Source organism: Streptomyces sp. NPDC031497 (genome assembly GCF_055580905.1).
Genome location: NZ_JBVIKO010000002.1, coordinates 1 through 115,343 on the forward strand (window position 1 = coordinate 1; position 115,343 = coordinate 115,343).

Annotated in this window: 97 protein-coding genes and 2 tRNA genes (1 of these 99 running past the window's edge); 39 read left to right on the forward strand and 60 right to left on the reverse strand. The window is 70.6% G+C overall.

Annotated elements, in window-relative coordinates:
- Positions 1–148: 148 nt before the first annotated feature.
- The 5 genes from ACZ5K7_RS03310 to ACZ5K7_RS03330 form a co-directional block, all read right to left on the reverse strand.
- Entirely contained in the window at positions 149–2,236 is a 2,088-nt protein-coding gene (locus tag ACZ5K7_RS03310; protein WP_468910878.1) for a hypothetical protein, read from the reverse strand.
- Positions 2,237–2,419: 183 nt separating this feature from the next.
- Positions 2,420–3,919 (reverse strand): D-ribitol-5-phosphate cytidylyltransferase, encoded by a 1,500-nt coding sequence (locus ACZ5K7_RS03315; RefSeq protein ID WP_468909887.1) that lies wholly within the window; start codon positions 3,917–3,919, stop codon positions 2,420–2,422.
- 291 nt (positions 3,920–4,210) lie between these two features.
- Positions 4,211–5,425 (reverse strand): hypothetical protein, encoded by a 1,215-nt coding sequence (locus ACZ5K7_RS03320; RefSeq protein WP_468909890.1) that lies wholly within the window; start codon positions 5,423–5,425, stop codon positions 4,211–4,213.
- A 156-nt stretch (positions 5,426–5,581) separates the two neighbouring features.
- Entirely contained in the window at positions 5,582–7,132 is a 1,551-nt protein-coding gene (locus ACZ5K7_RS03325; protein WP_468909892.1) for an alkaline phosphatase D family protein, read from the reverse strand.
- Between the two features lie 182 nt (positions 7,133–7,314).
- Positions 7,315–7,785, reverse strand: a complete 471-nt coding sequence (locus tag ACZ5K7_RS03330; RefSeq protein ID WP_468910880.1) for a LysR substrate-binding domain-containing protein — start codon at positions 7,783–7,785, stop codon at positions 7,315–7,317.
- On the opposite strand from ACZ5K7_RS03330, the gene ACZ5K7_RS03335 reads away from it, so the two are divergent.
- Entirely contained in the window at positions 7,699–8,418 is a 720-nt protein-coding gene (locus tag ACZ5K7_RS03335; RefSeq protein WP_468909895.1) for an NmrA family NAD(P)-binding protein, read from the forward strand. The two genes, ACZ5K7_RS03330 and ACZ5K7_RS03335, sit on opposite strands and share 87 nt — an antisense overlap.
- A 34-nt stretch (positions 8,419–8,452) precedes the next feature.
- Here ACZ5K7_RS03335 and obgE read toward each other — a convergent pair whose 3' ends face one another.
- From obgE to ACZ5K7_RS03365, 6 genes are all read right to left on the reverse strand, one after another.
- A complete protein-coding gene (gene obgE / locus ACZ5K7_RS03340) occupies positions 8,453–9,895 on the reverse strand; it encodes a GTPase ObgE (RefSeq protein WP_351691171.1) in 1,443 nt (480 codons plus the stop codon).
- A gap of 158 nt (positions 9,896–10,053) precedes the next feature.
- On the reverse strand, positions 10,054–10,308 hold the full coding sequence (gene rpmA / locus ACZ5K7_RS03345) for a 50S ribosomal protein L27 (protein ID WP_030779398.1): 255 nt from the start codon (positions 10,306–10,308) through the stop codon (positions 10,054–10,056).
- Between the two features lie 14 nt (positions 10,309–10,322).
- The gene (gene rplU / locus ACZ5K7_RS03350) at positions 10,323–10,643 is read right to left on the reverse strand and encodes a 50S ribosomal protein L21 (RefSeq protein ID WP_030217740.1); all 321 of its coding nucleotides are present in this window, start codon (positions 10,641–10,643) and stop codon (positions 10,323–10,325) included.
- A 338-nt stretch (positions 10,644–10,981) separates the two neighbouring features.
- Entirely contained in the window at positions 10,982–15,160 is a 4,179-nt protein-coding gene (locus ACZ5K7_RS03355) for an Rne/Rng family ribonuclease (protein ID WP_468909899.1), read from the reverse strand.
- A 278-nt stretch (positions 15,161–15,438) separates the two neighbouring features.
- Positions 15,439–16,203, reverse strand: a complete 765-nt coding sequence (locus ACZ5K7_RS03360; RefSeq protein ID WP_351691165.1) for a TIGR03936 family radical SAM-associated protein — start codon at positions 16,201–16,203, stop codon at positions 15,439–15,441.
- A gap of 108 nt (positions 16,204–16,311) precedes the next feature.
- Positions 16,312–17,163: a hypothetical protein gene (locus ACZ5K7_RS03365; RefSeq protein WP_468909911.1), complete on the reverse strand. Its 852-nt coding sequence runs from the start codon at positions 17,161–17,163 to the stop codon at positions 16,312–16,314.
- A gap of 181 nt (positions 17,164–17,344) precedes the next feature.
- Between ACZ5K7_RS03365 and ACZ5K7_RS03370 the strand changes: the two genes are divergently transcribed.
- On the forward strand, positions 17,345–17,698 hold the full coding sequence (locus tag ACZ5K7_RS03370) for a DUF805 domain-containing protein (RefSeq protein WP_351691159.1): 354 nt from the start codon (positions 17,345–17,347) through the stop codon (positions 17,696–17,698).
- A 52-nt stretch (positions 17,699–17,750) separates the two neighbouring features.
- Here ACZ5K7_RS03370 and ACZ5K7_RS03375 read toward each other — a convergent pair whose 3' ends face one another.
- Both ACZ5K7_RS03375 and ACZ5K7_RS03380 read right to left on the reverse strand, forming a co-directional pair.
- Positions 17,751–18,215, reverse strand: coding sequence for a hypothetical protein (locus ACZ5K7_RS03375; protein WP_450971604.1), 465 nt, complete (start codon positions 18,213–18,215; stop codon positions 17,751–17,753).
- An 83-nt stretch (positions 18,216–18,298) separates the two neighbouring features.
- Positions 18,299–18,931, reverse strand: a complete 633-nt coding sequence (locus ACZ5K7_RS03380) for a TetR/AcrR family transcriptional regulator (RefSeq protein ID WP_468909915.1) — start codon at positions 18,929–18,931, stop codon at positions 18,299–18,301.
- A gap of 99 nt (positions 18,932–19,030) precedes the next feature.
- On the opposite strand from ACZ5K7_RS03380, the gene ACZ5K7_RS03385 reads away from it, so the two are divergent.
- Positions 19,031–19,993 (forward strand): zinc-binding dehydrogenase, encoded by a 963-nt coding sequence (locus ACZ5K7_RS03385; protein ID WP_468909918.1) that lies wholly within the window; start codon positions 19,031–19,033, stop codon positions 19,991–19,993.
- A gap of 39 nt (positions 19,994–20,032) precedes the next feature.
- Here ACZ5K7_RS03385 and ACZ5K7_RS03390 read toward each other — a convergent pair whose 3' ends face one another.
- Positions 20,033–20,269 (reverse strand): DUF6400 family protein, encoded by a 237-nt coding sequence (locus tag ACZ5K7_RS03390; protein ID WP_468909921.1) that lies wholly within the window; start codon positions 20,267–20,269, stop codon positions 20,033–20,035.
- 184 nt (positions 20,270–20,453) lie between these two features.
- Between ACZ5K7_RS03390 and ACZ5K7_RS03395 the strand changes: the two genes are divergently transcribed.
- Complete coding sequence (locus ACZ5K7_RS03395) at positions 20,454–21,068, forward strand: DJ-1/PfpI family protein (protein ID WP_468909924.1); 615 nt, start codon at positions 20,454–20,456, stop codon at positions 21,066–21,068.
- A 34-nt stretch (positions 21,069–21,102) separates the two neighbouring features.
- On the opposite strand, the gene ACZ5K7_RS03400 is transcribed toward ACZ5K7_RS03395, so the two are convergent.
- From ACZ5K7_RS03400 to ACZ5K7_RS03415, 4 genes are all read right to left on the reverse strand, one after another.
- Entirely contained in the window at positions 21,103–21,720 is a 618-nt protein-coding gene (locus ACZ5K7_RS03400; RefSeq protein ID WP_468909931.1) for a VOC family protein, read from the reverse strand.
- Positions 21,721–21,788: 68 nt separating this feature from the next.
- Positions 21,789–22,553, reverse strand: a complete 765-nt coding sequence (locus ACZ5K7_RS03405) for an SDR family oxidoreductase (protein ID WP_468909935.1) — start codon at positions 22,551–22,553, stop codon at positions 21,789–21,791.
- A complete protein-coding gene (locus ACZ5K7_RS03410; protein WP_468909938.1) occupies positions 22,543–23,244 on the reverse strand; it encodes a cysteine hydrolase family protein in 702 nt (233 codons plus the stop codon). The genes ACZ5K7_RS03405 and ACZ5K7_RS03410 overlap by 11 nt, the downstream gene beginning before the upstream one ends.
- A gap of 260 nt (positions 23,245–23,504) precedes the next feature.
- Positions 23,505–24,041 carry a winged helix-turn-helix transcriptional regulator gene (locus ACZ5K7_RS03415; RefSeq protein ID WP_351691132.1) on the reverse strand — a complete coding sequence of 179 codons (537 nt, stop codon included), beginning with the start codon at positions 24,039–24,041 and terminating at the stop codon, positions 23,505–23,507.
- 108 nt (positions 24,042–24,149) lie between these two features.
- Between ACZ5K7_RS03415 and ACZ5K7_RS03420 the strand changes: the two genes are divergently transcribed.
- Entirely contained in the window at positions 24,150–24,476 is a 327-nt protein-coding gene (locus tag ACZ5K7_RS03420; protein ID WP_468909941.1) for a putative quinol monooxygenase, read from the forward strand.
- Positions 24,477–24,672: 196 nt separating this feature from the next.
- Here the strand turns inward: ACZ5K7_RS03420 and ACZ5K7_RS03425 are convergent, their stop codons facing one another.
- Positions 24,673–25,371, reverse strand: a complete 699-nt coding sequence (locus ACZ5K7_RS03425) for an HAD family hydrolase (RefSeq protein ID WP_468909944.1) — start codon at positions 25,369–25,371, stop codon at positions 24,673–24,675.
- The gene (gene ribB, locus ACZ5K7_RS03430) at positions 25,368–26,153 is read right to left on the reverse strand and encodes a 3,4-dihydroxy-2-butanone-4-phosphate synthase (RefSeq protein ID WP_351691123.1); all 786 of its coding nucleotides are present in this window, start codon (positions 26,151–26,153) and stop codon (positions 25,368–25,370) included. Before ribB ends, ACZ5K7_RS03425 begins: the two co-directional genes overlap by 4 nt.
- 481 nt (positions 26,154–26,634) lie before the next feature.
- Between ribB and ACZ5K7_RS03435 the strand changes: the two genes are divergently transcribed.
- Together ACZ5K7_RS03435 and ACZ5K7_RS03440 are read left to right on the forward strand one after the other, a co-directional pair.
- Positions 26,635–27,843 carry a cytochrome P450 gene (locus ACZ5K7_RS03435; protein ID WP_468909947.1) on the forward strand — a complete coding sequence of 403 codons (1,209 nt, stop codon included), beginning with the start codon at positions 26,635–26,637 and terminating at the stop codon, positions 27,841–27,843.
- A gap of 104 nt (positions 27,844–27,947) precedes the next feature.
- On the forward strand, positions 27,948–28,637 hold the full coding sequence (locus tag ACZ5K7_RS03440) for a DUF899 domain-containing protein (RefSeq protein ID WP_468909951.1): 690 nt from the start codon (positions 27,948–27,950) through the stop codon (positions 28,635–28,637).
- A 125-nt stretch (positions 28,638–28,762) separates the two neighbouring features.
- On the opposite strand, the gene ACZ5K7_RS03445 is transcribed toward ACZ5K7_RS03440, so the two are convergent.
- The 12 genes from ACZ5K7_RS03445 to ACZ5K7_RS03500 all read right to left on the reverse strand — a co-directional run bounded on the left by ACZ5K7_RS03445 (position 28,763) and on the right by ACZ5K7_RS03500 (position 47,079).
- Positions 28,763–30,739: a TIGR03960 family B12-binding radical SAM protein gene (locus tag ACZ5K7_RS03445; protein ID WP_351691114.1), complete on the reverse strand. Its 1,977-nt coding sequence runs from the start codon at positions 30,737–30,739 to the stop codon at positions 28,763–28,765.
- Between the two features lie 128 nt (positions 30,740–30,867).
- Positions 30,868–32,382: a CYTH and CHAD domain-containing protein gene (locus ACZ5K7_RS03450; RefSeq protein ID WP_468909954.1), complete on the reverse strand. Its 1,515-nt coding sequence runs from the start codon at positions 32,380–32,382 to the stop codon at positions 30,868–30,870.
- Positions 32,383–32,529: 147 nt separating this feature from the next.
- Positions 32,530–33,729, reverse strand: a complete 1,200-nt coding sequence (gene rodA, locus ACZ5K7_RS03455) for a rod shape-determining protein RodA (RefSeq protein WP_351691108.1) — start codon at positions 33,727–33,729, stop codon at positions 32,530–32,532.
- A gap of 28 nt (positions 33,730–33,757) precedes the next feature.
- Positions 33,758–36,007 carry a penicillin-binding protein 2 gene (gene mrdA, locus ACZ5K7_RS03460; RefSeq protein ID WP_468909957.1) on the reverse strand — a complete coding sequence of 750 codons (2,250 nt, stop codon included), beginning with the start codon at positions 36,005–36,007 and terminating at the stop codon, positions 33,758–33,760.
- Between the two features lie 94 nt (positions 36,008–36,101).
- Entirely contained in the window at positions 36,102–36,779 is a 678-nt protein-coding gene (gene mreD, locus ACZ5K7_RS03465) for a rod shape-determining protein MreD (RefSeq protein ID WP_351691102.1), read from the reverse strand.
- A gap of 15 nt (positions 36,780–36,794) precedes the next feature.
- On the reverse strand, positions 36,795–37,829 hold the full coding sequence (gene mreC, locus ACZ5K7_RS03470) for a rod shape-determining protein MreC (protein ID WP_468909959.1): 1,035 nt from the start codon (positions 37,827–37,829) through the stop codon (positions 36,795–36,797).
- A 165-nt stretch (positions 37,830–37,994) separates the two neighbouring features.
- Positions 37,995–39,014 (reverse strand): rod shape-determining protein, encoded by a 1,020-nt coding sequence (locus ACZ5K7_RS03475; protein ID WP_004931372.1) that lies wholly within the window; start codon positions 39,012–39,014, stop codon positions 37,995–37,997.
- Between the two features lie 319 nt (positions 39,015–39,333).
- Positions 39,334–39,747, reverse strand: a complete 414-nt coding sequence (gene ndk / locus ACZ5K7_RS03480) for a nucleoside-diphosphate kinase (protein ID WP_351691096.1) — start codon at positions 39,745–39,747, stop codon at positions 39,334–39,336.
- A 148-nt stretch (positions 39,748–39,895) separates the two neighbouring features.
- The gene (locus ACZ5K7_RS03485) at positions 39,896–40,270 is read right to left on the reverse strand and encodes a DUF4233 domain-containing protein (RefSeq protein ID WP_351691093.1); all 375 of its coding nucleotides are present in this window, start codon (positions 40,268–40,270) and stop codon (positions 39,896–39,898) included.
- Between the two features lie 2 nt (positions 40,271–40,272).
- Positions 40,273–41,799 (reverse strand): bifunctional tetrahydrofolate synthase/dihydrofolate synthase, encoded by a 1,527-nt coding sequence (gene folC / locus ACZ5K7_RS03490; RefSeq protein ID WP_468909964.1) that lies wholly within the window; start codon positions 41,797–41,799, stop codon positions 40,273–40,275.
- Between the two features lie 46 nt (positions 41,800–41,845).
- On the reverse strand, positions 41,846–44,287 hold the full coding sequence (locus tag ACZ5K7_RS03495; protein WP_468909966.1) for a SpoIIE family protein phosphatase: 2,442 nt from the start codon (positions 44,285–44,287) through the stop codon (positions 41,846–41,848).
- Between the two features lie 167 nt (positions 44,288–44,454).
- A complete protein-coding gene (locus ACZ5K7_RS03500) occupies positions 44,455–47,079 on the reverse strand; it encodes a valine--tRNA ligase (RefSeq protein WP_468909969.1) in 2,625 nt (874 codons plus the stop codon).
- A 137-nt stretch (positions 47,080–47,216) separates the two neighbouring features.
- Between ACZ5K7_RS03500 and ACZ5K7_RS03505 the strand changes: the two genes are divergently transcribed.
- On the forward strand, positions 47,217–48,194 hold the full coding sequence (locus ACZ5K7_RS03505; protein ID WP_468909972.1) for a hypothetical protein: 978 nt from the start codon (positions 47,217–47,219) through the stop codon (positions 48,192–48,194).
- A gap of 70 nt (positions 48,195–48,264) precedes the next feature.
- Here ACZ5K7_RS03505 and clpX read toward each other — a convergent pair whose 3' ends face one another.
- The 5 genes from clpX to ACZ5K7_RS03530 form a co-directional block, all read right to left on the reverse strand.
- The gene (clpX, locus tag ACZ5K7_RS03510; RefSeq protein WP_351691081.1) at positions 48,265–49,551 is read right to left on the reverse strand and encodes an ATP-dependent Clp protease ATP-binding subunit ClpX; all 1,287 of its coding nucleotides are present in this window, start codon (positions 49,549–49,551) and stop codon (positions 48,265–48,267) included.
- 189 nt (positions 49,552–49,740) lie between these two features.
- Entirely contained in the window at positions 49,741–50,406 is a 666-nt protein-coding gene (locus ACZ5K7_RS03515; RefSeq protein WP_351691078.1) for an ATP-dependent Clp protease proteolytic subunit, read from the reverse strand.
- Between the two features lie 70 nt (positions 50,407–50,476).
- Positions 50,477–51,082 carry an ATP-dependent Clp protease proteolytic subunit gene (locus tag ACZ5K7_RS03520; RefSeq protein ID WP_351692809.1) on the reverse strand — a complete coding sequence of 202 codons (606 nt, stop codon included), beginning with the start codon at positions 51,080–51,082 and terminating at the stop codon, positions 50,477–50,479.
- Between the two features lie 344 nt (positions 51,083–51,426).
- On the reverse strand, positions 51,427–52,815 hold the full coding sequence (tig, locus tag ACZ5K7_RS03525) for a trigger factor (protein ID WP_351691075.1): 1,389 nt from the start codon (positions 52,813–52,815) through the stop codon (positions 51,427–51,429).
- Between the two features lie 186 nt (positions 52,816–53,001).
- Positions 53,002–53,078 (reverse strand) — tRNA-Pro (locus tag ACZ5K7_RS03530).
- A gap of 163 nt (positions 53,079–53,241) precedes the next feature.
- Between ACZ5K7_RS03530 and ACZ5K7_RS03535 the strand changes: the two genes are divergently transcribed.
- Positions 53,242–53,312, forward strand: a tRNA-Gly gene (locus tag ACZ5K7_RS03535).
- A 223-nt stretch (positions 53,313–53,535) separates the two neighbouring features.
- Here the strand turns inward: ACZ5K7_RS03535 and ACZ5K7_RS03540 are convergent.
- Positions 53,536–53,730, reverse strand: coding sequence for a hypothetical protein (locus ACZ5K7_RS03540; RefSeq protein WP_123976981.1), 195 nt, complete (start codon positions 53,728–53,730; stop codon positions 53,536–53,538).
- A 462-nt stretch (positions 53,731–54,192) separates the two neighbouring features.
- On the opposite strand from ACZ5K7_RS03540, the gene ACZ5K7_RS03545 reads away from it, so the two are divergent.
- Positions 54,193–55,323 (forward strand): acyltransferase family protein, encoded by a 1,131-nt coding sequence (locus ACZ5K7_RS03545; RefSeq protein ID WP_351691071.1) that lies wholly within the window; start codon positions 54,193–54,195, stop codon positions 55,321–55,323.
- Between the two features lie 20 nt (positions 55,324–55,343).
- Here the strand turns inward: ACZ5K7_RS03545 and ACZ5K7_RS03550 are convergent, their stop codons facing one another.
- On the reverse strand, positions 55,344–55,796 hold the full coding sequence (locus tag ACZ5K7_RS03550) for an HD domain-containing protein (RefSeq protein WP_351691068.1): 453 nt from the start codon (positions 55,794–55,796) through the stop codon (positions 55,344–55,346).
- 255 nt (positions 55,797–56,051) lie between these two features.
- Entirely contained in the window at positions 56,052–57,215 is a 1,164-nt protein-coding gene (locus ACZ5K7_RS03555) for a PP2C family protein-serine/threonine phosphatase (RefSeq protein ID WP_351691065.1), read from the reverse strand.
- 175 nt (positions 57,216–57,390) lie between these two features.
- Here ACZ5K7_RS03555 and ACZ5K7_RS03560 point away from each other — a divergent pair, with 175 nt between their 5' ends.
- Positions 57,391–58,632 carry a GNAT family N-acetyltransferase gene (locus ACZ5K7_RS03560; protein ID WP_468909980.1) on the forward strand — a complete coding sequence of 414 codons (1,242 nt, stop codon included), beginning with the start codon at positions 57,391–57,393 and terminating at the stop codon, positions 58,630–58,632.
- 53 nt (positions 58,633–58,685) lie between these two features.
- Here ACZ5K7_RS03560 and ACZ5K7_RS03565 read toward each other — a convergent pair whose 3' ends face one another.
- On the reverse strand, positions 58,686–59,489 hold the full coding sequence (locus ACZ5K7_RS03565; RefSeq protein WP_351691059.1) for an Fpg/Nei family DNA glycosylase: 804 nt from the start codon (positions 59,487–59,489) through the stop codon (positions 58,686–58,688).
- Between the two features lie 381 nt (positions 59,490–59,870).
- Positions 59,871–60,356: a ribose-5-phosphate isomerase gene (locus ACZ5K7_RS03570; protein ID WP_351691056.1), complete on the reverse strand. Its 486-nt coding sequence runs from the start codon at positions 60,354–60,356 to the stop codon at positions 59,871–59,873.
- 214 nt (positions 60,357–60,570) lie between these two features.
- On the opposite strand from ACZ5K7_RS03570, the gene ACZ5K7_RS03575 reads away from it, so the two are divergent.
- Positions 60,571–62,049, forward strand: coding sequence for an amino acid permease (locus ACZ5K7_RS03575; RefSeq protein ID WP_468909983.1), 1,479 nt, complete (start codon positions 60,571–60,573; stop codon positions 62,047–62,049).
- Between the two features lie 12 nt (positions 62,050–62,061).
- Here ACZ5K7_RS03575 and ACZ5K7_RS03580 read toward each other — a convergent pair whose 3' ends face one another.
- The gene (locus ACZ5K7_RS03580) at positions 62,062–63,858 is read right to left on the reverse strand and encodes a protein kinase domain-containing protein (RefSeq protein ID WP_468910883.1); all 1,797 of its coding nucleotides are present in this window, start codon (positions 63,856–63,858) and stop codon (positions 62,062–62,064) included.
- A 306-nt stretch (positions 63,859–64,164) separates the two neighbouring features.
- On the opposite strand from ACZ5K7_RS03580, the gene ACZ5K7_RS03585 reads away from it, so the two are divergent.
- Positions 64,165–64,875: an LPXTG cell wall anchor domain-containing protein gene (locus ACZ5K7_RS03585; RefSeq protein WP_468909986.1), complete on the forward strand. Its 711-nt coding sequence runs from the start codon at positions 64,165–64,167 to the stop codon at positions 64,873–64,875.
- A 67-nt stretch (positions 64,876–64,942) separates the two neighbouring features.
- Here the strand turns inward: ACZ5K7_RS03585 and ACZ5K7_RS03590 are convergent, their stop codons facing one another.
- The gene (locus ACZ5K7_RS03590) at positions 64,943–65,527 is read right to left on the reverse strand and encodes a biotin transporter BioY (RefSeq protein WP_468909989.1); all 585 of its coding nucleotides are present in this window, start codon (positions 65,525–65,527) and stop codon (positions 64,943–64,945) included.
- A 443-nt stretch (positions 65,528–65,970) separates the two neighbouring features.
- Between ACZ5K7_RS03590 and ACZ5K7_RS03595 the strand changes: the two genes are divergently transcribed.
- The 7 genes from ACZ5K7_RS03595 (at position 65,971) to ACZ5K7_RS03625 (ending at position 72,998) form a co-directional block, all read left to right on the forward strand.
- Positions 65,971–67,155: an ROK family protein gene (locus tag ACZ5K7_RS03595; RefSeq protein WP_351691041.1), complete on the forward strand. Its 1,185-nt coding sequence runs from the start codon at positions 65,971–65,973 to the stop codon at positions 67,153–67,155.
- A 206-nt stretch (positions 67,156–67,361) separates the two neighbouring features.
- A complete protein-coding gene (locus ACZ5K7_RS03600; RefSeq protein ID WP_468909993.1) occupies positions 67,362–68,429 on the forward strand; it encodes an ABC transporter substrate-binding protein in 1,068 nt (355 codons plus the stop codon).
- Positions 68,426–69,268, forward strand: a complete 843-nt coding sequence (locus tag ACZ5K7_RS03605) for an ABC transporter permease (protein ID WP_351691035.1) — start codon at positions 68,426–68,428, stop codon at positions 69,266–69,268. The genes ACZ5K7_RS03600 and ACZ5K7_RS03605 overlap by 4 nt, the downstream gene beginning before the upstream one ends.
- Positions 69,244–69,957: an ABC transporter ATP-binding protein gene (locus ACZ5K7_RS03610; RefSeq protein WP_468909997.1), complete on the forward strand. Its 714-nt coding sequence runs from the start codon at positions 69,244–69,246 to the stop codon at positions 69,955–69,957. Before ACZ5K7_RS03605 ends, ACZ5K7_RS03610 begins: the two co-directional genes overlap by 25 nt.
- Positions 69,954–71,294, forward strand: coding sequence for an LLM class flavin-dependent oxidoreductase (locus ACZ5K7_RS03615; protein ID WP_468910000.1), 1,341 nt, complete (start codon positions 69,954–69,956; stop codon positions 71,292–71,294). Before ACZ5K7_RS03610 ends, ACZ5K7_RS03615 begins: the two co-directional genes overlap by 4 nt.
- 13 nt (positions 71,295–71,307) lie before the next feature.
- Positions 71,308–72,198, forward strand: coding sequence for a TauD/TfdA dioxygenase family protein (locus ACZ5K7_RS03620; RefSeq protein WP_351691025.1), 891 nt, complete (start codon positions 71,308–71,310; stop codon positions 72,196–72,198).
- A 152-nt stretch (positions 72,199–72,350) separates the two neighbouring features.
- On the forward strand, positions 72,351–72,998 hold the full coding sequence (locus tag ACZ5K7_RS03625; protein WP_468910003.1) for a superoxide dismutase: 648 nt from the start codon (positions 72,351–72,353) through the stop codon (positions 72,996–72,998).
- Positions 72,999–73,153: 155 nt separating this feature from the next.
- Here ACZ5K7_RS03625 and ACZ5K7_RS03630 read toward each other — a convergent pair whose 3' ends face one another.
- The gene (locus tag ACZ5K7_RS03630) at positions 73,154–73,816 is read right to left on the reverse strand and encodes a mycothiol-dependent nitroreductase Rv2466c family protein (protein WP_351691021.1); all 663 of its coding nucleotides are present in this window, start codon (positions 73,814–73,816) and stop codon (positions 73,154–73,156) included.
- A 136-nt stretch (positions 73,817–73,952) separates the two neighbouring features.
- Between ACZ5K7_RS03630 and pepN (ACZ5K7_RS03635) the strand changes: the two genes are divergently transcribed.
- On the forward strand, positions 73,953–76,532 hold the full coding sequence (pepN, locus tag ACZ5K7_RS03635; RefSeq protein WP_468910007.1) for an aminopeptidase N: 2,580 nt from the start codon (positions 73,953–73,955) through the stop codon (positions 76,530–76,532).
- 207 nt (positions 76,533–76,739) lie between these two features.
- Positions 76,740–77,789 (forward strand): hypothetical protein, encoded by a 1,050-nt coding sequence (locus ACZ5K7_RS03640; protein WP_468910010.1) that lies wholly within the window; start codon positions 76,740–76,742, stop codon positions 77,787–77,789.
- Between the two features lie 174 nt (positions 77,790–77,963).
- Here ACZ5K7_RS03640 and ACZ5K7_RS03645 read toward each other — a convergent pair whose 3' ends face one another.
- From ACZ5K7_RS03645 to ACZ5K7_RS03670, 6 genes are all read right to left on the reverse strand, one after another.
- Positions 77,964–79,121: a glycosyltransferase gene (locus ACZ5K7_RS03645; protein WP_351691015.1), complete on the reverse strand. Its 1,158-nt coding sequence runs from the start codon at positions 79,119–79,121 to the stop codon at positions 77,964–77,966.
- Between the two features lie 356 nt (positions 79,122–79,477).
- Positions 79,478–80,626, reverse strand: a complete 1,149-nt coding sequence (locus tag ACZ5K7_RS03650; RefSeq protein WP_351692806.1) for an RNA polymerase sigma factor — start codon at positions 80,624–80,626, stop codon at positions 79,478–79,480.
- A gap of 8 nt (positions 80,627–80,634) precedes the next feature.
- On the reverse strand, positions 80,635–81,042 hold the full coding sequence (locus ACZ5K7_RS03655) for a YciI family protein (protein WP_351691014.1): 408 nt from the start codon (positions 81,040–81,042) through the stop codon (positions 80,635–80,637).
- A 118-nt stretch (positions 81,043–81,160) separates the two neighbouring features.
- Positions 81,161–82,291 carry a serine hydrolase domain-containing protein gene (locus tag ACZ5K7_RS03660; protein WP_351691013.1) on the reverse strand — a complete coding sequence of 377 codons (1,131 nt, stop codon included), beginning with the start codon at positions 82,289–82,291 and terminating at the stop codon, positions 81,161–81,163.
- 99 nt (positions 82,292–82,390) lie between these two features.
- Positions 82,391–84,169, reverse strand: a complete 1,779-nt coding sequence (locus ACZ5K7_RS03665) for a TIGR03767 family metallophosphoesterase (RefSeq protein ID WP_468910014.1) — start codon at positions 84,167–84,169, stop codon at positions 82,391–82,393.
- A 335-nt stretch (positions 84,170–84,504) separates the two neighbouring features.
- Positions 84,505–84,969: an NUDIX hydrolase gene (locus tag ACZ5K7_RS03670; protein WP_468910017.1), complete on the reverse strand. Its 465-nt coding sequence runs from the start codon at positions 84,967–84,969 to the stop codon at positions 84,505–84,507.
- 211 nt (positions 84,970–85,180) lie between these two features.
- Here ACZ5K7_RS03670 and ACZ5K7_RS03675 point away from each other — a divergent pair, with 211 nt between their 5' ends.
- Positions 85,181–88,483: a S8 family serine peptidase gene (locus ACZ5K7_RS03675; RefSeq protein WP_468910020.1), complete on the forward strand. Its 3,303-nt coding sequence runs from the start codon at positions 85,181–85,183 to the stop codon at positions 88,481–88,483.
- 85 nt (positions 88,484–88,568) lie between these two features.
- On the opposite strand, the gene ACZ5K7_RS03680 is transcribed toward ACZ5K7_RS03675, so the two are convergent.
- A complete protein-coding gene (locus tag ACZ5K7_RS03680; RefSeq protein ID WP_468910022.1) occupies positions 88,569–89,348 on the reverse strand; it encodes a hypothetical protein in 780 nt (259 codons plus the stop codon).
- 1 nt (position 89,349) lies between these two features.
- A complete protein-coding gene (locus ACZ5K7_RS03685) occupies positions 89,350–89,877 on the reverse strand; it encodes an RNA polymerase sigma factor (protein WP_351691008.1) in 528 nt (175 codons plus the stop codon).
- A 298-nt stretch (positions 89,878–90,175) separates the two neighbouring features.
- On the opposite strand from ACZ5K7_RS03685, the gene ACZ5K7_RS03690 reads away from it, so the two are divergent.
- From ACZ5K7_RS03690 to pepN (ACZ5K7_RS03700), 3 genes are all read left to right on the forward strand, one after another.
- Complete coding sequence (locus tag ACZ5K7_RS03690; protein WP_351691007.1) at positions 90,176–91,195, forward strand: aspartate-semialdehyde dehydrogenase; 1,020 nt, start codon at positions 90,176–90,178, stop codon at positions 91,193–91,195.
- A gap of 21 nt (positions 91,196–91,216) precedes the next feature.
- Positions 91,217–91,384, forward strand: a complete 168-nt coding sequence (locus ACZ5K7_RS03695; protein WP_468910027.1) for an SDR family oxidoreductase — start codon at positions 91,217–91,219, stop codon at positions 91,382–91,384.
- 99 nt (positions 91,385–91,483) lie between these two features.
- On the forward strand, positions 91,484–94,057 hold the full coding sequence (gene pepN / locus ACZ5K7_RS03700) for an aminopeptidase N (protein WP_468910030.1): 2,574 nt from the start codon (positions 91,484–91,486) through the stop codon (positions 94,055–94,057).
- 52 nt (positions 94,058–94,109) lie between these two features.
- Here the strand turns inward: pepN (ACZ5K7_RS03700) and ACZ5K7_RS03705 are convergent, their stop codons facing one another.
- Entirely contained in the window at positions 94,110–95,372 is a 1,263-nt protein-coding gene (locus ACZ5K7_RS03705; RefSeq protein WP_468910032.1) for a M14 family zinc carboxypeptidase, read from the reverse strand.
- A gap of 339 nt (positions 95,373–95,711) precedes the next feature.
- On the opposite strand from ACZ5K7_RS03705, the gene ACZ5K7_RS03710 reads away from it, so the two are divergent.
- Positions 95,712–96,164 carry a DUF5707 domain-containing protein gene (locus ACZ5K7_RS03710; protein ID WP_468910035.1) on the forward strand — a complete coding sequence of 151 codons (453 nt, stop codon included), beginning with the start codon at positions 95,712–95,714 and terminating at the stop codon, positions 96,162–96,164.
- Positions 96,165–96,190: 26 nt separating this feature from the next.
- Here the strand turns inward: ACZ5K7_RS03710 and ACZ5K7_RS03715 are convergent, their stop codons facing one another.
- On the reverse strand, positions 96,191–97,633 hold the full coding sequence (locus ACZ5K7_RS03715; RefSeq protein WP_468910038.1) for an FAD-dependent monooxygenase: 1,443 nt from the start codon (positions 97,631–97,633) through the stop codon (positions 96,191–96,193).
- A 171-nt stretch (positions 97,634–97,804) separates the two neighbouring features.
- On the opposite strand from ACZ5K7_RS03715, the gene ACZ5K7_RS03720 reads away from it, so the two are divergent.
- On the forward strand, positions 97,805–98,404 hold the full coding sequence (locus tag ACZ5K7_RS03720; protein WP_468910040.1) for a TetR/AcrR family transcriptional regulator: 600 nt from the start codon (positions 97,805–97,807) through the stop codon (positions 98,402–98,404).
- Positions 98,405–98,493: 89 nt separating this feature from the next.
- On the opposite strand, the gene ACZ5K7_RS03725 is transcribed toward ACZ5K7_RS03720, so the two are convergent.
- The gene (locus tag ACZ5K7_RS03725; RefSeq protein ID WP_351690994.1) at positions 98,494–98,760 is read right to left on the reverse strand and encodes a hypothetical protein; all 267 of its coding nucleotides are present in this window, start codon (positions 98,758–98,760) and stop codon (positions 98,494–98,496) included.
- A 553-nt stretch (positions 98,761–99,313) separates the two neighbouring features.
- A complete protein-coding gene (locus ACZ5K7_RS03730; protein WP_468910042.1) occupies positions 99,314–100,516 on the reverse strand; it encodes a hypothetical protein in 1,203 nt (400 codons plus the stop codon).
- A gap of 586 nt (positions 100,517–101,102) precedes the next feature.
- On the opposite strand from ACZ5K7_RS03730, the gene ACZ5K7_RS03735 reads away from it, so the two are divergent.
- Positions 101,103–101,573: a GNAT family N-acetyltransferase gene (locus ACZ5K7_RS03735; RefSeq protein ID WP_468910045.1), complete on the forward strand. Its 471-nt coding sequence runs from the start codon at positions 101,103–101,105 to the stop codon at positions 101,571–101,573.
- Positions 101,574–101,796: 223 nt separating this feature from the next.
- On the opposite strand, the gene malQ is transcribed toward ACZ5K7_RS03735, so the two are convergent.
- Together malQ and ACZ5K7_RS03745 are read right to left on the reverse strand one after the other, a co-directional pair.
- Entirely contained in the window at positions 101,797–103,881 is a 2,085-nt protein-coding gene (malQ, locus tag ACZ5K7_RS03740; protein ID WP_468910048.1) for a 4-alpha-glucanotransferase, read from the reverse strand.
- Positions 103,882–104,091 carry a hypothetical protein gene (locus tag ACZ5K7_RS03745; RefSeq protein ID WP_450971620.1) on the reverse strand — a complete coding sequence of 70 codons (210 nt, stop codon included), beginning with the start codon at positions 104,089–104,091 and terminating at the stop codon, positions 103,882–103,884.
- Positions 104,092–104,311: 220 nt separating this feature from the next.
- Here ACZ5K7_RS03745 and ACZ5K7_RS03750 point away from each other — a divergent pair, with 220 nt between their 5' ends.
- Genes ACZ5K7_RS03750 through ACZ5K7_RS03760 form a run of 3 tightly spaced genes read left to right on the forward strand, consistent with a single transcriptional unit; the run spans position 104,312 to position 106,910 of the window.
- Positions 104,312–104,845, forward strand: a complete 534-nt coding sequence (locus ACZ5K7_RS03750) for a PadR family transcriptional regulator (protein ID WP_351690986.1) — start codon at positions 104,312–104,314, stop codon at positions 104,843–104,845.
- Positions 104,842–105,540, forward strand: a complete 699-nt coding sequence (locus ACZ5K7_RS03755) for an ABC transporter ATP-binding protein (protein WP_351690984.1) — start codon at positions 104,842–104,844, stop codon at positions 105,538–105,540. The genes ACZ5K7_RS03750 and ACZ5K7_RS03755 overlap by 4 nt, the downstream gene beginning before the upstream one ends.
- Entirely contained in the window at positions 105,537–106,910 is a 1,374-nt protein-coding gene (locus ACZ5K7_RS03760; protein WP_468910052.1) for an ABC transporter permease, read from the forward strand. The genes ACZ5K7_RS03755 and ACZ5K7_RS03760 overlap by 4 nt, the downstream gene beginning before the upstream one ends.
- An 87-nt stretch (positions 106,911–106,997) precedes the next feature.
- Here the strand turns inward: ACZ5K7_RS03760 and ACZ5K7_RS03765 are convergent, their stop codons facing one another.
- Positions 106,998–107,534: an HNH endonuclease gene (locus ACZ5K7_RS03765; protein ID WP_351690980.1), complete on the reverse strand. Its 537-nt coding sequence runs from the start codon at positions 107,532–107,534 to the stop codon at positions 106,998–107,000.
- Between the two features lie 349 nt (positions 107,535–107,883).
- Between ACZ5K7_RS03765 and ACZ5K7_RS03770 the strand changes: the two genes are divergently transcribed.
- The 7 genes from ACZ5K7_RS03770 to ACZ5K7_RS03800 all read left to right on the forward strand — a co-directional run.
- Positions 107,884–108,987, forward strand: coding sequence for a mechanosensitive ion channel family protein (locus ACZ5K7_RS03770; protein ID WP_351690979.1), 1,104 nt, complete (start codon positions 107,884–107,886; stop codon positions 108,985–108,987).
- 133 nt (positions 108,988–109,120) lie between these two features.
- Positions 109,121–109,741, forward strand: a complete 621-nt coding sequence (locus ACZ5K7_RS03775; RefSeq protein WP_351690977.1) for a Uma2 family endonuclease — start codon at positions 109,121–109,123, stop codon at positions 109,739–109,741.
- 276 nt (positions 109,742–110,017) lie between these two features.
- On the forward strand, positions 110,018–110,854 hold the full coding sequence (locus ACZ5K7_RS03780) for a hypothetical protein (RefSeq protein ID WP_468910058.1): 837 nt from the start codon (positions 110,018–110,020) through the stop codon (positions 110,852–110,854).
- A 318-nt stretch (positions 110,855–111,172) separates the two neighbouring features.
- Positions 111,173–112,384 (forward strand): ROK family transcriptional regulator, encoded by a 1,212-nt coding sequence (locus ACZ5K7_RS03785; protein WP_468910061.1) that lies wholly within the window; start codon positions 111,173–111,175, stop codon positions 112,382–112,384.
- A gap of 107 nt (positions 112,385–112,491) precedes the next feature.
- A complete protein-coding gene (locus tag ACZ5K7_RS03790; RefSeq protein WP_468910887.1) occupies positions 112,492–113,829 on the forward strand; it encodes an ABC transporter substrate-binding protein in 1,338 nt (445 codons plus the stop codon).
- A gap of 2 nt (positions 113,830–113,831) precedes the next feature.
- Positions 113,832–114,773 carry a carbohydrate ABC transporter permease gene (locus tag ACZ5K7_RS03795; RefSeq protein WP_468910064.1) on the forward strand — a complete coding sequence of 314 codons (942 nt, stop codon included), beginning with the start codon at positions 113,832–113,834 and terminating at the stop codon, positions 114,771–114,773.
- A gap of 2 nt (positions 114,774–114,775) precedes the next feature.
- Positions 114,776–115,343, forward strand: partial view of a carbohydrate ABC transporter permease gene (locus ACZ5K7_RS03800; RefSeq protein ID WP_468910066.1) — the 5' portion only. 329 nt of this gene lie beyond the right edge of the window; the window shows 568 of its 897 coding nt (coding positions 1–568); the start codon lies at positions 114,776–114,778; its stop codon lies off the right edge, out of view.

Genomic DNA, 115,343 nt, shown 5'->3' on the forward strand with positions numbered 1-115,343 from the left:
CCAGTGGAAACTCGGGAGTTACGAGAAGAGGGAAGGAAGGGAGGGCAGAGCTGGGGGGAAGAAACCGAGGCGCATGGAAAAGAAGAGGGGGCTCGGTCCCGGGAGAACTTCCCGGGACCGAGCCCCCTCGGCGTCGTGATGCGAGCGGTCAGCCGGCGATGGTGCCCTCGGCCTCGCCGGCGGCCTTCAGCGGGTCTCCGGGCAGCAACTCGGCGAGTTCTGCCGCCTCGGGGTCACCGGCCGCGATCCGGGCCTCCTGGCCCAGGTTGCGGACCTCGGCCTTGCGGGCGAGCGCGGCGACCGCGGCGTTGAACTGCTCGCTGGAGGTCGGCTCGTCCGGTCCCAGCAGATACCGCTTGAGCTCGTCCCGGTCCACGGCCAGCGGATCGGCCGACGGATCGCGTACTGCGTCCAGCAGGGTGTCCAGTTCCTTGGCGCTGTTGGAGAGGATCACGGCGGCGCGTACGGCGGTGTTCGCCCGCTTGAACTCCTCCACGCCGACTTCGGCGGAGTCGGTGACGGCGTACGGCTTGCCGCTCGCGATGAAGTCGGAGACGACGCTGGAGATGTCGGAGACCATCGCGTCGGAGACGTTGAAGCAGTCGTACAGGCGTGGTTCGGCCCCGGTGACGACCCGGTGCTCGTGGTCGGGGAAGGAACGCCAGTGGGCGTCGTTCCACTCGGCGCGCAGCCGGGCGATCTCCTCGTGCTTCTTCACGTCGACGACGTCGTCCCGGCTGGCTTCGGCCTCGTCGCGCTTCTCGCCGCCGGTGCCGGTCAGCTCGGCCAGGCGGGTCTCGATACGGGTCAGCTCGGCCCGCGCCGCTGTCTGGGCGGCCGTCTCGCCCGCGAAACGGGGGTCGGCGGCCCGCTGGGCGGCGGCCTTCTCGACGAGGGCGATGACGCGCCGGTGGGCGGCGCCGGCCTCGGCGCTGACGGTGCCGGTGAAGGGGTGCGGCTTGTAGAGGACGCGGACCGGCGGGTCGGCCTTGACCAGCTTCTTCACGATGTTCTCGCCGGCGAGCACGAGGGAGGTGTTGCCGGGGTTGCCGTCCCAGCCCTCCCAGGTGGGCGCGTAGAGGACGGTGGGGCAGCGTCCCTCGGCGGCGGGGGCGCCCGGCGCGCTCTGGATGGGGGCCAGCTGCGGGCGGCCGACCTCGACGATGTCGTCGTCGCGGACACCGACGTCGGCGATGGCGTAGCGGTCGCGGCCCGCGCGGCCGGCGGTCCACACCTCGTCGTAGACCTTGCTGAACGGGTTGACGCTGGCCAGCTTGTCGCTGTCGCCGTGGCCGATGAAGACGTGCTTCATGGTGGGAACGCGCAGCAGGTGGATGTTCTTGCCGACGTTGGCCGCGTAGAGGGCGACACGGACCGTGGAGAGGTCCAGGTTCATCAGGTGCACACCGCCGGGCACACAGATGACGGGGGCGGTGGTCGGGGCCAGGTTCTGCAGGATGACCCGCTCGCGCAGCAGGACCAGCGGGCGGGAGTCCAGCTGTTCCATGGTCTCCAGCCACATGTTGACCTGGTAGGCGGAGTCCTTGGAGCCGGAGAAGTACAGCACGGTCTCGGGCTTGTAGCGGCCCAGCCAGTCGTCGACGGCGGCCAGCACGGTGTCCGCGTTCGGCGGGGTCTTGCGGCCGCGTACGTACGGCATCAGCACCAGTACGTACCCGCAGCCGAGGGCGAGGGTGATTCCGATGCCGACGAAGCCGGCGACGGCGTTGTCCGTCATCGCCGAGACCAGCAGGCCCACGACGGCCACGAGGTCGAGGTGGAGCATCTTCTCGGCGGAGCGGTCGAGCAGGCCGCGCGGCGGGGCGTCCGGGATGCGGATGCGTGACTTCAGGTCGACGTTGCGGGTGGCGACCGGCATCCTGCGGCGGTTGCGGATCAGGGTGACCAGTGCGCCGTGCGGGGCCTGCAGGCCGTAGAAGGCGATGAAGCAGGCGATCGCGCCGTAGAAGATCAGGTCGTTCGACAGGGCCATCCGGGCCAGCAGCAGGATCAGCAGCAGCTGCCGGATCAGGAAGCGGATCGACAGCCCGGCCCGGACCTTGCTCAGGCGGTTGATGAGGTAACTGCCCTTGCGGTGCAGGTAGTGGTCCGCCAGGTACGTGACGGCGGCCGCGGCCGCGAAGGCGTAAACGCTCGGGACGAGCGCGGCGATCATGAGGACGGGGAAGCCCAGCATCATGAGTGCCGCCGCGGCCAGCTCGGCCGCGCTGCCCACCCGGGCGACGCGAATAGCGGTGGATATCACGGAGAACCTTTTGCTGACAAAAAGGCCGGAATTTGACCTTGCGGACGATCTGGGAGGTTGTCGATCGGGGATTTTTACGGTTCAGGCCCCTGTGATTGCTCCGCGAACGCGCAGCCACAGAGGCCTGAATTACAGATGACTAATGAAGGTCGATTATGCCACGTCGGCCTGTCGGTCCAGGACACTGGCCAGCGCCTGCTCGAAGCCGGTGGCGAGGCCCGCGGCGGCCGTCGGGTCCTGCTGGCGGACGTCGATGACATGGCCGGTGAGTTCGGACAGCAGCACGTCGAGGGAGGTGCGGGCGACGGCCTCGGAGGAGAGCAGCGAGCCCGTCGGCTCCTGGCCGAACGCCTTGGTGCGCATCGGGGTGGCGGTGCGCTCGGGGTTGACGCAGTTGACGCGGATGGCGTCGCCGGCCCACTCGTCGGACAGGGCCTGGGTGAGGTTCACCATGGCGGCCTTGGTCGAGGAGTAGAGGCTGTATTCGGCGCGGCCGCGGGTGTAGCTGCTGGAGGTGTAGAGCAGGAGCTGGCCGTTGGTCTCGGCGAGGTACTTGTAGCTGGAGCGGGCGATCTGCACCGGGGCCAGGTAGTTGACCTTCAGCGCCTCCTCGATGGTGGCGTTGTCGGTTTCGGCGAGCTTGCCGATGCGCAGCACGCCGGCCGTGTTGACGACGTAGTCGATCCGGCCGGTCTCGGCGTACGCCTTGGAGAGCGCGTCGTCGACCTCCTCCGGGTTCTCCACGTGGGTGCCGGTGGTGGAGCGGCCCAGCGCGTAGACGTTCGCGCCGTAGGACTCGGCGAGTTCGGCGATGTCCTTGCCGATGCCGTAGGAACCGCCGAAGATCACCGCGGTCTTGCCGGTGAGCAGTTCGCGGTAGGCGTCCTCGTCCTTCTGCTCGGGCGCGGCCGTGGAGCCGAGCTGGAAGAGCTTGTCGGCGATGAAGACGTCGACGGGCTGGGTGACCTTCATGTTGTACTCGTCGCCTGCGACCACGTGGATCGGGACGTCCGGCAGGTACTTGAGGACGACGGAGCAGTCGTCGGTGGCCTGGAAGTTGGGGTCGCCGTCGGCGACCTCGTAGGCCCGCTTGATCGTGGACAGCTTGAAGGCCTGCGGGGTCTGGCCGCGGCGCAGCCGGGAGCGGTCCGGGATCTCGGTGATGAACTCGCCGTCCTCGCCGTGCGTCCGCGTGACGATGATGGTGTCGGCGGACGGGATGGCGACGTCGACGGCCTGGTAGCGCTCCAGGGCGGTCACGCAGTCGTCGATGACGCGCCGCGACAGCAGGGGGCGTACGGCGTCGTGGAAGAGGACGTTGAGGTCCTCGCCCTCGGCCAGGCCCTCGCCGAGCGCCTCGATGGCACGCTCGGTGGTCTCGTTCCGCGTACTGCCACCCTCGATGATCTTCTTGACCTTCGTGAACCCGGCCTTGGCGACGATCTTCTCGACGTCCGCCACATAGCCCGGCGCCATCAGCACGATGATGTCGTCGATCGAGTCGGCCTTCTCGAAGGTGGTCAGGGTGTGCTCGATGACTGCCTTGCCGGCGATCTTCAGCAACTGCTTGGGGATCGACAGACCCACCCGCTGGCCGGTGCCACCGGCCAGGATGACTGCGGTGGTTCGGGGCTTGGCTATGTGCTGGGACACAGGTGACCTACCTTGGGGCATCAGGGAACTTGGAAATGGTCCCACTTCCGGTAACCGCAGTGCAAGGTGAGTGCCGCCCGCTGCATATGTGCCCGCAACCTTTCATTCACCTTGCATCGCTGGTGATGGGCGGCGCCCGTCGGATGCCCAAGGAAGTTCCGTGAATTTGCTGTGAGTAACTACACAGGACATTCCGATTGCTGTGCGTGACCACCTGGCACGTCTCAGCAGTACTAAGCCATGCCGCACGGACGGCTTAGCACAGCTAAGCCGTCCACGCGCAGGACCAGCTCAGCGCCGTCGCAGCCTCTTCAGGCATCGGTGCCCCAGTACCCGTACGAGTTCCTTCGACGACGTCTGGTGCACTGTGCGGGCCTTCGCCTCGGCGGTGTGACGTACCGGTGCCGCGGCCGCCGCGGCGAGGGCGCCGTAGAGGGCCTGGGCGGCGACCTCCGGTGCGATGCGGGCCTCGGCGGCGGCCGGGCCGGCGGCCGGTTCGCGCTGCTCGGGGATGGCGGAGAGCAGGGAGGCGTCGCCGATGACGCGGACGCCCATGGCGCCGATGCGTTCCACCATCTCGGCGCCGATGTGACCGGCGGCCTCGACGGCCCAGTCGGGGGTGGAGATCTTCACGTCCTCGGCGGTGGGGCTGCACGTGTTCTTCATATGCATGACGGCGCCGTTGCGGACGAGCTTGGAATAGAGCTCGTCGGGCAGTCCATTGCCGCGGAATTCCACGTTGAGCTTTCGCAGCATTTCGGTCTCGGCGAGGGTGAGGGAGCGGTTCGCCGCGTCCGGGACGGGCCGCAGGAGGTTTTCGGGCAGTCCGAGCAGCGCTTCGAAGGTGCGCAGCAGGCTGTCGCGGTCCCGGTCATCGGCCACGACGACGGTGATCCGGTCGGCGCCGACCGCGCGGATCCAGCGTTCGACGAGCCGGTCGTGCCGGTGCCGGCGCCAGAAGCTGGGGTTGGGCTTCTCGTAGGGGGCCTTGCGCAGCATGTGGTCCAGCCACTCCTCGTACCCCATGCGCAGCCCGTTCTGCACGTACTGCTGCCACTGCGAGGGCATGATCCGGGCGATCGGGCGCAGGGTGACGAGGACGTGGACGCGGTCGCCGCCGAGCTGCTCGACGATGCGGGCGACGGTTTCGTCGTCGGGGGCGTCGGCGAAGAACTCGCTGCTGATCACCGAGGTCCGGGATCCGGTGGCCTCGACCTGCTTGAGCAGCCGTGTCCAGTGCTTCTCGGTGGGCACGGTGTCGCCCATCATCGCGGGCCGGGCGCAGGCGGCGAGGGCGGCTTCCATGGGATGCCGGCTGGTCGCCGGGAACTCCACGCCGTGCTCGGGCAGCTTGTCCTTCGCGGCGAAGAGGGCGCCCTGGATGGCCGTGGTGCCGGTTTTGTGCGGGCCGATGTGCAGCAGGCGGGTGCCGGCGGGCAGGGCGGCAAGGGGACCGGTGGGGGCGTCGTCCACCGGGGCTTCGCTTCTCGTACAGTCCGTCTCCATGGTTAAGGGAAGGTAAGACGTTTACCTTAGGTTCACCTGAGAGAGGCCTGGGACACAGATGAGTCCCAGGCTCCCGTCACACAGACTTCACCGCCTGCGCGCCCGGTCCACGCGCCACGCGCCACTCATCGCTCATCGCTCGTCGCTCGTCGCTCGTCACACGACCTGTACGCCGGGTTCGTCCGCCTCGACGCGCAGGGCCGCGAAGGTGCTCGCGGTGGCCTGCGGTTTGACGACGGTGTCGACGATCCGTACGCGCGCGTCAATGCCGTCGCGGCGGATGTCGAAGAGGTGGTAGCCGCGGTGGGCGTCGATGACCTTCCAGTGCGGGTTGTCGGGCTTCAGCGGGTCGAACTGGGCGTGGAAGGCGGCCTGGTCCTGGTCGCCGTTGCTGGAGATGGAGGTGCCGACGAACTCGGCGCCGACCACGTCCGACGACGGGTCGGCGAAGTCCTGCTTCAGGTCGCTGATCATCGTGAGATGCCGGTCGCCGCTGAGCACGACGGGGTTGCGGATCGAGGCGAACTCGTCCAGCAGGGCGTTGCGCTCGACCTGGTAGCCGTCCCAGGCGTCGTAGTACCAGAGTTTTCCGTCGCCGGGCAGGATGTCGGTCTCGGCCATCATGATCTGCGAGGCGATCAGGTTCCAGCGGGCCGGTGAGCGGCGCAGGCCGTCGAGGAGCCACCCCTTCTGCTCGGCGCCGAGCATGGTGAGGGAGGGGTCCTCGGCGGCCGCCTGGCTGGTGACCTGGTCGCTGCGGAACTGCCGGGTGTCGAGGACGTTGAGCCGCGCGAGGCGGCCGAACTCCAGGCGGCGGTGCATCTGGATGTGCGGTCCGTCCGGGATCGCGGTGGCCCGGACGGGCATGTGCTCGTAGTAGGCCTGGAAGGCGGCGGTCAGCCGGGCGACGAACGCGTCGTGGGACTGCTTGTCGGGGTCCTGCGGGACCTGGCCGGCCCAGTCGTTGTCGACCTCGTGGTCGTCGAAGGTGACCACCCAGGGCGCGTTCGCGTGCATCGCGGCGAGGTCGGGGTCGCTGCGGTACTGGGCGTAGCGGTTGCGGTACTGCGCCAGGGTGTACGGCTCTCCGGTGCCCTCGTGGCGGCGGGGGCCGGCCGAGGACGGCGTGGACTCGTAGATGTAGTCGCCGACGAAGAGGACGACGTCGGGGTCCTGGGCGAGCATGTCGGCGTACGGGGTGAAGTAGCCGTGCTGCCAGTTCTGGCAGGAGGCCAGGGCCACGCGCAGGGAGCCGCCCCTGGCGTGCGGGTGGGGGGCGGTGCGGGTGCGGCCCGTCGGGGAGATCCGGCCGCCGGCGCGGAAGCGGTACCAGTAGGAGCGGTCGGGGTGCAGTCCTCGTACATCCACGTGAACGCTGTGCCCGTACTCGGGCCGGGCGTGGGCGGTGCCCCGGCGGACGGTCTTGCGGAAGCGTTCGTCCTCGGCGATCTCCCAGGCGACGGGGACGACGGCGTCGGGCATGCCGCCGCCGTGGAGGGGATCCGGGGCGAGTCGGGTCCAGAGCACGATGCCGTCGGGGAGCGGGTCGCCGGAGGCGACACCGAGGCTGAACACACCGTCGGGCAGCGGGGTTTCGGCCGCCTGTGCGGAGGCGGGCAGCCAGAGCTGGGCGGATGCGGCGGCTGTGAGGGCGGCGGCACCGGCGGTCAGAAAGCGGCGTCGGTCGGGCGATGGTGCTCCGGTCATGCGCGGACTCCCTTGCCACAGTGGCCTCTTGGACGGTCTGACCTTCGGAAGCTCCCACGGTCGGACGGTCCGTGCGCTGAACGAGAGCATTCGTGCGCATGACAACTAGGCAGACAACGGGCAACCCCGGCGTCAAAGGAACAGACCACTGACGCACCGCACTTGACGCTGCCTCAGCCGCATCAGCCGTGGGGCGGAGCGGCCTCCGTGCGAGCGACCTCCGTGCGAGCGACCTCCGTGCGAGCGACCTCCGTGCGAGCGGCCTCCATGGCGGCGGCCTCCGTGGAAGCGGTGACCGTGGGAGTCGTGACCGCCGCCAGCCGGTCGCGGAACCAGCGGTGGCCCGGGTCGGCCGAGTTGCGCGGGTGCCAGGCCATGCCGAAGTCGAGAGGGGCGAGGTCGAGCGGGATCGGGAAGGTGCGCAGGCCCAGCGCCTCGATGGTGTCGTCGAGCCAGTCGGCGACGGTGAGTGCGACGAGGTCGGTGGTGCGGGCGAGCAGCATCGCGCTGGTGTGGCTGGGGACGACGACGGCGATTCGGCGCTGGAGGCCGAGTCCGTCGAGGCCGTGGTCGACCGGGCCTGCGCGGACGCCGAGGCCGTCTTCTGGCTGGCGCCGGACGACGGGGACGCGCCGAGCACCGACGCCGCCTATGTCGACTTCACGCGTCCCGCGGCGCGGGCGTTCGCCCGGCACGGCGTCCGGCGGGTCGTCGCCGTCACGGCGCTGGGCCGTGGCACGCGGCTCGCGGAGCACGCCGGCGTGGTGACCTCGTCCCGGGCGATGTGCGACCTGATCGCCGCGTCCGGCGTGAACTTCCGGGCGGTGGCCTGCCCGTCGTTCATGCACAACCTGCTCAACCACGTCCGGTCGATCAGGGAACAGGGCGTGTTCGCCATGATGGCCGACCCGGATCTGAAGGCTCCGGCCGTGGCCGCCCGGGACATCGCCGCGACCGCCGTACGACTGCTGCTCGACGGCACCTGGACGAGGTCCGGCGAGGTCGCCTGCCTCGGTCCCGAGGATCTGTCGCCGAACGACATGGCCCGGATCGTCTCCGAGGTGCTCGGCACCGAGGTCGGCTACCGGCAGGTCACCGGCGCGGCGTTCAAGGAGCGCATGACCGGCTTCGGGATGAGCGAGGGGATGGCGCAGGGGCTGGTCGACATGTTCGAGGCGAAGAACAGGGGCCTGGACAACGCCGAGCCACGCACCGCCGGGTCGACGACGCCGACGACGTTCCGGCAGTGGTGCGAGGAGGTGCTCAAGCCGGCCGTGACGGGCTGAGCACCCCCCACGGCCGCCCGGGCCCCCGCTCCGGTCACTCCTTGAACGGGTCGAAGTCGCCGTACTCGCGCAGCGACTCGTCGCGCTCCGCCTCGCGGTCGCGGCGGCGCTGTACGGCGGGGCGCTGTTCCTCGAAGCGGTGGTCCTCGCCGCGGCGGCCGAGCATCTCGGCGCCGGACATCATGGTCGGCTCCCAGTCGAAGACGACGGCGTTGTCCTCGGGGCCGATGGCGACGCCGTCGCCGCTGCGGGCGCCCGCCTTCATCAGTTCCTGCTCCACACCGAGGCGGTTGAGGCGGTCGGCGAGGTAGCCGACGGCCTCGTCGTTGTTGAAGTCGGTCTGCCGGACCCAGCGTTCGGGCTTCTCGCCGCGCACCCGGAAGAGGCCGTCCTCCTCCTGGGTGACGGTGAAGCCGGCGTCGTCCACGGCCTTGGGCCGGATGACGATCCGGGTCGCCTCCTCCTTGGGCTTGGCGGCGCGGGACTGGGCGACCAGCTCGCCGAGCGCGAACGACAGCTCGCGCAGGCCGAGGTGGGCGACCGCCGACACCTCGAAGACGCGGTAGCCGCGGGCCTCCAGGTCGGGGCGGACCAGTTCGGCGAGGTCCTTGCCGTCGGGGATGTCGGTCTTGTTGAGGACGACGATCCGGGGCCGGTTGCCGAGGCCGCCGTACTGCCTGAGCTCCTCCTCGATGATGTCGAGGTCGGAGACGGGGTCGCGGTCGGACTCCAGGGTGGCGGTGTCCAGGACGTGGACGAGGACGCTGCACCGCTCGACGTGGCGCAGGAACTCCAGGCCGAGGCCCTTGCCCTGGCTGGCGCCGGGGATGAGTCCGGGGACGTCGGCGATGGTGTAGACGGTCGAACCGGCCGTCACCACGCCGAGGTTGGGGACCAGGGTGGTGAACGGGTAGTCGGCGATCTTCGGCTTGGCGGCCGACAGCACCGAGATCAGCGAGGACTTGCCGGCGCTGGGGTAGCCGACCAGGGCCACGTCGGCGACGGTCTTCAGCTCCAGGACGATGTCCCCGAGGTCGCCGGGCTCGCCGAGCAGGGCGAAGCCGGGGGCCTTGCGGCGGGCGCTGGCCAGGGCCGCGTTGCCGAGGCCGCCGCGGCCGCCCTGGGCGGCGATGTAGGAGGTGCCGTGGCCGACGAGGTCGGCGAGGACGTTGCCCGCCCCGTCCAGCACCACGGTGCCGTCGGGCACCGGCAGGACGAGATCCTGGCCGTCCTTGCCGGCCCGGTTGCCGCCCTCGCCGGGCTTGCCGTTGGTGGCCTTGCGGTGCGGGGAGTGGTGGTAGTCGAGGAGGGTCGTCACGGACTGGTCGACAGTCAGGATGATGTCGCCGCCACGGCCGCCGTTGCCGCCGTCGGGGCCGCCGAGCGGCTTGAACTTCTCCCGGTGTACGGAGGCACAGCCGTGGCCTCCGTTACCCGCGGCGACGTGCAGCTCGACGCGGTCCACGAAGGTGGTCATGGTGGGGTGCCTCCAGTTACTTACGGGGTGATACCTATGTCAACACGCGAAAGGCGGACCCGCCTTCCCGATCGGGAAGTGAGGTCCGCCTCGCGATACGTTCGGTCTGAGCCGTCCAGTCGGAAGGACTCGGAGCCGTCAGGTCAGAAGACCAGGGCTCAGGCGACCGGAACGATGTTCACGACCTTGCGGCCACGGTGGGTACCGAACTCCACCGCACCCGGCAGCAGCGCGAACAGCGTGTCGTCGCCGCCGCGGCCGACGCCGGCACCGGGGTGGAAGTGGGTGCCGCGCTGGCGGACCAGGATCTCGCCCGCGTTGACGACCTGACCGCCGAAGCGCTTCACGCCGAGGCGCTGAGCGTTGGAGTCACGACCGTTACGGGTGGACGATGCGCCCTTCTTGTGTGCCATCTCTCCTCAGTCCCTTACTTCGCAGCCGCGGGGATCTCAGTGACCTTGATCGCCGTGTACTGCTGGCGGTGGCCCTGGCGACGGCGGTAACCGGTCTTGTTCTTGTAGCGCAGAATGTCGATCTTCTGGCCCTTGTGGTGGTCCACGACCTCGGCCTGGACCTTGATGCCGGCCAGCACCCACGGGTCGCTGGTCACGGCCTCGCCGTCGACAACGAGCAGGGTCGAGAGCTCGACCGTGTCGCCAACCTTGGCAGTGGAAATCTTGTCAACCTCAACGATGTCGCCGACAGCAACCTTGTGCTGGCGACCACCGCTGCGCACGATGGCGTACACGCGGATCTCACTCTCTCGCTCGGAACCGGCACCCCCGCAGTCCAGCCGTCCGGCACGCGGGCGGCCTCTCCAGAACACCGTGTGCTCCGGAGGAAGAGGTTTACGGGGATGTGGCACGTCCTCATATTCATGGACACGCCGACGGTCAAGGTTACGGGGCGGTGGCCGAGGGGGTCAAACCAGGCCCCGGGGGTGTGGGACCGGTCACTCGGAACGGACCCCACGGAGTGCGGGACCGGCCACCCCGAACAGGCCCCACGAACTCCGGGACCGACCACCCGGAGCAGGCCCCACGCGCTGCGGGACCGGCCCACCCGGGCCGGTCCCGCAGTCGGGTGTCAGCCCTCGTCGGAGGCGGTGGTGACCGTGGTGGTCTTCTTCGCCGTCGACTTGGCGGCGGCCGTCTTGGCGGTCTTGGCCGCCTTCTTGGCCGTCGTCTTCTTCGCCGCCGTCTTCTTGGCCGCGGTCTTCTTCGCGGCCGTCTTCTTCGCGGCGGTCTTCTTGGCAGCCGTCTTACGGGCCGTCTTCTTGGCCGGAGCGGCCTCCTCGACGCCCTCCTCGGCGGTCTCGTCCGCGACCGGCGCCCCGGCGGCGGAAGCCTCCGGCTGCTCGGCGGTCTCCGTCGACGGTACGACCACGACGGCCGCCTCCTCCGACGCGGTCGGCGCGGTGGCCTTGCGCACCGCGCGGCGGCGCGGACGGGCCGGGGCGGCGCTCTCGGCGGGCGCGGCCGCCTCGGGCTCGGCCGCCGGTTCCACCACCGGCTCCGCCACCGGTTCCGGCACCGCTTCGGCCGCCGGGGCGGTCTCGGCGACGACGGTCACCGCGGCCGTCTCGGACCCTGCCGGGGAACCGGCGGGCGCCGACACCTTCCGGGTGGCCCGGCGACGGGTACGGCCCTTGGACACGGCCTCCTCGGCGGCCGGGGCCTCGGGGGCCTGGACTACCGGGTCCTCCACGGCGACCGGCTCGGCGTGCGCCTCGGCGGCCGGCTCCGGCAGCACCTCACGCTCGGTCTCCGCGGCGGCCGGTGCGGTCCGGTCGGCCGGCGTCTCGGCCTCCGCGCCCCGGTTGCGGCCCGCGCGCTCCCTGGGCGCACCGGCCGGAGCCGAGGCCCGGCGGCTCGCCCGGCGGCGGCCACGGCCGCGGCCGGCCGCGGCCTCCGCCTCGGCGACGCTGCTGTACAGCTCCTCGTCCGCCGCGAAGTCGGGGGCGGGCAGCGCGACGGGCACGGCGGCCTCGGCCGCGACCTCCGCCGCCGTCTCGACCGCGTGGACGGCCTCGGCGTGCTCGACGGCCCCGTCGGCCACGGCCTCGTGCGTCTCGTGCACGTCGAGGTCGTGGTCGTGGTCGTGCCCGTCGCCGCCGCGTCCGCGCTTCTTGCGCTTGCCGCCGCCACCGCCGCCGGAGCTGGGCTGCTCCATGTGGACGATGACACCGCGGCCGTTGCAGTGCACGCAGGTCTCGGAGAAGGACTCCAGCAGGCCCTGTCCGACCCGCTTGCGGGTCATCTGGACGAGCCCCAGCGAGGTCACCTCGGCCACCTGGTGCTTCGTACGGTCCCGCCCGAGGCATTCGAGCAGGCGGCGCAGCACCAGGTCCCGGTTGGACTCCAGGACCATGTCGATGAAGTCGATGACGATGATGCCGCCGAGGTCGCGCAGCCGCAGCTGGCGGACGATCTCCTCGGCCGCCTCCAGGTTGTTCCTGGTGACCGTCTCCTCCAGGTTGCCGCCCTGGCCGGTGAACTTGCCGGTGTTGACGTCGATGACGACCATCGCCTCGGTCCGGTCGATCACCAGCGAACCGCCGCTGGGCAGCCAGACCTTGCGGTCCAGGGCCTTGGCGAGCTGCTCGTCGATCCGGTAGGTGGCGAAGACGTCGACCTCGGAGGTCCACTTCGACAGCCGGCCCGCGAGGTCGGGGGCGACGTGCGAGACGTAGCCGTGGACGGTCTCCCAGGCCTCGTCACCGCTGACGACGACCTTGGAGAAGTCCTCGTTGAAGATGTCGCGGACGACCCGGACGGTCATGTCCGGCTCGCCGTACAGCAGCGTCGGCGCGTTCGAGCTGCCGCCGTTCTTCGACTTCTTCTGGATCTCCTCCCACTGCGACTGGAGGCGTTCGACGTCGCGGCGCAGCTCGTCCTCGCTCGCGCCCTCGGCGGCGGTGCGCACGATGACGCCCGCGTCCTCGGGGACGATCTTCTTGAGGATGGTCTTCAGCCGGGCCCGCTCGGTGTCGGGCAGCTTGCGGCTGATGCCGGTCATGGAGCCCTCGGGGACGTACACGAGGTAGCGGCCCGGGAGGGAGACCTGGCTGGTGAGACGGGCGCCCTTGTGGCCGATCGGGTCCTTCGTCACCTGGACGAGCACGGACTGGCCGGACTTGAGGGCGGCCTCGATACGGCGCGGCCCGTTGGCCATGCCGAGTGCCTCGAAGTTGACCTCGCCGGCGTACAGGACGGCGTTGCGGCCCTTGCCGATGTCGATGAAGGCGGCCTCCATCGAGGGCAGCACGTTCTGGACCTTGCCCAGGTAGACGTTGCCGACGTACGAGGTGGCCTGCTCCTTGTTGACGTAGTGCTCGACGAGCACGCCGTCCTCCAGGACGCCGATCTGGGTGCGGTCGCCGTACTGGCGTACCACCATCACGCGCTCGACGGCCTCGCGGCGGGCGAGGAACTCGGCCTCGGTGATGATCGGGACGCGGCGGCGGCCCTGCTCGCGGCCTTCGCGGCGGCGCTGCTTCTTGGCCTCCAGACGGGTCGAGCCCTTGATGGACTGCACCTCGTCGGACGGCTCGGACGGCTTGCGGGGCTCGCGGACCTTGACGACCGTGCGCTCCGGGTCGCCGTCGCCGGGCTCGGCGTCGGTGGAGCTGTCCCCGGCGCGCCGCCTGCGGCGACGGCGGCGACGGCTGCTGGAGGAGGAGCCGCCGGCCTCGTCGTGGGCCTCCTCGTCGTCCTCTTCCTCCTGCTCGGCGGTGTCCTCGGCGTCCTGCTCGGCCTGCTCCGCGGCCACCTCGTCGCCGTCGGCGTCACCGTCGCCGGCGTCACCACGGCGGCGACGACGGCCACCGCGGCGGCGACGGCGGCGGGAACCGGCCTCCTCGGCCTCGTCCTCGCCGTCGGCGGCGTCCTCGGCGGTCTCCTCCGGCTCCTCGGTCTCGTCCTCGGCGGCGGGTCGGGCGACCGGGGTCTCCTCGGCGGCACCCCGGCGCCGGCGCCGGCGGCGCGAACCGGTTTCGGCCTGCTCGACCGGCTCGGCCTGCTCGGCCGACTCCGGCTCCGGCTGGTAGGGGGCGAGGTCCTCGGGCTCCTCCGCGCCGGCGGCCTCGGCGGCCGCTGCGGCGGCGGCCCGCTCCGGGGTCTGGAACCTCGGCTCGGTGAACACCGGCGCCTGGAACACGGCGACGGCGGGCCGGGAGGGACGGCGCTGCGACTCGTCCTCGGCGGGCGTGGCCCCGGCGGCGGGCTCGGAGAACCCGATGGCTGCCTGCCGTACGACACGGCGCCGGCGCCGCGGGGACTCGGTCTCCGGCTCCTGGACGGCGGGGGCCTCGGTGGTGGAGGTGACGGCCGGGGCCTCGACGGCCTGCGGCTGAGCCGCGGCGGGGGCCTCGGGGGCGGCCTCGGGAGCGCCGGCGGGCGCGGCGACCCGGCGGGTGGCACGGCGCCGGGCACGCGGCGCGGGCGCAGTGGGCTCCGCCTCGGGGGCGGGGGTGCCCCCGTGGGTCTCGCCGGTCTCGGCGGCGGGCGCGGGCTCGTCGACGGCCTCGGCGGTGTCCGCGTCGGCGGCCGTGGGTGCGGTTTCCGCGGCGGTCTCGGCCGTCACCGGGGCACCGGTGGGCGCGGACGCCCGGCGGGTCGCCCGGCGGCGGGTACGTGGAGCGGGCACGGTCTCCTCGGCGGCCTCGGCCTCGGCAGCCGGAGCGGCCTCGGTGGCCTCGACGGGCTCGGTGGCCTCAGGGGTCTCGGAAACCGCGGAAGCCTTGACAGCCGCCTCCTGCTCGGCCGCCTCGGTGGGCGCGGAGACGCGACGCGTGGCACGCCGGCGCGTCCGGCGCGGCGCGGCCTCCTCGTCGCTCGGTACGGCGGTGTCGACGGCCTCGGCCACGGGCGTGGCCTCGGCGGGCTCGCCGGCGGTCGCGGGAAGCACGGTCTCGGCCGTCTCGACGGCCTCGGTTCCCGTCGGGGAACCGGCGGGTGCCGACGCCCGGCGGGTCGCCCGGCGGCGGGTACGCGCGGCGGGCACGGCCTCCTCGGTGACCGCGGCGGCCTCGGCCGCCCCGGACGCCTCAAGGGTGTCTGTCGTCTCCTCGTCGGCCTCTGCGGGCTCGGAGGGGAACGACTCCGCGGCCGGTATGGCCGGCGTGGTGATCTCGGCCTCGCCTGCCGCGGTCGCGGCAGGCGGTCCCGCGGGGCGGGACGCGGCACGGCGACGCCTGCGCGGCGGCAGGGTGTCGCTCGGGGTGTTCGGTTCGGAGCCCTCGATGGGCTCGGTCGGTTCGAGCATGCGGGCGGTTCTCCCGTCAGGCTCCCGGGCGCCGCGCCTGGTCCGGCGTCGTTCGCTTTCGAGCGACCGCCGGTGACGTCCGCGGCTCGCGCGATGCGCGGTGCCGCCGTGTGGGGCGCGGGCGCCGCACAGGAGCTCTCTGTGTCCTGTCTCGCCGGTTCCGTACGCCTTGTCGCGGACGGCCTGGCGAAAGTCTTCTGGTCGGTGCGCCGCCCGACCCAGGTGGCTCCCGAGTACAAGGGCTGCGCGTACGACGTCCGTCCTTCGCGGGACCTTCCCTACGCCGGCGCTGTCGCGGCGGCAGCGGGTTCGGCCTTCGAGAGGGCCTCCACTGCCTCGCGGTCGGGCGCGAGCGGGTCGGTCACCGTGCCGGTCTCTTCATCGAGCAGCCCCTGCGCCAGCCTGGTCACCGCTGCGGGGACCGGCGGCGCCAGGTCGGCCACGGCGCGGAGACCGGACAGGACGTCGTCGGGTCGTACGGCAGGCGTCACGTGCCGAACAACCAGCCGCAGTATCGCACAGGGCTGGTCGTCCGGCCTATCAGCCGTTTCATTGTGCGTTTCCAGTTGTACGACCGCGGGGCGGGCGTCGAAGGTCCGTACGCCGTTCTTGGTGGTGCGCTGGACCTCGACGGCGTCGGCCGCGTTGAACGCGGCGACGGCCTGTGCGGCCTGTTCCGGGTCCTGGCCGGCCAGCCGCAGCTCCCACACGGAGGCGGTGAGCCGGTCGGCCAGTCCGGACGTGCGGGCCTCGACCGCGTCGACGATGTCGAGCCCGGTGGGCAGGGACTCGTCGAGGAGGACACGCAGTCGCTCCGGGTCGCGGACCGCGGTGAGCGCGATCTCCAGGTACTCGGCCTCGCTGCCGGTGCCGGTGGGTGCGGCATTGGCGTACGACACCTTCGGGTGCGGTGTGAACCCCGCCGAGTAGGCCATCGGCACCTCGGCGCGGCGCAGCGCACGCTCGAAGGCGCGCTGGAAGTCACGGTGGCTGGTGAACCGGAGGCGGCCGCGCTTGGTGTAGCGCAGTCGGATGCGCTGCACCGCCGGTGCGGGCGGCGGGCCTTCGGGCTGTCGCTTGCCCAGTGTCGTCAGTCCTTCGTGATTCTGGTGAGAGCAGCCGTGCCGCGGGGGCCGTGCTGCCGGTTCCTGCTATCCATCAAGAGTACGTGTGTCGCGGCCCGCAGGTTCCCGACGGTCCACGGCCGGCGGCCGGGCGGACTCGCCGAACAGGGCGCGCCGCAGGTCGGCGCGGGCCTGCCGGACGGCCCGTCCGACGGCCCGTGCGACCTGGGCGGCGGGGCGCAGGACGAGGTCGCGTACGACGTGTCCGACCGGGGTGAGGACGGTCCGGTAGAGCCAGCGCGCCGGCTCCAGGAAGATCCACCGGAAGAGGGTCCCGAGAATCCGTCCGACGGCTCGTGCGACGTGTCCGGCGGCCCGCCAGGCGTGTCCGAGGGCCTCCCAGATCTCCCTGAGGACGATGCCGAGGACATGGCCGACGGGGGTGAGGATCCAGCGCCACAGGGCGACGGCGGGCAGCACGAGGAGCACGCGCGCGATCCAGTACAGGGCGGTGGCGAGCTGCCCGAACACCCAGGCGACGGCTCGGGCGACGGGCGTGAGGAGCCAGAGCACCGCGTGGCCGATCGGGGTGAGCACGCGCGCGTAGAGCCATACGAGGGCGTGGCCGAGGGGGGTGAGCAGGTAGCGGTACAGCCAGCCCAGCGGGACGACGACGAGCACGTGCAGGAGCCAGGCGACGGCGTGGCCGGCGGGGGCGAGGACGTACCGCCAGAGGAATCGCGCGACGGGGACGACGAGGTACCGCCACAGGAACCGTGCGACGGCGGCGAAGGCGTCCCAGAGCAGCCGTATCGGCAGCACCACCAGGAACACGAAGATGCGGACGGGGATCCTGATCGCGACGACGAGACATCCCTCGGGGTGCTGCGTCTGCGAATGCGTCTGCGGTTGCCGCTGCGGCTGTCTCTGCATGTCCATGGCCACAGAGACGCTATCGCGTGCCGCGCGGATGCGATCGGCCAGCCTTGATCACCGATCGGCGGCGACACGGTAACGGTTGTCCCGCACACGCCAATCTGGATGGATCCGGCCACGACGGCTTGATTTGCTGGGCGCCAGCCAAATCTTGAACCTTTCTTGGGTCCTTGGGGGACGAACAATGAACTGGTACGTGGACGTACTGAAGAAGTACGCGGTGTTCAGCGGCCGTGCGCGCCGGCAGGAATACTGGATGTTCTTCCTGTTCAACCTGATCATCAGCATCGTGCTGGCGGTCATCGGGCGAGTCATCGGCTTCGCCGCCCTGGGCGCGATCTACAGCCTGGCGGTCCTCCTGCCCGGCCTGGGCGTCGCGGTCCGCCGGCTGCACGACACCGGCCGTTCGGGCTGGGCGATCCTGGTCAGCATCATCCCGCTGGTCGGCTGGATCATCGTGCTGGTCTGGCTCGCCTCCGAGGGCAAGCCGGAGCAGAACCAGTACGGCGACAACCCGAAGCACGCGCCCGCCGTCTGACCTGTCATCACCTCGAAGGCCCGCCGGATCCGTCCGGCGGGCCTTCGCCCGTCTAAGAGGCCGCGGACGAACTCTTGTTGCGTTCGGCCTGCAGGTGCAGGACCAGGAAGAGGACCCGGAGGAGGTCGTCGGGGAGGGCGCCCAGGTCCTTGGGCAGGGTGATGCGGCGGGGGCGGGTGCCCAGGGCGTCGTACGACAGGGCGAGCGGGCCGATCGTCCTCGCCCGGCCGCCGAACCTGGGGTGTTCCACGGGGTACGGCCCGATGCGGCGCGGGATCCCGGACCAGGCGGCGCAGTCGACGTCCCAGGTCCCGAACGTCCTCGGGACGCTGCCGAGGCGGCCGTACCCGATCTCGATGTCGCCGATCCACCGCAGCCGGCTGCCGAGCATGTCGTACTCCAGCGGATGCGGTCCGAGCGCGTGGGGCCTGCCGCCCCACCGGCCGTAGGTGAGCGGGACGTCCCCGATGGTGCGGAGTCTGCTGCCCAGCAGGTCGTAGCCCAGTTCCAGTTCCATGCCCGCCAACTCCCCCGTGTCTCAGCGGTCTTCGCTCTCCCCGATTGTGCGGCCGGTCCGGTGTGCCTTCCATGGCGGTCGTGTCACGGTTTCGTCGCCGGCTGTGCGGGCGTGGCGGCCGGCGGGTCCTGGAAGGCCTGGATCACCAGCGTGGCGAAGCGCCGGGAGGCCGCGACCCGGCCGGCCGGCGACGCGGTGCGGATGCCCCGCTGGGCCATGAGCATGAGGACCAGGTCGTCCAGGACGAAGTCGGGGCGCAGCCGGCCGGTGCCCTTGGCGCGGTCGGCCAGCCGCGCGACCGACCTCAGGGTGGCCGCGCGGTCCGCGGCGAAGTCCATCGCGTCGGGGAAGGCCGACCTGAAGGCCTCGGTGAAACCGCGGTCGTGCGCGTGCAGTTCGCAGACCTTCTCGATCACGAGCCGGAAGCCGTGCCACGGGTCCGGATCGGCGAGCCCCTCGTCGACGATGGCGTGACAGGCCCGCGCCTGGTCCCGGAAGACCTCGGTGACCAGGGTCTGCTTGGTCGGGAACCGGCGGTACAGGGTGGCGGGGCCGACCCCGGCGCGCCGGGCGATCGTGCGCATCGGCACGTTCAGCCCCTCGGTGGCGAAGAGCGCGCGGGCCGCGTCGAGCACGCGTGCGCGGTTGTCCCGGGCGTCGGAGCGCAGTGGGTCCCGGGCGTCGGAACGCGGTGAGTGAGACAAACGGTCGGTCACCGCTCTCACATTAGCCAGGCCGGGGCAGGGCGCCCCTTAGCGTCCGTGAGCAGCGGACACCTCCAGGGTCCCGCTCGATCCCGTACGCAGGAGGCCCATGTGAAAGCAGTGACGATCCGGAGGTTCGGCGGCCCCGAGGGTCTGGCGGTCGTCGATCTCCCGGCGCCGGTTCCCGCCGGCGGGCAGGTGGTGATCGACACCGAGGCGATCGGGGTCGGCGGCGCCGACACCCTGATCCGCAGCGGTGCGCTCGCGGGCTACGGCTTCCGGGAGGGTCATGTTCCCGGCAGCGAGGTGGCGGGAACGGTGAGCGCCGTCGGCGAGGGCGTCGACACGGCGTGGCTCGGCCGGCGGGTCTGGGCGTTCACGGGCACCGGCGGCGGCTATGTGGAACAGGCGGTCGCCCCGGTCGAGGAGGTCCTCGCCCTCCCCGCGGACCTGTCCGCCGCCGACGCGGTGACCCTCGGGAGTTCCGGAGTGGTGGCCCACTTCGCGCTCGGCCATGCCCGTTTCCGGCCCGGCGAGTCGGTGCTGGTGCGGGGCGGGGCCGGGAGCATCGGGATCGCGGCGGTCCAGCTCGCGGCCCGGGGCGGTGCCGCGGCGGTCGCGGTGACGACGTCGTCGGCCGATCGCGGCGAACGGCTGCGCGGGCTCGGCGCGACCCATGTGCTGGACCGCTCGGGAGAGGGCGGCGGGGACTCACCGGCCGGCTATGACGTGATCATCGACATCGTGGCCGGTGCGGACCTGCCGTCGTTCTTCGGCAGGCTCGCTCCGAACGGCCGTCTGGTGGCCGTCGGCATGGTCGCCGGACCGCCGCCGGCCGACTTCGGCATGAGCATGGTCGCGGCGTTCCGCAGGTCCCTGTCGTTCGCGACCTTCAGCGCCGACACCGTGCCCGCGGCCGACCGGCGCACGGTCAGGACCGGACAGTTCGCCGCCGCGGGCCGCGGGGAGCTGGAGACGGTGGTGCACGAGTCGCTGCCGTTGGCCGAGGCCGTACTGGCGCACCGGAAGATGGCCGCCGGGGAGGTGTTCGGCCGGATCGTGCTGACGCCGTAGCGGCGCCGCGTCCCGGGGGCAGGTCCCGGGGGGCGGGAATCAGCGCCGGGGCAGCACCCCGGCCGCGACGAGCGAGTCGTACAGCCGCTGCTGTTCCTCGTCGAGCCCGGAGTACAGCATGGCGTACGCCTCCTCCTCGCCCCGTGCCGTCTCGACGGGGTCCCAGGCGTCGCCGAGCGCCTCCATGACGTGGGCGCGCCGGGTCATCTCGTGCCCGGTGAGATCGACGGCGAAGCCGACCGGTTCGGCGGGAAGGGAGGCATCAGAACTGGACATATGACCGAATTTAGGCAGGCGAGCCGGTCCGCGACAAGAGCCCGTGGGACACATCACAGCAGGTCATCGACGCCGCGGGACTCGGTAGGGTGACCACGAACGGCCACTGGCCGCGGATTGGCCCGCGACCCGGTCCCGGCCTCCTGAGAAAATCGCACCCCCCGCTTTGCTCCGAGGAGACGCCATGCAGGTAGCCGTGCTCACCTTCGACGGATTCAACGAACTCGACAGCTTCATCGCCGCCGCGCTGATCAACCGGTGCCGGAAGGACGGCCTGGAGGCCTTCATCACGACACCGACGCCGGTGGTCACGTCGATGAACGGCGTCGAGGTGACCGGGCAGCGGCCGATGGAGTTCGTGACCGACGCCGATGTGGTCCTGGTCGGCAGCGGGGTGAAGGCACGGGAGGTGGTCGCCGACGACGGGCTGATCTCCCGGCTGCGGCTCGACCCTTCCCGGCAGCTGGTCGGCGCGCAGTGCTCCGGCGCGCTGGTCCTCGCCCGGCTCGGGCTGCTGGACTCCATGCCCGTCTCCACGGACCGCAAGACCCGGCCCTTCGTCGAGGCGGCCGGGGTCACCGTCCTGGACACGCCGTTCCACGCGGAGGGGAACATCGCCACGGCCGGTGGCTGCCTGGCCTCGCAGTACCTCGCCACGTGGGTGATCACCCGGACCCTCGGCGAGGACGCGGCACGCGGGGTCCTCGACTACGTGGCCCCGGTCGGCGAGAACCAGGAAACCGTCGACCGCGCCCTGCGCGCCGTCCGCACGGCCACGGCCGTGACCGCACTGCGCTGACGGGAGGGGGCCGCGCCGGACGGCTCGTCCCCGGTCACGCGGGTGGTTGTGTGCCGGCCTGCTCGCTCACCATGTACCGCGCGTACCAGTCCGGCCAGTCGGGGTCCTCCGCGCCGGTGCGCGTCTCGTGCTCGCCGTGTGCGGCCGCGGCCCGCCGCAGGGCGCCCGCCAGGTCATCGGCCGAGGCGAACGAGGTGGCCGCGGGATCCAGCCGTCCCGGGAGCCGCTCGGTGACCTCCTGGAGGAGCCAGCCGTTGCCGTCCGGGTCGCTGAACGACAGGAAGGAACCGTAGCTGCCGTGCCGCGGTTCGGGACCGGGCACCCGGGCGTCGCCGTCGGCGTGGTGGAAGACACCGCCGGCGTCGTGGAACACCTCGCTGGGGTGGGCGCCGTGCCGCGCCAGCTCGTCGTGGGCGGTGTCGATGTCGTCGACGACCAGGTGCAGCCCCCGGGCCGAGCCGGGCGTCTGCTCGGTGACCGACGCGCCGAAGATGACCGACGCCGGGGAACCCGGCGGGGTCATCTGCACCACCCGGAACTCCCCGTCGGTGGCCACGTCCGCGTCGAGCCGCCAGCCCAGCGCCGTATAGAAGTCCTTGGCCCGGTCCACGTCGGCCACCGGCACCACGACGACCTCCAGTTTCATGTCCATGGCTTGCACTTCCCGTCTCGGAGGGAACACCGGCGACGGCCCGACCCACGACCGGGCCGGGCAGGGACTCAGTGCGCGAGGAGCTGCTGGCCGCCGTCGATGTCGTAGGTGGCGCCGGTGAGGGCGCCGTTGACCATGAGGTGCACCGCGAGGGCGGCGACGTCGGCCGGACCGACCACCCGCCCGATGGGCAGCGCCTTCCGCAACGCCTCGCGCCGCGCCTCGAGTTGGTCGCCCAGCAGGGAGGCCGACAGCGGTGTGTCCACGAACCCGGCCGCGATGAGGTTGACTCTCACCGGCGCGACCTCCAGCGCCAGGTTGGCGACCAGCGCCGGCAGCGCCGCGGTGAGGGCGCCCGTCACCGCCATCCCGGGCGCGGGCCGCCGGCCGCCGGTGCCGCCGATGAACAGCAGCGTCCCGCCGGCCCTGACCTTCCCCCGGCTCGCCCGCGCCACCGCCAGCACCATCGCGAGACGCCCGCCGAAGTCCCGTCCTGCGTCGGTCAGGTCGAGGTCGTCGAGCGGCGTGTACGACGGGCTGCCCGCCGTGACCAGCACATGGTCGACCCGCCCGGACAGCTCCCCGAGGAAGCGCTCCATCCGTTCGGTGTCCAAGGCGTCGAACACGGCCGTGCTCAGCGGGCGCAGTTCGTCCGCGGCCCGCTGAAGGCGCTCCGCGTTGCGCGCCACGAGCACCAGCTCGCCGCCGGCCCCCCGCACCTGCCGGGCGGTCTCCAGACCGATGCCCGCGCTGCCACCCACCACCACAACCGTCTGACCGGCCAGTTCGCCGCGCGTACCGCTCCGCTCGGCACCGTCACCGTCACCGCTCACGACCGCCGCCTCCGCTCTCCGGGGAGCCCGCACCGGCCTCGCCGTCCACCTTTCCGACGAACTCCTCGGTGGTGAGGACCGCGTGGGCGTACAGCGGCGCGTTGAGGTCGAAGGTCGCGGTCATCTCCTCCCAGCTGAAGGAGGCGATGGCATCGCGGACGAGGGTCACGTGGTACCCGAGCTCCTGGCCGTAGCGCGCGGTGGTGTCCACACAGGTGTTGGCCCGCAGGCCGATCAGCACGATCCTCCGGATGTGGTGCTGCTTCAGCAGGAAGTCCAGGTCGGTGTTGGCGAACCCGCTGGACGCCCAGTGCTGCCGTACGACGATCTCGTCCTCGCGCGGCCGGAAGTCGGGGTGCCACTCGGCTCCCCAGCTGCCCTCGGCGAAGGTCTGCTGGGCGACGACGCGCCGCTGGGTCGGGGACAGGTGGTCCCAGGTGACGTAGTCGCTCGGGGCCGTGCGGTGGTGGGGCACGACGAAGACGCGAAAGCCCTGGGCGCGGGCGGTGGCGAGCACGGTCCTCATGTGGTCGAGCAGGCCCACGCCCTCCGCCACCTCCTTCGCCCGGGGCCACAACTTGCCGCCCTCGGAGAGGAAGTCGTTGTAGGGGTCGACGATCAGCAGAGCGGTCTCGTCCGAAGGGTAGGGGGAGTCCGGGGAGTTCCGCGCTTCGGAGGTCTCAGCAGTCATGGACGGTTCCCAACTGGTCAGCGACAGATCGCTCGCTGCCGGGACACGGCTCGGGAGCGCTGCCCGGGACACGCCACCGGAGACGACAGCCGACGGCCGCCGCCCCCTGGCCCGCCGCACCCCAGGCCTTCCGTAACGCTCCGTCACAGGCGGCCCGCCGACTCAGAAATCCCAGTCTGTCACTCCCCCGGCCGTACGGCATCCGGGCCGCACGTCCGGGCCATCGCCCCGGCCGGCCCCCGGGAACGCGTCCTGTCCGGTCAGCCCGGCGAGGACGACGGCGTGATCGGTTCCAGGAGCCGCCGCGGCCTGTTGATCGCCTCGGACACGGGATCGCCGCCGGAGTCCGCCGGCTCGAATCCGGGCCCGGGTTCGAGCACGGTCTCCGGGACCGGAACGACCGCACCGCACTCCTCGCACCGCCCCTCGCCGTCGATCGGCCCGCCGTCCCGCTCGTGCCGGAAGGCGCGCCTCACCCCCGACGGGGAGTAGAAGGCGTCTCCCCAGTTCATCAGGGCACGTACGACGGGCCACAGCTCGACGCCCTTGGCGGTCAGCCGGTACTCGACCGCGCCGCGTGCCTCGTCGTCCCGGGTGAGCACGCCCTCCCGGACGAGGGACTTCAGCCGGTCGGTCAGCACCGCGCGCGGGATCTTGAGCTGGGCGGCGAAGTCCCCGAACCGGCGCACCCCGAAGAACGCGTCGCGGACGATCAGGAGCGTCCACCGTTCCCCCACGACTTCCAGGGTGCGCACCAGCGAGCAGTTGCGGTCCGCGTAGGTGCTGGGGAGTGTCATGCGCCCAGCCTACCTCCTCCAGTTCACTCACTGAACTGACCTGTGCTACGGTCCCACCAGGAGCAGTTCAGTGACTGAACCGCTCCGATCGAGTCGAGGAGACCGACCATGTACCAGTTCCTTGTGTCCTTCACCGTCCAGCCGGAACACCGCGACGACTTCGTCCGGGCGGCCGGGAAGACCGCCCGTGACTCCCTGGCGAACGAACCCGGATCCCACCGGTTCGAGGTCATCGCGGACGACCAGAACGCGGACGTCTTCTACCTGAACGAGGTCTACGCGGACGTGGACGCGTTCGAGGCCCATGCCGGCGGCCCCTATTTCGCCGCGTTCTTCGCCGAGGCGAGTGCCTACGCCGAAGGCCCGACATGGCTGATGAGGGGAAACGTCATCGACGACCGGCACCCGGCACCGAACGCCCCCTCCCTCCACTGAAAGCCGAGGCCACCACCAGCGAGTCACCCTGCGGCGCTCCCGGCCGGCGTCCGTGACGACAACCTGGATCTCGTCGCCGACCTGAACCCACCGACACCCGAACCACCCGGCGCTTCCCCCATACCGCTCGGACTCTCCCGCTCCGATCCGGTTGTGCCTGAGCATGTCCGGCCCCGAGCAGGTGCGGACCGGCACCTCACGGACCGCCTCCGTGGACCGGGTGCCGGGGTGCGAGCAGCCGCCTCAGCAGAGGGACGGCGCTGGTCGCACTGCCCGCCTGCGCCGCGGACAGGTCGCTGACGTCGACCGGCAGGGGCATGCCGCCACGGGGGACGGCGAGAACGGTCATGCCCGCGGCCGCCGCCGAGCGGATGCCGTTCGGGGAATCCTCGACAGCGACACACTGGAACGGCGGGATGCCGACGGCGGACGCCGCCCGCAGATAAGGATCCGGCGCGGGCTTGACCCGCACCACGTCCTCTCCGCACACGACAGCGCTCAACTCCGGGTACAGGCGCAGCCCCTTGAGGACCGCCAGCACGAACCGGCGAGGACTGGCGGTCGCCACACCGACGGGCCCGTGCCGTCCCGCTTCGACAACCAGCTCCACCGCTCCCGGCAGTGCCCGCACGCGTCCCTCGGCGCACGCGTCGACCATCGCGGCGGTGCAGGTCTCCACCACCTCCGCGCTGCTCACCGCACCCTCGCACAGCCCCGCGACATACGATGCCCAGCCGCCGTTGCCGTGCAGTGCGGCGTCGTCCTCGGCCCGCCACCGGTGCCCGTGACGGGCGGTGAAGGCGGCGCACACCCCGGACCACGCCGCACCGCTGTCGATCAATGTGTCGTCCAGGTCGAAGATCGTCGCCCGCCGTACCGGTGTCACGCGTGTCACGCGGGCGTCGCATCCGGGCGCAGCGGCAGCGCCCGCGACAGCTGCTCGATCGACAGCAGGGTCAGCCCATGTTCACCGGCGAACGCCCGCAGCCGATCGGACCGGGCCACGGACCCGTCGTCCTCGCAGATCTCACTGATCACGGCGACCGGGAGCAGTCCCGCAAGGCGCATGAGGTCGACACTCGCCTCCGTGTGCCCTCGCCGCTCCCCGATCCCTCCGGCACGGGCACGCAGGGGAAACACATGCCCGGGACGGATCAGTCTGTCGGGACGGCAGCCGGGTTCGGCCAGCGTCCGGACGGTCAACGCCCGGTCTGCGGCCGAGATCCCGGAGCCGGCACCGACCGCGTCCACGGAGACGGTGTACGCGGTGGCCTCCACACCGGAGGCAGCCGGAACCATCAGCGGCAGGTCCAGCCGGTCGGCGACCTCGGATGCCATGGGCACGCAGATCAGACCACTGGTCCAGCGCACGAAAAATCCCAGAGCCTCGGCCGTCGCGAACTGAGCCGCCATGACGAGATCGCCCTCGTTCTCACGGTCCGCGTCGTCCACCACGATCACGGGCCGGCCGGCCCGTACATCCTCAAGGGCGACGGCCACCGTGCTGAAGTCCGCATCCGGACGCGGCACCGAAACTGACGTCACAGGAACCAGCCCTTCCCGAGTCTTCGTCCTGCCAAGTCCATCGGTGACCGGACGAACGAACTTGAGGGATCCCGCAGCGGCGCGCGCATCACTCCAGCCCTGCGCAATCACGTCCGTCAGCGCCCAGCGCACCCCCCGCGGACACCGACGAGCCCACTTCCGAACCTTCGGTCCTGGTGCCGTCCTGGTGTCGGTCGAGAGATGCTTCGAAAGCCGCCGCCTCCGGTTTGCGAGCCCCTCCGAGGGGGTCGATCCTGAAGGGACGATGCCGTCCGATCGTGTGGCCGAGCGCATGGACCGCGAAGCCGACGGCCACTGTGACCTGCGAAGAGCGTGTTCCGAGGAGCGTGTTCCAGGGATTTTCCGAGGAACATGTTCCGAAGAGCGTGTTCCAGAGAGCGGCGACCAGCCGTACGGACCCTGCGACCGGCCTCCGCTGTCCCGGCGGCGGCATCAGGTCGGTGGGTGTTCCCTCGCCGGGCGACCAGCAGGCCGTCGCCCAGGGGACGCTCGACGAAGAGCGGTTCGTCGCCGTGTACGGGTACCGCGGCCGTTCGTTGCGGCGCATACCTGACCGCCGGCCCTGCACCGCTCGGAGCCCTCAGGAGTCACCATGACATCCGGCACCATCGTCGCGCAGATCACCGACTACGCCCATCGGGCCGATCCGTACCCGCTCTACGCGGAACTGCGCGAGACACCGGTCAGGCGGGAGGACGACGGCTCCTACCTCGTCAGCACCTACCACGAGGTGCGGAGCCTGGCCAACGACCCGCGGCTGAGCAACGACACGAGCAACCGTCCGGCCGGCTACCCCCGCACCGGGCAACCGGCGGCGGAGAGCGGTCTGCCGCCCAGTTTCATCTTCACCGACCCGCCCCTCCACGACCGGCTGCGCAGCACCATCAACCGGCCGTTCGGCCCCCCGCACAGCCCCGGATTCCTCGACAGCCTGCGCGGAGACCTGGACGACGTCGTCAGGGAGCTGCTCGACGCCTTCGAAGGCAAGGACGAGGTCGACATCGTCGAGGCCTTCTCCTACCCCCTTCCCGTCACCGCCATCTGCAAGGTCCTCGGCGTGCCGCGCGAGGACGAACCGCGTTTCCACGTCTGGGCCGATGCCCTGGCGTCGTCGCTCGACCCCCGGTCCGGCGACGACGACGGCCAGGAGAAGGCACAGCGGGCGCGCCAGGACATCGGCGCCTACCTGGCCGAACTGATCGAGACGAAACGCCGCCATCCCGGCCCCGGGATACTCAGCGCGCTCGCCCCCGACATGACACCGGCGGACCTGGAAGCCACCGCCGTGCTGCTCCTGGTCGCCGGCCACGAGACCACCGTCAACGCCATCAGCAACACGACCCTCACCCTGTTGCGCCGCCCCGGCCTCCTCGAACGGTTCCAGAAGGACCCGAACCTGGCCGCCCCGCTCATCGAGGAAGTGCTCCGCTACGAACCTCCTGTCCAGTTCGTGCCGTGGACCACCGCCCTGGCCGACATCGACGTCGCCGGCACCACGATCCCCAAGGGCTCGCCGGTCTGGCTCATGCTGGCCGCGGCCAACCGCGACCCCCGGCGCTTCGAGAATCCCGACCGGTTCGATCCCGACCGCAAGGACAACGAGCACCTCGGGTTCTACACCGGCATCCACTACTGCTTCGGCGCCCCCCTCGCCCGCATGGAACTCCATGCGGCACTGCCCGAACTGTTCCGCCGGGTCCGGTTCTCGCGGCTCCTGGAGGACCCGCCCCCGTACCGCGCCAACGCGGTGCTGCGCGGCCCGCGCCATCTTCCCGTGGCGATCGAGGGCATCACCCCCTGAGCGGTAACGTCCGTCGCGTTCGCGGCCCGGCCGATGAGTTCCCGGGCTCTGTGCAGTCTGCCTCCACACAGGCCAAAGCCGCACACGAGATCCGTGAGGACGCCATGACCGACCACGCGCTACCACCCGTCGTCGACGCCGCAACCTGGGAACACCGGCTTGAGGCACTGCGTGCCCGGGAGAAGGCCGCGACACGGGAGCTCGACGCCATCGCCGCCGAGCGTCGCCGCCTGCCGATGGTCGAGATGCCCGACTACACACTCGAGGGCGAGGACGGCCCCGTTCGGCTGGCAGACGTCTTCGAGGGCAAGCGGCAGCTGATCGTCTACAACCACATGTGGTTCACCGGCAAGGAATGGCAGTGCCCGGGCTGTACAGGGTTCACCTCGCAGTACACCCGCCTGGAGTTCCTGGACAACTACGACGCCCGGTTCGTCATCGTCACCCAGGGCCCGATCAAGGAGGCGCTCGCCTACAAGGAGCGGGTCGGGAACCGGATGACGTGGTACTCGACCGCGAACAGTCCGTTCGGGTCGGACGTCGGCGCACCGCCCGGTGGAGGATTCGCGGTCAACGTGTTCCTGCGCGACGGCGACACCGTCTACCGCACCTGGCACACCGACGGCCGGGGCACCGAGCAGCTCAGCCACAGCTTCGCCCTGATCGATCTCCTGCCGTACGGACGTCAGGAGGAGTGGCAGGACTCGCCCGAGGGCTGGCCCCAGTCCCCCACCTACAGCCGGTGGGCGACATCCGAGAACATCGCCGCGCTCTACGGCCCGGGTCCCGGCTGAGCTCGTCACGGACGCCGAGCGGGTGAACCCGACGGCCTGTCAACGGCCATGGCACGCAGGCGAAAGGAGGCCGGGGACACGCCCCTGCCGGGCGCTCGGCCATCCGGCCGAGCGCCTGGTTCGCCTCAGTGCGCGTGCCCGCCCGGTGCCGACGCGCCGTTCGTGACCGTCAACGGCAGCAGCTTCCTGCCCGTCGGCCCCACCTGGATCTGCGTGTCCATGGCCGGGCACACCCCGCAGTCGAAGCAAGGTGTCCAGCGGCAGTCCTCGACCTCTGTCTCGTCGAGGGAGTCCTGCCAGTCCTCCCAGAGCCAGTCCTTGTCGAGGCCGGAGTCGAGGTGGTCCCAGGGGAGGACCTCCTCGTAGGTGCGCTCGCGGGTGGTGTACCAGTCGACGTCGACGCCGTAGGCCGGCAGCGTCTTGTCGGCGCAGGTCATCCAGCGGTCGTAGGAGAAGTGTTCGCGCCAGCCGTCGAAGCGGCCGCCGTCCTCGTACACCGCGCGGATCACGGCGCCGATGCGGCGGTCGCCGCGGGAGAGCAGGCCCTCGACGATGCCGGGCTTGCCGTCGTGGTAGCGGAAACCGATCGAGCGGCCGTACTTCTTGTCGCCGCGGATCTTGTCGCGGAGCTTTTCGAGGCGGGCGTCCGTCTCCTCCGCCGAGAGCTGCGGGGCCCACTGGAAGGGCGTGTGGGGCTTCGGGACGAAGCCGCCGATCGAGACGGTGCAGCGGATGTCGCCCTGGCCGGAGACCTCGCGGCCCTTCTGGATGACGTTCATCGCCATGTCGGCGATCTGCAGGACGTCCTCGTCGGTCTCCGTGGGCAGGCCGCACATGAAGTACAGCTTCACCTGGCGCCAGCCGTTGCCGTAGGCGGTGGCGACCGTGCGGATCAGGTCCTCCTCCGAGACCATCTTGTTGATGACCTTGCGCATGCGTTCCGAGCCGCCCTCGGGGGCGAAGGTCAGGCCGGAGCGGCGGCCGTTCCTCGTCAGTTCGTTCGCCAGGTCGACGTTGAAGGCGTCGACGCGGGTGGAGGGGAGGGAGAGGCCGATCTTGTCCTCGGTGTAGCGGTCGGCCAGGCCCTTGGCGATGTCGCCGATCTCCGAGTGGTCCGCGGAGGAGAGGGACAGGAGGCCGACCTCTTCGAAGCCGGTCGCCTTGAGGCCCTTGTCGACCATCTCGCCGATGCCGGTGATCGAGCGCTCGCGCACGGGCCGCGTGATCATGCCGGCCTGGCAGAAGCGGCAGCCGCGGGTGCAGCCGCGGAAGATCTCGACGGACATCCGCTCGTGGACCGTCTCGGCCAGGGGGACGAGGGGCTGCTTGGGGTACGGCCATTCGTCCAGGTCCATGACCGTGTGCTTGGAGACGCGCCACGGGACGCCCGACTTGTTGGGGACCACGCGGGCGATACGGCCGTCGGCGAGGTACTCCACGTCGTAGAAGGCCGGGATGTAGACGGAACCCGTCTTCGCCAGGCGGAAGAGGACCTCCTCGCGGCCGCCGGGGCGGCCCTCCGCCTTCCACTCGCGGATGATCTTCGTCATGTCGAGGACGGCCTGCTCGCCGTCGCCGATGATCGCCGCGTCGATGAAGTCGGCGACGGGCTCCGGGTTGAAGGCCGCGTGGCCGCCCGCCAGGACGATCGGGTCGTCCAGGCCGCGGTCCTTCGACTCCAGGGGGATGCCCGCGAGGTCGAGGGCCGTGAGCATGTTCGTGTAGCCGAGTTCCGTGGAGAAGCTCAGGCCCAGGACGTCGAAGGCGCGTACCGGCCGGTGGCTGTCCACCGTGAACTGCGGGACGCGGTGCTCGCGCATCAGCGCCTCCAGGTCCGGCCACACGCTGTACGTGCGCTCGGCGAGGACGCCCTCCTGCTCGTTGAGGACCTCGTAGAGGATCATGACGCCCTGGTTGGGCAGGCCGACCTCGTACGCGTCCGGGTACATCAGCGCCCAGCGGACGTCGCAGTCCTCCCACGGCTTGACCGTGGAGTTGAGCTCACCGCCGACGTACTGGATCGGCTTCTGCACATGCGGGAGCAGGGCTTCGAGCTGCGGGAACACAGACTCGGCGACCTGGGCGGCGGCTTCGGCAGGCATCTCGCGGACCTTTGTGAGCTGACTGGGGGCACCCCCGGCCGGAGGCTGGGGGAGGGTGGTCATCCAGCGTAGCGCGCCCGGCGGTGTCCCCCGTACGCCCGCTCAGGCGGGCGCACCTTCCCGAGCTCCTACCCGAGCTCCTTGCCGATCTCCTTCTTGATCTCCTTCCAGGCGGCCGGCGTCTCCGCCTCCGCCGCCGCCGCCCGCCGCTCCTCGCGGCCGTACAGCAGCCCGTACGTGAACGCGCTCTCGCCGGTCGCGTGGGCCACCGCGGACAGTTCGCGCAGGGTCTCGCGGGCCATCACGCTGTCCTGGTGCTCGCCGAGCAGGGACTGGAGCGACTTCATGGACTTGACCAGGGACTTCGCCGGGCCGCCGAGGGCGGGGTGGGCCGCCTCGGCCGCGTAGCGGGTGCGCTTGGCCTTCTTGCGGGCCTCGTGCAGGCCGAGGTCGCGGTCGTGGCCGGCGGGCTCTGCCATGGCCGTCTCGATCAGGTCGGTCACCTTCGCGAAGTCCTTGTGCACGGCCTTGGCGAGGACCTTCTCGGGTTTCCCGGCGGCCGCCTTGCGCAGTGGCGGGTCGGCGATCAGGGTGTCGAGGGTGTCCAGCAGGGCGAGGTAGCGCTTGGAGTTCAGGACACCGAGCAGCCGGCGCCGGGAGCCGCGCTCGCCGGCCTCGGCCCAGGCGTGCAGACGGTCGTGGATCGGGCCGGACACGAGGGGGCCGGGGACCTCGTCCAGGGCGGTCATCAGGCGTTCGGCGAGGACCTCCTGGTCGCGGCCCACGCCGAGTTCCCCGGCGAGCCACTTCAGCTCGTCCGCGACCGGGTCGGTGACCTCCCGGTCGAGGACCTTGCCGAAGGTGCGGAAGGTGCTGCGCAGCCGGCGGGTGGCCACCCGCATGTCGTGGACGCCTTCCTCGGTGTCCAGGCGTACGGCGGGGTCGAGCTCGACGATGGCGTCCCGCTGGGCGCGGACGTAGGCCAGGACGTGGTCGCCGGCCGTGACGGGTGCGCCGGAGTCCGGTTTCGGCGGGTGCGGTTTGGCGCCCTTGGTCTCGGCCAGTGCCCGGGCCAGTTTGGAGGCGGACCCGGACGGTCGCACGCCCGCCTTGCCCAACCGTTTCTCCACCTTGTCGAGGAAGGCCGGGTCGCCGCCGTCGGCGAGTTCCACCTCGATCTCGGTCCACTGGGCCTTGCCCGCACCGCCGAAGAGCCGTTCGGCCCGGACGCGGTCCACGCTCACCTCGGCGAGCAGGGTGCCGTCCGCGTCGACGAGGTGGCGGATGTCGCGGGTGGTGCGCAGCCGGATCACCGGGACCAGCTGGCCCTCGCGGACCCGGGAGCGGGCCAGGCCGGCCAGTTCGTCGGGGAGCGTGTCCGAGAGCGGGGCGTGGATCTCGTCGCGGATGCCGGGGGCCACCGGGAGTTTGAGGTGCCAGCCGGCGTCGGTGCCTCCGGTGCGGTGGCGGAGGGTGACTCTGGCCGAGGCCAGGCGCAGGTCGGAGGTGTCGTGGTAGGTCGCGTCCAGTTCGGCGGTGCCCTTGTCCACGACGTTGGCCACGCCGGCGACGCCGGTCAGGTCGGGGAGTCCACTCTCGTCGGATTCGTACTTGCGCTCGATCTCACGCTTCGTATCCGCCATGAACCGAATCTAGTGGGCATTGCCGCGCAGGGACAGCGGGCGCCGGAGGTGAATCGGAGGAAAAATCTGAATACAGGTGAGGTGAACACATCGGAAACGACATGCGCACCTCACCCTTGCTGTCCGGCTACGCCGGCATCGGTCCCGTTACGCCGACATCGGACGCTGCACCCTGATCGACTGCAGCAGTCCCACCGCCACCCACACCGCGAACATCGACGAGCCGCCGTACGAAACGAACGGCAGCGGCAGGCCGGTGACCGGCATGATGCCGAGGGTCATGCCGATGTTCTCGAACGCCTGGAACGCGAACCAGGCCACGATCCCCGCCGCCACGACCGTGCCGTACAGCTCGGTCGTCTCGCGGGCGATCCGGCAGGCCCGCCACAGGACGACGCCGAGGAGCACGATGATCAGGCCCGCGCCGGCGAAGCCCAGCTCCTCCCCCGCCACCGTGAAGACGAAGTCGGTCTGCTGCTCGGGGACGAACTGGCCGGTGGTCTGCGAGCCGTGGAACAGGCCCGCACCGGTCAGGCCGCCGGAGCCGATGGCGATCCGGGCCTGGTTGGTGTTGTAGCCGACGCCCGCGGGGTCGAGGTCGGGGTTGGCGAAGGCCGCGAAGCGGTTGATCTGGTACTCGTCCAGGATGTGCAGCTGCCAGACCGCGATCGCGCCCAGCAGGCCGGTCGCGAGCAGGCCGAAGATCCAGCGGTTGGAGGCGCCGGAGGCGAGCAGCACGGCCAGGATGATGATCACCATGACCATGACCGAGCCGAGGTCGGGCATCAGGAGCACGATCAGGATCGGTACCGAGGCCAGGCCCAGGGCCTGTAGGACCGTGCGGTGGTCGGGGTACTTCTTGTCGCCGGCGTCGACCCGGGCCGCCAGTATCATCGCCATCCCCAGGATGATGGTGATCTTGACGAACTCGGACGGCTGGAGCGAGAAGCCGCCGCCGAGCACGATCCAGGAGTGCGCGCCGTTGACGGTGGAGCCCAGCGGGGTGAGCACCGCGAGGATGCCGAGCAGCGACAGGCCGTAGAGGATCGGCACCGCGTTGCGCAGCTGGCGGTGGCCGATCCAGACCGTTGCGAGCATCAGGGCGAGCCCGATGCCGGTGTTCATCAGGTGCCGGAACAGGAAGTAGTACTGGTCGCCCTGGTTGATCTCGGTGCGGTTGCGGGTCGCCGAGAACACCAGCAGCGAGCCCAGCAGGGACAGCGCCAGGGCCGCCATCAGCATCGGCCAGTCCAGGCGGCGGGCCAGCGAGTCCCGCGCGAACAGCCGGGTCCAGCCGGCCCGCGCGGGGCCGTAGCCGGAGACGGAGAAGCTGTTGACTCCGGTCATGCCGGGAACCTCCCGCCAGAAACGCTGCTCATGTCGGCATCCTCCGGCTTCCCCTCTTCCGCGCCCGCCTCCGGGTGTTCCGGTTGCCCGTCGACGGCGAGGACGTGGTGGCCGGGGTCTGCTGGCCGTCGGCGCCCTTGTCGCCCTGCTGGCTCGCCTGGAAGTCCTTCACCGGGTCCTTGGAGATCTTCGGGGAGGCGATGGTGCCGTCCGTGCGGACCTTCGGCAGACCCTGCTGGGGGGTGTAGAGCAGCGCCTTCGACTTGTCGACGGAGCCGTCGGCGCCGACGCCGTACAGCGCGCTGTAGATGTTGCGGACCGCCTCACCGGAGGCACCGGAACCGGTACCGGCCTGGGCGATGGTCATGATGACCGTGTAGTCCTTGCTGTAGGTGGCGAGCCAGGACGTGGTCTGCTTGCCGTAGACCTCGGCGGTACCGGTCTTGCCGTGCAGGGCGATCTTGTCCTGCGGCCAGCCGCCGAACTTCCAGGCGGCCGTACCGCGGGTGATGACGCCCGCGAAGGCCTCGTCCATGCCCTTGAGGGCGGCCTGGCTGACGGGCAGCTTGCGCAGCGCCTTGGGCTTGATCTCCTGGACGGACTTGCCGTCGGCGCTGACGATGGCCTTGCCGATGGTCGGCTGGTACTCGGTGCCGCCGTTGGCCACCGCGCCGTAGATCATCGCCTCCTGGATCGGCGTGACGAGGGTGTCGCCCTGGCCGATGGAGTAGTTGATCTCGTCGCCCTCGCGCATCTTGTTGCCTTCGAGGCAGTTCTCGTACTCGATCTTCTCGACGTAGGTGCCGTCCTTCTTGCCGGACTTGCACCAGGCGTCCTTGTTGGCCTTCCAGTAGTCGAGCTTCCACTGGCGGTCGGGCACCCGGCCGGTGACCTCGTTGGGGAGGTCGACGCCGGTCTCCTTGCCGAGGCCGAACTGGTGGGCGGTCTTGAAGAACCAGTCCTTGGGCTCGCCCTTCTTCGGGTTGATGCCGCCGTCCTTCTTCCACTCGCGGTCGGCGAGTCCGTAGAAGACGGTGTCGCAGGACACCTCCAGGGCGCGGCCGAGCGAGATCGGGCCGAAGTTCTCGCCCTCGAAGTTCTTGAAGACCTGGCCGCCCACCGAGTACGAACTCGTGCAGGGGTAGCCGCCGTCCCACACGTAGCCGGCCTGGACCGCGGCGGCCGTGGAGACCACCTTGAACGTCGAACCGGGCGCCGCCTGACCCTGTATGGCCCGGTTGAGCAGCGGGTAGTCGGAGTTCTTGCCGGTGAGGGCCTTGTAGTCCTTGGCGGAGATGCCGCCGACCCAGACGTTCGGGTCGTAGGTCGGCGCGGAGGCCATGGCGACGATCCGGCCGGTCTTGGCCTCCATCACGACGACGGCGCCGGAGTCGGCCTTGTAGTTCTCCTGGGTGATCTTGTCGTACTGCTTGCGGGCGACCTTCATCGCGTTGTCCAGCTCGTACTCGGCGACCCGCTGGACGCGGGAGTCGATGCTGGTGACCAGGTTGGAACCGGGCTGGGCGGCATCCGACTTGGCCTTCCCGATGACCCGGCCGAGGTTGTCCACCTCGTAGCGGGTGACACCGGCCTTGCCGCGCAGTTCCTTGTCGTACTGGCGCTCCAGGCCGGAGCGGCCGACCATGTCCGAGCGCAGGTAGGGCGAGCTGGTGTTCTGGGCCTGCTGGATCTCGTCGTCGGTGACCGGGGAGAGGTAGCCGAGGACCTGGGAGGTGTTGGCCTTGCCGGGGGCCGGGTAGCGGCGTACGGCCTCGGGCTCGGCGGTGATGCCGGGGAAGTCCTCGGCGCGCTCGCGGATCTGCAGGGCCTGCTTGGCGGTGGCCTCGTCGGTGATCGGGATCGGCTGGTAGGGGGAGCCGTTCCAGCAGGGCTGCGGGGTCTTGGAGTCGCAGAGGCGGACCTTCTGCATGACCTCGGTGGGGCTCATCCCCAGGACGCCGGCGAGCTTGGTGAGGACCGCCTTGCCGTCGTCCGCCTGCTTGAGCAGGTCGGTACGGGAGGCGGAGACGACCAGCCGGGTCTCGTTGTCCGCGATGGGGACTCCGCGCGCGTCCAGGATCGAGCCGCGGACGGCGGGCTCGACGACCTGCTGGACGTGGTTGCCGGAGGCTTCCTTCTGGTACTCGGCGCCCTCACGGATCTGCAGGTACCACAGACGGCCGCCGAGGGTGCCGAGCAGGGAGAGGACCAGGATCTGGATGACGACGAGACGGATCTGGACCCGTGGGGTCCGTCCCGTCTCGGGAATGTTGGTCACTGGGTTGCCTCCCCCTCTCAGCGATGTGTGTATGTGTCATATACGACGAAGCTGTGTGCCGCGTCGCCGGGTCCCCGGGTGAACTCCCGTGCCGTCACAGGCGCTTGACCCCTTTGATCCGGCCGACGCGGACGTTGCGGGTGCGCGCCCTGGCCTTCAGGGAGCCGAGGCCGCCGCGCTGGCCGCCGATGCGCAGTCCGGTGCCGGAGGAGAGCCAGCCGGAGGAGATGTCGCCTGCCTTGGTGCCGGAGTTGGCCTCCGTCAGCGGGTCGTTGTCGGCGCGGCGGGCCAGCCACATGATGCCGGGGACCACGAAGGGAGCGAGCAGCAGGTCGTAGAGGGCGGCGCTGATCAGCAGGCTGGTCATGCCGACGTGGCGGGCGGCGGTGTCGCCGACGAGGGCGCCGACACCGGCGTACAGCAGGGTGGAGCCGACGGCGGCGGCGACCACGACGAGCATCGGGCCGGTCGCGGACTTCAGCCGGCCGTTCTCCGGCTTGATCAGGCCCGCGAAGTAGCCGACGACGCACAGCACCAGGGCGTAACGCCCGGCCGCGTGGTCGGCGGGCGGGGCGAGGTCGGCGAGCAGTCCGGCGCCGAAGCCGACGAGGGCGCCGCCGACATGGCCGTACACCATGGCGAGGCCGAGGACGGTGAGCAGCATCAGGTCGGGGACGGCGCCGGGGAGGTGGAGGCGGGCGAGGACGCTCACCTGGATCACCAGGGAGACGACGACCAGGGCGGAGGAGAGCAGGATCCGGTTGACACGCATGAAGGGATTCAGCTCCTACCGCTGCTGCTGGTCGTTGGTGTCGGTCTCGTTCGTGCCCGAGTTCGTGCCCGAGTTCGTGCCCGAGTTCGTGCCCGAGTCGGTGCCGGAGTTCGTGCCCGAGTCCGATCCCGTGTTCGCGCTCGCGGACGGGGTGACCGTGACGGTCACCGTCGGGGTCGGCGTCGGCTTCGGCTTGGCCGGGAGCACCTCGTCGCGCGGGTCCTTCTTCGGCGCCTCGACGACCACGCCGACGATGTCGAGCTTGGTGAAGGACACGAACGGTGTGACGTACAGGGTGCGGGTGAGGCCGCCGTTGGAGGGGTCGACCCTGGAGACCGTGCCGACCGGGACGCCGGGTACGAAGGGCCGGTCGGCCTGGGAGCCGAAGGTGACGAGCCGGTCGCCCTTCTTCACCTCGGCCTTGCCGTTGAGGAGTTCGACGCGCAGCGGGCGGTCGCCCTGCCCGGACGCGAAGCCGAGTTCGTCGCTGCCCTCCATGCGGGTGCCGACGGTGAAGTCGGGGTCGTTGGCGAGCAGGACGGTGGAGGCGTCCGGGCCGACGGTGGTCACGCGGCCGACCAGGCCGTTGCCGTTCAGCACGGTCATGTCGCGTTTGATGCCGTCGTTGGCGCCGACGTCGATGGTGATGGTCCAGGAGAAGCCCTGCGCCGACCCTATGGCGATGACCTGGGCGCCCTTGATGCCGTACTGGCCCTCGCCGGCCATCTTCAGCATCTTGTCGAGCTGGTTGAGGCGGCTGCGGTTGCGGTCGTCGCTGCCGAGCTTCGCCTTGAGGGTCGCGTTCTGTTTCTCCAGCCGGGCCAGCCGGTCGTGCCGTTCACCGGAGTCACGGACGGCGGAGACGGCGTTGCCCACCGGGTCCACCACCGTCGACATGCCGTTCTCGATCGGGCCGAAGACCGCGGCCGCGGCCTGCCGGGCGCCGTCGACCGGGGAGTTCCTGCCGCCTCGGATGTCCACCGTGATCAGCGCGAACGCGATGGCGATCAGCAGCACCAGGAGCAGCCGGCTCTCTTTCGTGTCCCTCACGTGCGGCGGCCGTGCCTTCCTCGATAGGAACTTGACAAGAACTTGCGGGAGCTTGTTTTTGTGAATCGGGAGCGGAGGCGCTCGTTCGTGTGAGCCTATGCCTCCATATCAACGATCCGCCGCACGAGAGGGGATCATCTCGTACGGCGGAATCGAAGAGTTACGTCATCTGCGCGGCTGGGCGTCCAGGACCTGCTGGAGCGCCTCGAATTCCTCGACGCACTTGCCGGAGCCGAGCGCCACGCTGTCCAGCGGGTCCTCGGCGATGTGGATCGGCATGCCGGTCTCCCGGCGCAGCCGCTCGTCCAGACCGCGCAGCAGCGCCCCGCCGCCGGTCAGGACGATTCCCCTGTCCATGATGTCGCCGGACAGCTCCGGCGGGCACTTGTCGAGCGTCGTCTTGACGGCGTCCACGATCGCGTTGACGGGTTCCTCGATCGCCTTGCGGACCTCGGCGGCCGAGATGACGACGGTCTTCGGCAGCCCGGACACCAGGTCCCGGCCGCGGATTTCGGTGTGCTCGTCGGCGTCCAGGTCGTACGCCGAACCGATCGTGATCTTGATCTGCTCGGCCGTCCGCTCACCGAGAAGAAGGCTGTACTCCTTCTTGATGTGCTGGATGATCGCGTTGTCCAACTCGTCGCCCGCGACCCGGATCGACTGGGCGGTGACGATGCCGCCCAGCGAGATGACCGCGACCTCCGTGGTGCCGCCGCCGATGTCCACCACCATGTTGCCCGTGGCCTCGTGGACCGGCAGGCCGGAGCCGATGGCGGCCGCCATGGGCTCCTCGATGATGTGCACCTGGCGGGCACCGGCCTGCGACGACGCCTCGATCACCGCGCGGCGCTCGACACCGGTGATACCGGAGGGCACGCACACGACGACCCGCGGCCGTGCCAGGTAGCGCCGCTTGTGGATCTTCAGGATGAAGTAGCGGAGCATCCGCTCGGTGATCTCGAAGTCGGCGATCACGCCGTCCTTCAGCGGACGTACGGCGACGATGTTGCCGGGCGTGCGCCCGATCATCTTCTTCGCTTCCGCGCCGACTGCCAGAATTCCACCGGTGTTCGTGTTGATCGCGACGACGGACGGCTCGTTGAGTACGATCCCGCGACCCCTGACGTACACCAGCGTGTTGGCGGTCCCGAGGTCGACAGCCATGTCACGGCCGATGAACGACATTGAGTTCCCCATCAGGATTCGTCTGGCCTTCCCGGGAGCTTTTGAGGGCATTTCAGGTCGGCGAAGTTGGTGCTGTGACGTGAAGGCTTCCATCGTAGACGCGCCTGCACGAACACCGCGCGAGGGTCTTCGCCATTGTCAGCACGTACAGGGCCGTCTCGCTTGTGGAGACGGTCCGACGGGGGCACTCGTTCCCCCGAACGGCACGCATATGCCGAGGGACGGCCGAAATCATTCGACCGTCCCAGGCCAGACGGAGTAGTGGACTGACGTTCAGTCAGAAAAATCTACGGAAACTCTACGAGCCCGCTCCGGGGAGTCAGGCGCGGCCCGGGAAGAAGATCTTGATCTCGCGCTCGGCGGACTCCTCGGAGTCGGACGCGTGGATCAGGTTCTCGCGGACGATCACGCCGAAGTCGCCGCGGATGGAGCCCGGCGCGGCGGCGATCGGGTCGGTGGGACCGGCCAGCGCGCGGATGCCCTCGATGACCCGCTCGCCCTCGACGATCAGGGCGACGACCGGGCCGGAGGCCATGAACTCGACCAGCGGCTCGTAGAACGGCTTGCCGACGTGCTCGGCGTAGTGCTGTTCCAGCGTCGCCCGCTCCAGGGAGCGCAGCTCCAGCGCGGTGATCCGCCAGTCGGCCTTGCGCTCGATACGGCCGATGATCTCGCCGGTCAGGCCGCGACGGACGGCGTCGGGCTTGAGCAGGACGAGGGTGCGCTGAGTCACGTGAGGGCTCCTTCGCGGTACTTACGTGTGCGGTGAGGAGAGGCTACAGGGCTGGTCCGGGCGTCCGTCACGCAGTGTCAGTAGGCCCGGTCACCGGCGGCCGGGGACCGCCGCCCCGGACCCCGCTTCGGCCCCGACGGCCCCGTCCTCACACTCCCCCGGAGGGGGCGCCCTCGGACAGGCTGTTTTCGGTGCTCTCCGCCGCGAAGCGGGCCTTCGCCTCGTCGATCTTCCTGCCGTAGTGCACCGACGCCCACCACAGGGCCGCGAAGACCGCGCCCAAGAAGTACATCGTCGGCACGAAGACGCCGGAGGCGATCAGGGCGATCTGCAGGGCCCAGCCGAGGGCGATGCCGCCGGGGCGGGTGATCACACCGCACAGGGCCACGCAGAGGACCATCGCGATGCCGCTGACCAGCCACACCGTGGCGGTGGACAGGTCGGGGTCCTTCATGGCGACCAGCGCGGCGAAGCCGATGACGAAGAACTCGCCGATCAGGGTGGAGGAGCAGAGCGTCCGCATGGTCAGGCCCTCCCCAGCAGCAGCCGGGCCTCGCCGACCGTGATGACCGAGCCGGTGACCAGTACCCCCGCGCCCGCGAACTCGCCCTCTTCCTCGGCCAGCGTGATCGCGGCCTCCAGGGCGTCGGGCAGCTGCGGCTCGACCTGGACGCGGTCCTCGCCGAACACCTCGACGGCGGCCGCGGCCAGTTCGTCCACGTCCATCGCGCGGTGGCTGGAGTTCTGGGTGATCACGACCTCGGCGAAGATCGGTTCGAAGGCCTCCAGGAGGCCTCGGACGTTCTTGTCGCCGCTGGCCCCGACCACGCCGATCAGCCGGCTGAAGTCGAAGGCCTCGCCGACCGCCTCGGCGGTGGCGCGGGCGCCGGCCGGGTTGTGCGCGGCGTCCAGGACGACGGTGGGAGAGCGCCGTACGACTTCGAGGCGGCCCGGCGAGGTGACCGCCGCGAACGCCTTGCGGACCGTGTCGATGGCGAGGGGCTCGGGGCGCTGGGCGCCGACGCCGAAGAACGCCTCCACGGCCGCCAGCGCGACGGCCGCGTTGTGGGCCTGGTAGGGGCCGTGCAGGGGGAGGAAGACCTGGTCGTACTCGCCGCCGAGGCCGCGCAGGGTGAGCAGTTGGCCGCCGACGGCGACCTGGCGGGCGACCACGCCGAACTCCAGGCCCTCCCGGGCCACCGTGGCGTCCACCTCGACGGCCTTCTTCAGCAGCACCTGGGCCGCGTCCACCGGCTGCTGGGCCAGGATCACGGTGGCGTCCTGCTTGATGATCCCGGCCTTCTCGCCGGCGATCGCGGCGGTGGTCTCGCCGAGCCGGTCGGTGTGGTCGAGGTCGATGGGGGTGACGACGGCGACGTCCCCGTCGATGACGTTGGTGGCGTCCCAGGAGCCGCCCATGCCGACCTCGACGACGGCGACGTCGACGGGGGCGTCCGCGAAGGCCGCGTACGCCATGCCGGTGAGCACCTCGAAGAAGGAGAGCCGGTACTCCTGCCGGGAGTCGACCATCTCGACGTACGGCTTGATGTCCTGGTAGGTCTCGATGAACCGCTCGGCGGAGATCGGGGCGCCGTCGAGGCTGATGCGCTCGGTGACCGACTGCACGTGGGGGCTGGTGTAGCGGCCGGTGCGCAGGTCGAAGGCGCCGAGCAGGGCCTCGACCATGCGGGCGGTGGAGGTCTTGCCGTTGGTGCCGGTGATGTGGATCGAGGGGTACGACCGCTGGGGTTCGCCCAGGACGTCCATAAGGGCGGTGATCCGGGTGACCGACGGCTCCAGCTTGGTCTCGCCCCAGCGGGTCGCCAGCTCCGCCTCGACCTCGCGCAGGGCCCGGTCGACCTCGGGGTCCTCGGGGCGGCCCGGGACGTCGGCCTGCGCCGGGCCGCCCTGGGTACGCAGGGTCCGGCTGCCGGCCTCGATCACCGCGAGATCGGGGTCGCGTTCCGTCTCGGCCTCGACGATGTCGTCGAAGTCGCCTTCGAAGTCGCCTTCGAAGCTGTCATGGGGGTCGCGCGGGGGCAGATCACTCACGGCACCAGTCTACGGAGCCCGACACCGGCCCGGCGGCCCAGGAGGGCTAGGAGGGCTCGGCGGTGGGCAGGGCCTGTTCGCACCAGATGGTCTTGCCCGCGGAGGTCTGCCGGGTGCCCCAGCGCTGGGTGAGCTGGGCGACCAGCAGCAGGCCGCGGCCGCCCTCGTCGAAGACGCGGGCCCGCCGCAGGTGGGGGGCGGTGCTGCTGCCGTCGGAGACCTCGCAGATCAGCATCGTGGTGTCCCGGATGAGGCGCAGCTGGATCGGGGAGCCGCCGTAGCGGATGGCGTTGGTGACCAGCTCGCTGACCACCAGTTCGGTGGTGTACGACAGGTCGTCCAGCTGCCAGGCGCCGAGCTGGCCGGTGGTCAGGGTCCGGGCCCGGGCGACGTGCTCGGGGTCCGCGGGGACGTCCCAGGTGGCCACCTGGTCGCAGGGCAGGGCGCGGGTGCGGGCCAGCAGCAGCGCGACGTCGTCGGCGGGTTCGCCGGTGCGCAGCGCGGCCACCACGCGGTCGCAGGTCGCCTCCAACGACTCCCCGGGGGTCGCCAGCGCACGGCGGAGCCGGTCGAGACCCTGGCTCAGGTCGAGGTTCCGGGAGTGCACCAGCCCGTTGCTGAACAGCGCGAGGGTGGTGCCTCCGGCGAGGTCCAGTTCGGTCGTCTCGAACGGCAGTCCGCCGAGCCCGAGCGGCGGTCCGGCCTGGCCGGGGGCCTTCTCCACCGCGCCGTGCGGGGTGATCACGAAGGGCAGCGGATGGCCCGCGCTGGCGAGGGAGCAGCGCCGCGAGACCGGGTCGTAGACGGCGTACAGGCAGGTCGAGCCGACCTCTCCGGCCGGTTCCGGGGCTCCGTCGTCGAGGTGGAGGACGAGGTCGTCGAGGTGGGTGAGGAGTTCCTCGGGCGGCAGGTCGACGTCGGCGAGGGTGCGGACCGCCGTGCGCAGCCGGCCCATGGTGGCCGAGGCCTGGATGCCGTGGCCGACGACGTCTCCGACCACCAGGGCCACCCGCGTGCCCGACAGCGGGATCACGTCGAGCCAGTCGCCGCCGACTCCGGCCCGGGTTCCGGTCGGCAGGTAGCGGTAGGCGATGTCGACGGTCGGCCGGGCGGGCAGGTCGTGCGGCAGCAGGCTGTTCTGGAGGGCCAGCGCGGTCTCGCGCTCCCGGGTGTAGCGCCGGGCGTTGTCGATGGCGGTCGCGGTCTTCGCGGCCAGTTCCTCGGCGTCGGAGAGGTCGTCCTTCTCGAAGGGCGGGGAGTCCCGGGTCCGCCAGAAGGCGATCACCCCCATCGGGACGCCCTGTGCCGACAGCGGCACGGTGATCAGCGAGCCCATGCCGTAGGCGAGGAGCCGGTCCGCGCACCGGCTGTCGGCGGCCCATCCCGCCGCGGTGCGCAGGTCGGGGTGGAGGGCCGCGGCGGTGCCTGCGGCGGCCCGGCAGGAGGCGGCCGGCGTGCCGACCGGGTCCAGCGGCGACCCGGCGCGGATGCCGCCCCAGGCGACCCGGCGCAGGTCCGCGCCGTCGTCGTTCGCCGGCTCCCCGCCGGTCAGGACGGCTGCCACCAGGTCGACGGTGACGTGGTCGGCGAAGCGGGGGACGGCGACCCGGACGAGTTCGTCGGCGGTCCGCCGCACGTCGAGGGTGGTGCCCACGGCCGTACCGGCGTCGTAGAGCAGCCGGAGCCGGCGGTGGCTCTTCTCCTGGGAGGCGGCCATGGTGTTGAACGCCGTCTCCAGCTGCCCGATCTCCCGTCTGCCGGAGGGCGGCACCCGGGCGCTGAGGTCACCGGCAGCGAGCCGGGTGGCGGTGACGGCCATCCTGCGCACCGGCCAGACGATCACCCGGGTCACGTAGGCCCCGAAGCCGACGATCAGCAGGACCGCCCCGGCGACACCGACGGATGCCGCGAAGGTCAGCCGGTCCATCCGGTGTTCAAGGGCGTGCTCCTGCTTGTCGATGACGCCCCGCTCGTCGGCGAGGTAGTCGCTGAGCTGGCCGCGGAGCGCCTCGACGAGCTGTCTGCCCTCCCGCGTGCGTGCGCTGCTGGCCGCCTCGGGGTCGCCGCGCCGGGCCGCGTCGACGAGCGGGACCGAGTAGTCGTCGATGAAGGACTGCCCGGACTCCCGGATCTGCCGGGCGAGCCGCCGCTGGGAGGGGGAGGGGCTCATGTCCACGAGCCGCTGTGCCTGTACGGGGAACGCGGCCCGTCCCGCCCGCCACGGCTTGAGGAACTCGTCCTGCTGGGTGATGACGTAGCTCAGCTGACCGCCCTCTATGTCGATGACGGCCTTCTCGACGGCCAGGGCCTGGGTGAGTGCCGGCCGGCCGCCCCGGGCGGTCACCAGGGAGCCGCGTGCGTCCTGGATCGCCCACAGCAGCATCAGGAAGACGAGGCCGATGAGCACGGCGAGCAGGGCGCCCGTGACAGCCGTCAGGGGGACCAGTCCCCCTTGCGGAGGTGTCTTCGTTCGGCCCCTGCGCAGCATGCGGGCGTTCCCTCCGCCACGAAGCATCAAAACGGAACATTAAGGTCATGTTCCTACTTTTGGATTGTAGGGCGGTGGCCGGTCCGCGCTTGGTGACGGAAAAAATGCGCGCAGGCGCCCGGCGGCCCGGGGGAACGGGCTGCCGGACGCCTGCGGGGACGTGCGGGTCAGGCCTGCGGAAGGCGGTCCAGCTGGGCCTGGATGCGGGCGATGTCCTCGTCCGCCTTGGCCAGCCGGCCGCGGATCTTGTCCACCACGTTGTCCGGGGCCTTCGCCAGGAACGCCTCGTTGCCCAGCTTGGCCGTCGCCTGGGCCTTCTCCTTCTCGGCGGCCGCGAGGTCCTTGGCGAGACGCTTGCGCTCCGCCGCCACGTCGATCGTGCCGGAGAGGTCGAGGGCGACCGTGGCGCCGGCGACCGGGAGGGTGGCCGTGGCCGCGAAGGCGTCGCCCTCCGGCTGGAGACGCAGCAGCTGCCGGATGGCCGCCTCGTGCGGGGCGAGGGCCGTACCGTCCAGGGTGAGGCGGGCCGGGACCCGCTGGCCGGGCTGCAGACCCTGGTCGGCGCGGAAGCGGCGGACCTCGGTGATGACGGACTGGAGGCTCTCGATCTCCCGCTCCGCCCTCTCGTCCCGGAAGCCGCTGTCGGACGGCCAGTCGGCGATCACGACCGACTCGCCGCCGGTCAGCGTCGTCCACAGGGTGTCCGTGACGAACGGGACCACGGGGTGGAGCAGCTTCAGGGTGACGTCGAGGACCTCGCCGAGGACCCGCTGGGAGACCTCGGCGCCCCGGCCGCCCGCCTGGAACGTCGTCTTCGACAGCTCGACGTACCAGTCGAAGACCTCGTCCCACGCGAAGTGGAACAGGGAGTCGGACAGCTTCGCGAACTGGAAGTCGTCGTAGAACGCGTCGACTTCGGCGACCGTCTCGTTGAGACGGGAGAGGATCCAGCGGTCCGTCGCCGACATCTCGGACGGGTCCGGGAGCGGGCCCTCGACGGTGGCGCCGTTCATCAGGGCGAAGCGGGTCGCGTTCCAGATCTTGTTGGCGAAGTTGCGGGAGGCCTGGACCCACTCCTCGCCGATCGGGACGTCGGTGCCGGGGTTGGCGCCGCGGGCCAGGGTGAAGCGGACGGCGTCGGAGCCGTACTTGTCCATCCAGTCCAGCGGGTCGACGACGTTGCCGAAGGACTTCGACATCTTCTTGCCGCGCTCGTCACGGACCAGGCCGGTCAGCGCGATGGTGCGGAAGGGGACCTCGCCGTCCATCGCGTAGAGACCGAACATCATCATCCGGGCGACCCAGAAGAAGATGATGTCGTGGCCGGTCAGCAGGACGTCGGTCGGGTAGAACTTCCGCAGGTCCGCGGTCTGTTCGGGCCAGCCGAGCGTGGAGAACGGCCACAGGCCCGAGGAGAACCAGGTGTCCAGGACGTCGGTGTCCTGCCGCCAGCCCTCGCCGGTGGGGGCCTCGTCGTCGGGGCCGACGCAGACGACCTCGCCCTCGGGGCCGTACCAGACCGGGATGCGGTGGCCCCACCACAGCTGGCGCGAGATGCACCAGTCGTGCATGTTGTCGACCCAGTCGAAGTACCGCTTCGACATGTCCTCGGGGTGGATCTTCACCCGCCCGTCGCGGACCGCGTCACCGGCGGCCTTCGCCAGCGGGCCGACCTTGACCCACCACTGCATGGACAGCCGCGGCTCGATCGTGGTCTTGCAGCGCGAGCAGTGGCCGACGCTGTGGACGTACGGCCGCTTCTCGGCGACGATCCGGCCCTGCGAGCGCAGCGCCGCGACGATCGCGGAACGCGCCTCGAAGCGGTCCAGGCCCTCGAAGGGACCGTGGACGGTGATGACGGCCCGCTCGTCCATGACGGTGATGGACTCCAGGCCGTGCCGCTGGCCGATCGCGAAGTCGTTCGGGTCGTGGGCCGGGGTGACCTTGACGGCACCCGTGCCGAACTCCGGGTCGACGTGGCTGTCCGCGACGACCGGGATCGTGCGGTTGGTCAGCGGGAGCTTGATGCGCTTGCCGACCAGGTGCTTGTACCGCTCGTCGTCCGGGTGGACGGCGACGGCCGTGTCGCCGAGCATCGTCTCCGCACGCGTGGTGGCGACGACCAGCGTCTCGTCCCCCTCGCCGTACTTGATGGAGACCAGCTCGCCGTCGTCCTCCTGGTACTCCACCTCGATGTCCGAGATGGCCGTCAGACAGCGGGGGCACCAGTTGATGATGCGCTCGGCGCGGTAGATCAGCTCGTCGTCGTAGAGCTTCTTGAAGATGGTCTGGACGGCCTTGGACAGGCCCTCGTCCATGGTGAAGCGCTCACGGTCCCAGTCGACGCCGTCGCCGAGCCGGCGCATCTGGCCGAGGATCTTGCCGCCGTACTCTTCCTTCCACTGCCAGACGCGCTCGACGAACTCCTCGCGGCCGAGGTCCTGGCGGGACTTGCCCTCCTCGGCGAGCTGCTGCTCGACCTTGTTCTGGGTGGCGATGCCGGCGTGGTCCATGCCGGGCAGCCAGAGCGACTCGTAGCCCTGCATGCGCTTGCGGCGGGTCAGCGCGTCCATCAGCGTGTGCTGGAAGGCGTGGCCCAGGTGCAGGGAGCCGGTGACGTTCGGCGGCGGGATGACGATGGTGTACGCGGGCTTGTCGCTCTTGGCGTCGGCCGCGAAGTAACCGCGCTCTACCCAGCGCTCGTACAGCGCTCCCTCTACGTCGGCCGGCGCGTACTGGGTCGGCAGTTCGGTGCTGGGCGCTGTGGGCTGCTGCTGAGCGTTCTCGGTCACGGGGCTCAGTTTAGAGGTGTCACGGGGCAGTCCCGAAACGCGTTTGTTCTGTAACGGTGAGCACCCCTGCGCCATGAGCCCCCTGTGGCTGAGCCAGGATGTCAGGAACACATAAGCATCTGGAGGGGAACCCAGAGATGAGCTACAACCAGCCGGGTCCGTACGGAGGGCCGCCGCCGCAGCAGCCGGGACCGTACGGGCAGCAGCCTGGCCCGTACGGCCAGCCGCCGCAGGCACCCCAGGCGCCCCAGCCCGGCTACGGCTACCCGCAGCAGGCCCCGCCGCAGCCGGGACCCTACGGTCAGCCGCCGCAGCCCCCGCAGCCGGGCTACGGCTACCCGCCCCAGGGGGTTCCCCCGCAGGACAACCCGTACGGCCAGCAGCCCCCGTACGGCCAGCCTCCCTACGGCGTTCCGCAGCCGCCGGTTCCGGGCGGCGGGAAGAAGAAGACGGGCCTGGTCATCGGGGCGGTGGCGGTGGTGGCCGCCGTGGCGGTGGGCGCGTACTTCGTGCTCGCCGGGGGCGGGAGCGGCGGGCTCGAGGACGACGGGCCGCACAAGCTGACCGCGCCGGCCTCGGTCCTGTCCGCCAAGTACAAGCGGGTGGGTGACTCCAGCGAGCAGAAGACGAGCTCGAGCGACGCCGAGGACCTCGCCAAGTCCGGTGTCACCGATGCCACTTCGGTCACCGCGATCTACTCGACCGTCGACCTGGAGTCCCTGGACACCAGCGACCCGGCGGACCTGGCGAAGGCGCAGACCGCCGAGAACGTCACCCTCTTCGGCGTGTACGGGTCGGTGAAGGACCCGCAGGCGGCGCTGGACGCCGCCTTCGCCAACATGAAGAAGGACAGCAGCTCGGACGACGACGTGCAGTTCGTCGGCGACGCCCGGTCCGTCTCGCCCGACGGGCTGGACGGCGCGGTGATGAAGTGCCAGCAGGCGAAGGGCAAGAACCAGCTCACCGGCAAGGCCCAGACGGCCTACCTGTGTATCTGGGCGGACTACAGCACCATCGGCATGGTGGAACCGACGGCGGCGGTGAAGTCGTACAGCATCGACGAGTCGGCGAAGATCGCGGCCGATGTACGCGGTGAAGTGCGCGTCGCCAAGTAGCCACCGGTGACCCACGCGAAAGCGCCGGGCTCCCTCCGAGGAGGGCCCGGCGCTTCGGTGCTGACCTGGGTTACGCCGACTTCTGCTCCCCCGCGCCCCGGCCGCGCGCGTCGCGCGGGATCAGGGTCGGGTTGACGTTCGAGTGGACGACGTCGGCCGTGATGACCACGCGGGCCACGTCCTTGCGGGACGGCACCTCGTACATCACGGACATGAGGACTTCCTCCATGATGGCGCGCAGGCCGCGCGCGCCGGTCTGGCGGAGGATGGCCTGGTCGGCGATGGCCTCCAGGGCCTCGCGCTCGAAGTCCAGCTCCACGCCGTCGAGTTCGAAGAGGCGCTGGTACTGCTTCACCAGCGCGTTGCGCGGCTCGATGAGGATCTGGAGCAGGGCCTCGCGGTCCAGGTTGTGCACCGAGGTGATGACGGGCAGCCGGCCGATGAACTCGGGGATCATGCCGAACTTCACCAGGTCCTCGGGCATGACGTCCTCGAACTGGTCCTTGGACTGCAGCTCCCGCTTGGAGCGGATCGTCGCGCCGAAGCCGATGCCCTTGGCACCCGCCCGGGACTCGATGATCTTCTCCAGGCCGGCGAACGCACCGCCCACGATGAACAGCACGTTCGTCGTGTCGATCTGGATGAACTCCTGGTGCGGGTGTTTGCGGCCGCCCTGCGGCGGGACCGACGCGGTGGTGCCCTCCAGGATCTTCAGCAGGGCCTGCTGCACGCCCTCGCCGCTGACGTCCCGGGTGATCGACGGATTTTCACTCTTCCGCGCGACCTTGTCGATCTCGTCGATGTAGATGATCCCGGTCTCGGCCTTCTTGACGTCGTAGTCGGCCGCCTGGATCAGCTTGAGGAGGATGTTCTCGACGTCCTCGCCCACATAGCCCGCCTCCGTCAGCGCGGTCGCGTCGGCGATCGCGAACGGGACGTTCAGCATGCGGGCCAGGGTCTGCGCCAGGAGCGTCTTGCCGGAGCCCGTGGGGCCCAGCAGCAGGATGTTGGACTTCGCCAACTCGATGGCGTCCTCGCGGCTTTGGCCGCCGCCGTTCTCACCGGCCTGGACCCGCTTGTAGTGGTTGTACACCGCGACCGAGAGAGCCTTCTTGGCCGGCTCCTGGCCGACCACGTAGCCCTCCAGGAACTCGTAGATCTCGCGGGGCTTGGGGAGTTCCTCCCAGCGCACCTCGCTCGTCTCGGCGAGTTCCTCCTCGATGATCTCGTTGCAGAGGTCGATGCACTCGTCGCAGATGTACACACCGGGCCCTGCGATGAGCTTCTTGACCTGCTTCTGGCTCTTGCCGCAGAACGAGCACTTGAGCAGATCGCCGCCGTCACCGATGCGTGCCACGGTGTGCTTCCCCTTCGCCTGGGAGACGCCTGGACTCTTTCGAATCCAGCGGCTCCTGGTGCTGCCTTATGTCGACGGTACCTTGCCGGGCCCCCCGTACGGGCCCCCCTTGGCACGGTTCACTTTGACGTGCACCTTGCCGAGCCCGCGGTCAAACCGGGCCAAGGGCGGCAGAGACTACATCCTCTGTCAGCGGACGTCAGCGTTGTTCATCTTCCGGGTGGAGATGATCTGGTCCACGATGCCGTACTCCAGCGCTTCCTCGGCCGTGAGGATCTTGTCGCGCTCGATGTCCTCGCGGACCTGCTCGATCGGCCGGTTGGAGTGCTTGGCCAGCATGTCCTCCAGCTGCTCACGCATCCGCGTGAACTCGTTGGCGATGATCTCCAGGTCGGAGAGCTGGCCGCGGCCGGTGGAACCGGCCGGCTGGTGGATCAGCACGCGGGAGTTCGGCAGCGCCATGCGCTTGCCGGGCGTACCGGCGGCCAGCAGGATGGCCGCGGCGGAGGCCGCCTGGCCCATGCAGACCGTCTGGATGTCGGGCTTCACGAACTGCATCGTGTCGTAGATCGCCGTGAGGGCGGTCATGTCGCCGCCCGGGCTGTTGATGTAGATCGAGATGTCCCGGTCCGGGTCCATCGACTCCAGGCACAGCAGCTGCGCCATGACGTCGTTGGCGGAGGCGTCGTCGATCTGGACGCCGAGGAAGATCACGCGCTCCTCGAAGAGCTTCGCGTACGGGTCGTACTCGCGGATGCCCTGGGAGGTGCGCTCGACGAAGCGCGGGATGACATAGCGGGCGTCGGGCCGGGGCCCGTCGTAGCGGGCGTCAGCGGCGCCTGGAATGTTGCTCATGAGGGTGTTCACCGTCCTGGTGGCGTTCGGGGGGCTGGAGTCTCGGCGGAACGTGGCGTGGCCGGGCCGGTCAGGCGCCGGTGCCGCCGCCTCCCGGAACACCGGAGGCATGCGTGATGATCTCGTCAATGAGACCGTACTCCTTGGCCTCTTCCGGGGTGAACCAGCGGTCGCGGTCGCCGTCGCGGATAATTGTCTCGACGCTCTGGCCGGAGTGCAGCGCGGTCAGCTCGGACATGGTCTTCTTGGTACGCAGCAGGTACTGGGCCTGGATCTTGATGTCCGAGACCGTACCGCCGAGGCCCGCGGAGCCCTGGTGCATCATGATGTCCGTGTGCGGCAGGGCGAAGCGCTTGCCTGCGGTGCCGCCGGTGAGCAGGAACTGGCCCATCGAGGCCGCCATTCCCATACCGATGGTGACCACGTCGTTCGGGATGTACTGCATGGTGTCGTAAATGGCCATGCCGGCCGTCACCGAGCCGCCGGGGCTGTTGATGTAGAGGTACACGTCCTTGCCCGGATCGGCCGCCAGCAGCAGCAGCTGCGCGGTGATCTTGTTGGCGATGTCGTCGTCCACCTGCTGTCCCAGGAAGATGATCCGCTCGCCGAGCAGCCGGTTGTAGACCTGGTCGCCGAGGCCACCACCGAAGGAAGGCTCGCCGGCGGCGGAGGGCATCAGATTCGTCACGTATCCACCTGCTCGTCTTACGACGGCGCCGGGCCGTCTTACGTTTCCCTAGCCGGGGGCTTGGCTGCCCTCGTACTCATGGACCCTAACGCGATGGTCCCTTCGGGGAATCCCGGTAACAGGGCTGTTCGCCGGGGGCGTAGCGGCAACACCGGTGGGCCGATGGCTACGCGCCGTGGTTGCGTCGGTGCGAGGGAGGGTGCGGGTGCGTGGGGGCTCGTCGCGCAGTTCCCCGCGCCCCCGGCGGGGCGCTGGACCCCGGCGCGTACGGCGAAGGGGCCCCCGGGACAGTGCCCAGGAGCCCCTTCTACGTCGCTGGAGGCGCCGTGGGCTCAGCCCTCGGTCTTCTCCTCCGCGGGGGCGTCCGTGGCCTCGGCGGCGGCCTCGGGGGCCTCCGTCTCGGTCTCGTCCTCGTCGTCCAGGTCGACGAGCTCGCCGTTGGTGTCCTTGACCGTGGCGGCCTCGACCACGACGGCCAGGGCCTTGCCGCGGGCCACCTCGCCGACCAGGAGCGGGACCTGACCGCCCTCGACGACGGCCTGGGCGAACTGGTCGGGGGACATGCCGGAGGAGGCCGCGCGCCGCATGAGGTGCTCGGTGAGCTCCTCCTGGTTGACGTTCAGCTTCTCGACCTTGACCAGCTCGTCGAGGACGAACTGGGTCTTGATGCCCTTGACCGCGGCTTCCTTGGTCTCGGCCTCGAACTCCTCGGCGGTCTTGCCCTGGATCTCGAGGTACTTCTCGAGGTCGAGGCCCATCTGGCCGAGCTGGTGGTGCTCCAGGTTGTGCTTGCGGGTGTTGATCTCGTCCTCGAGCAGCTTCTCGGGGACGGGCACCTCGACGAGCTCCAGGAGCTTCTCCAGGACGCGCTCCTGGGCCTGGGTGGCCTGGTCGTACGTCTTCATGTCGGCCAGCCGCTTGCGGCTGTCGGCCTTCAGCTCGTCCAGGGTGTCGAACTCGGAGGCGAGCTGCGCGAACTCGTCGTCCAGCTCGGGGAGTTCACGCGCGGCGACCTGGGTGACCTTGACGGTGACCTCGGCCTCCTGGCCGGCCGCGGAGCCGCCCTTGAGCTCGGAGGTGAAGGTGGCCTCGCCACCGGCCTCCAGGCCCTTCACGGCGTCGTCGATGCCGTCGAGCAGCTCGCCGGAGCCGATGGTGTAGGACACACCGCTCGCGATGCCGTCCTCCAGCACCTCGCCGTCGACCTTGGCCTCCAGGTCGATGGTGACGACGTCACCCTCCTCGGCGGCCCGCTCGACCGGGGAGGTGGACGCGAAGCGCTCGCGGAGCTGCTCCACGGACTTCTCGATGTCCTCGTCGGTCACCTCGACCGCGTCGACCTCGACCTCGATACCGGAGTAGTCCGGGATCTCCAGGGCGGGACGGATGTCGACCTCGGCGGTGAAGTTCAGCGTCTCGCCGTCCTTCAGCTCGGTGATGTCGACCTCGGGCTGGCCCAGCGGGTTGAGCTCGGCCTCGTTGACCGCCTCGGTGTAGAACTTCGGAAGCGCGTCGTTGACGGCCTCCTCCAGCACCGCACCGCGGCCGAACCGCTGGTCGATGACGCGCGCGGGGATCTTGCCCTTGCGGAAGCCCTTCACCGTGACCTGCTGGTTGATCTTCTTGTACGCCGCGTCGAGGCTGTCCTTGAGCTCCTCGAAGGGCACCTCGACAGTGAGCCGAACCCGAGTCGGGTTCAGGGTCTCCACGGCGCTCTTCACGGTTCGGTCTCCTTGTGGCTGACTGCTTGGGTTCTGCCGGGACCAGAGAGGCCCGGCGGAGTTTCGCCGCCCGGAGGAGTTCGTAGGCCGCCGAGTGGGGGCCGGGACACGCGGGCGCGCAGCTTGCATAGTAACCGCAGCCGCTCAGCGCCCCAAAAGGCGATCAAGACGGACGCCGTCATTCGGTGGTCGGGGTGGCGGGATTTGAACCCACGGCCTTCCGCTCCCAAAGCGGACGCGCTACCAAGCTGCGCCACACCCCGTTTCGGTGCGACACGTAGGGTACATGCCCGGGCCGCCCACGTCGGCCGCTTTGTTCACCCGCCGCGGACTCACCTCCGCGGGGACCAACACGTTGGCCTACGCGGTGTACGACCCGCTACGATGCACTCTGTGCCGCGGTCACGGATCTGCGGCGCGTGTTGTGCGGGCGTAGCTCAATGGTAGAGCTTCAGTCTTCCAAACTGACTACGCGGGTTCGATTCCCGTCGCCCGCTCCGCGTGGCGAAGGCCCAGGCGCGAGGTTCCGACCTCCTGCCTGGGCCTTCGGCGTGTCCAGGGCCGGGTCGCCCCCCACCGGCGTGGGCCGGGCGCGCCGGGCCCGCGGACGGAGGAGCGGACGCCGTACAGGGCGTACGGAATCTACGTCTCGCGTTCCGTTGTCCACGTCTCGTGTTCCGTCGCGCGAGTCCGGGCGCGCGCCCGCGCGCGCCCGCGCGGTCAGAAGCTGATCGAGTTGATGGTCTGCGCTATCGAGTCGAGGAAGCGCTGGATGGAGGGAGCCATCCCGGTCGACGCGAGGAAGAAGCCGAAGAGGACGGCGACGATCGCGGGGCCGGCCTTGATGTTCCCCCCTCTGATCAGCACTACCAGGATGATCGCCAACAGCAGCACCACAGACAGTGAAATGGCCACAACTGATCACGCCCTCGGTCGGTTCCGCTCTCCCGGCCCGGGGGTACGACCCCGCACCCCCGCCAGAACCATCGTGCCACCAACCCGGCCGCACTATGCGGCCCGTGACACAACGTCGACAACTCACCGCCCACCGGCCCCCGCCCGCACAGTAATTCGAGGCTCCACCCGGCCATAGATCCAGGGCAATTGGCGGACATGGTTTCGGTGTCCACACAACGGGCGCGCAGCCAATTCGAATTGTTGACACAGACACCACAAGGCGAAGCCCAAGGCAGGCGTTATGCACTAATTAGTCAGGATGAATAGGGACATCGCGGGTGTAAGTGCCGCATGAAACTGCATGGGTACAGGAGTCGACCTCGGTAAATCGACCGGCGGTTCACAGGCGATCACGGCGGATATCCAGCATTCGCGTCGGCGGTTTTACGAAATCCCACAGGCGCCGCTAGGGTGCCTCAGATGTTTGCCGCCGCCACGTCCCCCGGCCAGAACCCCGCACCGCGTCCCCCGGCCCGGCCGCCGGCGGACAGACAGCGCGACGCGTTCTTCGACAACGCCAAGTACCTGGCGATCGTGCTCGTCGCGATGGGTCACTCCTGGGAGCCGCTGAAGGGCGACAGCCGCGTCCTGACGGCGCTGTACTGCGCCGTGTACGCCTTCCACATGCCGGCGTTCATCATCATCTCCGGCTACTTCTCCCGGAACTTCGACATGCGCCCGGACCGGCTGAAGCGGCTGGTCACCGGTGTCGTCGTGCCGTACGTCCTGTTCGAGACCGCCTACTCGCTGTTCCAGCGGTATGTCGGCCACTCCCCCGGTCAGGACATCAGCCTGCTCGACCCCTGGTACCTGACGTGGTTCCTGTGCGCGCTGTTCGTCTGGCGGCTGACCACGCCGATCTGGCGGGCGGTCCGCCACCCGCTGCCCGTCGCCTTCCTGGTCGCGATGCTGGCGTCCGTGTCCCCCAGCATCGGTGACGACCTGGACCTCCAGCGGGTCCTGCAGTTCCTGCCGTACTTCGTGCTCGGCCTGTGCCTGCGGCCCGAGCACTTCCGGCTGGTACGCCGGTGGCCGGTGCGGATCGCCGCGGTGCCGGTGTTCGCGGTCGCGCTGGCGTTCGCCTGGTGGTCGGTGCCGCGGATGAACACCGCGTGGTTCTACCACCGGGACTCCGCGCAGGAGCTGGGTGCGCCGTGGTGGTGCGGGCCGGTGATGGTGCTCGCGATGTTCGGCTGCTCGATGCTGCTGACGGCCTGCTTCCTGTCCTGGGTACCGGGCCGGCGGATGTGGTTCACGACACTGGGCGCGGGCACGCTGTACGGCTATCTGCTGCACGGTTTCGTCGTGAAGTACGGCGACCACGCGGGCTGGTTCGACCCGAGGTGGCTGCACGGCCCGCTCGGCGAGATCCTCGTCACCGCGCTCGCCGGCGTCACCGTCACGCTGCTGTGCTCCCGGCCCGTCCAGCGGGTGTTCCGGTTCGCCATGGAACCGAGGATGGCCTGGGCGTTCCGGCAGGACCCGGCGGAACTGGCGCGGGGCCGGCAGAGCCGGGAGGACCGGGAGGACCGGGAGATGGCCAACGCGTAATGCCGCTTACGCGGGTTCGCCTACGTGGACAGACCGAGGAGGGCGCGCATCCGGGCGTACTTCTCGGTCAGCCGTTTCCGGGTGTCCTCGTCGAGTACGGCGAGACGGCCGGGGTCGGCGTTGTGCGCGAGGTCGGCCTGTTTGACCAGGAGCGCGCCCGGGGTGTCGAGGATGCGGCGGGCGTACGCCTCGGGGGGTTCGCCGGGGCGTTTGGTGACGGCGAGGACGATGGCCCTGGTGCGGGCGGTGAGGGGGGCCGCCGCCAGCCGGTCCGCCGTGAGGGCGTGGTCCTCGACGGCGTCGTGCAGCCAGGCGGCGGCGATCTGCTCCGGGTCACCGCCACGGACGCGGACGCCTTCGGCGACGGCGGCGAGGTGCTCGGCGTAGGGGCGGCCGGCCTTGTCGGTCTGCGCCGCGTGCGCGGCTCGGGCGAGCGCCTCTACTTCGGCGAGGGAGAGCGGGGTCGGGGTCACGGTGCGAGTATCCCGTGGCGGGGGTGGATGGGGGGTGTCACTTACCGGCGCTTGCAGGGTGCCGCCCGCGCCCACCCGTGCCGCCTGGGGGCACCTCCCAGCCCCTTGAGGCACTGGGGGAGGCACGACTGCCCGCGGCTGTGGAGAAGCGGCGGGCGAAGCGCCCCTTCAGGGGCGCGGGGCCGTATCGAGTTGCGGCTCCGCCACGTGGGCGCGATCAGCCCCCACCGGGCCGCCACCCGACCGTCGGCCGTCTCACCGCGCCGCCTCCCGGCAGATCAGCAGCAGCGCCCGGTCGTCGTTCACGTCCTTCGCCACCGCCTCGATCAGGTGCCAGGCCGCCCCGTGGAAGCCGCCGGCGACATAGCGGTCGGCCTCTCCCGTGAGGCGGTCGATGCCCTCCACGATGTCCCGGTCCGACGTCTCCACCAGGCCGTCCGTGAAGAGCATCAGGACGTCCCCCGGGCGCAGCGAGCCCTTGACCGAGTCGAACTGCGCGCCGTCGTACACGCCCAGGAGCGGCCCCTCCGCGGCCTTCTCCTCCCAACGGCCGCTGCCCGCGCTGAGCTGGAGACCAGGGGGGTGGCCGGCGGAGTAGAGCTCGTAGTCGCCGGAGTCCAGGTCGAGGACCAGGTGGATCGAGGTGGCGAAGCCCTCGTCCCAGTCCTGGCGCAGGAGGTAGCCGTTGGCGGCGGTGAGGAAGGCGTGCGGGGGCAGGGATCCCAGGAGGCCGCCGAACGCGCCGGACAGCAGCAGGGCGCGGGACGCCGCGTCCATGCCCTTGCCGGAGACGTCGGTGAGGACGACCTCCATCGTGCGGCCGTTGTTCGTGCGGGCCGCGACCACGAAGTCGCCGGAGAAGGACTGTCCGCCGGCCGGCCGCAGGGCCATCTCCCGGTGCCAGCCCGGCGGCAGCTTCGGCAGCTTGCTCTGCACCCGGATGCGTTCGCGCAGGTCGAAGAGCATGGTGCCGCCGCGCCGCCAGGGCACACCGACCCGGCTGCGGAACTGGGCGGTGAGCAGCCCGAAGAAGCCGCAGGCGGCGACGACGAGGACCACGCCCGGGGTGACCCGGGAGGGGCCCTCGGTGTAGGGGCCGAGCCGTACCGACTCCACGATCAGCGCCGTGGCCGCCGCCGCGTACAGGCCGAGCAGGCTTGCCGGGCGCAGCAGCAGCCCGCCCGCGATGATCGGCAGGACCAGGGAGGCCGGGGAGAACCACACGGAGTTGGCGAGGGTCATGGACGCCAGCACCGGGACGGTCAGCAGCAGTCCGACGAGCGCGATCCAGTCTGAGCCGTCGCCGCGGAAGTAGTCCACGGCGCTTCTGCGCAGGCCGACGCGGGCCCGGTGCCACTGCATCTTCCACCGGGCCGTGAACGTCTCGGCCTTTCCGCGCCGATCTCCGTCTACTGCCATTAGTTCGGGACCCTATCCATCGGACCAGCTGCTTGGCACGGGAGGTCCCACTTGTCCCCCGTCCGAGGTTCACCGTCGACTGCGACTTCACAGTGAACTTCACCGGAAGCCCCCGCGTCGCCGTCCGGGAGAAATTCGCTGGCTCGTCCCGCATTGCCCCTGATAGGCATGGCGTATGGCGAGTGACCGTACGACCGAGTTGAAGGTGCTGCGTGCCGAGGAGTTCGACGGCTGGTGGGACCACCTGGTGCGGGCTTTCGGGGCCGGCCCGGCGTCGGCCGAGGAACGCGACCTGGACCGGTCGCTGACGGAGGTCGAGCGTTCGCTGGCCGTCTGGGACGGGGCCGAACTCGTCGGGACGAGCGGGGCGTTCAGCTTCCGGATGACCGTGCCGGGCGGTGCCGTGGTGCCCGTGGCCGGCGTCACCATGGTGAGCGTGTCCGCGACGCACCGACGGCGCGGGGTGCTGACCGCGATGATGCGGCGCCAGCTGGACGACGTACGGGAGCGGGGCGAGGCGCTCGCCGCGCTGACCGCCTCCGAGCCGGCGATCTACGGCCGCTTCGGGTACGACGCGGCGACCTACCGGCTGGACGCCGAGATCGACACGAGCCGGGTGACGCTGGACGTACCGGCCGGCACCGACGAGGTACGGCTTCGGTACGCGGCGCCGGCGGACGTGCTCGACGCGTGTGAGGCGGTGTACGCGGAGCTGGTGCCGCTGCGGCCCGGGATGCTGGCCCGGCAGCCCGGCTGGGAACGGGCGGGGCTGCTGGACCCGGAGAGCGAGCGGGACGGCGCGTCGGCGCTGCAGTGCGTGGTCGCCGAGCGGGACGGGCGGGTCACCGGGTACGCCCGGTTCCGCACCAAGCTGGGCTGGTCGCCGAGCGGGCACGACGGCACGGTGGCGCTGGAGGACCTGGCCGCGCTGGACCCGGCGAGCGACGCGGCGCTGTGGCGGTTCCTGTTCGGCATCGACCTGATGTCGAAGCTGACGGTACGGGGGCGGCCGGTCGACGACGCCTGGCAGTACCGGGTCTCCGACATCCGGCGCTGTCTGACGCGGGTGCGGGACATGGGGTACGTCCGCCTCGTCGACGTCGGTGCGGCGCTCACGGCGCGGACCTACCAGGCGCCGGTGGACGTGGTGCTGGAGGTGGCCGACGCCTTCTGCCCGTGGAACGCGGGGCGTTGGCGGCTGACCGGCGACGCCAAGGGCGCGTCCTGCGAACGCACGACCGACACGGCCGAACTCGCCCTGTCCGTACGGGAGCTGGGGGCGGCGTACCTCGGTGGCGTGTCCCTGGTGTCGCTGGCCGGCGCCGGCCGGGTGCGGGAGCTGCGGCCGGGGGCGCTGGTGGAGGCGTCGACGGCGTTCGGGTCACCGGCGCTGCCGTGGCTGCCGCACGGTTTCTAGTGCGCGCCGCTCGGCGTTTCTGACCGGCGTGCGTGCCTGGTCAGCGTGCCTGGTCAGGGTTTCTGGCAGCGGGGGCACCAGAAGAGGTTGCGGGCGGCGAGGTCGGCGGTGCGGATCTCGGTGCCGCAGATGTGGCAGGGCAGGGTGGCCCGGCGGTAGACGTACACCTCGCCGCCGTGGTCGTCGACGCGCGGTGGGCGTCCCATCGCCTCCGGGGTGTGCTCGGGGCGGACGGTGTCGATGCGGTTGTTCCGCACGCCTTCGTGCATGAGTCCGACGAGATCGGCCCACACCGCGTCCCACTCGGCGGGCCTGATCTCCCTGCCCGCGCGGTAGGGATCGATCCCGTGCCGGAACAGCACCTCGGCGCGGTAGACGTTGCCGACCCCCGCGATGACCTTCTGGTCCATCAGAAGCGCGGCGACGGTCGTACGGCTGCGGGAGATCCTCCGGTACGCGACGCCCGGGTCGGCGTCGTCACGGAGCGGATCCGGACCGAGGCGGGCGTGTATCGCGCTCTTCTCGCCCTCGGTGATCAGGGCGCAGGTGGTGGGGCCGCGCAGGTCGACGTACGAGGTGGCGTCGGCGAGGCGGAGCCGGACGGTGTCGGTGGCCGGGGGCGCGGGGGCGTCGCCGAAGGTGACCTTGCCGAAGAGGCCGAGGTGGATGTGGACCCAGTCGCTGTCCCGGAAGCCGAGGAAGAGGTGCTTGCCGTGGGCTTCGGTACGGGTGAGGGGGGCGCCGTCGATCAACTGGGCGGCGTCGGAGAACTTGCCCTGCGGGCTGCTGACCCGCACGGGTCCGCTGAGCCGCCGGTAGTCCACCGCGAGCCGATGAATAGTGTGCCCTTCCGGCACGAAAGCCATTCCTTTCCCACCCACCCACCCGACTCGCTCAGTGAAGAGGAGAACGTCGAGAAGACAGGAGACTGAGAGCACCCCGTCGCACACGGCACGAGGAACGCACCGTGAGGGGCGTGGGCGCGAGGAGTGTCCAGGGGCGAGGGTACGCACCTTGGCCGCGAGGGCGGCCGGAGCCGGCGGTGCTTTGCCGGGGGCCGGGCGCCCGCCCGGACTGTTGTAAGGGGCGCGGGACGAGGGGCGTCCCGGGAGGGGTGCGGGGCTGTGTTGGTTTGCGGCTTCGCCGTGTGGGTGCGGTCAGCTTTCGCCGGGCCCCAGACCTGGGGCCGCCGGCCACCCCCGGCCTCGCCTCTCGGCGGGGGGTGGCGGGGAAAAGGGTTACGGCTGGGGGTGGTGCGGCGGGATCGGCGGGAGGTCGCCCGTCGTCTCGTACTCCGTCAGCATGTCGATGCGGCGGATGTGGCGCTCGCCCTCGGAGAACGGCGTGTTCAGGAAGGTCTCGACGAACTTGGTCGCCTCCTCCTGCGTGTGCATCCGCGCGCCCACCGCGACGACGTTCGCGTTGTTGTGCTGCCGGCCGAGCGACGCGGTCTCCTCGCTCCAGGCGAGGGCCGCACGGACGCCCTTCACCTTGTTCGCGGCGATCTGCTCACCGTTGCCGGAGCCGCCGATGACGATGCCGAGGGACTCGGGGTCCGCCGCCGTCCGCTCGGCCGCGCGGAGGCAGAACGGCGGGTAGTCGTCCTGGGCGTCGTAGATGTGGGGGCCGCAGTCGACGGGGTCGTGACCCGCTTCCTTCAGCCACTCGACGAGGTGGTTCTTGAGTTCGAAGCCCGCATGGTCGGAGCCGAGATACACGCGCATGGGACGAGTGTGACATGGCCGTTAACGCGCGGCAGTGCGGGGGCCACGCCCCGGAAAGTGTGAGTAACACTACAGAACCTCAGGAAAACCTCAAGTAACGATCTGGAATCAAAGGTTCAGGTATTCGTCTGCCTCCGTTTCACTGGACCAACTCGTACGCCGCTCGTACGGGACCCCCGCCCACCCCGCTCAACGGCGCAAAGGAATTCCCCCCATGACTTCGCAGCCGACCACGACTGCCCCGCCCCCGGCCGGCGATCCCGGCAACGGCAACGGTCTGCACGCAGGACTCAAGAACCGTCATCTGTCGATGATCGCCATCGGCGGTGTCATCGGCGCCGGCCTCTTCGTCGGTTCCAGTTCGGGTATCGCCACCGCAGGGCCCGGCATCCTGCTGTCGTACGCCCTCGTCGGCACCCTCGTCGTCCTCGTGATGCGGATGCTCGGCGAGATGTCCGCCGCCAACCCGACCTCCGGTTCGTTCTCCGCGCACGCGGACCGCGCGCTCGGCCGCTGGGCCGGGTTCTCCATCGGCTGGCTGTACTGGTTCTTCTGGGTCGTGGTGCTGGCGGTGGAGGCCACCGCCGGTGCCAAGATCCTGGAGGGCTGGATCCCGGCCGTGCCCCAATGGGGCTGGGCGCTCATCGTGATGGTGGTCCTCACCGCCACCAACCTGATCTCGGTCGGCTCCTACGGCGAGTTCGAGTTCTGGTTCGCCGGGATCAAGGTCGTCGCGATCGGCGCGTTCATCGTCGTCGGCCTGCTGGCCGTCTTCGGCGTGCTGCCCGGCGTGCACGCCGACAAGGCGAGCTTCGCCAACCTCACCGACCACGGCGGATTCCTGCCCCACGGGCCCGGCGCGATCCTCACCGGTGTGCTGCTGGTCGTCTTCTCCTTCATGGGCAGCGAGATCGCCACCCTGGCCGCCGGTGAGTCCGAGGACCCGCAGCGGGCCGTCACCAAGTCCACCAACAGCATCATCTGGCGGATCGGCGTCTTCTACCTCGGCTCGATCCTCATCGTCGTCGCGCTGCTGCCCTGGAACGACCCGTCGATCAAGGAGAAGGGCTCGTACGTCGCCGCCCTCGACTCCCTCGGCATCGCGCACGCCGGCGAGATCATGAACTTCATCGTGCTGACCTCGGTGCTGTCCTGTCTCAACTCCGGTCTGTACACGGCCTCCCGGATGGCGTTCTCGCTCGGACAGCGCGGCGACGCGCCGAAGGTGTTCGCCCGGACCACCTCCCGTGGTGTGCCGTTGGCCGCGATCGTCGCGTCCGTCGTCTTCGGGTTCGTCGCCGTCTTCTTCAACTACCGGTTCCCGGACTCCGTCTTCCTCTTCCTCGTCAACTCCTCCGGCGCGGTCGCCCTGTTCGTCTGGCTGGTCATCTGCTTCTCGCAGCTGCGCATGCGGAAGATCATCCAGGCCGAGGCGCCGGAGAAGCTCGTCGTGAAGATGTGGCTGTACCCGTACCTGACCTGGGCGACGGCCGGTCTGATCGTGTTCGTCCTGGGCTACATGCTGACCGACACGGAGGGCGAGAGCAGCGGTCGTACGACCGTGCTGCTGTCGCTGCTCGTCGCGGCGCTCGTGATCGCCGTCGCCGTGGTGAAGCAGAAGCTCACGGGGAGCCGCGTGGCGGCGTCCGCCGCGGAGGCGGGCGAGCCCGCCGACAAGGTGTCCGTCGGCTGAGCCGACCGCCGGTCACAGCAGGGTGAAGCCCTCCTTGACCTGCTCGTAGGTCCGCACGGCCTGGGTTTCGATCGCCGGCTGGTACCAGGTGTTGATCTGGTACGACTTGCCGTCGGCGTCGAAGCCCAGCAGCCGTGCGTGCCAGCGGACGCCCTTGAGGGTGAAGGTGTACTCCCAGATCACCGCCGGGTAGCCGCGGAACACCGTCTCGACCAGCCGGATCTTGCTGTAGTCCTGGCCCTGGTGGGCGCTGCGTTCGGAGGCGCTCCAGCTGTCCATGAGGTCGCCGCGGGCCAGGGAGGACTTGGCGACGAGTTCCTGGCGGGCGTCGGGGGAGGTGTAGTGCACCTCGGCGCCGGTCTTCACGTCCCTCCGCCAGCCCTTCGGGGTGACCCAGGCGAATCCGCCGGCCTCCTCGTGGGCGCCGGGCGGGAGGCTGCGGGGGCGGGCGGTGCCGGCCACTGTGGGCGCGGACGTGGTGGGCGCCGATGTGGTGGGCGTCGCGGCCGAGGGGGTTGGGGAGGTACCGGTCGCTGTGTCGTTGTCGCCGCCGCCTGTCGTGGTGGTGAGGAGGATGACGAGGGCGGTGGCTACCGCTGTGGTTCCCAGTACGGCCAGGAGAGTTGTGCGTTTGGGGGCTTTGCGCGGGTGGGGCGCTGCGGGTGGGTGGGGGCTGGGCGCGCTCTGCGGCGGAGCCGCTGATCGATGCAGCCCCGCGCCCCTTTCGGGGCGCTTCAGCTCGGGGCGTTGCGATGCGAAGCCTGTCTGGGGGTGGGCCGGGAGGGTCGGGCCCGCTGAGTTGCTGGGCGGAGTCTCCGAGCGGACCTCGGAGCGTTGCGTCGCCGCCTCCGTCGAAGCGCTCATCGGCGGGGACATCCGCACCTCCGTCGGCTGCGGCTGCGGGCGTTCGTCCTCGGGCTCCGGAACGCGCAGCTTCGTCAGATCCACGTACGCCGGCGTCGGGCGCTCCGCCGGAACCGGAACCGGGGCCGAAGTCGGGGCCGGGGCCGAGGCCGAAGTCGGGGCCGGGGCCGGGTACGTCTCTGTCGGGGTCTGGGGTGGGTATGCCACCGGGCGCAGGGTCTGTTCCACCTCCGCCAGGCCGGGCCGCGCCGTCGGTTCCTTCGCCAGCAGCGCTGCCAGCAGGTCGTGCAACGGGCCCGCCTCGGCGGGGAGTTCGGGCTCCTCGTAGAGGACCGCGTGCAGGGTGGCCAGGGTCGTGTCGCGGGAGAAGGGGGAGCGACCGCCCAGGGCCGCGCACAGGGTCGCGCCGAGCGACCAGACGTCGGACGGCGGGCCCTGCGGACGCCCTGAGATCCGCTCGGGTGCCATGTAGTCGGGGGAGCCGACGAGCATGCCGACCATGGTCAGCGCCTTGGCGTCCTGGATCGCCGCGATGCCGAAGTCGGTGAGGACGACCCGGCCGGCGGCGTTCTCGACGAGGACGTTCCCGGGTTTGATGTCGCGGTGCAGCACTCCCCCGGCGTGCACCTGGCGCAGCGCGGCGACCAGGCCGAGGCCGATCCGGGCCGCCGCGCGCGGGCTCAGCGCCCCCTCCTCGGCCATGATCCATTCCAGTGAGCGGCCGTGGACCAGCTCCATGACGATCCACAGGCGTTCGCCCTCGTCGACGACGTCGTAGACCCGTACGACGTTGGGATGGTCGATCCGGGCGGTGGCCCTGGCCTCGCGCAGGGTGCGTTCGCGACGGGTCCGGGTGTCCTCGGCGTCGAGGCCGTCGATCCGCATCTCCTTGACGGCGACCTGCCGGTCGAGCGTCTCGTCGGCGGCCCGCCACACCCGTCCCATTCCCCCCTGCCCGATACTCTCGGCCAGCCGGTAGCGACCGGTCACCAGCAGCCCCGGGACACCACCGCGCCCCGCGTACTCCGCATTCCCTGGACCAACTGAATTCCCCGCACTACCGGAATTCCCTGAGATCTCTGAACTCCCTGAATTCTCCGGCAATTCGCTGCACCCCCTCAACGACCGCCCCTGCTGACACACAATGGTCACACTTACGGCCGTACCAGCATAGTGCGGAGAAATCTTGTGGTACCTCTTCAAGGGACCGCGAATTCAGGCGCGGTCCAGGGGGTTGCAAGGGGGACGAACATGAGTTCTCGTCGTATGGCAGTCGTCGCGGGATCGCTGGTCACGGCATCTTTCTCGGCCGTGCTGATCCTCCCGTTCGCGGCGGCCGCCGATGACCAGGGACCGGCGAGCGGCAAGGGGGGAAAGGCGGTTGACCAGGCACCGGCGGGTGTGAAGCTGACGACCACGCTGCCCGAGAAGATCTCGGTCGACAACAGTTCGCAGAAAACGGCGATCACCGCCACCGTCAAGAACGAAGGAACCAAGGACAGCGCCGACATCAGGCTTTTGGTGGTCGGTTTCGACGGCCTGAAGGTCACGAACGTGCAGGGCTGCGACGCCATCGCGGCGAAGGACCTGCCGGCCGGTTCGAACAGCGGCTTCAGTTGCCCGGTCGGCGCGCTCGGCGCGGGCAAGTCGAAGTCGTACCCGGTGGACGCCACGTTCGACCTGGGCAAGACCGGGAAGATCTGTCTGCCCGTGCAGAGCGCGGACGGGAAGAAGACCTTCTGGCAGCAGGGCCCGGTGCCGTTCGGTACGACGAACCCGTCGCCGAACGCCCCGGCCACCCCGCTGCTGCTCGGCACCGACAACAAGCCGGTCGGACCGAGCGGGGACCAGTTGCCGAAGACCGGTGCGGGCAGTGACGTGCTGCCGCTCGGCGCGGCCGGCGCGGCACTGATCGCGGCCGGGGCGGCGGGCGTGTGGTGGTCGCGGCGGCGGACCGACTGAGCGGACACCCACGGGAAGGGGCCCGAGGCGCGTGCGCGCCTCGGGCCCCTTCCCGGCTTCGGTCCCGTCAGCTCTTGCCGGCGAGCTTCCAGGCGGCCGGCAGCGCGCCCATCGCCAGGGCCGCCTTCACCGCGTCGCCGATCAGGAACGGGGTGAGGCCGGCGGCGATCGCCGCGGACGCGGACAGGTGGGCGGCGTAGGCCAGGTACGGCACGCCGATCGCGTAGATGACCGCCTCGCCGAGCAGCATCGTGCCCGCCATCCGCAGCACGTCGCGGTCGGCGCCGCGGCGGGCCAGGGAGCCCACGACGGCGGAGGCGAGCATCATGCCGAGGATGTAGCCGAAGGAGACGGAGACCCCGGAGGTGCCGCTCGCGAACCACGGCACGCCCGCGAGGCCCGCCAGCGCGTACAGGGCGAGGGAGAGCAGGCCGCGGCGGGCGCCGAGGGCGGTGCCGACCAGCAGGGCCGCGAAGGTCTGGCCGGTGACCGGGACCGGGGAACCCGGGACCGGGACGGCGATCTGGGCGGCGAGGCCGGTGAGCGCGGCGCCGCCGGCCACGAGGGCCACGTCGCGCACCCGGGACGCGGGCAGGAGGTCGGCGAGGACGGTGCCGGTGCGGGTCGACGCGGCTGCGGTGGCGGTGCTCATGGGGACTCCGCGAGGTGAGGGTGGGCAGACAAGCAGGGAACACCGTGACGCTATCCCGGGCCGCCTGAGCCGAACACGTCAGCGATCGACAAAGGCCGGAACGGGCACTTGGTGGGCTCCCCACAAAGGATGTGGGCTACACACGGTCTGAGGTGACGCCGATCACTGAGGCAGAGATGTTTCAGTCACGTCAACGGCGTTGAACAGGCCTGTGGAGTTCCACCAATCGAATCCCAGTGGTCTGGTGGGATTCCGGGTCGCTGGCCTACGCTTTCGGACATGGTCGCCCAGTCCCGGAACTTCACGTCGCGTCGCTATGTCGACCTGCGACGGCAAGGGGCTGCCACCTGTCGCCGTCCGGTCTGAGGCCGCGCGGCAGGGACCGGACCCGGCGCGCCTCGCCCTCCGAGACGTGTCGGCCCCCGTTCCCGAGGACGGTTCCCATGCCCCGTACCGCGGCACCCCCGCTCATCTCTCCCCCCGGCGACCGGCGGCGGGCCAGCGCCAGCGTGGTCCTGCGGTCGGTACTGGAGCACGGACCGGTGGCCCGCTCCACCATCGCCCGGCTGACCGGCCTCTCCCCCGCCTCCGTCACCGACTACTGCGCCCGGTTCACCGAACTCGGCCTGATCCGGGAGGCGCAGGCGCCGCGCCGGGCCGGCGGGGTGGGCCGGCCGCATGTCCCCGTCGACCTGGACGACTCGCGGTTCGTGGTCGGCGGGGTGCACGTGGCCGTGCCGTACACCACGGTCGCACTGCTCGACCTGCGTGGACGGGTGGTCGTGCGGCGGGAGTTGAAGCACCGGGACACCGAGCCGCGCGGGGTGCTGGAGCGGGCCGCCGCCGGGCTGGCCGCGCTGCTCGACGGGGTGCCGGGCAGCCGGCCGCTGGGTGTCGGGGTCGCGGTCGGCGGCTGGGTGGACCGGGACTCCGGGACCGTCGTCGAGCACCCGCTGCTGGGCTGGCGCGAGGTGCCGGTGCGCGAGCTGCTCGGCGCGGGCACCGGGCTGCCGGTCCATGTGGACGGGCACGCCCGCGCGCTGGTCAACGGGGAGCGGCTCTTCGGGCGGGCCCGGGGCAGCCGGAGCGTGCTGCATCTGTTCGTCGGGAACGTGGTCGACGCGGCCTTCGCCACCGGCGACGAGGTGCACCACGGCCCGCGCTCGCAGGCCGGCACGATCGCCCATCTCCCGGTGCCGGGCGGCACCGAGCCGTGCGGCTGCGGGCGCACCGGCTGTCTCCAGGTGGAGCTGAGCGAGCGGACGCTGGTGCGGCGGGCCCGGGCGGCCGGGGTCCTCGACGGCGCCAATCCGATGGACGTCCTCGCGGCGGCCGGTGCCGGTGACCCGGTGGCGGTGCGGCTGCTGGTGGAGCGGGCGCGGCTGACCGGGCGGGCGGCGGGGCTGCTGCTGGACGTCCTCAACCCGGAGAGCGTGGTGGTCACCGAGGTGGGGGTACTGAACCGCGAGGACTGCCTGGCCGCGCTGCGGGAGGCGGTCGGACCGGAGCGGGCCGCGGTGGTCGCGCCGACCAGTTTCGGGGACTCCGTGCTGGCGGTGGCGGGCGGTTCGGTGGTCCTGGACGTGCTGTACCGGGACCCGCTGAGCGCGTCACCATGGCTTATTTAATTCAGAAACGCGGAATGTTGACAGCCGTCGACCACGGCAAGGAACATCTTTCTCATGACCTGTCGCACCCTCTGTTGCTGACGTCTTGACGCGCCCCGAGCGCTCATTTCCCGCTGCGTGAGATCTCTCTTTCCGGCCTTCTGTCGCCGGGAATTCTCCCTGCCTTTCTGCTGCTTCTCAGCTGCTTTTCTCCCCGGAGCCCTCCCATGCCTTCTGCGTCCTCCTCCGGCATCGACCGCCGGCTCTTCCTCACCTCGCTGCTCGGCGCCTCGGCGGCCGTGGCCGGGCTCAGCGGCTGCGCCGGCGGCACGGCCGCCGCCGAGACGGCCGGCGCGTCCACCGCCCCGCTGGCCGCCAAGGTTCCGGCCGGCACCAGCCTGAAAGTCGCCTCCTATCAGGGCATCCAGCAGTTGCAGTTCAAGCTGGCGAAGCTGCCCAAGTTGCCATTCACGGTGTCGAGTTGGGCGAACATCGGGGCCGGCCCCGATGTCATCAACGCGTTCCGCGCCAAGTCGCTGGACCTCGCCAACAACGCGGGAATTCCGCCGATCCAGGCGCAGTTCCAGGGTTTCGCCGCGAAGATCGTGGCGATCAACATCACCCGCAAGCCGAACTACCTGTTCGCCACCAAGCCCGGCAGCGACATCCGCACGGTCGCCGAGTTCAAGGGCAAGAAGCTGGCGTTCTCGCAGGGGCAGGCCCAGGGGGTCGTGCTGCTGCGGGCGCTGAAGGAGGCCGGGCTGGCCTACGACGACGTACAGCTGGTGCAGCTGACCAGCAACCAGTTCCTCACCGCCCTGCAGTCCGGCCAGGTGGACGTGGCCCCGCTGGGCAACACCCAGGCGCCGGCCTACCTCCAGCAGTACGGCGCGAAGGGCGCCCACACGATCGCCACCGACGTCGTCGACCTGCTCAACCTGCTGTGGGCGCCGCAGGGGGTGCTGAACGACCGGGCGAAGGCGGCCGCGATCGCCGCGTACATCCCGCAGTGGGCCAAGGGCCTGGTCTGGCAGTGGGAGAACCCGGACACCTGGAACGAGGAGTTCTACGTCAGGACCCAGAACCTGACCCTCGCCCAGGCCCAGGGCATCACGAAGCTCGCCAACAAGCCGTTGTTCCCGCCGAGCTGGGACGAGGCGATCAAGTGGGAGCAGGAGACCGCCGATCTGCTGGCGGAGGGCGGCTTCGTGAAGAAGACCGACGTCTCCTCGCTCTTCGACCACCGCTTCGAGTCCATCGCCGCGAAGGCCGTACCGGCGGAGTACCGGAAATGACCGCCGTGGCCACCGGCACCGTGCCGGTTCCCGTCGACGAGGAGGCCCGCCGGGTCCGCCCGCGCCGCCGCCTCTCCCCCGGCCGCCGGCTGCCCGCCGCCCGGCTGGCCGGGCCCCTGGTCTTCCTCGCCGCCTGGGCGATCGCGTCCGCCGCCGGGCAGCTCGACCCGGGCGCCATCCCGGCGCCCTGGACGGTCCTGGACACGGCGTACCACCTGTGGACCGGGGGGACACTGCGCACCGACGTCCTGACCTCCGTGGAGCGGGCCGGGTACGGCTTCGCGATCGGGCTGACCGCCGGGGTGCTGCTGGCCCTGGCCGCCGGGCTCACCCGGACCGGGGAGGCGCTGATCGACGGGACCGTGCAGATCAACCGGGCGATCCCGACCCTCGGTCTGATCCCGCTGTTCATCCTCTGGCTGGGCATCGGCGAGACCTTCAAGATCGCCATCATCGCGATCGTCGTCTACATCCCGGTCTACCTGAACACGCATGCCGCGCTGTCCGCCATCGACAGCCGGTACGTCGAACTCGCCGAGGTCCTGGACCTGTCGAAGCTCCAGTTCATCCGGCAGATCGTGATCCCCGGCGCGCTGCCCGGATTCTTCGTGGGACTCCGGCTCGGTGTCACCGGATCCTGGCTCGGCCTGGTCGTCCTGGAGCAGATCAACGCCACCAGCGGCCTCGGCTACATGATGTTCCAGGCCCAGAACTACGGCCGCAGCGACATCATCCTGGTCGGCCTGCTGATCTACGGCGTCTTCGGCCTCGTCTCCGACACCGTGGTCCGCGGCATCGAACGGAGGGTGCTGTCATGGCGCCGCACACTGAGCAGCTGACCCGCCCCGCCGTCCGGCTCCGGGGTCTGACCCGGTCGTTCGGCGGCCGTACGGTCCTCGACGGCGTCGACCTGGACCTGCCCGCCGGGCAGTTCACCGCCCTGCTCGGACACAGCGGCTCCGGCAAGTCCACCCTGCTGCGGGCCGTCGCCGGGCTCGACCACGGGGTCACCGGCAGCGGGGAACTCACCGCCCCGGAACGGGTGTCGGTGGTCTTCCAGGACTCCCGGCTGCTGCCCTGGCGCCGGGTGCTGGACAACGTGGTGCTGGGACTGGACGGCAAGGACGCCCACGCGAAAGGCCGCTCCGCGCTCGAAGAGGTCGGCCTCGGCGGCCGGGAGCGGGCCTGGCCGGGCGAGCTGTCCGGCGGCGAGGCGCAGCGTGCCGCGCTCGCCCGCTCCCTGGTGCGCGAGCCCGAACTGCTCCTCGCCGACGAGCCGTTCGGGGCGCTCGACGCCCTCACCCGCATCAAGATGCACCACCTGCTGCGCGAGCTGTGGAAGCGGCACCGGCCGTCCGTGCTGCTCGTCACCCACGACGTCGACGAGGCGATCGTCCTCGCCGACCGCGTCCTGGTCCTGGAGAACGGCCGGATCGGCCTCGACCTGACCGTCGACCGCACCCAGCCCAGCGCCCTCTATCGGAAGCGGCTGCTCGCCGCCCTCGGTGTCACGGAGGACCCCGCATGACCCGCCCGCTCCACCTCAACGCCTTCCTCATGAACACCGGTCACCACGAGGCCTCCTGGCGCCTCCCGGAGAGCGACCCCTACGCGCACACCGACCTCGCGCACTACGTACGGCTGGCCAGGACCGCCGAGCGCGGCACCTTCGACTCGCTGTTCCTCGCCGACGGCCCGCACCTGTGGGGCAGTGTCGAGCAGCGGCCCTCCGGGGCGCTCGAACCCCTCACCCTGCTCACCGCGCTGGCCACCGCCACCGAGCACATCGGCCTGATCGCCACCGCCTCCACCTCCTACAACTCCCCCTACAACCTGGCCCGCAGGTTCGCCTCCCTGGACATCGTCAGCGGCGGCCGGGCGGGCTGGAACATCGTCACCACCGCGGGGGCGGAGGCGGCCCGCAACTTCGGTCTGGACGCGGAGCCCGCGCACGCCGAGCGGTACGCCCGGGCCGCCGACTTCCTCGACGTGGCCCTGAAGCTCTGGGACAGCTGGGAGGACGACGCGATCGTCGCCGACAAGGCGGCCGGCGTCTGGGGCGACGACGCGAAGATCCACCCGCCCCGGCACCAGGGGCCGTACTTCAGTGTCGAGGGCGCCCTCAACGTGCCGCGCTCCCCGCAGGGGTACCCGCTGCTGGTGCAGGCGGGCTCCAGCGAGGACGGCAAGGCGTTCGCGGCCCGGTACGCCGAGGCGGTGTTCACCGCGCAGCAGACCATCGAGGACGCCCGTGCCTTCTACGCCGACCTCAAGGCACGTACGGCCGCGGCCGGCCGGGACCCGGACCACATCAAGGTGCTGCCGGGCATCGTCCCGGTGATCGGCTCGACGGAGGCCGAGGCGCGGGCCAACGAGCGGATCCTCGAGGACCACATCGTGCACCGGCACGGTGTCGACCGCCTGGAGCGGCTCCTGCAACTGGCCCCCGGCACCCTGGAGCTGGACGCGCCACTGCCGGCCGACCTGCCGTCCGAGGACGCCGTCGAGGGGGCCAAGAGCCGCTACACGCTCGTCGTCGAACTCGCCCGCCGCGACCGGCTCACCGTACGGGAGCTGATCGGCCGGCTCGGCGGCGGCCGCGGCCATCTGACCTTCGCCGGGACGCCCGAGCAGATCGCCGACGCGATCGGGACCTGGTTCACCCAGGGCGCCGCCGACGGCTTCAACATCATGCCGCCGGTGCTGCCCTCCGGCCTGGAGGCCTTCGTCGACCACGTCGTCCCGATCCTGCGCGTCCGCGGCCTGCTGCGCACGGAATACGGCCCGCGCCGCACCCTGCGGGAGCGCTACGGCCTGCCCCGCCCCGCCAACCAGTACGTCGCTCCCGCACTCGCCACCGTCTGAAAGGACGCCCCGCATGTCCATCGAGATCCGCAAGGTCACCGCGAACATAGGCGCCCAGGTCCTGGGCGTGGACATCGCCAAGCCGCTCGACGAGGAGCAGGTCGCGGCTATCCGCGAGGCCCTGAACGTCCACAAGGCCCTGGTCTTCGACGACGTCCACCTCGACGACGCGGGCCAGGAGGCCTTCGCCCGGCACTTCGGCGGCCTCACCACCGCCCACCCGACGGTGCCCGCCGTCGACGGCGCCCCGAACGTGCTGCCCGTCGACAGCGAGCGCGGCCGGGCCAACCACTGGCACACGGACGTGACGTTCGTCCTGAACCCGCCCCAGGCCAGCACCCTGCGCTCCCTCACGATCCCGCCGTACGGCGGCGAGACCCTGATCGCCAGTTCGGCCGCCGCCTACCGCGACCTGCCCGAGCCGCTGCGCGCGCTCGCGGACACGCTGTGGGCGGAGCACACCAACGACTACGACTACGCCGTACCGGACGAGGAGATCGACGAGGAGAAGGCCGCCCAGCGCGCCCAGTTCACGTCGATCAAGTTCCGCACGGTCCATCCGGTCGTCCGGGTGCACCCGCTGACCGGTGAACGCGGGCTGTTCATCGGCGGGTTCGCGCAGCGGATCGTCGGCCTGTCGAAGGACGAGTCCCGCAAGGTCCTCGATCTGCTCCAGGCATACGTCACCCGCCCCGAGAACATCCTGCGCCACCGCTGGTCCCCCGACCAGCTCGTCCTGTTCGACAACCGCATCACCCAGCACTACGCCGTCGACAACTACGACGGCCGGCCGCGCCGCCTCCACCGCGTCACCGTCGCCGGTGACGTCCCGGCCGGCATCGAGGGCAAGGAGAGCTACTCGATCGAGGGTGACGCCTCGCACTACACGCCCGTGGCCGCGTGACCGCGGTCGCCGCCGGCTGACCCCCGCCCCTTTCCCGAGGCCCTCACGTGACGACACGTGGGGGCCTTGTCTCTTGCCCGCACCCGGCTTCTTGTTGCTAACGTGTAGTTGCAAGTCTATTGCAATAAGAGGTCCGGAGGGGACTCACGCCCATGCCCGTCTACACGCTCCCCGAACTGCCCTACGACTACTCCGCACTCGCGCCCGTGATCAGCCCCGAGATCATCGAGCTGCACCACGACAAGCACCACGCGGCCTACGTCAAGGGCGCCAACGACACCCTTGAGCAGCTCGCGGAGGCACGGGACAAGGACAGCTGGGGCTCGGTCACCGGCCTGGAGAAGAACCTCGCCTTCCACCTGTCCGGCCACATCCTGCACAGCATCTACTGGCAGAACATGACCGGCCCGAAGGACGGCGGCGGCGAGCCGCTGGCCACCGACGGCGTGGGCGACCTGGCCGACGCGATCACCGAGTCCTTTGGCTCCTTCGCCGGCTTCAAGGCCCAACTCACCAAGGCCGCCGCGACCACCCAGGGCTCCGGCTGGGGCGTCCTCGCCTACGAGCCGCTCAGCGGCCGCCTGATCGTCGAGCAGGTCTACGACCACCAGGGCAACGTCGGCCAGGGCTCCACCCCGATCCTGGTCTTCGACGCCTGGGAGCACGCCTTCTACCTCCAGTACAAGAACCAGAAGGTCGACTTCATCGACGCCATGTGGGCCGTCGTCGACTGGCAGGACGTGGCCAGGCGCCACGAGGCGGCGAAGTCCCGCGCGGACGTGCTGCTGCTGGCTCCCTGAGCCTTCAAAGCGTCCTGCCTCGTGATCGTCTTCTCACCGCTCACGGGGGCAGGCGGAAGAAGGGAAACCCCCGCGAGTGGGGGCACCCCCTCTGGGGGAGTGACTCGCGGGGGCTTTCCCGTAGGGGTTCGTCAGGGCTTGTGCCCGCGACCGGCCTACAGGTTGCTGAAGTCGGGACCCTTGGTGCGGGTCCGCTTGATCTCGTAGAAGCCGGGGACGGAGGCCACCGCCAGGGTGCCGTCCCACAGGCGGGCCGCCTCCTCGCCCTTGGGGGCGGGGGTGACGACCGGGCCGAAGAAGGCGATCTGCTCGCCGTCCGCGCCGGGGACCGCGATGACCGGGGTGCCGACGTCCTGGCCGACCTTGTCGATGCCCTCCTTGTGGGAGGCACGCAGCTCGGCGTCGAACTCGAAGTCCTCCTGCTCGGCGTAGTCGATCAGGTCGGCCGGCAGACCGACGTCCGCGAGGGCGCCCGCGACGGCCTCCAGGGTCGGGCCCTCGCCGTTGTTGTGGATACGGGTGCCGAGCGCGGTGTACAGCGGGCCGAGGACGTCGGCACCGTGCTTCTGCCAGGCCGCGGTCACCACGCGGATCGGCTTCCACGCCTTGGTCTCCAGCAGCTCGCGGTACTCCTCGGGCAGCTCGTCGAGCCGGGGCTCGTTGAGCACCGCGAGGCTCATGATGTGCCAGCGGACCTCGATGTCGCGGACCTTCTCCACCTCCAGGACCCACCGGGAGGTCATCCAGGCCCAGGGGCACAGCGGGTCGAACCAGAAGTCGACAGGGGTCTTGCCGGAACTCGTCACCGTCTCGGGCATGGCTCTCCTCGGAATACAGTCCTTTTCCAGCCGCAACACCGACACCGGTCACCCCATTCCCGGATCCCCCGGTCAGGGGCGCATGGGAGGATCGGTGCTGTTCCGACGTGCCGACAACGATGAGGGAGTGCCGCCCGTGCCCGGTGAGAATCTGTCCCGCGACGAAGCTCGGGAGCGGGCCGCCCTGCTGTCGGTGGACGGCTACGACGTGTCACTGGACGTGCGGTCGGCCGTAGGCGAGGGCCAGGACGAGCCGCGCACCTTCCGTTCGGTGACCACGATCCGCTTCCGCTGCACCGAGCCGGGCGCGGCGAGCTTCGCCGACCTGATCGCGCCGAGCGTGACCGCGGTGACACTGAACGGCAAGGACCTGGACCCGGGCGAGGTCTTCGACGGCACCCGGATCGCGCTGGAGGACCTGGCCGCGGAGAACGAGCTGGTGGTGGACGCCCGGTGCGCCTACTCCCGCACCGGCGAGGGCCTGCACCGCTTCGTCGACCCCGAGGACGGCGAGGTCTACCTCTACACGCAGTACGAGCCGGCCGACTCCCGCCGGGTCTTCGCGAACTTCGAGCAGCCGGACCTCAAGGCACCGTTCCGCTTCGAGGTGCGGGCGCCCGAGGACTGGACGGTGTGGAGCAACGGGGCCGGTGAACTCGCCGACGGGGTGTGGCGGTTCGCGGAGACGAAGCCGATCTCGACGTACATCACGTGCGTGGTGGCGGGGCCCTACCACTACGTGACGGACACGTACTCCCGCACCCTGCCGGACGGCTCGACGCTGGAGATCCCGCTCGGCGCGATGTGCCGCAAGGGCCTGGCGCCCTACTTCGACGCGGACGACGTCTTCCTGATCACCAGGCAGGGCCTGGACTTCTTCCACGACCACTTCGACTACCCGTACCCGTTCGGGAAGTACGACCAGGCGTTCGTGCCCGAGTACAACCTCGGCGCGATGGAGAACCCGGGGCTGGTGACGTTCCGGGAGGAGTACATCTTCCGGGGCAAGGTGACGCAGGCGTCGTACGAGGCGCGCGCCAATGTGATCCTGCACGAGATGGCCCACATGTGGTTCGGCGACCTGGTCACCATGGTGTGGTGGGACGACCTGTGGCTGAAGGAGTCCTTCGCGGACTTCATGGGCGCTTTCGCCAACGTCAACGCGACCCGTTTCAGCAACGCCTGGACCACCTTCGCCAACCGCCGCAAGGCCTGGGCCTATCGCGCCGACCAGCTGCCGTCGACGCACCCGGTCACCGCCGACATCCGCGACCTCCAGGACGCCAAGCTCAACTTCGACGGCATCACCTACGCCAAGGGCGCCTCCGTCCTCAAGCAGCTGGTGGCCTACGTCGGCCAGGACGCCTTCCTGGAGGGCGCCCGCCGCTACTTCAAGCGCAACGCGTACGGCAACACCCGGCTCGGTGACCTGCTGTCGGTCCTGGCGGAGACCAGCGGCCGGGACATGAGCGCCTGGGCGCGGTCCTGGCTGCAGACGGCGGGGGTGAACTCGCTGACCCCGCAGGTGCTCCTTGACGGGGACGGCAGGGTGGCCGAGCTGGCGGTGGTCCAGGAGGCCGCCGAGTCCCACCCCGAGCTGCGCCCGCACCGGGTCGCGATCGGCCTCTACCGCCGCACGGCCGAGGGCACGCTGGAGCGGTACGCGCGCGTGGAGGCGGACGTCGACGGCCCGCGCACGGTGATCGCCGACCTGGCGGGCGCCGAGGCCCCGGAGCTGGTCCTGGTCAACGACGACGACCTCACCTACTGCAAGATCCGCTTCGACGACACCTCGCTGGCGACGCTCCGGGACCACCTGGGCGCCCTGACCGACCCGCTGGCCCGCGCCCTGTGCTGGTCGGCGCTGTGGAACCTGACCCGGGACGCGCTGCTGCCGGCCCGGGACTTCGTCGACCTGGTGCTGCGGTTCGCGAGCCGCGAGTCGGACATCGGGGTGCTGCAGATGCTGCACGCGTGGGCGAACACGGCGCTGATCGGCTATGTGGCGCCCGAGTGGCGGGAGACGGCCGGGCTGCGGCTCGCCGAGGGCGCCCTGCGGGAGCTGCGGCAGGCCGAACCGGGCAGTGAGCACCAGCTGGCCTGGGCGCGGTTCTTCGCGTCGACGGCGGCGGACGGGGCCGACTTCCGGCTGCTCCAGGAGCTGTTGTCGGACACGGCCACGATCGACGGCCTGGACGTCGACCAGGAGCTGCGCTGGGCGTTCCTCGAACCCCTCGCCGCGCACGGTGTGGCCGACGAGTCCGCGCTGGCGGCCGAACTGGGCCGCGACGACACCGCGTCCGGCAAGCGCCACCAGGTGCGCTGCCTGGCCGCCCGGCCCTCGGCGGCGGTGAAGGCGCAGGCCTGGGCGCAGGTCGTGGAGTCGGAGGCGCTGTCCAACGCGCTCGTGGAGGCGACGATCGCGGGCTTCGCCCAGCCGTCCCAGCGGGACCTGCTGGCGCCCTACGCGGACAAGTACTTCGAGGTCATCGAACGGATCTGGGAGGACCGCTCGATCCAGATCGGCATGGACGTGGTCCGGGGCCTGTACCCCTCGCTCCAGGACCGCCCGGAGACACTGGAGGCGACGGACGCCTGGCTGGCGGCCCACGCCGACGCGCCGCCGGCACTGCGCCGGCTGGTCCTGGAGGCCCGCGACGACCTGGCCCGGACGCTGCGCGCACAGGAGTGCGACGCGGGGGCCGCCACCGCCTGACCTTTGGCCTTGGGTTGCCCGCCGGGTGACCGTTACGGAATTCAGTCAATCATGGCCGTAACCCCTGGTCCGCACCCGTTCGGACCAGGGGTTTTCGCCTCCTACTCGGCACTCGAACACCTGACCTTTAGCACCGTGTTGTCCGCATTCTTCAACAGGAACGTAACAGCGGTTAAGGTGCAGACCGGACACGGGAATCTCCGGTCCATGACCCACAACACCCCACTCTCCCCCCGCCCTCTCCGTCACCTCTCCGACGTCCACCGCCGGGTGCTGACGACGGCTCAGCTCCGCTCCCACGGCGTCCCGGCCACCGAGATCGCCGAGCAGAGCCGGGCCGGCGGCCCCTGGCAGCAACTGCTCCCCGGTGTGATCCTGCTCCACCCCGGCCCGCCGACCAGCGAGGAACGCCTGCACGGAGCGCTGCTGTTCGCCGCCCGCGAGGCGGCCCCCGGTGTCCCCACCCAGCCGAGCGCCGACTCCCCGCACCGCACGGTCTACCCGGAGGCGATGATCACGGGCCTGGCCGCGCTGACCCTCCACGGCTTCTCGTCCACCCCGCCGCTCCTCTCCCTGGACCACGTGGACGTCCTGGTCCCGCGCCTGCGCCGGATCCGCTCCACCTCCTACGTCCGGGTGCTGCGCACCCCGGCCCTGCCGACCCCCGAGCCGGTGACGGGCCTGCCCGTCGCCCCGGTCCCCCGCGCCCTCGCCGACGCGGTGGCGGACCTGACCGACGCGGAGGCGGTACGCCGGCTGCTGACGGAGGCGGTACGCGGCCACCACTGCGAACCGGCCGCGGTGGTACGGGCGTTGAACGAGGCGAAGCTGCTGTCCCGCCCGCATGTGGTCGACGCCGTCGACTCGCTGGTCGCCGAGGGCCGGGCCATCGCCGAGGACCGCCTCTACCGGATGGTCCGCGAGTACGGTCTCCCCGACCCGGTGTGGAACGTGGACCTGCGCCTCCCCGGCGGCCCCCACCTGGGCGGCCTGGACGCCTACTGGCCCGAGCAGGCCGTCGCCGTCGAACTGGACACTCGCGCCCCGCGCCAGGGCGGTCGGCAGGGCGACGACGCCCTGTGGTCCGAATACGCCCGCAAGCGCGAGCACCTGGAGCGGCTGGGCATCACCGTCGTCCACCTCACCCCGAAGAAGCTCCGCGACTCGATGGAGCAGCAGGCGGCAGTGGTCCGTACGGCACTGATGGCGGCCGACGACCGGGACCCGGCCGCGTATGTCGTGGTGCTGCCCCGGTAACGAAGGGGGAACGCGGAGGGGCGCGGAGGGGCCGTCGGTTCGGAGGGGAACCGACGGCCCCTCCTGGGATGAGGCGGGCTACGGACGGTGGGCGGGAGCCGGCCCCTGTGCGGCGACCTGGCCCGCCACCACATAGGCGTCCGGGGCTCCGAGAGCCCCGGCGGTCCCGTCTGCCTACTGCCCGCCGACGCCCGGGCGCAGTTCGTCGCGTACGTCGCCGGCGATACGGGCGAGCAGGTCGGCGTACGCGGCGATCATCCGCGTACGGCTGAACTTCTCGCGGCTCGCGAGCAGCGCCGGTGCGAAGGCGTCCCGTTCGGCCACCGCCGCCGACCACGCGAAGGCGATCGCGTCGGGGTCGAAGGGCGTCACCAGACCGTGCCCCTCGACGATCGACGCGCTGTCGCCGACGTCCGTCGTGACCGGTACGGCGCCGCACATCATGCCCTCGATGAGGCAGAGCGGCGCCGCCTCCCCGGAGACGGAGGTGAGGGCGACGACGTCGGAGCCGGCGTAGACGGCCTCCATGTCGTGCCGTACGCCGAGGAGGTGCACGCGGTCGCCGAGGGCGGCCCGGTCGGCGCCGAAGGCGATCTCCATGTCGGCCCACAGGGCGGGGTTGTCCTCGGTCATCCCGGCACCGCACATGACGACGTGGCCACCGCCCTCGCGGGCCAGCCAGGCGCGGGCCGCCCGCAGGAAGAGCGGCACGTTCTTCATGCCGGCGTACCGGGCGGCGAAGACGACGACGGGCGCGGTGGCCGGGATCCCGGCGGACTCGCGGAACGCGAGGCGCACCGCCGCGTCCGGGCGGAAGCGGAGCAGATCGACCCCGTTCGGGATGACGTGCAGCAGCTCACCCGGGATGCCGGCCGCCTCGTACGCGTCCCGCGTCGACTCGGCGCAGCACACGCACGCCACGACCTTGCCCTCCGCGATGGCGGTCTTCAGCTCGTCCAGCGCCGGGCCCTGGTTCTCCGGGTCGGACCGGTGCAGGCAGACGACGACGGGACGCCGGGGCAGCCCGGCCTGGTTGAGGAGGGCGAGCGGCTGTTCCTTCAGGGAGAGGATGACGTCCGCGCCGGCCATGGCCCGCGCGGTATCGGCCAGCTCGGGCCCGCTGAAAACCGACGCCGCGACCGTGCCGTCGACGAGGCCCGCGGTGCGGCCGAGGGAGGTGACGTCGATGCCACCGGCGGTGAGCGCGCGGTAGCAGGCGTCGTCCTCCATCCGTTGGGTGGTGGCTTCTCGGTGGACCTCACCGTGCAGACTCAGCACCCGATGCCACTGCTGGCCGCCCTCTACCAGGCCCAGCAGCACATCACTGTGCACGATCCGGGCTCCCCCGGAGAAAAACCCCTCGTAGACCGAGAGGACACGAAGTCCGAGCCGAGCGTCCACACGACCACCTGCCTTGCACCAATTCGAGCCATCCCCGGGAACCTCGGGTTAGCCGATATGAGGCGGTACGGACGTTTCATTCGGATGAACGGTATGTCTCGTATCGGAGTCCGATTCATTTACACGGCGAGTGCCGGGACCCTCACCCTCGGCATCCTTCGACGGCCCTCGTCGTCACCCTTCTGACCTGCGGTTTTACGGGGCCTTGTCGGGGCGGCGGGAGGTGCGGGGCCGACCCGGCCGACGGCAAAAAATCGGCAAGCGCGACACCCGAACGTACGACGGTGTCAGCGTCGGCTCCGGCGGGCGTTGAGCCGGGCGGCCTGACGGGTCAGATGGTCGCGTTCGGCGAGGTCGGTCGCCTTCCGGGCCGCCTCGGCGTACAGCCGCGCCGCGGTCGCCGGGTCGCCGTCGCGTTCGCGGAGGTAGGCCTCGGCCGCGGTGTGCCGGGGCAGGGCGGGGTCGAGCGCCGCGAGCGCGGCCAGGCCGGCCCGGGGTCCGTCGGCCTCGCCCACGGCGACCGCGCGGTTGAGCCGGACCACCGGGCTGTCGGTCAGGCGGGCGAGTTCGTCGTACCACTCGACGATCTGCACCCAGTCGGTCTCCTCGGCGGCGGGCGCGTCCGCGTGCAGGGCGGCGATCGCGGCCTGGGCCTGGAACTCGCCGAGGCGGTCGCGGGCGAGGGCCGCCTGGAGGATCCCGACGCCCTCCGCGATCAGGCGGGTGTCCCAGCGGCTCCGGTCCTGCTCGGCGAGCGGCACCAGGCTGCCGTCGGGGGCGGTGCGGGCGGCGCGGCGGGCGTGGTGGAGCAGCATGAGGGCAAGCAGCCCGGCCACCTCGGGGTGGTCGACCCGGGCCGCGAGCTGCCGGGTGAGCCGGATGGCCTCTCCGGCGAGGTCGACGTCGCCGGAGTAGCCCTCGTTGAAGACGAGGTAGAGGACGCGTAGCACGGTGGCGACGTCGCCGGCCTGGTCGAACCGCACGCCGGAGACGGTGCGTTTGGCCCGGCTGATGCGCTGGGCCATGGTCGCCTCGGGCACCAGGTAGGCCTGGGCGATCTGCCGGGTGGTGAGTCCGCCGACGGCGCGCAGGGTGAGCGCGACCGCGGAGGACGGGGTGAGGGACGGATGGGCGCACAGGAAGTAGAGCTGGAGCGTGTCGTCCACCGCGGGCGCCGGCCCGGGGGCCGGTTCCTCCTCGGCCAGGTCCTCGCGCCGGCGGCGGGCGGCGTCCGCCCGGGTCGCGTCGAGGAACCTGCGCCAGGCCACGGTGACCAGCCAGCCCTTCGCGTCACGCGGCGGGTCGGCGGGCCACACGCGGACCGCCTCGACGAGTGCGTCCTGTACGGCGTCCTCGGCCGCCGCGAAATCGGCTCCGCGGCGGACGAGGATCCCGAGCACGCTCGGTGTGAGGTTCCGGAGCAGAGCCTCGTTCACTTCCGAGGTCATTCCGTGACCGTGGGCGGCACTCCGTAGAACGGGCGCAGCTCCAGCCACTCGTGGATCGGCCTGCCCCCGGCCCCGGGAGCGGCCGACAGCTCCCCCGCCAGTTCGACGGCACGCTCGTGGCTGTCGACGTCGATGATCATCCAGCCGGCGATGAGGTCCTTGGTCTCCGCGAACGGTCCGTCGGTGACCGGCGGGCGCCCCTCACCGTCGTAGCGGACCCACATCCCCTCGGGGGCGAGGGCCTGCTCGCCGACGAACTCGCCGGTCTTCTCCAGCCGGGCCGCGAAGTCGTTCATGTACTGGATGTGCGCCGTGATCTCCTCGGGCGCCCACTGGTCCATGGGTACGTCGTTGACCGCGGCCGGGGCGCCTCGGTAGTGCTTGAGCAGCAGGTACTTGGCCATGGTGGTTCTCCTCGGTGCTCGTGCGACCCATTGTGGCCGCGCTCACCCCTGGGACGGAGCGGACCGCGGGTTCTCGACATCGCCGCTGGATTTTTTTCCGGGCACTCACGGAAGGCGCTCAGCCCCCGCAGAACTCCGCGTCGAGAACGGTGCCCGGGTCGCCCGCCCAGTCGCCGTTGAAGTTCGCGGCCAGGGCGTGGCGGCCGTCGGCGGTGGTGGCCGCCGTGGAGGTGGAGCCGTGGATACCGCCCTCGTGGCCCCAGACGTGGACACCGCAGGAGAGGGTGTGGTCGATCAGGCCGAGGCCGTAGGCGCTGTCGGGGACGCCGGGGACGGGGACCGTGGTCTTCATCTCCTTCAGCTGGTGCGGGGCGAGGAGCTTCCCGCGGAACAGGGCCTCGTAGAAGCGGGTCAGGTCGGCGCCGGTGGAGATCAGCTCGCCGGCGGAGGAGGCCATGGAGGGGTTGAGGGCGGTGACGTCGTAGGTCGGGCCGGACGGGTCGGTCAGTTTCGAGTAGGCGCGGCTGCTCGGGTGCGGGAGGGTGGTGCGGGTGCCGGGGAGGGACGTGCCGGTGAGGTGGAGGGGCCGGATCACCCGGTTCGTGATCTCCTCGGTGTAGGAGCGGCCCGTCACCGCCTTGATCACCATGCCGGCCAGGATGTAGTTCGTGTTGGAGTAGGCCCAGCTCGTGCCCGGCGCGAAGGCCGGCTTGTGCTTCATCGCGATGGCGACCAGCCCGGCGGGCGTCAGCGTGTCGTAGCGGTGCTGGAAGAAGCCGTCCTTCGTGAAGTACGTGCGGCCGAAGTCGTCGTCCGCCGTGTAGTCGAAGATGCCGCTGGTGTGGTTGAGGAGCCGGCGGACGGTGACACGGCGGCCGTCGTTGCCGTGGCCGGTCACCACTCCCGGCAGCCACTTGTCCACCGTGTCGTCCAGGGACAGGCGGCCCTCCGCCTCCAGCTGGAGCAGCACGGTGGCGACGAGGGTCTTCGTGATGCTGCCGACCCGGTAGCGGTCGGAGGCGGAGCGCGGGGCGCCGGTCCGGGTGTCGCCCACCCCGGCCGTCGTCGACCAGGTGCCGCGCGGGTCACGGGCCGTGGCCGTCACCCCGGGCACACCCGCCTCGACCGCGGCCCGCACCGCCTTGCGGGTGGCCTGGTGGCCGGCGGCGGGCGCCGCCACCGCCGGTGCCGCCAGTACCGCGGCCAGGGCCGCCGCCGTGGCCGCCATCAGTGTCGTGCGTACGAACATGTCTCTCCCCCGGTCGGGTCACCGGTCGGTCACCGGTCGGGGGAAGGGACACCGTCGTGATCGGAGAGGTTGCCCGGCTGTAGGCCAGGCGGGTGAGTTTCAGCCCTTCTTCAGAACCAGCTCGGTGTTCCGGTCCACGGCGTCGCCGCCCAGGACCTTGCTGGAACCGGGGGCGTTGAAGGCGAGTTCGCGGTAGAGGGCCGCGAGGCCGGTCTGGGAGAGGTCGGAGAAGTCCGTGCGGTGCGGGGCCGCCGACTCGATCAGCGTGGTGAAGAGCGAGACCGTGCCGTCCTTGTTGTCCGCCAGCTCCACGACCCGGGCGAGCTGGGGGTAGTCGACGTGCGAGGCGGTGGTGATCTCCCAGAAGGAGTTGCCGTTCGAGGCCTTGTGCGGGGTGATGAGGTTGCGGTGGATGTGGCCGTTCACCCAGGCCAGCACGTTGGCGTGGCGGTTGAGGAGGGTGACCAGCTCGGCGCCCGAGTGGCGGCGGTCGCCCGGGTGGGCCGGGTCGGGGCGGGTGTTGGTCATCGTCTGGCTGGTGTGGTGGCTGAAGACGACGGCGTAGGAGTCCTTGTTCTCCCGCAGGGTCTTCTCCAGCCAGGCCAGTTGGGCCGTGCCGATCGATCCGTCGTAGTGGCCGCCGGCGTCCGTCGTGTCCAGGCTGATGCCGATGACGTCGTCGGAGATACGGAAGGCGTAGTACTGGGTGCCCGCGGCCAGGTTCGCGGAGGAGTAGCCGTGGCCGACCGGGCCGACACCCTGGTAGGCCGGGTCCAGGTGGGCCTTGAGGTACTCCGCGGCCGTGTACGGGGCGCGCTTGTCGTCCGCGGTGACCGAGCGCATGGAACGGGCGTGGGCCTTGAGGAAGTCGCGGTAGCCGCTGCCCTTCGGGTCCTGGGCCGTGCGGATGGAGTCCTGGAGCTTCCTGGCCTCGGCGTCGGTCACCGTCATCAGCTTCTTGCCGGCGACCGCGGCCGCGGCGAGGTAGGGGTCGGCGTGGGAGCCGAAGCAGCCGAGCGGCAGGGCGTCGTGGTTGCCGACGGTGGAGTACCAGGGGAGGTTGAGGCCGGGGCTGTTCACCTCGCGGATCGCGGCGGCGAGGAAGCCGGCGAGATGCGGGAAGCCGAGCGCCTTGTCGTTGTCGCGGGCCGTGGCGGAGGCCTGCCAGTACAGCTTGAGGCCGCTGTTCTGCACGCCCTCGTAGTGCTTGGGGTCGCCGCTGTTGGGGGTGATCCGGCCGCCGCTCATCACCTTCATGAACCACTCCAGCTCGGAGTGGGCGTTGTTGTCGGTGTTGTCGCCGGTCGTCATCACGAAGTGCAGCGGGGAGCCGGTGACCGGGGCGCCGCGCAGCGCGTTCACCCGCTCGACGAGGGAGATGGCGCCGGGCACGGTGAGCGCCTCGTGGGGGCGCCAGGCGTGCGGGTCGTGGGCGCGCAGGTATTCGAGGCGCAGCGGGTGCTGGACGTCCATCAGGTGCAGGTCGGTGAACTGCACGAACGAGGCGAGGGCGGTGCGGCGGCCGGCCCGGCCGGACTTGGCGGCGGCCAGGTCGGAGCGGAGCACGCGTGACCAGCCGGCGCCGTCGCCGAGCCGCCGGTACCCGGAACCCGTGCGGGGCGCGGCGACGGAGGCGAGGGTGGTGCCCTTGGTGTACGGCGCGAGGGGGGCCGCGGCGGCCCTGCGGCCCTCGGCGACCGGTTCCTGCTCCTCGGTCGCGGTGGGCGCGGCCTGGCTGTCGGTGGGGCGCAGGGCGTAGCCGACGCCCGCGGAGAGCGAGACGGCTCCGGCGGCGGCGAGCACGGTACGGCGGTTGATCTCCAGCGCCTCGCGGCCCTTCCGGGCCGCGGAGGTGGCGACTGAGCGTATGCGCGACATGGCGCGGTCTCCCCGGGTACGAACGCGTCCGACAGTGGTCGCGGGCGATCGCTTCCGCGAACTTCCCGCTCACTCTGGATCGTTGGCACCGGGGATGGCCTGCGCGTGAACGCGGCGGCAACGCGCAGCGCCGATCACCGTACGTGGATCAGGTGAGGTGGGGACCGGTCATGGAGCGGATTGCGGGCGTCCGGGGGGCGGCTACTCCGCGTTCATCTGCCGGGGTAGGGGAGGGTCTCCGGCGCTTACGATTGCTACCACCGCTACGGCCGCTACGACCGCTACGACTCCTGCGACTCCTGCGACCGCCAAGACCGCTACGACCGCGACGACCGCTACGACCGGTCTTCCGCGAACCGCCCCGCCGCCGGCCGCTCCCGCCACAGCCGCAGTGCGACATCGATCAGCGGGACGTGCCGGAGGGCCGGTACGACGTCCAGGTCCTGCCAGGCGGCCATGTCGGTGGAACCGCCGATCTCGTTGCGCAGTTCGCCGCCGACGATCTCACCGGTGTAGATGATCCGCACGCTGTGGTGGTCGGTGGGCAGGCGCAGCGGGCCCTCGGCGGCGAAGTGGTGCCGGTAGGAGTCGATGCCCAGCAGTCCGGTCACCTCGATGCTGTAGCCGGTCTCCTCCATGAGCTCGCGGCGGACCGTGTCGTACGGGTCCTCGCCGTGCTCCATGCCGCCGCCGGGCAGGACCCACTCGGGGGTGCCGTCGTCGTCGGGTGACCGGGCGAGCAGGATCTGTCCGTCGCGGACGCACACGGCGTAGGCCGCCACCCTCAGCTTCTCGCGCACATCCGCACGTTAGAGGCGCCGGGCGGCGACGGCCAACAGGATTTCCGCGCACAGCAAGGACACAGACCGGGGGTTTTCCCCATACGTTCATATCGATTCGGTCAACGTTCCCAAAAGGGCGTTCCCTTGAGGAAAGCTGTGCGCCTATGTGCCGGTACTTGACCAAGTTCCGGTCATTCCGCGCTCGTTCCTTTACCTACAAGGGATGCAGATGACCCTCGCCCCCCAACACGACCCGATACCGGGCCACAGACGCCTGGGCCGGATAGCCGTCGCCGTCGGTGTCGTGGCCGCGCTCTCCGCCGCCGGGCCGATACCCATGGCGGCCGCCGCGACCTCGTCCCCGACCGCCGCCACCGCCACCGCGGAGACCAAGTCGGCCCACGACAAGCTGGGTTCGGACGACGCCGAACTGCTCGCCGAGGCCAAGGCCGACGGCACCAAGAACGTCACCATGATGATCGCGACCGCGCCGGGGCAGACCGAGCAGGTCGCCCAGGAGCTGGACGGCGTCAAGGGCGGCTCGGTGGGCCGTACGTACGACAAGCTCGGCTACGTCCGCGCCACCGTCCCGACCGGCCGGGCGGACTCGGCGATCGCCGCCGCCGCGAAGCTGTCCTCGGTGCACGCGATCGACCTGCGCCAGGAGATCCAGCTCGACGACCCGACGGTGTCGGACACCGCCAAGTCGGCGAAGGCCGCGAAGACCTACCCGGCGCCGAACAAGAACACCCCCGCCGAGAACCCCTACAACCCCTCCTTCGAGACGGGCGCCGTCGACTTCGTCAAGGAGCACCCGGAGGCGGACGGCCGGGGCATCACCATCGGCATCCTGGACTCCGGCGTCGACCTCGGCCACCCGGCGCTGCAGAAGACCACCACGGGCGAGCGGAAGATCGTCGACTGGGTGACCTCGACCGACCCGGTCAACGACGGCGACGGCACCTGGCGGCGGATGACCGCCCCGGCCTCCGGCCCGGCGTTCTCCATCACCACGCCCACCCAGGGCACGGAGACGTTCAAGGCGCCCGAGGGCTCGTACAGGTTCAACTACATGTACGAGTCCGCCACCACCGGTGGCGACATGAAGGGCGACCTGAACCGCGACGGCGACACCACCGACGCCTGGGGTGTGCTGTACGACGCGGCCTCCGGCACCGTGCGCGTCGACACCGACGACAACCTGGACTTCACCGACGACGTGCCGATGAAGCCGTACAAGGACGGCTACCAGATCGGCTACTTCGGCACGGACAACCCGGCCACGGACGTCGTCGAGCGCATCCCGTTCGTCGTCGAGATCCGCAAGGACGTCGTCTACAACGCGTCCGGCGCCAAGGCCGACTACGTCAACATCGGCGTCATCGAGTCCGAGCACGGCACCCACGTCGCCGGCATCACCGCCGCCAACGGGCTGTTCGGCGGCAAGATGAACGGCGCCGCCCCCGGTGCGAAGATCGTCTCCTCCCGGGCCTGCACCTGGACCGGCGGCTGCACCAACGTCGCGCTCACCGAGGGCATGATCGACCTGGTCGCCAACCGGGGCGTCGACATCGTCAACATGTCGATCGGCGGCCTGCCGGCCCTGAACGACGGCAACAACGCCCGTGCGGAGCTGTACACGCGGCTCATCGACACCTACGGCGTGCAGCTCGTCATCTCCGCGGGCAACTCCGGCCCGGGCGCCAACACCATCGGTGACCCCGGTCTCGCCGACAAGGTCATCTCGGTCGGCGCGGGCATCTCCAAGGACACCTGGGCCGCCAACTACGGCTCCCAGGTGACGACGAAGTACCAGCTGCTCCCCTTCTCCTCGCGCGGTCCGCGTGAGGACGGCGGCTTCACGCCGACGCTGGTGGCGCCCGGCGCCGCGATCAACACCACCCAGACCTGGCTGCCCGGCTCCCCGGTCGCCGAGGCGGGCTACTCGCTGCCGGCCGGCTACTCCATGCTCCAGGGCACGTCGATGGCGTCCCCGCAGGCGGCGGGAGCCTCGGCCCTGCTCCTGTCGGCGGCCAAGGAGAAGGGGATCAGCCTCTCCCCCGCCGACCTGCGCACGGCCCTCACCTCGACCGCCGACCACATCAAGGATGTGCAGGCGTACGAGGAGGGCGCGGGCCGGATCAACATCGTCGACGCGTGGGAGTCCATCCGCGACCACGCCACCGCGCACGACTACACCGTGAAGGCGCCCGTCGACACCGCGATCGACTACGCGCTGAAGACCCCGGGCTACGGCACGGGCCTGTACGACCGCGAGGGCGGCCTGAAGGCCGGGCAGAAGAAGACGTACGACGTCACGATCACCCGTACCTCCGGCGCGGACAAGGCACTGCGGCACGAGCTGTACTTCGAGAACAACGCCGGTCACACCTTCAAGATCCTCGGCTCGGACGAGGTGAACCTGCCGCTGAACCAGCCGGTGACGGTCAAGGTGCAGGCGCGGGCGAAGAGTTCGGGCATCAAGTCCGCGATCCTCGAGGTCGACGACCCGAAGACCGAGGGCGTCGACAAGCAGATCCTGACGACGGTCGTGGTCTCGTCGCCCGTCGACTACACCTACTCGGCGGCGGGTTCGGTGCAGCGCAACAGCTCCACGTCGTACTTCGTGACCGTGCCCGAGGGCGCCCGGTCTCTTGAGGTCGCGATGAGCGGGCTGGCCGACAAGAGCCAGACACGGTTCATCTCCATCCACCCGTACGGCGTCCCGGTCGAGGACACCGGCACCCCGTACTGCTACAACAACTACCTCAACGGCAACGGCTGCAAGCCCGACGTCCGTTCGTACGCCGACCCGCAGGCCGGGGTCTGGGAGATCGAGGTCGAGGCGCGCCGCACCTCACCGCTGCTCGACAACCCGTACAAGCTGGACCTCACCGTGCTCGGCGCGGCCTTCGACCCGGAGACCGTGACCGTGCCCGAGGCCAAGGTCGGCACCCCGGTCACCGCCTCCTGGAAGGTGACCAACGGTTTCGCCGCCCTCGACGGCAAGCTGGTCGGCGGCCCGCTCGGCTCCTCGAAGACGGCCCGCCCCTCGATCAAGGAGGGCGAGGTCCAGACCACCACGGTGACCGTGCCGGCGGGTGCGAAGTCGCTGGACGTGGCGATCGGCGGCGTCTCCGACAACGCCGCCGACCTCGACCTGGCGGTGTACGACGCGTCCGGCACGCAGGTCGGGCTGTCCGCCGACGGCGACTCGGAGGAGGCGGTGTCCATCGCCTCGCCGGCCGCCGGCACCTACACCGTCGAGGTCACAGGCTACTCGGTGCCGTCGGGCGCCACCGGCTACGACTACCGGGACGTGTTCTTCTCCGCCGCGCTCGGCAGCCTCACGGTCGACGACTCGACTCCGGTCAAGCTCGGCACCGGCGCCTCGGTGACGGTGAGCGGCCAGGCCACGGCGCTGGCGACGGCCCCCGAGGGACGTGAGTTCTTCGGTCAGGTCCAGCTGGTCAACGCACGCGGCACGGTCGCGGGCACCGGCAGCGTGAAGATCGAGAAGGTCGCGCAGTAATCGTGTGTCACCAGCGGAGGGGCAGTCGCACGTACGGCGGCCGCCCCTCCGCTGTACCTCGTTCGATCCGGTCACCGAAGCCCGGCTACTCGGGCGCGCACGTGGTGTATCTGGATTCGGACAGCGCCCCGGCAAGCCCGGCGCGCTCGCGAGCGATCGACTTCTCGCCGACGACCACGTGGTCCGGGACAGCCGAGTCCTCCGCAAGGGCCACCAGAACGTGGTCACCCTTGTGCAGGGCCTTGTGGACGGCGTCCTCATCAGCCAGGAAGGTGATCTCCTTCTTCCCCTTTTCCGGCTTCCCCCCTTCCGGCTTCCCCTCTTCCGGCTTGTACGAGCGCGTCACGTGCAGGGTGATCCGCTCCTGGCCGGAGCCGCCGGGCACCCGCTGCACCCTCGTGACCTCGCCCTCGGCGATCAGGCGGGTGCAGGCGAGGTAGCCGGGGCCGAAGAGCGGGGAGCCGGCCGCGGCGGAGCCCGCCGCCTTGGCGCCCGAGTCCTCACTGCTCCCGCCCGACATCGAATTGACGCCCCCGGCCTGCCCCAGCAACCAGATCATCCCCGACAGGACGCCCGCGACGGCGGCGACGGCAAGGCCACCGAAGGCGAACCCGCGCACGGGACGCCGGGTGCGATGCGCCCGTGCCGGAGCGGGCCGCCGGTGTGGTCGCGGCTCCTCGGCCAGTGCGTCCCCGATGGTCGCGAGTTGCCGCCGCAGCAGCGTCACGTCGGCCTCGGCCTCGCGGTGCTCTGCCATGAAGGCGGCGTCGGCGCGGGCCTCATCCGGTAGCTCCTCGTCAGTGATCGCGGCCATAAGCGCATCCGTGCCGTCGTACATCTCGTACGCCTCGTGTTCGGCGGTCATGTCACACCACCTCGTCCTCGTGCAGGCGGGCGCGCAGGGCGCGTACCGCCGTGTGCAGCCGGCTCTTGACCGTCCCCTCGGGGATGCCGAGTTCCTCGGCTATCCCGCGCACCGGCAGGTCGGCGTAGAAACGCAGGACGAGGACCTGGCGCTGGGCGTCCGGCAGTTCGTCCAGGCCGCGGGCGACGGCGACGGAGAGCAGGCTGCTGTCCTCGCCGGAGGTGTGGTCGGGGATGCGGAGGGCGGCCAGCCGTTCGCCGACGCGTTCCTGGCGGCGCTTGGCACGGTGCCAGTCCATCGCGAGGTTGGAGGCGACCACCGCCGCCCACGCCGAGACGTCCCGCGGTGCCTCCTGGCCGTTCGCGGCCCGCTCCAGCAGCCGCAGGCGGACCTGCTGTACCCCGTCCAGCAGGTCCGCCTGCGGTACGCCGCCCAGCGCGAGCACCGCCCGCACCCGGCGCTCCTGGTCCGCGTCCAGCGGATCACCGTGCTGGTCCCCCTGGACCCGGCGGGCCTTTCTGCGCAGCACAACCCACCCCCCTCACCGCGTTTCCCCTACGACGCCGCGGCCCCCGGAAACGTTCGGGCGACTCCGGGAAATCTTTTCCGAGGCGTACGTCACACCGGCGCGCCACGCAGCACAGCTTGCGGCACGAGGGCCACGGAGAGGAAATTTCTGCAGCTCAACGTGGGTGCCGACGGGAGTTCCACGGGCCGTGAGGTCCGTTCGGCGGGTATGGCCGGCAAAGAATTGGACAGGCTGACCCGGGTCGGCCGCATGATGGAAAGGCCGCAGACACACGTCAACGTATGCAGAGGGAGTCACCGTGAGGGTCGGAATCGTCGGAGCCACCGGTCAGGTCGGCACGGTCATGCGCGGGATCCTCACGGAGCGCGACTTCCCGGTCACCGAGCTGCGGCTGTTCGCCTCGGCCCGCTCCGCCGGGACCGTGCTGGACGGCGTGACGGTGGAGGACGCGGCGACCGCCGACTACACCGGCCTGGACATCGTGCTGTTCTCGGCGGGCGGGGCCACCTCCAGGGCGCTCGCGGAGAAGGTCGCCGCCCAGGGTGCCGTCGTCATCGACAACTCCTCCGCCTGGCGCAAGGACCCCGAGGTCCCGCTGGTCGTCTCCGAGGTCAACCCGCACGCGATCGCCGACCGCCCCAAGGGCATCATCGCCAACCCGAACTGCACCACGATGGCCGCGATGCCGGTCCTGAAGGTGCTGGACGCGGAGGCGGGCCTTCAGGCGCTGGTCGCCACCACCTACCAGGCGGTCTCCGGCTCCGGTCTGGCGGGCGTCGCGGAACTGCACGGGCAGGTGCAGAAGGTCGCCGCCGACGCGGACAAGCTCACGCACGACGGCGGGGCGGTCGACTTCCCCGAGCCGCAGGTCTACAAGCGGCCCATCGCCTTCAACGTCCTCCCCTTCGCCGGCAACCTCGTCGACGACGGTCTGAACGAGACCGACGAGGAGCAGAAGCTGCGCAACGAGTCCCGCAAGATCCTGGAACTCCCCGGGCTGAAGGTCTCCGGCACCTGTGTCCGCGTCCCGGTGTTCTCCGGTCACTCCCTCCAGGTCAACGCCCGGTTCGCCCGCCCGATCAGCCCCGAGCGCGCGACCGAGCTGCTCGCGGACGCGCCGGGCGTCGAGCTCTCCGACATCCCGACGCCGTTGCAGGCGGCCGGCCAGGACCCGTCGTACGTCGGCCGGATCCGGCGTGACGAGACGGTCGAGAACGGTCTGGCCCTGTTCATCTCCAACGACAACCTCCGCAAGGGGGCTGCGCTGAACGCCGTGCAGATCGCGGAGCTGGTGGCGGAAGAACTGTCCGCGAAGTAGGGGGGCCGGACGCCTCAGGGGGTGCCGGCCATGCCGGAGCTGCGGGAGCGGTTCGAGGGCGAGACGCTCCAGAAACGGATGGCCGGCCCCGCCGAGGTCGCCGAGGCCGCGCTGTGGCCGTGCAGCGACCGCTCCTCCTTCGTCACCGGCGCGGCGATGCCGGTCGCCGGCGGCACGACGGCCGCCTGACACCTCCGTCCGGGCGATCTCTGGGGTTTTCCCTCGTCGCCCGCGGCCGGGCCGTCGTGGAAGGATGGCGCAACCCACACATAACGAGGAGATGACCGCGTGCCTGGCACAAACCTGACTCGCGAAGAGGCGCGGCAGCGGGCGAAGCTGCTCACCGTTGACTCGTACGAGATCGATCTCGACCTCTCCGGCGCGCAGGAGGGCGGCACCTACCGGTCCGTGACCACGGTGCGCTTCGACGTCGCCGAAGCAGGCGCCGCTTCCTTCATCGACCTGGTGGCCCCGGCGGTCCACGAGATCACCCTCAACGGCGACCCGCTCGACGCGGCCGAGGTCTTCGAGGACTCCCGGATCGCGCTGCCGGGCCTGCTGGCCGGCCGCAACGTCCTGCGGGTCGTGGCCGACTGCGCGTACACCAACACGGGCGAGGGCCTGCACCGGTTCGTCGACCCGGTCGACGAGCAGGCCTACCTCTACACCCAGTTCGAGGTGCCGGACGCCCGCCGGGTCTTCGCCAGCTTCGAGCAGCCGGACCTCAAGGCGACCTTCCAGTTCACGGTGAAGGCGCCCAGCGGCTGGACCGTCATCTCGAACTCGCCGACGCCCGAGCCCAAGGACGACGTCTGGGTCTTCGAGCCCACGCCGCGCATCTCCTCGTACATCACCGCGCTGATCGTCGGCCCGTACCACTCCGTGCACAGCGTGTACGAGAAGGACGGCCAGAGCGTGCCGCTCGGCATCTACTGCCGGCCCTCGCTCGCCGAGTTCCTCGACTCGGACGCGATCTTCGAGGTGACCCGGCAGGGCTTCGACTGGTTCCAGGAGAAGTTCGACTACGCGTACCCGTTCAAGAAGTACGACCAGCTGTTCGTGCCGGAGTTCAACGCGGGCGCGATGGAGAACGCGGGCGCGGTGACCATCCGCGACCAGTACGTCTTCCGGTCCAAGGTGACCGACGCGGCGTACGAGACGCGCGCCGAGACCATCCTGCACGAGCTGGCCCACATGTGGTTCGGCGACCTGGTCACCATGGAGTGGTGGAACGACCTGTGGCTGAACGAGTCGTTCGCCACCTACACCTCCATCGCCTGCCAGGCGTACGCGCCCGGCTCGCGCTGGCCGCACTCGTGGACGACGTTCGCCAACTCCATGAAGACCTGGGCGTACCGGCAGGACCAGCTGCCCTCCACGCACCCGATCATGGCCGAGATCCGCGACCTGGACGACGTCCTCGTCAACTTCGACGGCATCACCTACGCCAAGGGCGCGTCCGTCCTGAAGCAGCTCGTCGCCTACGTCGGCATGGACGAGTTCTTCAAGGGCGTACAGGCGTACTTCAAGCGTCACGCGTACGGCAACACGCGCCTGTCCGACCTGCTGGGCGCCCTGGAGGAGACCTCCGGGCGTGACCTGAGCACCTGGTCGAAGAAGTGGCTCCAGACCGCCGGGATCAACATCCTGCGCCCGGAGGTCGAGACGGACGCCGATGGTGTCATCAACTCCTTCGCCATCCGCCAGGAGGCCCCGGCGCTGCCCACCGGTGCGAAGGGCGAGCCGACGCTGCGTCCGCACCGGATCGCGGTCGGCCTGTACGACCTGGACGAGGCCACCGGCAAGCTGGTCCGCGCCGACCGCATCGAGCTGGACGTGGACGGCGAGCTGACCGCCGTACCGCAGCTGGCCGGCCGCCGCCGTCCGGCGGTGTTCCTGCTCAACGACGACGACCTGTCGTACGCGAAGGTCCGCCTGGACGAGCAGTCGCTGCAGTTCGTGACGGAGCACCTGGGCGACTTCGAGTCCTCCCTGCCCCGCGCCCTGTGCTGGGCGTCGGCCTGGGACATGACCCGGGACGCCGAACTCGCCACCCGCGACTACCTGTCCCTGGTGCTGTCCGGCATCGGCAAGGAGTCGGACATCGGCGTCGTGCAGTCGCTCCAGCGGCAGGTGAAGCTGGCGATCGACCTGTACGCCGACCCGACCGCCCGTGAGGCGCTGCTGACCCGCTGGACCGACGCCACCCTGGCCCACCTGCGCGCCGCCGAGCCCGGCAGCGACCACCAGCTGGCCTGGGCGCGGGCGTTCGCGGCGACCGCGCGCACCCCGGAACAGGTGGATCTGCTGGACGCCCTGCTGGACGGCGCGACGACGATCGAGGGTCTGGTCGTCGACACCGAGCTGCGCTGGGCGTTCGTCGAGCGGCTCGTGTCGGTCGGGCACTTCGACGAGGAGGACATCGCCTCCGAGTACGAGCGGGACAGGACGGCCGCCGGCGAGCGCCACGCGGCCACCAGCCGCGCCGCCCGTCCGACCGAGGAGGCGAAGGCCGAGGCGTGGGCGTCGGTCATCGACTCCGACAAGCTGCCGAACGCCGTGCAGGAGGCGGTGATCAACGGCTTCGTCCAGACCGACCAGCGTGAGCTGCTGGCGCCGTACACGGACCGGTACTTCGAGATCCTGAAGTCGGTGTGGGACAGCCGCTCCCACGAGATCGCCCAGCAGATCGCGATCGGCCTCTACCCGGCCCTCCAGGTCTCCGAGGAGACCGTCGCCAAGACGGACACCTGGCTGGCCGCGGCCCAGCCGAACGCGGGTCTGGCCCGTCTCGTCTCGGAGTCCCGCTCGGGTGTCGAGCGCGCCCTGCGGGCCCAGGCGGCGGACGCGGCGGCCGAGTAGCCGACGATACGACGGAGGGGGCGCCGGGGCGGATGCTCCGGCGCCCCCTCCGTCATGTGCACAGGCGTGCGGCGAGGTCCAGCATCGTGCGCACATGCAGTCCGGTCTGCGCGGACACCGGGATCCAGCGCGGCTCGCAGGCCTTGTCGAGTTCCCGGCACCACTCGCGCACCAGGTCCGCGAGCGCGTCGGCGGTCGCGGGCTCGGTACGGGCCAGCGCCCGGCGCGCCATGGCCGCCACCCGCAGCGGGATACGGCGGGCGGAGACGTCGAGGGTCGCGAAGTGGCCGCGGGAGCCCGCGTGTTCCGCCTCGGCCCAGCCGGCGGCCAGCGACGGCGCGACCCGCAGCAGTTCCCCGGCGGCGGTGTGCAGGGGCAGCAGATCGTGCGGTACGGCGCCGGCCGGGACCCGCTCCAGCAGCGCGGCGAGCTCCCGGGTCCGGGCCAGCAGCAGGTCGCAGGCCCGGCCGACGGCGCGCTCCGGGTCGGGGGCGGGCCGGGAGTCGCTCACGCCGGGGACGGCCCAGGCGGGTGCCTCGACGAGGGCGGTGAGGGTGCCGTGGCAGCGGGGGTGGAGCCAGGTGCTCTCGGCGACGAACCCGCTCGGGTCGCGTTCGCTGCCGCTGCTCGCGGGCGGCAGCCGCAGGACGCCGGGCGGGTCCGGACGCCAGTCCGGGCCGTCGCAGGGGTGGTCGTCGAGCGGGATCCGCAGCCGGGCGGCGATCTCCCGGAACGCGCGGGCGGCGCCGGGGACCTCCCGGGTCTGCATGGTGAAGGCGCCGCCGAACTCGATGCCGTGCAGGGTGAACTGGGCCACCGGCCGCAGCTCGTCGAGCACCCGCACCAGCGCTGCGGACTCGGGCAGCGGTTCCCGTCCGGTGCCCGGAGCGGGCGGCGACTCGGGCTGGCAGGCGAACTCGGGCCGGTAGAAGTGCCGGTGGCACTCCTCCAGGGACGGAGCGGGTTCCTCGGGCTGCCAGCCGTGCGCGAGGCGGGCGCCGTCCGGGTCGAGACAGAGCAGCAGATGCCAGGTGCAGTCGAGCCTGCGGAGCAGCTCGGGCCGGTGGGCGAGGAGGCGGGCGAGCCGGAGCGCGGAGGCGCCCCCCACGGGTTCGTTGGCGTGCGCGCCCGCGACGGTCAGGAGCTGCCGCTCCCCGTGCCCGGCGGACAGCAGCCACAGCGGCCGGCCGGCCCGGCTCTCCCCGGCCGCCCGCATCCGCAGCACCCCGGGCGCGAAGGCGACCAGCGTGCGGGCCTGCCGCTCCAGTTCGCCGACGCCCGGGTAGAGCGCGCGCCGGGACGGCGATGTCCGCACGCGGGCCCCTCCGGTCAAGCGCCCTGAGAGTTGCTGTCCCCGGTGGTCTCCTTCTTGTCCAACGGGCGGATCTCGATCTTGGTCGCCATTTCAACTCTCCTTGCTCGTAAGGATGTTGGGCGTCCCCATGGGAACTCCCGGCGTAGCGACTGTCAAGGGTGCCCCCCGAGTCCCCTGGTCCCCTGGTCCCCTGATGCCCGGGTCCCGATCACCCAGGCGGAGTTGAGTACCCGTGCTCACGCCCGGGGTGCCCATGGGTTGCGAGCATCGGTGCAACGGCGCGGCACAGAGCGCCGGTTCATCCAGTCGAGGCACTCAGACCGTCACGGAGAACCCGTCATGTCCCGTCGTATCGCTCTGTCCATCGCCGCCGGTGTCGTCGTCCTCGGCGGCGCCGGGGCCTTCGCCCTCGCCTACGCGGGGGACCAGCCGCCCGCCTTCGCGCACAGCACCGCCCGCTACACCGCGCCCGCCGGCGGCCGGGACGGTTCGCTCGCCTTCTCCACCGAGGTCACCGCGGCCTCCGGGCTGAAGAGCCTGAAGGTGCTGGCGTGGCCGGAGAAGTCCCGGTTCGCGGAGAAGCCGCCGACCGCCAAGGACATGGCCGAGGTGGAGTCGGCGACCTGCGAGCCGGCCGGGTCGGACACCGCCCGGTGCGCGTACAAGGCCGTGGTGTCCACCGCCGACGCCGCGTCGACCCCGCACGGCGCCTGGCACATCGCCGTACTCGCCACCGCCAAGGACGGCCGCACCACTCTGGACACCGAGGTCACCGACTTCACCGTCGGCTGAGCCGGTCCGCCGCCGGTGGGATCCGCTCAGCCGACGTGCGCGGCCAGCGCCGCCTCGATGTCCGCGCCCCGGGCGCCCTCCGCCGCCCAGGCCGCGTATCCGTCGGGGCGCACCAGCAGTGTCGTACCGCGGTCGCTCGCCCAGTGCGCCACGGCCAGCCGGTCCGCGCGCCCCTCGCCCGCGTCGTACGGACCCGGGGCGACCAGGACGAACCGGCCGCCGCGCAGGGCCTCGTAGAGCCGGCCGCCACCGGCCAGGGCGAGGTCGGGGACCCGGGCGCCGGTGAAGGGGTGGGCGCCCCTCGGGGCCGGATACCGGTAGCCGACGCCGGTGATCTGGCCCATCACCCTGCGGCGGACGGGGGCGAGCCGGCCGACGGCCGTGATGAGCGCGGCCCGCACCGGCAGCTGCCAGCCCTTGGCCATCGCGAGCCGGACGATCGCGCCGCTGCTGCGCAGGACCGACCTGCCGACGGGGTGGCGTTCGGCCTGGTAGGAGTCGAGCAGGCCGGGGGCGGCGTGGCCGTGCAGGACGGCGGTGAGCTTCCAGCTCAGGTTGGCCGCGTCCTGCAGACCGGTGTTCATGCCCTGGCCGCCGGCCGGGGTGTGCACATGCGCCGCGTCGCCGGCCAGGAAGACCCGGCCCACCCGGTAGCGGGGCGCCTGCCGCTCGTCGCTGTGGAAGCGGGACATCCAGCGGGCCTCGTGCATCCCGAAGTCCCGGCCCAGGGCAAGCCGGGTGATCTCCCTGACCTCGTCGAGGTCGACCGGTTCATGGTCGGGGACGTCGCGGTCGCGGTGCCAGCAGATGACCCGGTAGTAGCCGTCGCCGAAAGGCACGAGGAAGGCGAACGCGTCGCCGACCGCGGCAGCCGTGATCAGCGTCTCGGGCTTCTCGTCGAGCAGCACGTCGGCGAGGACGACGGACCGGATGGCCGACCGTCCCGGGAACGGCAGCCCGACCGCCTCCCGCACGGCACTGCGCATGCCGTCGGCGCCGACGACGTACGCGGCGCGCAGGTCCTCGGCGCCCTCGACGTGCACGGTGACCCCGTCGGCGTCCTGCGTCAGTCCCGTCACCTCGGACTCGTAGCGGAAGTCGACACCCGCCTCGACCGCGCGGCGCTCCAGCACCTTCTCCACCTCGTACTGCGGGAGCACCAGCACATGCCGGAAACGGGAGGGGAGGCCGCCGAGGTCGATGGTGAGGCCGCCGAAGAGGTTGAGCCGGGTGAGCGGCCGGCCGACGGCCTCCAGGTCGTCGGCGACGGCGCGGGCGTCGAGCTGCTCCAGGGCACGGGCGTGCAGGGCGAAGGCGCGGGAGAGGTTGCTGGTCTTGTGGGGCCGCTTCTCCAGGAGGGTGACCGGGACGCCGGCGACGGCGAGGTCACCGGCCAGGAGCAGGCCGGTGGGACCGGAGCCGACGACGATCACGCGGGAGGTTTCGGGGGCGGCGGTCGGGCCGTTCATGGGGGACCTCCTGAATGCCTACGCTTGTTGACCAACAGATGTTGACCAACAGGTGTTGGTCAACGGGCGCGCGCCAACAGATGTTGGCCAACGCTCGTTGACCAAACTAGAGCTCGCCGGTCGCGTAGTCAACACTTGTTGGCCTACGGATGTTGGCCTACGCTCGTTGGCATGACCGGCACCCCCAGTAGAAACACAGAGCCCACGAACGGCTCGGCGGCACGCCGCTCCGACGCCAGCCGCACCGCCATCCTGACCGCGGCCCGCGAGCGCTTCGCCACCGACGGCTACGAGCGGGCCACCATCCGCGCCATCGCCAAGGACGCGCATATCGACCCGTCGATGGTCATGCGCTACTTCGGCAACAAGGACGGCCTGTTCGCGGCGGCCGTCGCGCTCGATCTGCGGATGCCCGACGTCTCCCAGGTGCCGCGCACCGAGGTCGGGCGGGCGCTGGTGTCCCACTTCCTGACCGTCTGGGAGACGAACGAGGAGCTCACCGCGGTGCTGCGGGTCGGCATCACCAACAAGGCGGGGGCCGAGCGGCTGCAGGGCATCTTCCGGGAGCAGGTGGTACCGGTGGCCCAGCGGGTGTGCCCCGACCCCGAGCAGGTGCGGACACGGGCGGGGCTGTGCGCCGCGCAGCTGATGGGGCTCGCCCTCACCCGTTACGTGCTGCGGCTGCCGCCGGTGGTGGCGCTGGCGCCGGAGGAGATCCTGGCGTGGCTCGGGCCGACCCTGCAGCGGTATCTGACCGCGCCGAGCCCCTGAGCGACGCGCCGAGGGCGCCGGTCAGCTCCCGTACGTCCTGTCGTGGCACGTAGGGAGGGCGACCGGCGCCCTCGACGGAGAAGCGGAGGTCAGGCCTTCGCCTTGGCCTTCGTCGTGCCCGGCTTGGTGACCCGGATCTTGGACTTGTCCAGCACCATGACCAGGCCCGCGATGACCGCGAACAGCACGAGCGGGATCAGGACGTAGAGAGCCAGCGTCTCGATGACGCTCAGGCCCTTGCCGGGGTCGTCGCCGTCGTCACGCGTGAGCGCGAGGGCAGGGGACGACATGAGCAGCATCATCAGCGTCGTACCGGCAGCCAGGGCGCCGGCGCGCAGGGCGTTCTTCTTGTCCACGTTGCCAAAGTTAGCGGGCCGACTTGAGGGGCGCGCGTCCGGGGTCCCTGTACGCGGCGCCGCGCGCTGCGGCGGCCCTGCCAGGAGGGGCTGCCGCCCGGTCGGCCTTTGCTGAGTGCCGGTTGGCGGACATGTCGTCCGCATGCCTTTCACAGTGCGAAAACCGCCATGACCGGCGTGTGTGTCGCCCGAACCAGACCCCTGAGCCGTGAGTGCCCGCGCGCACCCCAGAACAGGTCTGGACCTGAGCCCTCCATCACGGAGCTGCACGGCGGGAACGAGAGATCGGCCGCAGAGCCTGATCAGGGATGTCTCGGCCCCTTGACCGGCCTGGGTTCGGAACGCAGAAGTGGCCCCGGTTCTCCCCTCGCGGATGCTGGGCGTCAATGGGAAGCGTCGGCAACCGACGACAACGCCGCAGATGCCCGTGCACTGCCCCGCGTCCCGCCGCATGAAAGACAGGCCCCTGGCGCCGACGCTTGTACCGATCTCCCTGGCCAGCAGTTCAGGATGAGGAGAGCTCGCGGCTCCGCCTGGGTTCATGGGCATGAGCTCAGCCGAAACTCGACTCCGAGCGAATCTGAACACGAACCTTCCCCGTGCGATTCTTCGTCACGTACTGATAGGCGATGTATCCTGTGCCGGCCACGGTTGTCAGATACGGGCCTATCGACGGCGCGATAACGTCAGCAGCCGTCGCAAGCAGGGCGGGAGCAGCCTTGAAGGCAAACGCTTTAAAGTTGGCCGGCGCCAAATAATTCTGCCCCGTGACGCCCCGCAAATTCTTACTGAACCGCTCGAGAGCGACCTCTGCGGCATGCCGTGATTGCGCACTGGGGGTCTCTATGAATCTCATTGCGGCACTCCGCCAATCAATGCCGTAATTCCGTAATTCTAAAATCACATGCGGCGCCATACCCCTGAGAGTTTGCGCACTAGGCACCCGGACCTCTAAATCCAGGTGATTACTCAACTCGGGTGGCGGCCCATGCCGGGTTCCATCGCACAGTGCTGTCTGTATCACTGGGAGATCGCGGGCTCCCGTGCCGATGACTGACGCCCTCATACCCAGCACTTTTGCATAATTGACATGATGCAGCTGATCAGCCCAGTCGAAAAAGCTGTCATAAAACATGATCCGCTCTGGTGAATAACCAGCAGATGCCAGCCGATCGATGATCCGGAAACGATTTGTCACAGCCTGGTCCCGGAGGTCAAAGACCCCGAGTGCCGCCCCCACTGCACGGATCAACTCGCCCCGCCTGATCCCGCCCGCAGCTCCAGGTCGCCGTGAACTCAACTCCTCGGCCGCGTCCAGCGCCTCATACCGAAGTATCTCAGTACCCTGCCACACCCCTGGCGCCAACCCGGCTGGTTCGTCCCCGCGGAGACAGCGCCGCAACAGTGATCCGTAATTCTCCCCCATCGCCGCTGGCCACACCGTGGGATTCGTGAGAGGCCCGACGGAGGTTGCAAGTCGGTCGGCGATTCGGGCACCATGCGCAAAAGGGCTTTGAATCTGCATTCCTTGCAACACTTGGAGGAGTTGAGGGAACCCGGAGGCCGGAGCTCGCGAAATGATCGAAATGACACCCCCTTTCATCGCCAGCTCAAATAGACTGATACCTCCGCCGGCAGATTCAAATATGTGACGCCGGAGGTGATCCGAGGCAAATAGATAGGCGTCTACCAGATAGAAGCCCGGCTCGAACAATATTCCGTGAATGAGGGATGTCTCAAATTCCTCATACGTCATGGAGTCGGCGATCGGCCCGTCGGCCAAAGTTAACAGCGAATGGTCCGAGAGAGTCACTTTCCACCGGCCCCATTGGTGAAAGATTTATCATGCGCCCTGGGAAGGGTAAGGGTATCGCGATGGCACCGTGGGCGACAAGAAACCTTTCACGGCTGATTCGGGGGATTTTCCATGTCTGTCGACGCCTTCACCTTTGCTCTTCATTCGACTCCGGTTTCACTGCACTCACGGTAGCTCCTTCATGCAACTGAAGTGAGTTCCGATGGAGCCGAACTCGTGATGTCGGGCCTCGCGGGCTGAGGGTGTCAGATGTGGGCCCTGATTCGCTGCACTGGATGTCCGAGTGCGTCCCCGATGGCGCTGGACGCACAGAACTACGACTGGTCCTGTGAGTAGGCGCCCCACCCCTCGGTATCGATCGGCGCGCCGCAGTGGGGACAACCGATCTTCTGCAGATTCTGACCCCAGTCGGCAACGGTGAGTGTGTCGTGCCGGGTGACGTCGATCTCGACGTCGACTCCGCCGGGGGGCCCGGGCCAGGTCCTCCACGATCGACGCAGCACGGGCAGCTGCTTAGGGTTCCCGCATGACGACCACACTGTCTCTGGGACAGATCACCCCGGCCAACTTCGACGTCGCGATCGGTCTGCGGGTTCGTCCGGATCAGGAGCACTTGGTCGCTCCAGTCGTAAAATCTCTGGCCGAGGCGTATCTCCATCCCGGCATAGCTTGGCCCCGACTCATCCTTGACGGTGACCGTCCCGTGGGCTTCCTCATGGCCTTCTTCGACATCGACTGGAGGGGCGACGGCACAGGCACCGACATCCGTTCCGGTCTCTGGCGGCTCAACATCGCAGATGGCGAGCAGGGCCGAGGGTACGGTCGCTTCGCGGTCGAGTCCGTTGCTGCTGAAATCCGCCGTCGCGGCGGCACCTGCCTGACCACCACCTGGCATCCGGGCACGGGTGGCCCCGAAGGTTTCTACCTCGGGCTCGGATTCCGTCTGACGGGTGAGACCAGCGGAGGCCAGACAGTCGGCGAGCTGGACTTGCACTAGGACTCGACCTATCGGACAGGCCCTGGTCGGGAGCCGCCCTCGCCGTCGGGGAAGGCGCAGGCGGCCCATGACGTCCGCGAAGGCGGGCGCGTCGCCGGCCTTTCCGGCGGTGAGCACGAACACGAGAGGCCGGCAGCAGCCGGCCCACGCAGACCGGGCCGAAGTCGCGGCTGGGCGGCATCGTCGCCGAACGCCCGGCGGGCCGAACGGTCAGCCGCCGGTCTCATGACGGACTGGGCAGAGGCACCGCGCGGCCGTCCTCCTCCTGGTCGGGCGGGTCGTCCGACCGGAACACATCCAGGAGTGCCCGGACCCTCCCCGATTCCATCAGCTCCTCCAGTGTCACCGGGCGGCCCGTCGCGTCGGCGATCGGGAGGCGCCAGTTCGGGTACTGGTCCCAGGTGCCGGGGAGGTTCTGGGGGCGGCGGTCGCCGACCGTGTCGGGGAGCCAGACGCCGATCATGCGGGCCGGGGTGCGGAGCAGGAAGCGGTGGACGGCCCGGATCTCGGCCTCCTCGTCACCGGCGTCGGACCCGGCCAGCAGACCCAGCCCGGTCAGCAGGGCCAGCCACTCCGCCGTGTCGGCCGCCGCGTCCGCCCGCTCCTCGGCCACCGGGCGGGTCAGCAGGCCCAGCCGGTCGCGGAGTTCGACGTGCTCGCCGGTGAGGCGGGCGGCGGTGGGCGGCAGGTCGTGGGTGGTGGCGGTGGCGAGGCAGTCGGCGCGCCAGCGCTCCGGGGGGAGCGGGCGGCCGTCGCCGTCCCAGTCCCGTTCGAACCAGAGCACCGACGTGCCGAGCACCCCGTGCCGCTGGAGCGTCTCGCGCACCCCCGGCTCCACGGTCCCCAGGTCCTCCCCGATCACCACCGCGCCCGCCCGGGTCGCCTCCAGCGCCAGCAGGGCCAGCATGGCCTCGGCGTCGTAGCGGACGTAGGTGCCCTCCGTGGGCGGCCGGCCCTCCGGCACCCACCACAGCCGGAACAGGCCCATCACATGGTCGATGCGCAGGGCGCCGGCGTAGCGGAAGAGGGCGCGCAGCAGCTGGCGGTAGGGGGCGTGGCCGGAGGCGGCGAGGCGGTCGGGGCGCCACGGCGGCAGGCCCCAGTCCTGACCGCGGGCGTTGAAGGCGTCGGGCGGGGCGCCGACGGACATCCCGGCGGCGAAGAACGCGCGCTGCGCCCAGGCGTCCGCGCCCTGGGGGTGCACGCCGACGGCGAGGTCGTGCACGATCCCGACCGGCATCCCGGCGTCGCGGGCGGTGTGCTGGGCGGCGATGAGCTGGGTGTCGGTGAGCCAGGCGAGCCGGGAGTGGAAGGCGACCCGGTCGCGCAGTGCGGCGCGGGCCCGGGCGGTCTCCGCCGAGCGGGGGTCGCGCAGGGCCTCGGGCCACCGGTGCCAGTCGGAGCCGTGCCGCTCGGCGAGCGCGTACCAGGTGGCGTGGTCCTCCAGGGCCTGCCCCTGTTCGGCGCGGAAGGCGTCGTAGGCGGCCTGCCGGGCGGGGGCGAGCGGTACGGCGGCCAGCGCCTCCAGCGCCTCCCGCTTCAGTTCCCAGACCGCGTCCCGGTCGATGTGGGCGCCCTGGTCGAGGACGGCGGCGCGCAGCCGTCCGGCGCGTTCGGTGAACGCGGGGTCCGGGACGTACTCGGGGACGGACTCCAGCCGCAGATGCACCGGGTCGGGGAAGCGGCGGGAGGAGGGCCGGTACGGGGAGGGGTCGGTCGGGGGGCCGGGTACGGCCGCGTGCAAGGGGTTGACCTGGACGAATCCGGCCCCGGCGGTGCGTCCGGCCCAGTCGGCCAGGTCGGCGAGGTCACCGAGGTCGCCCATGCCCCAGGAGCGGCGGGACAGGAGCGAGTACAGCTGGACGAGGAGTCCGTACGAGCGGCCGGCGGGGGTGGGCAGCCGGTCGGGGGCGACGATCAGGTGGGCGCGGGCGGTACGGCCGTCGGGCGCGGCGGCGGTCAGCAGGTGTACGCCCGTCGGCAGGTCCGTCACGTCGTCCCGGGTCTCCCCGTCCTCCGTCCGCACCTCAAGCCGGGTGCCGGCGGGCACGCCGAGGGCGGGGTCGCCGGAGCCGGTCCAGTGGACGACGGTCGGCGGCAGCAGCCGTTCGGCGAGGTCCCGCTCCCGGTCGGCGAGGGCGGTGCGGACGGCCTCCGGGCCGCTCGCGTCGACGCCCAGAGCGGCCAGCGCGGCCGTCACGGCGCCGGCGGAGGCCGCGACCGTACGGTCCGGGGACGGGCTGTAGGAGGTGGCGACGCCGTGCAGCTCGGCGAGCCGGCACAGCCCCGGGTCCAGGGCTTCGCTCATCTACAACCCCGGCTCACTGGTCAGCGGGGCCAGGTCGGCGAGCGGCGGTTCGCTGGTCAGGGGCTCGGCGTCGGGTAGCGGCGGCTCGCTGGTCAGGGGCGCCTCCGCGCAGACGGTCTCGGCGCTGAACACACACAGACGGGACTCCTCCTCGGTCTCCACCGGGGGTTTGAACTGGGCCGGGATCGGATGGTGAACCGTTGCGGCCACGGTGGCCTCCTCGTCATGACGTCGGGTACGGCGGCGGTTGCCGGGTGAGAGGAGCCCTACCCCATCGTCGCGAGGGCACGCGTGACGGCCGGGTCCCGGCCCGCGATCCGACCCGCGGACGGCGATCGGTTCGCCGCGATGAACCCCGCTCAGGACTTCGAGGCGGATTCTCAGCGATCACTATTCACTCAGTACATGTATCCAGTGCATACTGATCCCCATGAGCACCCGGCACATCCTTCTGGGGCTGCTGGAGGCAGGGCCGAGTCATGGCTACGACCTCAAGCGGCGCCACGACGAACGCTTTCCGCAGGCCCGTCCGCTGGCCTACGGGCAGGTGTACACGACCCTGCAACGCCTGGTCCGTGACGGTCTCGCCGAGCTCGAAGGGACCGACGCCGACGGGGGGCCGGAGCGGACGCTGTACCGGTCGACGGACGACGGGGCACGTGAACTGGCCCGCTGGGCCGGGGAGATCGCGCCGCCCGCGCCCTTCGTGGCGAACGAGATCTTCGCCAAGGTCGTCGTCTCGATCCTGGCCGGCGGTGATCCGGCCGCCTACCTGGGCGCCCAGCGCACCGCGCACATGGAGCGGATGCGTGAGCTCACGGCCGTGAAGACGGCCCCGGGCGCCGACCTGGCGACCGTGCTCTCGGCGGACTACGCCCTCAACCACCTCGATGCCGACCTCCGCTGGATGAACACCACGGCGGCCCGGCTGACCACTCTGACCGCGGAGGTCGACGCAGTATGAGCAACCAGGGGGACTCCTCGGTGCCGCTTCTGGCGGGCCGGGACCTCGTCAAGGCGCACGGCAGGGCAGAGGCGCTGCGCGGCGCCTGTGTCGAGTTGCGCGCCGGCGAGATCCTCGCCGTGACGGGGGCCAGCGGCAGCGGCAAGTCCACGCTGCTGCACTGTCTGGCCGGGATCGTGCGACCGGACGCGGGCTCGGTGGCCTACGACGGGCTGCGGCTCGACCGGCTGCCGGAGAAGCGGCTGAGCGAGCTGCGGCGCTCCGACTTCGGCGTGGTCTTCCAGTTCGGGCAGCTGATCCCGGAACTGACCGCCCTCGACAACGTGGCGCTGCCGCTGATGCTGGCCGGATCGGCCCGCACCGAGGCCCGGGCACGGGCCGGCGAGTGGCTGGAGCGGTTCGGGGTGCGCGGACAGGAGGAGCTGCGGCCGGGCGAGATGAGCGGCGGCCAGGCACAGCGGACCGCTCTGGCACGAGCGCTGGTGACCGGCCCGAAGGTGGTCTTCGCGGACGAACCGACGGGGGCGCTGGACTCGCTGGCGAGCGAGCAGGTGATGACGTCGCTGGTGCACACGGCCCGCGAGTCGGGCACGGCCGTGCTGCTGATCACTCACGACGCCCAGGTCGCGGCGTACGCGGACCGCGAGGTGCGGCTGAGCGACGGGACCGTGGCGACTGCGGGGGTGGCGGCGTGAGGGCCGAGCTGCGACTGGCGCTGCTGCTCACCCGGGGGTCGGACCGACGGGAGTGGTGGCGGGTCCTGCTGACGGCGATCGGGGCGGCGCTGGCCACGGGCATCGGGCTGGTGATCGCGGTCCTCGCCCCGATGGACGGGCAGTACCGCGTCCCGGTCGGTTCCGGGCTGCTGGACCAGCCGGGAACGCGCGACGGAGTGATCACCGCGCTGATGCTGCTGTTCATCCCGGTGTTCGGGTTCCTCGGGCAGTGCGCGCGGGTCGGCGCGGTGCACCGCGACCGGCGGCTGGCCGCGCTGCGGCTGGCGGGTGCCACGCCCGTGCAGGTGCGGCGGATCGCGGCGCTGGAGTCGGGGCTGGCCTGCCTGGCCGGCTCGGCCGTGGCCACCGTGTTCTCCGTGCTGTCCCTGCTGCGTCTGTGGCACGGTTCCGATCCACTGGCCTGGGCCGGCATCGCCGTGGTGGCCGTGCTGGTGCCGGTGCTGGGCGCGGCCGTGAGCGCTCTGGCACTGCGCAGGGTGGTGGCCTCGCCGCTGGGCTGGATCCGACGGGCGCGGCCCACCAGGGGTCCGGGGCGGGCGTTCCGGGTGGCGACCGGGTCGCTGACCGTACTGGCGGTGTCGGTCGCGCTGACCGCGCTCGTCGGCGATTCCTTCGCGTTCCCCCACGTCGGGCTCGCTCTCGGCCCGCTCACGGTGTTCGCCGCCTGTCTGCTGGTCGGCGTCTCGGCGGTGTGGCTGGCGGGCTGGTCGTCCCGGTGGCTGGGGCGGGTGCTCGCCGCGCGTGCGCAGAGCCCGGCGCTGCTGATCGCGGCGGAACGGCTGCGCGACGACCCGTGGGCGGCGGCCCGCACGCACGCGGCCGTCCTGCTGGTGACCGTCGTGGGCACCGGATTCGTGGGGGTGCGGCAGGTGCTGCTCGCGGTTCTGCACGCCATGGACCGGGCGGACCACCTCGGCACGGACCTCACGTACTACACGACGGGTCTGGACCTCACGGCTGCCGCGATCCTCGTCGCCCTGGCGATCGTCCTGTCCGGTCTCGCCGTCGGCACCGCCGAGTCGCTGGCCACCCGGCGCCGGGGCCTGGCCGCGCAGGCCGCCGCCGGAGTGCCTCGCGGCGTGCTGGGCCGGGCGCTGCTCCTGGAGACCGCGCTGCCGCTGGCCCCGGCGGTCCTGGTGGCGGGCACGGGCGGCATGGCCGTCGGCGTCTGGTACGCCTCCATCGCCACGACGTACACCTTGCCGGCCGTGCCGTACCCGGCCCTGCTGGTTCCGCTCGCGGTCTACGGCGCCTGTCTGCTGGCGGCGGCCACCGCGCTCCCGCTGTTGCACCGCTCGGTGCGTCCCGCGGAGCTGCGCTACGCGTGACCGCGGGATGACACCGGCCTCCGGGGGCACAGGGGACCCCCGGACGCCGGAGCACCCGGGCGCCCGGGTATGCGAAGGCCCGGGTCGTCAGGCGGAGATGCCGTCGATCCGGGCCATGGCGTCGTCCGCGCCGTACGGCTGCAAGTAGGGCAGCCAGCGCGGGTCCCTATGGCCGGTCCCGATGATGCGCCAGGCCAGGCCGGTGGGTGGGGCTGGTTTGTGCCGCAACCGCCAGCCGATCTCGAAGAGATGGCGGTCGGCCTTGACGTGGTTGCAGCGACGGCACGACGCGACCACGTTGTCCCAGACGTGCTGACCCCCGCGACTGCGCGGGATGACGTGGTCGACGCTGGTTGCGACGCCACCGCAGTACATGCACCGGCCCCCGTCGCGCGCGAAGAGCGCCCTTCGGGTGAGCGGAACGGGCCCTCGGTAGGGAACCCGGACGAATCGCTTGAGCCGGACCACGCTGGGTGCGGGGACTGTGACGGTTGCGCTGTGCATATAGGCGCCGGATTCCTCCAAGGCGACTGCCTTGTTCTCCAGGACGAGGACGAGCGCGCGGCGGAGCGGTACGACGCCGAGCGGCTCGTACGACGCGTTGAGGACCAGGACATGCGGCACGGGGGCCTCCTTGGGCGTCGGCGGCGCGTGGCTCGCGCCGGGACGATCTGTGGTCAGTCTCCCCTCTTGGCTGGTGGACGCGCCACCATGTCCGCGTAACGGCCTGGGAGTGTTTTCGACCACACCGCATTCATCCCCCGGATACCCCCCTTTTCAAGCGAGCCTGTTCAACCGGGAGGCCCGCGAAGTGAGCACGGTCTCTCCTTCTCGTATCGGTCGGGCGCACACACGATGCCCCGTTAGTGTGGTGATCCTGCCCGTCCGGTGACCTTTTCGTGACCTTGAACGCCGTACGTGACCGTGAACGCCGTGCCGGAGGGCAGTACCGCACCGCCTGGAGGTACCCGCCGTGTCCTTGCCCGCCGTCCTACTGGCCGCCGGTGCGTCGCCGTCGCCGACCCCCTCGGGGTCGGCCACCCCTGCGGTGCCCACGCTCCAGGACGCCCAGGAGAGCGCCACGAACGCCGCGAGCTGGGTCGAGCAGAACTGGTCGACATGGCTGGCGATAGGTCTGAAGGTACTGCTGATCCTGGTGATCGCGGTGGTCCTCAGAAGGGTCGTGCTGCGGGCGATAACCAAGCTCATCGACCGGATGAACCGGACCGTCGAGTCGGCGGAGGGCACCACTCTCGGCGGGCTGCTGGTCAACGCCGAGCGGCGGCGGCAGCGCTCGCAGGCGATCGGGTCCGTGCTGCGGTCGGTGGCGAGCTTCGTGATCCTGGGCACGGCCGCGCTGACGGTGCTGTCGGCGTTCCAGATCAACCTGGCGCCGCTGCTGGCGTCGGCCGGTGTGGCCGGTGTGGCGATCGGTTTCGGCGCCCGCAACCTGGTCACCGACTTCCTGTCGGGCGTCTTCATGATCCTGGAGGACCAGTACGGCGTCGGCGACTCGATCGACGCGGGGGTCGCCTCCGGCGAGGTGGTCGAGGTCGGCCTGCGGGTGACCAAGCTGCGCGGCGACAGCGGCGAGATCTGGTACGTCCGCAACGGCGAGATCAAGCGCATCGGCAACCTCTCGCAGGGCTGGGCCACGGCCGGCGTCGACGTCACCGTCCGGACCAGCGAGGACCTGGACCGGGTGCGGGCCACCCTGGACGAGGTCGCCGAGAAGATGGCCAAGGAGGAGCCCTGGAACGAGCTGCTGTGGGGCCCGATCCAGATCCTCGGCCTGGACTCCGTCCTCATCGACTCGATGGTGGTCCGCCTCTCCGCCAAGACCATGCCGGGCAAGGCGCTGACCGTGGAGCGCGAGCTGCGCTGGCGGATCAAGCGGGCCTTCGACGAGGCGGACATCCGGATCGTCGGCGGGGTGCCGGTCGCGGTCTCGGAGGACGAGACCCCGGACCCGACGGCGGCCGTGGCGGCACCGTCGGTGTTCTCCAACGCGGACTCGCCGCAGGTGGCGGCGACGGCCCCGATCGCGGCGCAGCGAGGGACGACGGCCGGGAAGTAGCGGAACGGTTCAGCACACTCGTTCGAGTGAACGGTGGGGCATTCCGGCGTCTCACGACGTGCGGGGTGCCCCATCGTTCTGCCGGGGCGCCCGACAGAGGCTTAGCCTGGCTGCAGCGTGAGGAGAACCAGGGATGAGCGCCGAACCGATCATGGAGACGGTCATGACGGAGCAGGACCCCATCGATCTGTTGATCGCGATCGAGGAGGCGTCGGTGGCGCCGATTCGACCCGAGTACGTCGAGGGGACGGTCATCGTGCCGCCGCAACCGAACAACCAGCACAATTCCGGCGCCTTCCAGCTCGCCGTCCAGTTCTTCACGGCGGGGCTCGACTTGGCCGGTATGGGCAACGGCTATCGGGGCGCGCACCAGGACGGCAGCACCATGGCCCTCGTGATCCCGGACTTCTACGTGCTGCGACGCACCCCGACGGAACTCGACGAGGCCTACCGCAAAGCCCACAAAGGCTGGTACCCCATCGACATGATCGCCCTCGTCGGCGAGGTCACGTCAACCAATCACGCGGTCGACACCGGCGCCAAGCTGGCCACGTATGCCGCAGTCGGCATCCCGGTCTACGTCCTCATCGACCGCCACACGAAGACCGCCCACTGCCACACCGACCCCGTCCTCCCCGGCGACGAGCCCACCGAGGCCTACTACAAGACCGACGAGAAGGTGAGCCTCGGCGACCCGCTCCCCCTCCCGGCGCCCTACCCCACCCTCGACACGGCCCCCTTCCGCGGCGACTGAGCGGCCGACCCTCCTCGAGGGATCGTATTCAGTCGCCGTCTCCTGCTCGGTGTCGGGATCCAAGAGCAGGAAGCCGCTGGGAGGGCCCGCTTGACCAGGGGCGACGAAGATCCTGACGGAATCCTGATCACGGAGCGGGGCCTGGCCGGATTCAGATGCTCTTCACAGGTCCCCCGCATTCTCCGCGCGTCACACGGTGATCTAGGGTCACTCCACCACGGGACCTTGTTCTGGAGCGCGAAGTCGCCCGGGGACCCGTTGCGAATGTGGGGATACATGAGAAAGCTCGCCATAGGCGCCGCCCTGTCCGGCGCCCTGGCCCTGGCCGGTCTCGCGGCGCCCGCCGCCTCCGCGGCCACGAGCACGCCCGACCTGAAGTTCACCGACATCACGGTGAACAACGGCAAGGCGATCGTGGTCGGCACCACCAAGTCGGTGAGCGTGCCGGTGACGTACACCCTGACCCGGCCCGTGGACGTGAACGTGAACGACGACTCGTCGTTCGCCGGCGTGATCCTCTACCGCGGCACCCTGAAGTCGTTGCAGAACATCGTCGGCCCCGACGACGACCTGCCCACCTGCACGACGACGGCGACGACGGACACGACCGTCACCGCGAGCTGCTCCGAGAAGATCGTCATCGACCCGGAGGACGGCCTGTTCGAGGCCGCCGACGCCACCACCTGGAAGGCCGGCGGCTTCTACAGCTACTTCGACAGCACCGTCTCGGACGACTTCATCGGCTCCAACTTGGCCAGCGCGATCTGGGGCAACCTCGGCACCGCCAAGGTGCAGCGCGCGGCCAAGCTGACCGCCGACGCCTCCCCGGAGCCGGTGGCCAAGGGCAAGACGATCACCGTCAAGGGCAAGCTGACCCGGGCGGACTGGGACGCGGCCGCGTACAAGGGCTACCAGGGACAGAAGGCCGTCCTGCAGTTCCGCCCCGAGGGCGGCAAGACGTACACGAACGTCAAGGGCATCACCTCCGGCACCGGCGGCGCCCTGTCCACCACGGTGAAGGCGTCGAAGAGCGGCTACTACCGCTACGTCTTCGCGGGTACGACGACCACCGCGGCCGCGACGGCCACGGGTGACTTCATCAAGGTCAAGTAGCACCTGCGGTCGCTTCGCCACAGGGCCCGTCCGGTCTTCCGGGCGGGCCCTTCGCGTGTCCGGGCCCAGGTAACGAGTGGGTTGCCGCCCAGGCGCGCTATTGACGCTCTCCTTCCGGCCCCCTACGTTTTCCAGCCAACAGGAAACTTTCCTAACAGTGATCAACGGATGAGCGATCCGGTGAGTGCTCCGGTGAGCCGTCCGTGCGGGTGATCCGGGCGAGTGTTCCGGGCGAGTGATCCGGGCGGCTCACCCGGGTGGACCGATCACCCAGGTCACTGGGAAACTGAGCGGCTGGAAAGGCAGGTGTCGAACCGCATGGCAGGAACCGCCGGTACGCCGGGCACCCCGCGCGTACTCCGCGCCATGAACGACCGCGCCGCACTGGACCTGCTGCTGGAGCACGGCCCCCTGTCGCGGACCCGGCTCGGCAAGCTCACCGGCCTCTCCAAGCCCACCGCCTCCCAGCTGCTGGCCCGCCTGGAGGCGGCCGGGCTGGTGCTGGCGACCGGCACCAGCGAGGGCCGGCCGGGCCCCAACGCCCAGCTGTACTCGGTGAATCCGGGCGCCGCCCACGCCGCGGGACTCGACGTCAACCCGGCCCGGATCCGGGCCGCCGTCGCCGACGTCACCGGCCGTACCGTCGGCGAGTACGAACTGCCCACCCCGGGGCGACGGTCGGCCCAGTCGGTCGTACGGCAGGTCACCGACGCCCTCGACGGTGCCGTGAAGGCGGCCGGGCTGGCCCGGGACGACGTCCACCGGCTGGTCATCGGCACACCCGGCGCCTTCGACCCCAACACCGGCCGGCTGCGCTACGCCTCGCACCTGCCCGGCTGGCACTCCCCCGCACTGCTCGACGACCTCGCCGCCGCCCTGCCGATGCCGGTCGAGTACGAGAACGACGTCAACCTCGTCGCCATCGCCGAACAGCGGCTCGGCGCGGCCCGCGGCCACGGCGACTTCGTGCTGCTGTGGAACGAGGAGGGCCTCGGCGCCGCCCTGGTCCTCGGCGGCCGGCTGCACCGCGGCTGGACCGGCGGCGCCGGCGAGGTCGGCTTCCTGCCGGTACCGGGCACCCCGCTGGTCCGTCAGGTCACCAAGGCCAACAGCGGCGGTTACCAGGAACTCGCCGGTGCGCAGTCGCTGCCCCGGCTGGCCGGCGAGCTCGGCATCGGGGACCTGCCGGCCGGGTCGCACTCCGAGGTGGCCGCCGCGCTCGTCGCCCGCGCCGCCGATCACGGCAGCGGCCCGCACCACGAACTCCTGCGGACCTACGCGACCCGCCTCGCCACCGGTCTGGCCTCCCTCGTCTCCGTCCTCGACCCCGAACTCGTCGTCCTCAGCGGCACCGTCCTGACCTCCGGCGGCGAAGTGCTGCGCGCCCTGGTCCAGGCCGAGCTGGAGGAACTGGCGGCCGCCCGGCCACGGCTCGTCGTCGGCGACGTCCAGGAACACCCCGTGCTGCGCGGCGCACTGGAGAGTGCGCTCGCGACCACCCGCGACGAGGTCTTCGACACCTCGCGCTGACCCGTACCAGCCCCGCACCGGCCCCTCTCGACCCCCGCACCGGCCCCCTTCAGCCCCGCACCGGCCCCTTCCCTGACCGCCCGCCCTTGGGAGACCCTGCCATGCCCATGCCCTCCGCTGCCCGAAAGACGGCTTTTGCCCTGACCGCCCTGACCGGTTCGCTCGCCCTTCTCACCGCCTGTACCGGCCAGTCCTCCTCCGGCGCCACCGACAACGCCTCCGCGAACACCACCATCAACTTCTGGCACGCCTGGAGCGCGCCGAGCGAGGTCAAGGCCGTCAACGCGCTGATCGCCGGCTTCGAGAAGGCGCACCCCAACATCCACGTCAACGTCGTCGGCAACATGACCGACGACAAGATGAACCAGGCGCTGCGCACCGGCGGCGACAAGGCCCCGGACGTCATCTCGTCCTTCACCACCAACAGCGTGGGCAAGTTCTGCGACTCGGGCGCGCTGGTCGACCTCAACCCCTTCTTCAAGAAGTCGGGCGTCGACCCTGAGACGACGTTCCCGAAGGCGATGAACGAGTACACCCAGTTCGACGGCAACCGCTGCTCGGTGCCGCTGCTCGGGGACGCGTACGGGCTCTACTACAACAAGACGGCGTTCAAGAAGGCCGGCATCACCAGCCCGCCGAAGACCTGGTCCGAATTCAAGGCCGACGCCAAGAAACTGACGATCACCCAGGGCGACAGCTACAAGCAGCTCGGTTTCATGCCGGACTACCACGGCTGGGAGACCACGACCGAGCACTACCTCGGGCAGTTCTCGCCGACGTACTTCGACAGCCAGGGCAAGTCGAACGTCGCCAAGGACCCGGCCTTCGAGAAGTCCTTCACGCTCCAGAAGGACCTCGTCGACACGCTGGGCGGCTACAAGAAGCTGGAGACGTTCCGGGCCACGCTCGGCGACGAATGGGGCCCCAAGCACCCCTTCCAGACCGGCCAGGTCGCCATGCAGCTCGACGGTGAGTGGCGCCTAGGCATGGCCCTGGACGCCAAGCCGAAGTTCGACATAGGCGTCGCCCCGATGCCGGTCCCCGACGACCAGGCAGCCCAGTACGGCAAGGGCTACATCACCGGCACCATCGCCGGCATCGCCGCCACCAGCAAGAAGCAGAACGCGGCCTGGGAGTTCGTGAAGTACATCAGCACCGACACGGACGCGGTGGTGGACTTCTCCAACGCCATCCACAACGTGCCCTCCACGCTGGCCGCCCTGAAGTCGCCGAAGCTGAAGTACGACCCGCGGTTCAAGACGTTCCTGGACATCGCCGCGAACCCGGACTCCACGACAGCACCCGCCTCCGTCAACGGCGGTGTGTACCTGACGACGATCCAGGAGCTCGGTTACGACTACGAGAGCGGCAAGGTCACCGACCTGAAGGCGGGCCTGAAGCAGGCCGCCGCGCAGATCGACACGGACATCGCGCAGGCGAAGTAGCGATGAGCACCATCACCTTGGCGTCGAAGCGCCGGAAGTCGGCGCTGCGCAGTCTCGCCTTCATGTCGCCCTGGCTGATCGGCTTCGCGGTCTTCTTCGCGTATCCGCTGATCTCGACGGTCTATTTCTCGTTCATGCACTACGACGGTTTCAAACCGCCGACGTGGAACGGCACGAAGAACTGGACGTACGTCTTCGAGCACTATCCTTACTTCTGGCCCGCGATGCGCAACACCCTGTGGCTCGTGGTCGTGATGGTCTCGCTCCGGGTCGTCTTCGGCCTCGGCATCGGCATGCTCATCACGAAGATCAAGACGGGTACGGGTGTCTTCCGCACCCTCTTCTACCTGCCCTACCTGGCCCCGCCGGTCGCGGCCACCATGGCCTTCGCCTTCCTCCTCAACCCCGGTACGGGCCCGGTCAACTCGATCCTGGAGAAGATCGGCATCCCGGCTCCGGGCTGGTTCAACGACCCCACCTGGTCCAAGCCGGCGCTGACCCTGCTGGCGCTGTGGGGCATCGGCGACCTGATGGTCATCTTCATGGCCGCGCTGCTCGACGTACCGGCGGAGCAGTACGAGGCGGCGGAACTGGACGGCGCGTCGGCATGGCAGCGTTTCCGGTTCGTGACGCTGCCGAACATCTCACCGATCGTGATGTTCGCGGTCGTCACGGGTGTCATCCAGACGATGCAGTACTACACCCAGCCGCTCATCGCCGGGAAGGTCGCCTCGGGTGTCATCCAGGGCGCGGGTACGCAGTTCGAGCCCGGTTATCCGGAGAAGTCGACGCTCACCCTGCCCCAGCTCGTCTACAACCTCGGTTTCCAGCGCTTCGACTACGGCTCCGCGTGTGTCGTCGCCCTCGTCCTCTTCGTCCTGTCCATGGTGTTCACCGCGTTCCTGATGCGGCGCCGGGGCGGTCTCATCCAGGCAGGTGACTGAACATGGCCCAGGTACTGGACCGGCCGGTGGACGTGACCCCGCAGCCGATGACGTCGGCCGAACGCACCGCCCGCCGCAAGGCGTTGCTGCACTGGGTGGCGGTCCACTCCCTCGGTATCGCCGCCGCCCTCTTCTTCACCCTCCCCTTCGTGTTCGTCTTCCTGACCTCGCTGATGAGCGACAGCCAGGCGCTCAGCCGGGACCTGATCCCGCACACCTGGGAGTGGGGCAACTACCGCAAGGTCTTCGACACCCCCGGCTTCCTGACCTGGTGGAAGAACACGCTGTTCTACGCCGGTCTGGGCACCCTCCTGACCGTCGTCTCCTCGCTGCCGGTGGCGTACGCGCTCGCGAAGTTCCGCTTCCGGGGCCGCAATCTCTCGCTGATGCTGGTGATCTCGATGATGATGCTGCCACCGCAGGTGGTCATCATCCCGATGTACCTGTTCTGGGCGAAGCAGCTCGGTCTGTCCGGCACCCTGTGGCCGCTGATCGTGCCGATGGCGTTCGGCGACGCGTTCTCCATCTTCCTGCTGCGCCAGTTCCTGATGACGATCCCGAACGAGTACC

Bases quoted from the DNA above. Each gene is read 5' to 3' on its own strand.
- ACZ5K7_RS03440 (WP_468909951.1), top strand. From the start codon at position 27,948: ATGACCGACCACGCGCTACCACCCGTCGTCGACGCCGCAACCTGGGAA.
- ACZ5K7_RS03400 (WP_468909931.1), bottom strand. From the start codon at position 21,720: ATGGACATGAAACTGGAGGTCGTCGTGGTGCCGGTGGCCGACGTGGAC.
- ACZ5K7_RS03320 (WP_468909890.1), bottom strand. From the start codon at position 5,425: ATGGAGACGGACTGTACGAGAAGCGAAGCCCCGGTGGACGACGCCCCC.
- ACZ5K7_RS03410 (WP_468909938.1), bottom strand. From the start codon at position 23,244: ATGACTGCTGAGACCTCCGAAGCGCGGAACTCCCCGGACTCCCCCTAC.
- ACZ5K7_RS03655 (WP_351691014.1), bottom strand. From the start codon at position 81,042: ATGGCCAAGTACCTGCTGCTCAAGCACTACCGAGGCGCCCCGGCCGCG.
- ACZ5K7_RS03355 (WP_468909899.1), bottom strand. From the start codon at position 15,160: ATGCTCGAACCGACCGAGCCCATCGAGGGCTCCGAACCGAACACCCCG.
- ACZ5K7_RS03390 (WP_468909921.1), bottom strand. From the start codon at position 20,269: ATGTCCAGTTCTGATGCCTCCCTTCCCGCCGAACCGGTCGGCTTCGCC.
- ACZ5K7_RS03785 (WP_468910061.1), top strand. From the start codon at position 111,173: ATGGCAGGAACCGCCGGTACGCCGGGCACCCCGCGCGTACTCCGCGCC.
- rodA (WP_351691108.1), bottom strand. From the start codon at position 33,729: ATGACCGGAGTCAACAGCTTCTCCGTCTCCGGCTACGGCCCCGCGCGG.
- ACZ5K7_RS03615 (WP_468910000.1), top strand. From the start codon at position 69,954: ATGACCCGCCCGCTCCACCTCAACGCCTTCCTCATGAACACCGGTCAC.
- ACZ5K7_RS03375 (WP_450971604.1), bottom strand. From the start codon at position 18,215: ATGGAACTGGAACTGGGCTACGACCTGCTGGGCAGCAGACTCCGCACC.
- ACZ5K7_RS03415 (WP_351691132.1), bottom strand. From the start codon at position 24,041: ATGACACTCCCCAGCACCTACGCGGACCGCAACTGCTCGCTGGTGCGC.
- ACZ5K7_RS03435 (WP_468909947.1), top strand. From the start codon at position 26,635: ATGACATCCGGCACCATCGTCGCGCAGATCACCGACTACGCCCATCGG.
- obgE (WP_351691171.1), bottom strand. From the start codon at position 9,895: ATGACCACCTTCGTGGACCGCGTCGAGCTGCACGTCGCCGCGGGTAAC.
- ACZ5K7_RS03495 (WP_468909966.1), bottom strand. From the start codon at position 44,287: ATGCTGCGCAGGGGCCGAACGAAGACACCTCCGCAAGGGGGACTGGTC.
- ACZ5K7_RS03775 (WP_351690977.1), top strand. From the start codon at position 109,121: ATGAGCGCCGAACCGATCATGGAGACGGTCATGACGGAGCAGGACCCC.
- ACZ5K7_RS03600 (WP_468909993.1), top strand. From the start codon at position 67,362: ATGCCTTCTGCGTCCTCCTCCGGCATCGACCGCCGGCTCTTCCTCACC.
- ACZ5K7_RS03610 (WP_468909997.1), top strand. From the start codon at position 69,244: ATGGCGCCGCACACTGAGCAGCTGACCCGCCCCGCCGTCCGGCTCCGG.
- ACZ5K7_RS03545 (WP_351691071.1), top strand. From the start codon at position 54,193: ATGTTTGCCGCCGCCACGTCCCCCGGCCAGAACCCCGCACCGCGTCCC.
- ACZ5K7_RS03475 (WP_004931372.1), bottom strand. From the start codon at position 39,014: ATGTCGTTCATCGGCCGTGACATGGCTGTCGACCTCGGGACCGCCAAC.
- ACZ5K7_RS03580 (WP_468910883.1), bottom strand. From the start codon at position 63,858: ATGGGACGGGTGTGGCGGGCCGCCGACGAGACGCTCGACCGGCAGGTC.
- rpmA (WP_030779398.1), bottom strand. From the start codon at position 10,308: ATGGCACACAAGAAGGGCGCATCGTCCACCCGTAACGGTCGTGACTCC.
- ACZ5K7_RS03555 (WP_351691065.1), bottom strand. From the start codon at position 57,215: ATGGCAGTAGACGGAGATCGGCGCGGAAAGGCCGAGACGTTCACGGCC.
- ACZ5K7_RS03675 (WP_468910020.1), top strand. From the start codon at position 85,181: ATGACCCTCGCCCCCCAACACGACCCGATACCGGGCCACAGACGCCTG.
- ACZ5K7_RS03710 (WP_468910035.1), top strand. From the start codon at position 95,712: ATGTCCCGTCGTATCGCTCTGTCCATCGCCGCCGGTGTCGTCGTCCTC.
- ACZ5K7_RS03795 (WP_468910064.1), top strand. From the start codon at position 113,832: ATGAGCACCATCACCTTGGCGTCGAAGCGCCGGAAGTCGGCGCTGCGC.
- ACZ5K7_RS03575 (WP_468909983.1), top strand. From the start codon at position 60,571: ATGACTTCGCAGCCGACCACGACTGCCCCGCCCCCGGCCGGCGATCCC.
- ACZ5K7_RS03780 (WP_468910058.1), top strand. From the start codon at position 110,018: ATGAGAAAGCTCGCCATAGGCGCCGCCCTGTCCGGCGCCCTGGCCCTG.
- ACZ5K7_RS03445 (WP_351691114.1), bottom strand. From the start codon at position 30,739: ATGCCTGCCGAAGCCGCCGCCCAGGTCGCCGAGTCTGTGTTCCCGCAG.
- ACZ5K7_RS03450 (WP_468909954.1), bottom strand. From the start codon at position 32,382: ATGGCGGATACGAAGCGTGAGATCGAGCGCAAGTACGAATCCGACGAG.
- ACZ5K7_RS03515 (WP_351691078.1), bottom strand. From the start codon at position 50,406: ATGAGCAACATTCCAGGCGCCGCTGACGCCCGCTACGACGGGCCCCGG.
- ACZ5K7_RS03630 (WP_351691021.1), bottom strand. From the start codon at position 73,816: ATGCCCGAGACGGTGACGAGTTCCGGCAAGACCCCTGTCGACTTCTGG.
- ACZ5K7_RS03365 (WP_468909911.1), bottom strand. From the start codon at position 17,163: ATGGACATGCAGAGACAGCCGCAGCGGCAACCGCAGACGCATTCGCAG.
- ACZ5K7_RS03485 (WP_351691093.1), bottom strand. From the start codon at position 40,270: ATGCGGACGCTCTGCTCCTCCACCCTGATCGGCGAGTTCTTCGTCATC.
- ACZ5K7_RS03750 (WP_351690986.1), top strand. From the start codon at position 104,312: ATGAGCACCCGGCACATCCTTCTGGGGCTGCTGGAGGCAGGGCCGAGT.
- ACZ5K7_RS03520 (WP_351692809.1), bottom strand. From the start codon at position 51,082: ATGCCCTCCGCCGCCGGCGAGCCTTCCTTCGGTGGTGGCCTCGGCGAC.
- ACZ5K7_RS03505 (WP_468909972.1), top strand. From the start codon at position 47,217: ATGAGCTACAACCAGCCGGGTCCGTACGGAGGGCCGCCGCCGCAGCAG.
- ACZ5K7_RS03585 (WP_468909986.1), top strand. From the start codon at position 64,165: ATGAGTTCTCGTCGTATGGCAGTCGTCGCGGGATCGCTGGTCACGGCA.
- ACZ5K7_RS03665 (WP_468910014.1), bottom strand. From the start codon at position 84,169: ATGTCGCGCATACGCTCAGTCGCCACCTCCGCGGCCCGGAAGGGCCGC.
- ACZ5K7_RS03660 (WP_351691013.1), bottom strand. From the start codon at position 82,291: ATGTTCGTACGCACGACACTGATGGCGGCCACGGCGGCGGCCCTGGCC.
- malQ (WP_468910048.1), bottom strand. From the start codon at position 103,881: ATGAGCGAAGCCCTGGACCCGGGGCTGTGCCGGCTCGCCGAGCTGCAC.
- ACZ5K7_RS03560 (WP_468909980.1), top strand. From the start codon at position 57,391: ATGGCGAGTGACCGTACGACCGAGTTGAAGGTGCTGCGTGCCGAGGAG.
- ACZ5K7_RS03640 (WP_468910010.1), top strand. From the start codon at position 76,740: ATGACCCACAACACCCCACTCTCCCCCCGCCCTCTCCGTCACCTCTCC.
- ACZ5K7_RS03790 (WP_468910887.1), top strand. From the start codon at position 112,492: ATGCCCTCCGCTGCCCGAAAGACGGCTTTTGCCCTGACCGCCCTGACC.
- ACZ5K7_RS03570 (WP_351691056.1), bottom strand. From the start codon at position 60,356: ATGCGCGTGTATCTCGGCTCCGACCATGCGGGCTTCGAACTCAAGAAC.
- ACZ5K7_RS03680 (WP_468910022.1), bottom strand. From the start codon at position 89,348: ATGACCGCCGAACACGAGGCGTACGAGATGTACGACGGCACGGATGCG.
- ACZ5K7_RS03325 (WP_468909892.1), bottom strand. From the start codon at position 7,132: ATGACCGGAGCACCATCGCCCGACCGACGCCGCTTTCTGACCGCCGGT.
- ACZ5K7_RS03755 (WP_351690984.1), top strand. From the start codon at position 104,842: ATGAGCAACCAGGGGGACTCCTCGGTGCCGCTTCTGGCGGGCCGGGAC.
- ACZ5K7_RS03595 (WP_351691041.1), top strand. From the start codon at position 65,971: ATGCCCCGTACCGCGGCACCCCCGCTCATCTCTCCCCCCGGCGACCGG.
- ACZ5K7_RS03370 (WP_351691159.1), top strand. From the start codon at position 17,345: ATGAACTGGTACGTGGACGTACTGAAGAAGTACGCGGTGTTCAGCGGC.
- ACZ5K7_RS03420 (WP_468909941.1), top strand. From the start codon at position 24,150: ATGTACCAGTTCCTTGTGTCCTTCACCGTCCAGCCGGAACACCGCGAC.
- ACZ5K7_RS03590 (WP_468909989.1), bottom strand. From the start codon at position 65,527: ATGAGCACCGCCACCGCAGCCGCGTCGACCCGCACCGGCACCGTCCTC.
- mreD (WP_351691102.1), bottom strand. From the start codon at position 36,779: ATGCGTGTCAACCGGATCCTGCTCTCCTCCGCCCTGGTCGTCGTCTCC.
- ACZ5K7_RS03605 (WP_351691035.1), top strand. From the start codon at position 68,426: ATGACCGCCGTGGCCACCGGCACCGTGCCGGTTCCCGTCGACGAGGAG.
- ACZ5K7_RS03715 (WP_468910038.1), bottom strand. From the start codon at position 97,633: ATGAACGGCCCGACCGCCGCCCCCGAAACCTCCCGCGTGATCGTCGTC.
- ACZ5K7_RS03730 (WP_468910042.1), bottom strand. From the start codon at position 100,516: ATGACGTATGAGGAATTTGAGACATCCCTCATTCACGGAATATTGTTC.
- ACZ5K7_RS03720 (WP_468910040.1), top strand. From the start codon at position 97,805: ATGACCGGCACCCCCAGTAGAAACACAGAGCCCACGAACGGCTCGGCG.
- ACZ5K7_RS03620 (WP_351691025.1), top strand. From the start codon at position 71,308: ATGTCCATCGAGATCCGCAAGGTCACCGCGAACATAGGCGCCCAGGTC.
- ACZ5K7_RS03625 (WP_468910003.1), top strand. From the start codon at position 72,351: ATGCCCGTCTACACGCTCCCCGAACTGCCCTACGACTACTCCGCACTC.
- ACZ5K7_RS03395 (WP_468909924.1), top strand. From the start codon at position 20,454: ATGCAGGTAGCCGTGCTCACCTTCGACGGATTCAACGAACTCGACAGC.
- ACZ5K7_RS03735 (WP_468910045.1), top strand. From the start codon at position 101,103: ATGACGACCACACTGTCTCTGGGACAGATCACCCCGGCCAACTTCGAC.